Source organism: Leptospira montravelensis (assembly GCF_004770045.1).
GTDB lineage: Bacteria > Spirochaetota > Leptospiria > Leptospirales > Leptospiraceae > Leptospira_A > Leptospira_A montravelensis.
The window spans coordinates 1-115,343 of record NZ_RQFO01000009.1 but is presented as its reverse complement, the minus strand read 5'-3'; the positions used below and the strand labels follow the sequence as shown (position 1 = coordinate 115,343).

Genomic DNA, 115,343 nt, shown 5'->3' with positions numbered 1-115,343 from the left:
AGCACCGGAAGCCGAGTCTAACTGCATTAAGTGTAACATAGCGGAAATAAAGTCTGTTATATGTATCCAACTCATTCCCTGTTTTCCCGAAGCAATCGAACCACCAACCCCTAACAAAAAAGGAGGAATCATTTTTTCTAAGGCTCCACCTTCAGGAGTTAAAACAATTCCAGTTCTCAAAACCAAAGATCGAATGCCAGCTGCTTGTAATGGAAGGGTTTGGTTTTCCCAGTCCACACAAATTTTGGCTAGGAAGTCGTCCCCCGGAGCGGTGTTCTCGGAATAAGGAAGATGGTGGTCTTCTGACATTCCATAATAACCAACAGCACTTGAGTTCACAAAAACTTTTGGTCGGGATTTTAAATCCAAAACACGAGCCACAAGCCCCCGTGTAAAATCTATACGGGAAGTCTGTATGAGTCGTTTGCGTTCATCTGTCCACCTAACACCCGCAATTGGCTCCCCAACTAAATTCACAATGGCATCCAAACCTTCTAAGTCTGCTGTCTGCGGAAGGATACAAGATACAAATTCTAATTCAGGAAAAGAAGTTAGTTCTTTCGGTAACGAAGTTTGCCTCGAAAATACGCGAAACCTATGTCCATTAAGAACGGCTGTTTTTATCAATGCCTTCCCGATAAGGCCAGTGCCACCTAAAATTCCTATTTTCATCTGATCTCCTTTAGGATCGATTCACAAAAAAAGAAGTAGCCCTTTTTCTTAGGCAGTAGAAATTTTTCTTTCATATGAAATTTGTCATTCTCCTTCCTATCTTCTTTGCCATAGCTTTTGTTCTCTTAGGAAATTATTATCTATTTACTGGAACAAAAAAAAGTATCAACCAATATAAAGAAAATCCACCATTCCGCATAGAAGATGCTACTGGTTCTGGCGGTATTCATCTTTTGTTAGACAAAGATAAAAATACTGTTTGGAGAAAGAAACAAGACGGAAAAGAGGATTTTGATTTTTTCTTAGAAATGAAATTGTCACATTATTGGAATGGAACAGAGTTTTCACCCAGAGAATTTCGCTCTTTAAATGTATATGCCTGTCCTGGCGAAAACCTACCTACATTCCAACTGCGATTTTTATTACGAGAAAGTATTAATGTAGATAAAGAACTTAGAATGCCGAAAGACCAACTTGCTTTTGTTTACCTATTTCAGGAAAAAAACAAATCTAAAGTTTCGATTCCTTTATCAAAACTTCCCAAGTTTCAAAAAGAAAACAATTACCCAAAAAACATTAACATTCTAACGCCCGAATTCAAAGAAGTTTCGATGGATGGATGTTTTGCAGAAGTAGAACTTGAAGAAATAAAGTAATTTATATTTTGAATTGATTGTTTGCTTTCAATGAGTTTGCCATTTAAAACAAAACACCTAAGAGATAGTTTGAAAATTGTTTTATAGGTAGAGAGGGAATTATTTTTGGGTCAAATGCCTTTTGTTTGTTTCTCTATTTCAGCCTTTAGTTCGATGATGCTCATATATAGGTTTGCAAATGTAGTGAGTTGGTTCATCGCATCTTGTAATCCTGCTTTAAACAAAAGTCCGTTGTCCATATGTTCCCGAAAGATGGTGAGCGGATTTTCCGCCTCCATACTTTCTACGGTTTTTTGGTAAGATTCCATAAGTTCCCTTTTATCATCTAGAGATTCTGGAATCTTCCAACCATTGGACAACCGACTCATAAAAAACTATCTACCTTCGACTTCGAGAAGTTTGGTGGTCTTTACAATCAGACGTGTGACAACATAAAAAATAAGTCCGAATCCAAAAAACCATGTATGGAATGGTTTCCAAATTCCAGTGATGTCTACCGCACGAAGTGCCGGTTCTTGGAAATAAACTTGGATCAAATCAAATACAGTAAATACAACTATGATTCCAAATAAACTTGGGTATTCACGTTTCCAAATATTGCGGAATGAAAAATCTAAATTTGGTTTTTTATAACCAGATAAACGCGGAATGAAGGCAGGTGTTTTGTCCGCCCATTCCAAATATCCTTTTGCAAATTTACCACGAAGGAAATATTCTTCTGCAAAAATAATACGTTCGTAATACAGATAAAAAAACATAATGTATACGAGAGCAAAAGCAAAATCCCTAAGGATAAAAACCGGACCAAGATACATAAGAAAATTCCCTACATATAACGGGTGTCTAACTAATGAATAAATCCCTGATTGGTTTACAACATCAGCCACTTGTTGTTTTGTATTTCTTCCAGAAGTATTTTTAGGAGTGTATCCAATCGTAAAACATCTAACGAAAAGTCCCGCAAAACTGACTAAAAATGCACCAGATAACCAATACAAATTGGATTCGTAGTTCCCTTGAAAATAAGGGACATACGGTAGATACAGTAAGGAAAGAAACAAAATGACTCCTGGAATGTAGGAGCGCCATCGGAAGAGAAAATTGCCTTGTTGGTTGAGTTCTTCTATAAGTGCCATGTGAATTCGTACTTGCTTCCTTTGATTAAGCTGTCAGCATTCGTCCTATGTCAATCAAATCCTTCATTCCCGCAAAGTTCAATCTTCCTGCTCTATGGTTTACGGATCTGACTCTTCCCGTTCTTAACAAAATGCTCCACAATCTTGATTCTATTGAGATATCCGAAACAGACCAAAAGACATTAAAGACCTTCCAAAAAGAACGAATCCTTTATATTTCCAACCATCCCACAGCCAAAGAACCTGGAATTGCATATCATGCAGCAAACATTATGGGTTCTCGGTTTCACTATATGGCGGCAAGGGAGGTGTTTGAGTGGGCTTATGGATTTGTAGGTGACTTTATCCAATCAATAGGAGCCTATTCCGTGTTAGCTGGTGCACCAGATCGCGAATCTCTCAAAGCCTCCAGAGAAATTCTTGCAGCTCCCGGCGGAAAACTTGCTTTATTCCCAGAAGGAGAACCCACGAGCGGCATGAACGATACCTTACTTCCCTTCCAACCAGGTGTGGCCCAACTTGGATTTTGGGGACTGGAGGATGCACTTAAAAAAGATCCGAATGCAAAAATTTGGATTTTGCCCACTTTTGTTAAGTACAGAATGACCGGTTCCATAAACACCATGCAAAAGGATATTGACTTAACCATTGCTAGAATGGAACAGAAGTTAGGGATTGAAAAAACTGGCAAAGACATAGTCCATCGTTTTTTATCCGTGGGAAAACGAATGATTGAAAGGGAAGAAAAAGAATATGGAGTCCCTGTCGAAGAAAATAGAGCCGATGATTTTGACTACCGATTGGGACGAATGCGTCATGCTATGCTCGACAATATTGCAAGAAAAGCAAATATCCCCAAATGGGAAAATGATGCCAATGCCATCGAAAAACTAAGAAGGATCCTAAGTGTATTGGAAATGGTGTCTGTGGGAATGCCTGATCCAAAAGGAGAACTTCCTAGTTTAGAAATGGCAACCTGGGCTAGAAAGGCCGCGACCAAAGCTTATGACTTTATCACTATCCAAACCGCCTACATCAAAGAGTTACCTAGTGCCGAACGGCTCTACGAATTTTTATACCGCTACGAAAACGAACTTTTTGGAGAGTTTAAACCTCGTCCTCACAAAGCAGTCGTTAGATTTGGCACACCATTTACGATCAATGAGTATTTAAGTTCCTATAAAGAAGATAAAAAGAAAACGATAGATTCCATTACGGAACGTCTAAGAAAAGAGTTACAGACGATGCTTGTGGAAGAAAAATCCAAATCTAATCCCCTATTCCCGAGCCAATATATTTTTTGATGGAATCATTTAGTCCAGAACAGGTGAAACAACTCATCACAAGCGGAGAACCCATTGAGATGAATGCTTATGGTGCCTCCAAGGTCTTGGATGAAAACTTGGTCAAAATTTTGGATGCACTAACCGAAAAATACGGAATCCCTGATTTATCTGCCATTCTGTTCACAATTGTGAAAGACCTAATCCTAAATGGATTTAAAGCGAACTTTAAAAGAATCTTTTTTCAAGAAAACCAACTAGATATCCATTCTCCCGCCGACTATGAGTTAGGTGTTAGGATGTACAAAAGCCTCATCCTTTCAGGGAGAGGAAATACATTTGAACCGCTGGCCCGAGAAAGAAATTTATATGTTCATCTGAAAATTGAACATAATGAAAACCAAATCAAGTTTGATGTAAGAAACAATAACACACTCGTGCGTGGGGAGATGCAAAAAATCCGAAATTCGCTTTTACATGCGCAAAACTATAACGATATTATGGAGTATTATATTGAGAGGGGAGATAACTCGGAAGGGGAAGGAATTGGGATTGCTCTTTGTGTCATCCTTTTAAAAGGAGAAGGACTTCCTACTGACCAATTTCGGATTTACCATGAGGACGGAGAAACCATCGCCCAACTGAACATTCCCCTAAAGAAAGGCTAGCCCTAAGAAACAGATCTCACAGTTTGGATTTATGGGTTCTGTTACTGTCCTTTCAAATGATTTCATTCCTAAAGTTCTTTCTGACATCGTTTCTAATGAAACTAACCATGCACTTTGGCTAAACACTCTTTCTCTCTTAGAACATCTTGGTTCAAGAAAAATCCTCCTTACACAATCGAGCGAAGAAACTTCTGAGATGATTTTAAAACATGCCACCGAAGAAGCAAGACATGCCCTATTTTTTAAAAAAGCTGCCCGCACCATAAGACCCAGTTTCCAACTGGGATACCAAAACTCCGCCCTGGTTCGCGGGACTGCGGCAAGAATTTATTTCGCAAAATTAGATACTCTGGTCCGGCGAAGCCTACGAAAGGTTTTCCCAGACCCAAAAGAATTCACTTACCTTGCTTATCTTTATACCACAACGGTCATTGAGAAAAGAGCGATGGTCGTCTATGCAGCGTACGACGAGATTTTGGACAAAACCGGTTCTCCCATCCGCCTAACCAACCTAATTTTGGAAGAAGAAGGCCACCTTTCAGAAATGAGTTCCGAAATGTTCCGACTTGATCCGGGAGCCGAGGAAAGGTTGGCGCATTTAGAGGCAGAAGAATCGAAAATTTTTGCCCGATTTTGGCTCCAAATCCGTGAATTCGCCCTGAATTAAAAAAGGCTTGCGGAAAAAATCTCTGCCTGGTTTTCTTCAACCATCTTCATGCGACATAATACTATTATTGGATCTTTGAGAAAATGGGATTAGAAGTCTTTTTATTGCCTTTTTTAGCCAGTGTTGCGGTGACCATTGGGCTACGTCGTTTGGACAAATCCAACACCAAACTCTCCCAACTCAAACGTTACGCATCCAAATTGACCGATGAAATTGATGGTGTCGCCCTTCAAAAAATCCAATTGGTAAAAGATGCGGGCATTGACCTAGACATCCTTGTCAAACAGTCCCGAAAAGTGGCCGATGACATCCAAATTTTAAGTTCCGAATCCCGTGACCTATTTGAAAAAATCCGGGCAAGTAAAGATTATCTTTCTTCTTTATCAGGTGAGATGGAACAAATCCAAGACTTGAGTTCCCAAGTTCGCCGAGAAAAACAATACATGGAAGAAGGTCTCTCTCAGATCAATACCCACAAACGAGAGTTACGTGAAGTTTCCGAAGATATGGAAGCCCTTCATAATGAATCTATTTCTATGTTGGATACTTTCCAAAATAAACTCAATTTCCGTAGTGATGAAATTTTACAATCTGTTGCACAGAAGATGGTGGAGTTAGAAAGCCTGCTCGAAACCAAATCCGATTTTTTAGACAACTCACTTTCCAAAATTGCAGAGACTGCTCGTGAAAAACTTTTATCCCATGCCGATGTGATGGTAGGAGAAACTGCAGGACGACTTGACCATGCTCGTAAAGAAATGGATTTACTACTCGAATCCATGAAATATGCGCAAGGGGATTTGGATGTTCGCCTAACCAAATTCGAAGATACTTCTTCCCTACTTTCTGACAAAGTTGATAAGTTTGATGAAAGGTTAGAAGAAAAATACCAAAGAGCATCAGGTAAGTTAGATGAAAAAGTAAACTTACTCGAGAAAAAAATCCAAGAGCGTTTTGATTCTATTTTTGACCAAGTTACTCATACAAAAGATTCTTTTATGAAAGGTCTCTCGCAAGAGACAGATGCCATCAAACGTGAAATCGAAGACTTGTCTCTCGAAACACTTTCCAAACGTGATGACATCATTAACGAAACAAGAAGACAAGCTGACGGGATCAACCAAACCATCATCCAATTCCAAGAAAAGTATTTGGAAGCTGAAAACAAACTCCTTCGCCAAGCAGACATTCGCAAACAAGAACTCATTCGTGAAATCGAAGCCTTCTCTGAAGAATTCCACCGTATCTCTGAAGAATTAAAAGAAGAAGCAAGTTCTCTCAAAAAAAGTGCCCTCCAAGAACTCAAAGATTTTGATCGTGAGTTGGATTCTGTTCGCACCAACCAAGAAACAGTCATTAAAACCTCTCTTTTTGAATTAAGAAAAGAACTAGAAGAAAGAATGAATTCTGATTTCAAACTCCATAAGAGTGAAATGGAATCGGATTTAGAAACGGTTCAATTACAAGTTAAAGATTTAAGTGAATCCATTACGGCACAAACCAAAGATGTGGATGAATATGTGGAAGAGTTAAAATCGGCTCTTCGTGAATCGGCTCATGAAATTTTAGAAACAGCAGAAGAAAAAGCCAAAGAATCCGAAGAAATAGTCACAGAAAAGATTCGTATCGCCAATGCCAACTTAGAACAATTTGTCAGCAAATGGGAAGACGAACTAGGTAAAATTCGCGAAGACCAAAGTTATAGTATTGAAAGACTCCAAGACCGTTTAAAAGAAATTCATATTGAAGGTGCTGACCTACTTGGAGAATTCCAAAACCAATTCCAAAAAGCAAAAGCTAATTTAGATTTGGTGGCAGAATCCAAAACCAAAGAAAGTATCTCTCGTTTGGAAGAAGAAGCGAAACTGGCTCGTAGCGAAGTGGAACGAATCCTCAAACATTTAGAAGAGTCGGGTGAATCATTTTTCAATTTACAAGAAGAGAAAATGGACAGACTCAATGAAACCATTGATTCTAAAATCTCTCACCAATTGACAAAACTCCTGGATAAAGGAAATGTCCAACTCGGACAACTCGAAGAAAAAATTTCAAACCACCTAAACACCGTCAAACGCAATTTAGACGAAAGTATCAAACGTTCCAAAGACGAATCTAAAAAACAAATTGAAACTTACCAAAGAGATTACGAAAAATCTTTCAAAGAGATTGCAAAAGAAAGCCAAGACTTCTTAAAAGATAGTTTAGACCGCTTCCAAGATTTAAAACACGAAATCAAAAATGGTTTGGATGACCTAAACGATACAAAAGAAGAAACTCTTTCCAGCTTTCAATCCGAAATGGAAACTCTTAAAGAAGACATCTTAACTCTTTCTAGTGAACTAGAAACGGTAAAAGAACATTCTGATTTATTTGCTTCCGCCAAACAGATTGCTGATGAATCCAATCGTGCTGTCGATGAAATTTCTGAAGCCCTCCGATCGCTTGAAAAAAACCGACCAGACATTGACTTATACCAATCTGCCATTTCTGAGTTCTCAGAACTTCGGAAAGAAATTGCAAATGAATTAGAAACCTTAAAAGAAGCGCAGTTCCAAACCGAAGACATCGACAAACAAATACAAATCCTTGCATCCAATTTGGTTCATGTTTCGGAAACTATGGAAGGTTTTGAACAAAGTTTAAGCGAAGTTAGTTCCATTGAAACTCGGGTGACTAAACTCACGGCAGAACAATCTAAAATTGAATCTTTCCTTTCTTCTTTACAAGAATCACAAGATTCCGTTTTCCACTTGGTTGAAAATTTAGAAGGTCAAAAACACAATGCACGGGAACTCCAAGCTCGCCTCGACATCCTCGACCGTGAAATCGAAGTAGTCGAAGCTCGGGAAAAGGAACTGACAGAAACCATTCGTTTGGCCGAAAACCGCACGGCTTTCCTTGTGGAACGAGAAGCACAAATTGATTCGGTCGAACGTAAATTTGACAAAATCGAAGAGCTGCTAGGTGATCTTTCCGACCGCCACCGCCAAATCCTTACCCTCCAAAAAAGATTGGAAGACCTAAAAGAATCGTCACGCGAAACCAAGGATGATTTGGAATCTCTCCTCGGCGAGGCAGACGAAACCTTCGAAAAACTCTCCGAATTCCTGGACATTGTCCAAGGGGCCATGCAAAATCCGGTCCCAACGGGGAAATCAGACCGAAAAGTTTCGGGAAATCCCCTTGTTGAGAGGAAAAGAGCCACCATCCAGAGCCTCCACGACAATTACCAATGGTCTTCTGAGGCAATTAGCGAAAAATTAAATATTGAAAAATCCCTCGTAGATAGCATCCTCGGAGTTAGAAAGAAATAACCGAGGTATCCATGTCCGAAGAACAAACAGAATCAACGTCGAAAGAATCCCTAATTGTCACTTCTAAAGTGAAAGCATACATCAAAAGTAAGGGATTTATGACTTCTGGCGATGCGATTGAAGGAATCAATGAAGAAATCTACCGATTGATCGACAAAGCTTTGGAAAGAACCTCTGCCAACAAAAGAACAACGGTTCGGTCCACAGATTTCTAATCCGTGATTTACATTAAAAACAAATCAGAAATTGAAAAGATGAGGAAGGCGGGAAAATTTGCCGCCGAACTCCTCGTGTATCTAGAACCTTTCGTAAAATCGGGGGTCACAACCCTGGAACTGAACGATCTGGCGGAGACCTATACCAAAAAAAATGGCCACAGGTCTGCTCCCCTTGGATACAAAGGTTTTCCGAAATCCATCTGTTCCTCCATCAATCACGTGGTTTGCCACGGAATTCCGAAAAAAGAGGATGTTCTCGCCGATGGGGACATCGTCAATCTAGACGTATCACCGATTGTCGACGGATACATTGGAGATACTTCCAAAACTTTTATCGTGGGTGGAAAATCCACTCCTGAGGCAGAAAAACTCGTGGCCGATACGGAAAAAGCCATGTGGATCGGAATCGAACAAGTGAAACCAGGAAACCGAATTGATGATATTGGAAATGCCATCGATGATTTTCTTACCCCACTCGGGTATGGAATTGTTAGGGATCTAATGGGTCATGGTGTGGGAAGGAATTTCCACGAAGAACCACAAGTTCCCCATTTCCGGTCTCCCCGAAAACTAGCAAAAATTGAAGCAGGGATGATCTTTACGGTCGAACCAATGGTCAATTTAGGAACTTGGGAAGTAAATTTCGATAAGTCTGACAAATGGACCGTGCGTACAAGAGATGGAAAACTCTCCGCCCAATTTGAGCATACCGTTCTTGTCACAGACAAAGGGTACGAAATTCTAACAAAAGTTTGAAGAAATCGTTCTTGCTTTCACGTCCCATTTATCGTCTAATTTCAAAAGAGGGTCATTATGAAAACTACCATCACTTTATTTAGTCTTTTTGTCATCACTTCCGCATCCTTTGCCATTTGCCCAGGAAAAGAAAAACGTTCCTGCCCTGGTCACGACAAACTGATTGAGTGTCCTAACGACGGAAAATAATTCTCCATGAACAAAGCCATTCTCTTCGTTGATGACGAACAAATCATTCTGATGAGCCTGAAGTCTCAGCTCAAAAAACATTTTGGGAACGAGTATCGTTATGAAACCGCCCAAAATACAGAAGAGGCGTGGTCGATCATCGAAGAATTGGCAGAAGAAGGAATCGATATCCTCATCATCATTTCGGATTGGCTTATGCCCAACCAAAGAGGTGATGAGTTTCTCAGGGATGTCCACAAAACTTATCCAGGAATTAAGAAAATAATTATTTCAGGTCATATCGATGAACTCTCACTCAACCAATTGAGAGGAGAAGTAGACTTACATAGTTTTTTAAACAAACCTTGGTCTGAATCGGATTTAATCAAAAAAGTGGAAGACGCCATTACGAAGATTGCCTAGTTTTTCCTAGGATACCTTCGCATGTCTCAATCAATCATACAAAACACAATCGAAGACTTGGAAAGTTTACGTTCTAAGTCCCCACTCGTTCATAATATCACAAACTATGTAGTCATGAATAACACAGCTAACGCACTTCTTGCCATTGGTGCTTCTCCCATTATGGCCCATGCCATTGAAGAAGTGGAAGAAATGGTTACCATCTGTTCGGCAACGGTTATCAACATAGGAACACTTTCTGAACCTTGGATTCAAAGTATGGAAAAGGCTGCGGCAAAAGCGGTATCACTTGGCAAACCATTAATCCTTGATCCAGTAGGAGCTGGTGCGAGTAACTTGCGTAATATGGCAATTCGTCGTATCCTAGGTGCAGGAAGCCCTAGTATTGTCCGAGGCAATGCTTCTGAAATTTTATCAACCCTCAATTCCTCTGGAAAAACAAAAGGGGTAGATTCCACAGATTCTTCCGAATCAGCAGTGGATTCAGGAAAGTCTCTCTCAAAAGTGACTGGTGGAGTTGTGGTGATCTCAGGAGCTACTGATTATATTCTAAGTGGAACGGAAAAAGCCCAAGTTCGTAACGGAGATGTTTTGATGACAAAGGTCACAGGGCTTGGATGCACTGCATCAGCCATTTGTGGTGCTTTTTCCGCCATCCAACCGAACCAATTTAGAGCGGCAACTTCTGCAATGGCAGTGATGGGAATTGCTGGGGAAATGGCAAAATCCAAAACAAGTTCACCTGGTAGTTTCCAAGTTGCATTTTTAGATGCACTCTATGAAATCGGAGCCGATATCATTAAACAAAAGTTAAACGGTGAATAGAAAACAAATTCGTGGGGTTTATCTTGTCACCGATAGACCCTTATGCATCCACCACAGTTTAGAAGAAGTCGTGAGACTTGCGGCCCTTGGTGGTGTATCTTTTGTCCAACTTAGGGAAAAAGAAACAGATAGCCGAACTTTTTTAGAACTCGCCAAACATTTAAAAAAAATCCTAAAACCATTTTCCATTCCCCTTCTCATTAATGATCGATTGGATATCTGTTTAGCTGCCGAAGCCGAAGGAGTTCATCTAGGACAAACCGATTTACCTTGGTGGGAAGCTCGTAAACTTTTGGGAGAAAAAGCGATCATTGGACTTTCCTTAGAAACAAAAGAAGACTATTTTTCTCTTATACAAACGCACCCAAAACCAGAGTTGGATTATTTGGCAGTTTCTCCCGTATTTGATACAGATACGAAAACAAATACGAAAGAAGCATGGGGACTTACAGGCGTTACCTGGTTAAAAAAACAAACCAACCTACCGATTGTTGCCATTGGGGGAATCAAAGAATCGAATGCGGCAGATGTGATCCAAGCAGGTGCCAATTCCCTTGCTGTTGTGAGTGCGATTTGTTCGGCAAAAGATCCGAAACTGGCAACAGAGAATTTATCGAAAAAAATCCATTCAGTTGTTTAAAAATTGATCAGTATCAGTTTAATTCTTTTTTCTCTTTATGTTTTAGATTCCGGTTCCAAATTTCGAAACCAATCCTTTCAATGGGGGAATCTCTAAAATATTCATCAAATTCCTGTTTGGTGAGCTCTTTTTTTTCTATAAACTGGGGATCGGTCCAAAAGGATCTGGGTAAAAATCCAGGTTCTGTGGTTTCCACATCATTTCGTTTGGCGACATTGGCATTCCAAGGACAAACTTCTTGGCAAAGATCACATCCATACACCCAACCCTTTCTGTCCCATTTTAAAAAAGATTCAGTCGCTTCGATTTCTTTCCTATCTTCTATGGTTAAGTAAGAAATACATTTTTTAGCGTCAATTTTATATTCATCCAAGGCTCTTGTAGGACAAATATCGATACACTTGCGACAACTCCCGCAGTGATCTGTGACCATTTCTTCTGGATCTGGGCCGCCTAATTCCAAATCAGTGAGAATGGTAGAGAGAAAAAAATAAGATCCCAGTTTGGGATGGATGAGATTGGTATTTTTCCCCTGCCAAGCAATCCCAGATTCTCTCGTAAGAATTTTTTCTGCCACAGGCAAACTATCCACAGATTGCCGAAATTTAAAATTTGGGAACTCTGTCCTTAAAGTTTTTAATATACGATTTCCTTTTTCTTTGAGAAGAATATGGTAATCAGAACCTAACGCATAACGGGAAACTTTAGATCCCATTTGAGAAAGAATTTTTTCACCGGAATTGGAACGGTAAACAAATCCCAGACAAATCGCTGAACGAGGCGTAAGGCCCAAATTCTCAAAACGATTCCGAATTCCTAAAGCATGGTCTTTGGCAAACCAATCCATAGTTCCAAATCGTCCTTCTTCAATCCACTTCTCCAAATTTGCCAAATCGGATTCAGGAATTTTGGCCTCGGCAAACCCTACCAAAGAAAATCCTTCGGCTTCACAAATGGTTTTAATTTGGGAACGGATCTGGTAAACTGGATTTGTCATGAGTGATATAGAGAATGAAGTTTATCTTATGGAAATGCAAGGCAGGTTGCCAAGCCATTTGTATGTCCATGTTCCAAAACTAGTATCGCTGTTACCACAAATAGAAGCACTCGTGGCAGTTCCTAAGGGACTTCCTGAACTTTTGCGAAAGGGAATTTATTTTGCCTTGCTCCAATCTGTGGTGAGACTTCTGGAAAGAAATACAGACCCACTCCTTCCCGAAATCCTTCCTGAGTATGGGGAGCTCATTCGTTCTGTTACTGAAACGTATTCCATTCTGCATCCAGAAACTACATCCAATTGGTTAGATGAATGTATCCAGTTTGGAGATAAATCCGCTTATCATTGGGAATGGAAACATTTTGATTCAAGAGAGTTGTTCTAAATTACAATCGTTCCTTTTCTAAAGATTTTAGAAATTCCAGAGGAATCGGTTTTTTAGTTTGCGCTCTATAATCGAAGTATACCTGAACTGTTTTTGCATTCACATACAGTTTGTTTGTGAGTTTATCTCTTATTTCATAAGAAAATTCCCAAGAGGTAGTGCCAATGCTAGAAACCCAAGTTTCTACAAAAATGGAAGCTCCAGGTAACACCGAGGCTTTTAAATCCATTTCCAAACGTGCCAGAACAAAAGGAATGTCTTCGAGTTCTGAAACCGAAAGATAACGATTACAAAAATCTAATCTTGCTAATTCTAGATAAGTCGAATAACTTGAGTTATTAACTCTTCGCATAGGGTCCATGTCATTAAATCGAATTTGGATATCGGTTTGAATCATTGTTTATAAATCAAATGTATCAATTTGAATTTATATGTCACTTCAATGTTTCTATTTTGTATTGGATGCGGACAGACCGGAGTAACCTTCGCTCTTCAGGACTTCGACCAAAACTGGGCTCTAAAAAAATTTTTCTAATTTTTTCTTTCGGAATTCCTAATAAAAACAAATATCTTTCGACAACGCTGATCCTTTCTTTTACCAAACGTCGGTTGGTAGTTAGATGGCCGCTTGCGTCTGCAGAACCAATTAAAGTAATATATCCTATTTGGGATAAAAGGGAAGGATCCAAATTTTTCCGCAATCGATCCAGTGATTGTTTTTCCAATTCAGAAGTACCTGCCCCAAATAGAATCGCAAATTCTAAACTTGAGGATTCCATAACAGTTGTATTTTTTTCGAGGTCTTGCGTGAAACTTTTTCGTACAAAAGGTACTATGTTGATAGTTTTTGAACTTTTTTTCCAAAACCAAACCAAAAGAAGTCCTATACCAACTAACATTAGGGAAATCCAAAGCATTTTACTTTAGACTCATCTCAGATTTAAAGAAATTTATTCCAAACAGCTAGACAAATTCTAATTTCTTTACTAGAATATCGCATTATGGTCAGTATGCGAAAAATTATTCTCGTCTACTCAATGTTTATGGGTTTGGTGATTGATTGTAAACCACCAAAACTCTCAAACCCATGTGATATAAAATCAAAAGATTATTTATTGGGAACTCTTGTTCGTTTTGTCACAGAAGATCGTTCTCCTTCTTGTTATCCATCCTTCGATTTCCAGGACCTATGGGGAGTCTTTCGTGGGACTTCCGGGTATTCCAGTGTGAACGCAATTGCAAGTTACAATGACCAAATCATCATTGGTGGAAATTTTCAGTTAATGGGACCTTCTACGGGGAATGTCGTTTATTTAGAAACTGCAAATGGGAAAGTTCTATCCAATCGGTATTGTCCTTATCTCAAAATCGAAGGCGCAGCTTACACAGCGATCTCCGATGGAAGAGGTGGGTTTTATATTGGAGGCAGTATTTTTTCAGTCCAAGGAGAAACACGGATGGGCATCACCCATATTTCACCAGGTTGCCAATTGGATCGGAACTTTAACCCTTCTATAGGATATGACAGAGAAATCAGGGCCATACTCATCAAAGGTGAGTCAATCTATGTAGGTGGTTATTTTACCGAGTGGAATGGAAATACCAATTACAAGTATTTGGTCAAACTCAATCGATATACGGGAGCACTCGAACCAGAATTCAATCTTCAAGTGGATGAGGTGGTCTTTGATCTCGAGTCTGACATGGATGCCATGTACCTCTGCGGCACCTTTACTACTGTCGGAGGCCTTCCGCGATTGTCCCTCGCCAAATATTCGTTTGCTTCTGGATCTGTTGTTTCCTCCTTTAACCCAGGTGTAAGTAGTGGAAGTTGCGTTGACCTCCATTACGGAACTGATGCGAATGGCAGTCCTAATCTTTATGCGGTAGGAGATCTATCCATCTCTCCCCGTGTGTATGCCCTTTCTGTTTATCCGGATGGCACTCCCACATCCTGGACCCCCAGTATCAATTTAAATGTGAACTCAGTCCAACAATATGGAAATACCATTTATTTAGGAGGGCAGTTTTCCACAGTCAATGGGTCTGCCGTATCTAATTTTGTTTCCGTCAATAATGGCACGGGAACAACAATTAACTCTAATTATGCGGTCAACAACCTAGTGGCTTCCGTTCAAGTCGTGGAAAATACGTTGTACTTAAGTGGAAGTTTTACTTCGGTGAAATCGGTTTCTAGAAATTATGTGGCAGCCTTGGATCTCCCCAGTGAGACAGTAAGTACGTTTGATCCGAATTTTGATTACGAGATCAGTAACCCTGGTGCAAGGTTTGTCTCTGCAGGGAATGGAGTGGTTCTAGTCGCATCCTTTCGTTCTACTGTGAACGTGGTCCCGCGCAGTAATTTTGCAGTAATCGATGAATTTACTGGCAAACCTATTGAAGGAACACCTTATTTTGATTTGCCGATAAAAGCTCTCCACCGCATCGACAATCGATTGTTTGTGGGAGGTGAATTTAACTATGTGCAAGGACAAACCAAAAACGGATTGGTGGTTTTAGATTTACCCAATTATACAATCAACTCAAGTAGCCCAACCATAGCAGGTACCACCTATGATGTACGGTCCATTACCAGTGATGAATCTCAAATTTATGCAGTCGGGAATGGCATAACCACTGTCAATGGACTACCTAGGTTGAATGCATTCGCTTTAAATCTAAATGATCTTTCTGTCACAAATTGGAACCCCGATTTATATGGTGATGGCAATACAGTCCTCTCCGTCAGAGATCTTATTTTTATAGGCGGTGGGTTTTTAGGGATAAATGGTGATGGAACTACCTACCGGTATCAGGCTGTGGATAAGGTTAATGGAAACAAAAGACTTCTTCCTTCCTCTTCCATTTTTCCAAATGCCACAGTCAACGCACAGACATTAGTTGGTGATCGAATCTTGTTAGGAGGTGAATTTACTTCCATTGGCACAGGTTTTAGTTATTTGGCAATCTACAACCTAACAACACAATCTTACGAATCCCCTTCCCAAATTTATGTTAATAATTTTGTCAAATTTCTCTCTTCCTATCCAGATGGGAATGTACTTATTGGTGGTAGTTTTAACAGTTTGAACGGAATTAGCGAAAGATATTCCGCTGGAATCTACAATGCCAATTCCAACCAACTTTCCCCTTGGAATCCAGGTATGAATGACGCCCTTTTATCCTCTCATTTTAAAAATGGAAAGTACTATTTGGGAGGTTTGTTTCAAGGTTCCTTCAAACGCAGTTTTGGCGGGCTTTTGCGCTCCAGTTTGAATGAACAATAACAAACACTAGACATATGATTTAGATTCTAAGAATGGCCTTATGGGCCGATTCTTTTTTCTATTCATTAGCATTCTCACTTTTATCAATTTATTTCAATGCAAACCAGCAGACCTAGATAATGCCTGTGATGTGAAGTCCAAAGCCTTTCTTTTAGGAACCATCATTCGATATGTCACAGGTGACCATTCCCCTTCTTGTCTCCCTTCTTTTGCATTCTCCGAAGAATGGGGAGTCTACGGCACATCCGCAAAGGTCAATGCCATCACAAGCTTTCAAGGACAAACCATTGTAGGTGGAAATTTTACAATGGTAGGTCGTGCCACTGGTAGTGCTGCAATAGTCAGCGCTGATACAGGTGCTAACATTCCTCATCGATCTTGTCCTTATCTAAAAGTAAATGGTGCCAGTTATGCGGTTATTTCGGATGGTTCTGGTGGTTTTTATATAGGAGGTTCGTTTACACATGTTCAAGGACTTCCAAGAAACCAAGTTGCGCATATTTTGTCTGGCTGCCAATTGGACGAAAACTTTATACCGGATTCCGGATCAGCAAGAGTAGTCACAACTCTTGCCCTTCTCGGTAACAATTTATATGTTGGAGGGCAATTTACAGGTTGGGGTTCAAACAATCAGGTCAACATTGTTTCTCTCAGACGAGATACAGGCCAACTCAATTCAGATTTTAATGCCGGAACTTTTGACGCTGATGTTTTAGCTATAGTCACAGACGGTTCTTCCTTATTCATAGGCGGAAATTTCCAAATCATTGCAGGGAGCACTCGAAATGGAGTGGCTAAATTATCGCCAAACACTGGTGCTGTGGACACTGGATTTATAGGACAAGTTCAGGCAGGTGGTAATGTCAACGATCTTCATTTGGGAACTGACGCATCGGGAAATCCAGTATTGTATGCAGTAGGCTTTTTTTCTGGCGTCAAACCCAATGCTAAATCCTTTTACTTAAATGGAGTTGAAACTTCTTGGGCACCGAGTCCTAACTCGACAGTAACTTCTGTTTACCAATACGAAAATATAGTCTACTTAGGAGGTGAATTTACTACTGTCAAATCCATTACACCTGCTAATTATTTAGTAGGCGTTGACAATAACACTGGTAATGTTATTCAAAATTCTTTTGAAATTAATAGCAATGTCTCTTCACTAACAGTCATTAAAAATAAATTATACGTCCTTGGGCAATTTACAGGAGCCAAAGGTCAAACAAGAAATTATGCTGCCGGTTATGACTTACCTGACCAAAATTTAAATGAATGGAATCCCAGTTTTGATAATCCCATTTCCTACCCAATTGGGGAAATTGCCTCTGATAATACAAACCTACTAGTTGTCAGCGAGAGACCCACAATCAATACAAAACTACGTAACAATTTCGCAGCTTTTGATGAAGCCACAGGATACCCAGCAGAAAACACACCATACTTTGATTATTCGATCAAAGCTTTCCATATAAAAGATAACCATCTTTTTGTTGGTGGTTCTTTTGAGAAAATTAACGGAATCTCAAGAATTGCATTTGCCATTTTAGATTTGCCTTCTTACCAACTAAATTCAACCAACATTGGTGTTTCTCCAGCAGGGACCGATATCAGAACGATTACAAGTAACGAAAACCAAATTTTCTTTAGTGGCTATGGTATGACAACTGTAGGAGGCCAAACTCGCAATGCACTTGCCGCCATTGATTCAAATTCCTTTGGCCTCACTTCATGGAATCCAAATTTAGGTATAGGCGGAAGTGCTAGCACATTACTTGTATTAAAGGATCTTGTTTTTGTTGGAGGGATTTTTAGTAGTCTTAATGGCGACAACACAGTTGCCAATTACCGTGCCGTAGACGCAAATACAGGCGTTATGCGTTCCATTCCATCTAGTGCAAATTATCCAAGTAACGGAGTCAATGGACAGACCTATTTCGATAGCAAAATTTATTTAGGAGGAATTTTTACTTCGATTGGAAGTTTCGGAACCTTTGATCACATTGCTGTCTATGACACTCAAACACAAAGCTACATTACACCAAATAATATTTATGCGGATGCAATGGTTTCTTCTTTAACAGCATCAGAAGAAGGAAAGATAGTCGTTACTGGCTCCTTTAATGGAATCAATGGTAAGACAACAAGTAAATATATAGGGGCTTTTGATGCAAAAACCAATACGGTTCTCGACTGGAATCCGAACCCTAGTGATGTAGGGAATGTGAGTTATTATAAAAATGGAAAATGGTTTATTGGCGGTGATTTTATCAATGCATTCAATAAACCATACGGAGCATTTTTCATAAGCGATTTGAACGAAAAAAAATAGAATTTATTTTCTGAACTTTCGCTTTAAAATTTTTTGTATCGCTTCTTCTCCCTTTCTTACTCCAAGAAGAGCGGTTTTATATAACTTAGTTCGTATCGTTGTGGTAAGTTTAACTGGCAGTGGCCCATCTGGAGCCACTGTGATAATTTTAACACCCTTGGGCGGTTTAACGGCAATTTCTCTAGCTGCATTGAAGTGGAAGTGGTGAAGTTTACGCATCATCTTCCGAATGGTTTTATGCTTCGGGAAAGCAAGTAAACTCGTGAATCTTGTCAACGGTCCAGATATGTGACGAACTGGAGAATTCATAATCACAACAATTTCTTTATAACCGGCCTCAATAATATCTTGGATCGGGAGTGGATTTAATATAGCCGCATCCGAATATAACTTTCCGTTTAACCAATGTTTGCCACGTGTTGCAATAGGTAGAGAAGTGGCAGCCTTTAAAAGATCAAAAATGTTTGAGGATGTAGCTTTGATGTACTCGATTGAGTGTGTATGAAGATTACTAACTGCGATAGCAAAATGCGGAACATTTTTCCTATCTAAAGTTTCAGATTCTAACCTGACCTTTTTACGAAAAATAAAATCGATTAAGTATTCTTGATTTAAAAGAGTTTTTCCTTGGAAGGGATGAAAAAAAGAAATGAGTTTGCTACCTGACAAATCCCTGTACCAAACTGCTAGTGCCTTTTCACTTTTGACAGGCTCCTCTTTTGGCATGGATACATAATAGGCGGCGGCACAGGCTCCCGATGAAACACCCACCACCAAATCGAAGTAATTTGGTCTTAAGAACCGATTCCAAGCATATAAAACACCGCCGGAAAAAGCTCCCTTCATTCCCCCTCCCTCCACAAGAAGCGCTCTTTTGGTACCTTTCGCCTTAGGGAGTTTGGGTTGTTTCTGAGATTCACTTATAATAGAAGACTGCACAATAATGTCAGGGTCTTCCCCCTACTTTCGGTTGCAAAAAACAATTCAATGAATTCCAGGGATTTCTATCTTTAGGGGAACCACCAAACCTATAATGGACAAACTGTCACCATAAGAAATCAGAAAAAAAAATTAAGGGTCATACAATAAATTTCACTACATTTGCAATTGAATATAAGTATGCTCGGAATCAAAACATTGCAAACAGAGGTGAACGGAATTATCATCAAAGGTTCCTTACAGTTGAAAGTGAATGGAATTTACCAATTGGATTTGCTTTGTCCCTACAAAGGTCCCATATTTACCTTCACCTTTCCTAAAATTTATTTTGCACTTGGAAAGGAACAAATATCCGAAAGAGACTCTCATGCAAAAAGTAACCTTCGCACTCTTTTCTTTAAATGTGAAAGTATCAAAAAGGAAATTCCTAAGTTCGAACAAGAATTAAAAGAGTTTTGGTTAGATATAGAAACGATTTCAGTACTTTCCCCAAATGAATGGAATGAAAAATGTATGTTTCTAAAAAATGCCTTACATGAAGGTTATATGGATGCAGACAGATACGAAAAAACTTTAAACGATCTAACGACGATGATGGAAAAAAAATATTTCGAACGTGAGAAACGTTGCGAAGCGTTTTTATCTAAGTACCTTCCCGAGTATTCTCATCTTCAAAATCATTTTTCTTGGATTCAATTTTGTTATGAATTAACTGAAAAAAAACATCTACTCTTACTTTAAATTTTCCTTTTTCTTGCCAAAGATTCGGACTTACACTTTACTTTCCATAAGGGTCGGAAATTTATTTCCGCAACCAAAATATAGAACTCGGAATTTAGCTATGCGACCAATGGATCAAATCACTGGAAAAGAACAAAAACACCATGTGATACTACACTACTTAATGAACCAAGAAATGAAGGCAAACTGGAATGGACAAATCCAAACTATGACCGTCACACAGGAGTTACCTGGTGGTGAAGAGATTATAGTAGATTGGTCTGAAGTTTGGCCCATTGGACCTGGCTCGTCGTTTATCCTGTCCAAATTACTTGCGCGTTACTTAGAACTCCATTGCACTTTTTTAAAACAGCTTTCTCCAACGAAAATCCAACTACATGTAGATAGAGTTCTCATAGCTAAAAAAGAAAGATTAAATCCACGGTTTACCATTACCGAAGAGGGTTTAGTCAATGTGACAAACATTGTCAGTTCGAAAACTATTATCGAAGCCAATATGTTTAACATCCCTACTCTAGTACGAGTTAACTTTGAAGACTACCGCAAACGAATGATGATTAGGTCAGGAGAAGCTGGCACAATGGATATTTTTAAATCTGGAATGGAACGAAAGTTTGACGTTGTAAAATCATCTCAAAAAATTCTCTTTATAAAAGATGCTACGAATGCTGAAAGTTACCGTTTTGCAGATGATGGATTTATCAATTATGAAGATGAAATTGAAGAACAAGTTGATAAACTTGCGATGGCTGCTCGTGACAAAAAAATAAAATCAGAGCTCATTCTCCCAATCCTATATAAAAATGAATTAGAAGAAATCATCCCTATTGGATATTACTGGTTACAAACAAAAGAGAACTTCATTACCAACGATGATTTATCATTCTACCAAACTCAAATTTCCGAAATGATCGAAAGAATTAAAGATGCAAATCTTATGACAACTGTGGAAAAGTTTCCAGTTTTAGATTTGTCTGCTACGGGATTAAAATTACGTGTGGGGAACAGTAGTTTGGTGGAAACCTTACCGAAACAAAAAGGTATTTTATTAGAGTTAGTTTTTAAACTGCAAACCCCTTTCCGTTTTTTCGGTAAAATAGCTTGGGCCAAAAAAGAAGAATCTGGGGATTTACTCGTGGGAGTGGAATTCTCTGGGAAACGAACTTACGCAGAAAAAGTGCGTTTCGAAGAAAATATCGAAATTATCAAAAATAGTGGGAAGTCCGCTGCCTAAGTGTTAGCGGGTTTCTAATTTGATTGTTTTTGTAATTTTTGGAATTTCATAAGCACAAATATAGTATAACATTTTTAAATCGATGTAATCGTAAGCTCTCGCTAAGTCTTTTTCCCAAAGGCTATCAATTTTGTCCCAGGGAAGACTTGGGTATTTTTGTTTTTCAGAGCTTGGAATTTTTAAAGACTCTGTTTGGATGTAACGGAGCATTTCCTCAGCAAAAAAACTATCGTGATCGCCCTCTCTAAATTCTTGGATTTGGTTTCTGAAGAGGAAGGACTCAAGCTCCCGACAATAGAAAATAAACTCATAAAACATTTGGTTATCCTAAAATTGGATTGGAATTGGAATAGTTTTTTTCGTTGGCAAAGAAATTCAAATGATGAAAGCTTCCACTAAGTATGAAGATCATTTTTCGAATCGTTTTATTCTCCCTTTTTATTTTGGTATTCCCCGTCCAATCCGCAGAAAAGGACTTCCAAATCATCGATCTCGTTGTTGGAAAAGGGGAAGAAGCCTTTTCTGGTTCCTACGTCACGGTTCACTATGTGGGTAAACTCACCAACGGTACTAAATTTGATAGTTCTCGTGATCGCAACCGACCATTCGAATTTAATCTTGGAGCCGGGGAAGTAGTGAAAGGATGGGACAAAGGCATCAAAGGGATGCGTGTCGGTGGGAAAAGAAAACTCATCATCCCACCAGAGTTGGGTTATGGAAATAAAAAAGTAGGAAACATTCCTCCTGATTCCACTCTCATCTTTGAAGTAGAACTAATAAAGATCTATTAGATCCAAAGTTTTAAACCCACAACGAACCATCCTTAATTTTTGATTTTATATCCTGTGCGAAAGATAACCCAAGTCACAGTCAAACATAAAGTCAAAAAAACAAGGATCATCGAAATGCTCACAGAAAGTGCAACATCTGCCCGCTCAAAAAAACTATAACGAAACCCACTTACCAAATATAAAACTGGATTAAACATACTTAGTTTTTGCCAAAATGGTGGCAACATCTGGATGGAATAAAAACTTCCACCTAGAAATACAAGCGGTGTAATGACAAGCATGGGGATCATTTGGAGTTTTTCAAAACTATCCGCCCAAATCCCAATCACAAAACCAAACAAACTAAAACTAATACAAGTTAATACTAGAAAAAAAACCATCAAAATGGGATGATCTATCCTTATAGGAACAAAAAAGGATGCGGTAATCAGCATCAACACTCCAAGCATGAGTGATTTTGTGGCAGCGGCACCAACATATCCAATCACTACTTCCCACATGGTTACTGGTGCCGAAAGAATCTCATAAATAGTTCCATTGAATTTTGGAAAATAAATGCCAAAAGAAGCATTAGAAATACTCTCAGTTAGCAGGGACAACATAACAAGTCCTGGAACAATAAAACTTCCGTAATGAATTCCATCAATTTCTTGAATCCGCGAACCAATGGCAGATCCAAATACAATAAAGTATAAGGAAGTCGATAAAACAGGCGAAGCTATACTTTGTAATAATGTACGAAAAGTTCTTGCCATTTCAAATTTGTAAATAGATCTAATTGCGTAAAAGTTCATACAGCCTCCTGTAACAATTGAACAAAGATTTCTTCTAATGAACTTTGTTTTGTGCTCAAATCACTGAATTGGATTTTTTGTTTTTTCAAATCATCCAAAAGTTTGGTTATAAGACTGCTGTCATCGGAACGATCATAGGTAAATACAAGTGCAGAATTGTTATCTACAAGTTCTAATTCGTACTTGGAAAGTGTCTTTGGGAGTTGTTTTAGATTTTTTTTAAGCTCAATGCGAAGTTGTTTCGTTCCGAGTTGTTTCATGAGTCGGTCTTTGTCTTCTGTGAGGAATATCTCTCCCTTTCTGATTACAGAAATCCGGTCAGCAATCGATTCTGCTTCTTCGATATAATGAGTGGTAAGGATAATAGTTACACCATTTTTCCTTAGTGATTCGACAATCTTCCACATATCTTTTCTAAGTTCGACATCAACTCCGGCGCTAGGTTCGTCCAAAAAAAGTATTTTAGGTTCGTGTGACAATGCTTTGGCGATAAGAACTCTTCTTTTCATTCCACCAGACAAAGTCATAATTTTTTGGTCTTTTTTGTCCCAAAGAGAAAGCGATTTTAAAACATCTTCGATGTATTTGGGATTGGCTGGTTTTCCATACAATCCACGGGTGAATGAGACACTGGCCCAAACGGTTTCAAAGGCATGTACGCTGAGTTCTTGGGGCACAAGGCCTATAAGAGATCTTGTTTTTTTGAACTCGCTTATGATATTAAAACCGTCTACAATCACTTCACCAGAACTTGGCGAAACAATGCCACAGATCAAATTGATTAACGTAGTTTTTCCTGCTCCATTGGGGCCAAGAAGCGCATGGATTTCGCCCTCTTTTACTTCCCAGTGAACATTCTTCAGTGCTTGGAATCCATTGTCATAAGACTTGGAAACTTGTTTTAGTGTGAGGATTGATTTCAAACAGTTTCATCCTTCCAGCCAATGTCTGAGAGGAAGTCGTCATAACCCCCATCATAGACAAAAACTCGGTCATCATCGAATACAATTAGTTTAGTGGCTACAGCACGCAAGTGCATTTCATTATGTGTGACCATAATCACCGAACCGTCAAAGTTATCGATGGCTTCAATCAGGGAGTCACAAGACTGCATATCCAAGTGGTTTGTTGGCTCATCCAAATACAGAAGGTGGCAAGGCGTGACTAAAATTTTTCCAAGTAGTACCCGACTTTTTTCTCCCCCAGAAAGAACCTTGATTTTTTTTAGAGCAAGGTCTTCCGAAAACATAAGTCCACCTGCAATATTACGAGCCTTTCCTTCTGAACAATTCGGATCGGCACTCATAATTTCTTGTACAACCGTATTACTTTCGTTCATGTTCAGTTTATTGGTTTGTCCAAAATATCCTTCTTTTAATACAGGATGTTTTTTGACTTCGCCAGAAACGGCTTTAAGTTCCCCGGCAATTAACTTTAGTAATGTGGATTTACCTTTTCCGTTTTTCCCGATAATACATATACGATCTTCTGGTCCCACACTTAGCGAAAAATTTTCGAACAAAAAAGGCGAAGTTCCATTATATGAAAAAGAAACTTCATCTACACTTAACATTTGATTGGCGGAAAACGGCGCACTATTAAAGTAAAGTTCCATATCTTCAATATTATCAAGTGCTTTCATTTCCCCCTGTTTTTCTAATTTTTTGACACGGGATTGGGCACGACTCGCAAAACTTGCTTTTGCTTTAAACTTAGCGATGAAGATTTCTTCTTGTTTTCGTTTTTTCGCTTCGTTCAGTCGAGTTTTTTCATAAATTTCTTCTGCTTGGTTGATTTGTGTGTATAACTTTTCTGTATCACCTTGTACCTTTATTGCTTTGCTTCTATGAATGGCCACAGTATGAGTCACAACACTATCCATAAAACTTCTATCGTGAGTAATGAGAATGATTTCCCCTTCCCATTCACGAAGAAATTCCTCTAACCAACGTATGGTGACAATATCCAAATAGTTGTTTGGTTCATCTAAGATGAGCATATCAGGTGCTGACACAAGAAGTTTGGCCAAATTCATTCTGATTTGGTATCCACCTGAAAATTCTTCGGGACTACGTTCCATGTCTTTTTCAGAAAACCCAAGTCCAAATAAAATCCGTTCCACTTTCCAGGTTTCGTATTCATCCCCTTCCGGTAAACCGAGTGCGCACTCTTCTAATACGGTTGGTTTTGTAAAAACCAAGTGTTGTTCCAAATGTCCAATCCGGTATCCTTTCGGGATGGTTATATTCCCTGAATCAGGCTCTGTTTTGCCTAATATGATTTGCACAAGAGTTGATTTACCATGTCCATTGCGTCCCACAAGGCCGACACGTTCACCACGATTGACGCTGAACTGTAAATCATCGAATAAAACATTGCCATTGAATTGTTTGTTTAAACCAGATATTTTGATCATATAATTTCCAAAGGTTTCCCTTTTTGGTATAAAACCAGAATCGAAAAAGAACCAGATACGACGAGTAGAATCGAAAAGAAATTCTGATAGTTTTCTCGTGAAATCTTCGATTCCGTAGGACATAATTGGCAAGAAGCCAACCAGAAAGATTATGAACTCTATTTCATTCTAATAGATTCCGAAACTGTATTGTGAGATCTTTTTTCATCTTTCTCCTTACCCTAAGTTTTGGACGAGGGATCTATGCCAATGGAAACTTACAAGTGGCATTTGGTGCGGAGGAAAACTATCTTTTAGTGCGTTCGCTTGATGCAAGTGTCATTCACTTAGGAAGTCCGGAAGAAAAAGCGGAATACAAAGAAATCATAACCGAGTATTTGCGATTCAAAAGTCTTCACATCCAGGGGAAATACAGCGACGCTTATTTAGCTGTTAGGTCTACTCAAGTCAAACTCATAAATTTATATGACAAAATTCTTACCAAAAACTTAAACTTAGTGCGATCGGAATTGATTTTACTAGGAGGTAAATCCCGTGACAAAGAAAAAACACAAACTAGAGCTTTTTTAAGACTAGCGTTACGCGACATCAGTGAAGCCGAACAGAAGTTAGTGATGGCTAGAAACACTCGCCCCCTTCTTTACCTATTAAAACTTCGAGAAATGTTATTTGCTTTGAAGATTTTAAAACATGCAGGGAAATTTGTCATTTTTTTAAACCTTCTTCACGATGGTGGTTACATGGATACCATTGAGTTTTCTGATTTTGATTCCATTGAATCAGAACTCATACGTGGTTTTGGAAAAACAAACAACAAATTATTAGCACTTCATTACGATAATTCCTTTCTTCCTTTTGGAGAAGAAAGTATTTACGATTCGATGATGACAAATTACAAATCACCAGAAATCAAAAAAGAATAATTAAATTTTGATCCATTTTGTATTTTGTATTGATGAAACTAAATTGACCTTTTCCGTTTATAGGTTCATTTTTTTAGTTGGATACAATCTCGCGCAAAGTTTGCTTTTTCTCTAGCTTCTTCCGTTGTTTTACCTAAAGCCAAACTAACACCCATTCTGCGCTTTCCATCCACTTCTGGTTTTCCGAAGATACGAATATCTACACCAGACTGTCGAAGCGCTTCTCCAAGACCCACATACACGGGAGCTTTGATTTTCCCATCCAAAAGAATTGCGGAACTGGCAGCAGGAGTTTGGAAGATAAGTTCTGGAATAGGCAGTCCAAGTAAGGCTCTCACATGAAGGGAAAATTCTGAAAAATTTTGAGAGATGAGCGTAACAAGTCCTGTATCATGTGGTCTAGGTGATACTTCACTAAAGTAAACTTCGTCCCCTTTAACAAATAGTTCAACTCCGAAAATTCCCATCCCACCTAATCCCGTGGTAACTGCCTCTGCAATTTTTTCTGCAGCAAAGAGTGCTTTCTCTGTCATAGGCTGTGGCATCCAAGATTCCACATAATCACCGTTCACTTGTCGATGACCAATCGGTGGTAAAAAAGTAGTCCCACCTATATGTCGAATGGTTAGAAGTGTAATTTCAAAATCAAAAGATATAAATTCTTCAATGATCATTTTACCTTTCCCTGTTCTTCCTCCTGTTTGCCCGTACACCCAAGCTTTTTGGATTTCTGATTCGTTCCGAACCATACTTTGTCCTTTTCCTGAAGAACTCATAATGGGTTTGACCACACAAGGAAATCCAATTTCCTTTACAGCCTTCTGAAAATTTTCTTCTGTATCGGCAAAAAGAAATTTTGATGTTTTTAAACCGAGTTCATTCGCAACAAAGTTACGAATCCCTTCTCGGTTCATGGTTAGGTTTACAGCTTTGGCAGAAGGAATGATTCGAAAACCTTCGGATTCTAATCGGACTAAGGTTTCTGTGTGAATGGCTTCAATTTCGGGGACAACAAAATCTGGTTTTAATTCTCGGATGGTAGCTTCCAACTCTTTTGGATCTAACATATTTACAACACGAGATTCTTGAGCAACAAGCATTGCTGGTGCATTGGGATAACGATCGATAGCAATGACATGAACACCCAATCGGTTTGCCTCAATGGCGACCTCTTTTCCAAGTTCACCTGATCCCAGGAGTAAAAGTTTTGTGGCAGTTGTGGTAAAGGGTGTTCCTATCATAATCACAAAGATTGGAAACTATGCCAATCAGACAAACAGATTATGGTCGCCTTTATTAGGAAAGAATCGGTAGAAATTACATTAAGTAACGTTTGCCCAGCTTGTCCCTTTGGTAAATATTTGCACCCATTCGAATCAGAAGATCAGAAATTTCGCTTAGTCCATCAAAACTATTGGCAATATGAAGAGCTGTGACTCCACTTGGATCGGCAGCATTCGGATCTGCAGCGGATGTAAGTAGCACTTCGACTGCTTCTACATTTCCAACTTCTGTTGCTTTGTGAATGGGATACAAACCCATGTTATCTGGTTCATTAGGATTTAATCCAACGGATAATAATCTTTTTAAATAATAAATATCTGATACTTCAGTCACCGCAATTCCTAGGAGTAAGGGTGATTCCAAAATCAAAGCTTCTTTTAGATCTGCATCGGCCAATAACAAATCGAATGATTCTTTGTCTTCTCGGGTGATGGCAGAACACAAGGTGCGCAACCTCAGATTGGATTTAGTTTTTCCAACGAAATCAATTATGTTTTGTATCATTTGTTTATCCTATCATTATAGGACGAATCCCCCTTGTAAAAATGGGACATTTTTTCGTATTCTGCAAACCATTCGTTGGGAATCGTACCTGATTTTTTTTTGAAATCGTGATTAAAATGAGATTGATCAGAGTAATTGTATTCCTGAGCCAAATCGGTGAACTTAATATCTGGATTGTTTTCTCGGTAGTGTTTTGGATTTCTTACCAATTCGAGTAACCTATGCACAGTTCTATATTCCGAGGGAGCCATACCGACAATCTCTCTAAATTTGCGATCCAATTGTTTTCTAGAAATTCCTAATTTTTTACAAAGACTTTCAATCGAAATATTAGGACGTGTCAGTTCCAATAATGCAAACCGAATGTATGCGGGGATATCACCAGGTTTCCCCGGATATTCCTTTAGAAAGGACGTTAAAAAAACACTGATTTCATCTTTATTCAATATGTTAGAATTATTTTTTTCACTTAAAGATATGTTTTCATTAATTCTGAAAAGACCACCTAACATAGAATCAATTTTCATTTCTGGAAATTGATTCTGCATTTCATCTCCACGTTTGGAAAATAAGGAATACAACCCACCAACATAAAATCGAATCGCAATTAAAGAGAGATCTGACTCAGATAAAATCCGCCACCTTCTTGTCTGTGGACCAACAAGATGAAATTTAGGTAATCGGATCATTTGTTTGTCTTCTGTTTCGACAATTGGCGGGTTCTCCAAATGAAAAACCATCTCACACTCATAAGATGGCAAAATCCAAGGAAGTTCCTTAACATTGACTCCTCTCCAAATCCAAAATTCCTTTACGGATGATTCCAAATGGAGAGGAGGTTTTAAAAATGAAATGTCCATCGGATTACCATTAGCATTCACTTTTATTTCCATCGACTCATTCGAAGAGCATTAAAAACAACCGATAAAGAACTAAAAGCCATCGCCGCACCACTCACCCAAGGAGCAAGTAAACCGGAAGCCGCTATGGGAATTCCTAATAGATTATATCCAAGTGCCCAACCAAAGTTTTGTCGAATGTTCAAAACTGTATCTTTTCCAATATGAATCAAATCTACAATTCTTTGGATGTCTCCATTTACTAACACCACATCAGCAGTATTAATGGCAACCTCAGAACCTGTTCCCATTGCGATACCAACATCGGCTGATGCAAGTGCAGGTGCATCATTGATTCCATCACCTACCATTGCCGAGTGTACTTTATCGGTTTTAAATTTTGTAATAATTTTTGCTTTGTCTTCAGGAAGTAAACTTGAATAAACATAAGAAATTCCGACCAATCTAGCTACTTTTTCAGCAGAATTCTGGTTATCACCTGTTAGAAGGACAGGTTCCACGCCAATGGATTTTAAGTCTTGAATGGCATCCTTTGCTTCATTACGTAATTTGTCCTCAATCCGAAATAATACCATTCCTTCCAACTTTCCACGGATTCCCACCAAAACTAAACTAGAACCATCTGATGACCAATACTGAATTGTTTCCTTTATAGACTCGGGTAAAACAAAACCGTTTTCTTCAACAAACGTCCGTTTGCCTGCCAAATAACTAATTCCATTTTGCTCAGAACCAATTCCACCTCCAGGAAAAGTTTTTGTTGAAACCAAATCAAGGTTTGTATGTTGAAATTTATTTTCTTTTCCATATGCAACAATTGCTTTGGCAAGTGGGTGGTCAGACGTTTCCTCCATCTTGACAATATCTCTCAAAACAAGATTCAAATGGTTAGTATCCGAAAAAGTATGAGTCATTTCTGTTACTTTCGGTTTCCCTTCTGTTAAGGTTCCTGTTTTATCAAAGGCAATCCAATTGATTTTAGAAACAGATTCCAATGCTTCTGCACTGCGAAAAAGCATACCTCTTTTTGCTGCACGACCTGTTCCGACAAGTAACGAGATAGGTGTAGCAAGACCCAAGGCACAAGGACAAGCAATCACTAAAATGGCAATACTCGTTTCTATGGCCGAAGTAATGATACCTGGATTGATCAGAAGATACCACACAAAAAAATCAATAACACTAATTGCGATTACCACTGGAACAAAATAAGCAGATATTTGATCAGCAATTCTTTGTATCGGTGCTTTAGTTCCAAGAGATTCTTCCACAGAACGAATGATATGCGACAGAGTCGTATCATTTCCGACTTTGTTTGCTTTCACAACTAAAGATCCGCTCCCGTTGACAGTGCCACCAAGAATTTTATCACCTAGGACCTTTTCTGCAGGCATACTCTCACCAGTTAACATAGATTCATCGACAAAACTTTCCCCTTCTGTAACAACTCCATCCATAGGAAATCGTTCGCCTGCTTTTACTAAAACCAAATCTCCTGTTTTCAAATATTCATTGGGAACAGCTGTCCATACACCATTGGATTGTACCGTAGCGACCTCTGGACGAAGTTTAAGGAGTGCATTGATCCCATCGCTACTTTTTCCTTTAGCATAATGTTCAATCCACTTACCACCTAGGATAAAAGTAATAAGAACTGCAGATGTTTCGAAATATAGGTCCTTGCCTAAAATACTGTAACCATAAGCTGCACTTGTACCAATAACCACTAAAACATCCATATTGGCTGATCCATTTCGTAATGCACGGTATGCTGATTTATAAAACGGAAACCCTATCAAAAATTGAACGGGAAAGGCAATAGTCATTTGAACGTATCGATCCATTAAAATATGCGGCATAGGCATAAAACTTAATAAACTAAAATGTGTGACCATGCCGTAAAACAACGGTAAGGATAAAATAACAGAAAGGATAAAACGAATTTTTAGATTTCGAATTTGTTCCTTCTGTTTTTTTTCTGTTTCTGATTGTTTGTTGGAATCATGCTCAATGGCAGAATAACCTAGAGATTCTACTTTTTTTAAAAGAGAATCAACTGTTACAGAATCATCACTCCGTAAAAAAACAGATTCACGAGCAAAATTGACTCTAACATCCGATACGCCTTCCATTTTTGCAAGGCCCTTCTCAATGCGAAGGGCACAATTGGCACAAGTCATACCAAAAAGATCTAATGTTCGTTCGGTGGTATTATTTGGTGTTTCCAAGGGTATAACCATCCTCACTCAAACGTTCACGAAGTTGATTTAACTCCGTATCCGAAAGAGATTCATTCACAGTCACCAGCTTTTCATCGATGTTAGCCGTTGCTTCTTTACCGATTTCTGCAAAAACTTTCTCTACAGTTTTTTTACAATGCCCGCAAGTCATTCCTTCTACTTCATAATTAACCATGATGATGCTCCTTCTTTTGTTCTTTTGATTCAATCAGCGGAAGTTTATATTTTACATCCGCACCCTTTTGAAAATTCCATTCTGGTGAAAGAATTAAGACTCCTTCCTCCATCGAACTTCCTTTGGGAATTTCGCAATAAAAATGATTTGGGTGACTAAAACATTTTAAAGGAAACTCCTTACCTTTCGATACTATTTTACCATACAACTTCGAATTTTTGGAAGTAGGATTTTCAAAATTGATATCAAGTAGATATATCTTAAATCCTAAATTTTGGTAAGGAAGCACTTCCGTATGAAAAGCACCAGGCATTCGAATTTGCCCTCCGTGAGGACCTGGTTTATGTTCCCCGTGGGCAGAAATCTGTTGTAAGCTTAAAAACATTGCTAAAATAGCAATTTTAAATAAATTTTTGATTGGTTTCATGGTAACTCCTTTGTTAACATAAAACCAGTCTAAACCTTCCCATTGTTGGAAGGTCAATAGCCGATTCGTTTTTTTTAACCATTTTTTATAAAAAAAAATCTAGGATACAATGAATATAGGTGAACTTTCGAAAGAATCAGGAGTCAGCACAAAACTCATTCGACATTATGAAGGGATAGGATTAATTCCTCAAGCCGGAAGGACAGAAAATGGATACAGGTCTTATCACAAAGACGATATTCATTATTTAAGATTTATAAAAAGATCAAGAGAACTTGGATTTTCGTTAGAGGATATTAAAAGTTTACTTGGGCTTTGGAAAAATAAATCACGAAGCAGTAAACAAGTAAAACTTCTAGCTGAAAAACATTTAAATGAATTAGATTTAAAATTAAAACAATTAAAAGATATGTCTGATACTTTAAAAAATCTAATTAAACATTGTCATGGAGACCACAGACCCGAATGTCCTATTTTAAAAAAGTTAGAACAAAATGAATGAGTTTAAGGTTTTTTTTTCAAAATATCCGCTATTAGACGATGGGCTGTTTCATTTAGATGAATGTCTTCTAATTGCAATAAATCGGAGCGGAAACGCATATATTCACGTAAGTCAATCAAGGGAATATTCTTTTCTTTAGTAATAATATTTAAATCAGTGATCAATTCTGAATTGGATTTGATCCAACTGGAATCCATAACAAAACCAATATCCTTATAAACTTGAAACATTTCTGGATCGTATTCAACTTCCAATGGAATATAAACAATCACCAACTCCTTATTAGCCGATACAATTTCATCATTTAACTTCCGCAAAATTCTATACCATCGTTGAAAGTTTTTTTTTGCAATGGATTTAGTATTCAAAGATCCATGAAAATAGTCTGGACTTAAACTGAATAAAGCTTTTTGAGTTATGAACTCCTTTTCGTTGGTTGTAGATTTATGTATAACCTGCGTATTCGATGGAGCTAATTTCATTAATTCAGTCTCCATGCGCACTTGTACCATTTGAAAGTATTTTCTCTTTCCATAGATTCGAGATTGTTCAGGAAATAAAAATGAGAGTATACGAAAATACCAAGTTTGTTTTTTTACAAAATTTAAAAAATCAGGTGTATCTCCCGTTTCATAAATATCATTCCCATATACAAAAAGATAAACTCGATCAAAAGAAATTTTTGTCCTAACCTTTTGATACAGTGATAACTCATTTTCCAAAGTAAAACCAGGAATTCCAAGATTGACCCAATGACATTTAGTTTCACGATTAAGAATTTCAGAAAATGTATCTTTCCAAAAAATTCCTGAACCAAAAACCTGTGAATCACCTAACAGTAAATACTTACAACTGACGTTTTTTTCCAGTTCTCCAATACGAGTTCCCCATTCTCCTATTTTTCCGATTTCTTTGTTTCCTAATCGGTAAAAGGGGATTTCGCTGTTTATGGGAAAATGGAAATGTCCATAGTCTGAATCAAAATATAATGAAATTGAATCGATCGAACGGCAAAATAGAAATAGACCCAACAAAAAGCAGAGTATTAAAAATCCAACACGAAGTTTTAAACTGGGATTGAGAAAGAAATCATTTGCTTTTTTCATTGCATAAAGTACGAAACCAGAAACTTTGTACCTGTTTTTGATTCGATATGATACAAGCCAAAAAAGCAATAGGATTCTTTGTTAGTTTTGCATTTTTGGTATTCGGATTTTTTTATTTTTCTTCCAAAGGAATTGAACCTTTCTCCGATTTTGCCCTTTTGGAATGGCAATCAAAATTAGCAATCCAAGGAATTTTTCATTTACCATACAATCATGCATTCGAGGATCCAAATTATTCCTTTTTCCCTCTCCCAAACCTATTCTTTCAGCAAACAAAAGGATTCGCACATTCTACCTTCCCCAACCTCTACCCAATCCTAATATCTCCCATTTTGAAATTGTTCGGAATTTCTGGGGTCACTATAATACATACTTTTCTATTTACGATTGGGATTTTTCTTTTTCACCAAATTCAAAAAAATGTTATCTCCACTTTATTATTGTTATATGGATCAACTATACCTATATATATTTTTTTATTTCACGAAACAATATTCATTTTTTTCTTAGAAATTTCGGCTCTATATCTATTTCACAAATGTCAAAATATCTTTGCTGGAATGATTTCCGCATTAATTCTTTGGATCAGACCAGAGATGAGTTTTGTACTGATCATTCTTCCTATTTGTTTTGAAAACAAAACTCAAACGATGCGATTTTACCTTTCGATGGCTTTTTGTTTTAGTTTATTGGCCTTGGGAAATTTGTTCCTGGTAGATTCGCTGCTTCCCCTTCGTATCGCAAAAAATTCTGATATGAGCTTACGTAGTGAAAATGTATTTTATCTAGCAAAAATTTGGATGGAACAAGTTCCCATTTTCATACTTTTTTGTTTCTATTTTTTAAAATCTTTATATTTAAAAGAAATAAAAATATCAAATTTTTTGATAATCATAGTAACGATGGTTATGGTATTTTTGGCACCTAATAGTGGCGGCCACAATACACCGCGGTATTTATTTGGACTTGTCCCACTCTACGTTTTACTTTTAAACAAAGAAGAAAAAAATCCAAACCCATTCATCTCTTACCGTTGGATTTTTCTTATCACCTTAATTTCTATTTATACGATCTGTAATCTTCATTTTCAAATGAAAGAACTAAAAAAAATATCCAAATTTCAATCCAATACTTTAAGTGAAATTCGTAAAATTAAAGACTCTGTTATCATTTTTAGTAACCCAGATTTTGCTTTTGTATCCTTACCGTTACTCGAAGAAAAAAAAGACTTACTTCTATTAAGAAAGGATTTTAATTCCGTAGACTTGGCAAACCTACTAACAAAAAAAAACATAAAAACATTTACTTTTCTGGAACTACCACCTTCCCCAGTGGTATTACCAAACAATTTCCGTTTACCCAATTGTTCACAAGATTGCAGTTTCCAACGCGGAGAAATCCATCCTTTGCCAAATGCACTTCTTCCTATCACTCAAACTTCTTACAAACGAAATTAAGAAATATATTTACTAACAGTTTTTTTTCTTGGATTTTCACACCGATTTGAATGAATTCGGTATATGAACTCAAAACAATGTCCTACTTGTGGAAGCGCAAATATTTACCAAGAATCAGCAACTATTTATCGTTGTGGTGATTGTTTTGATAAATTACCTATCGGTGGAATGATGGATTCTCCACCGCCAAAAGTTTACGGAACTTCCAAACAAAAATCCAAAACTGATTCCTTTAAAAATTGGAAAAATCTTATTACAGGTATTACTGTCACCTGGTTGGTATTAGGTTCCACTTTTTTCACTTACTTTCAAAATTTTAAATCTACACTAAACACTACAACAGAAGAGGAGACAGTTTCAATTCCAGTAGATCCCAATTTAGAATCGATAGAAATTATTCCTGAAGGCGAATTTGAATATACTACAGCCATACCAGATGTTTTAGGTAATTTATACTTTGTAGGGAAATTTACAAATAGCAGCGGGAAGTCAATCCTCATGCCAAAATTCACTGTTTCCTTATTCAACGAATCAAAAGAAAACATCAAAACAAGTGAAGGTTATGCGGAAAAAAATGTGGTGAACGACGGCGAATCTGTAATTTTTCAAGTTTTAGTAGAAGATGCACCAAGTTATTTTAATTTTGATATCAATGTAACTGCTACAACACTTCCGAATGAAACTATTAAACCAAATCTAGTATTAAAACAAATAGATATTAAACGTACTTTGTCTAAAGAATTAATTCTCGTAGGAAAAATACAAAACAAAAGTAATTTTACCACAAATTACACTCGTATTTCATGCCTTTTAATCAACAAACAAGAAAAAACGGTAGATTATGCAACAGTTAGTTTAGAAAAGGAAGATTTTTTACCGAAGGAAGTGCAAAATTTTGAATTGAATTTTCCTAGATCCAAACAGGTTCCAAACTTCTATTACTGTGAAACTGACGCCATTACGAAAGAAAATGTAAAAGCTAATTGAATTTTTGATATAAAATCATATTAGGCGAAACTTCATTGGATTCAGATTTAATCCCAATGTTTGTGTAACACCTTGTAGAAATTATCAATTGACTTTTCTAAATTATGAGAGCGCCAATAAGGGTTTGCTTCCAAACTATCTTGCACCGTTTTCACTATACTACGAGTAAAACTTGTCCGATCAATTTTAGATCCCGTTTCCAATTTCTCGAAACTCGTACTTCGGAGTGTAAGTTCTTTTTTTATCGCTGTAGAAATGACTATTACGGCTTCCTCAACAGTTAGGCGGTGCTCCATAACGAGGAGTTCAGCTGCTTCTTTGATTAATCTTAATTGACGATCACTTACGGACATACAAAACTAAAGCCAACCTCATCATAAAAGTAGATGAAAAACAATAAAGAAACAAGAACTGAAAGTGGAAAAATTCTTTCAAAATATCCGATCCAATAAAAATAGTTTTAAACCTTGGCAATTTTAATAGAAATCAAGAACAATGATCTTTCGTTTGATGGACTGAGTGCCTTCCGGGAAAGAATTATGTCCGAAATCAACAATGCAAAGGAAGATGTTGTTTTGGATTTTACCGAGATATCTATGTCCTTAGACAGTGCCACGATCGGTGAATTGATGAAGTTTCATTCTGCAATGGAATCACAAAATTTACAGTTACAAATTAGTGGAGTGAACAAACTCATCCGCACGGTCTTTCGTTTAAACAAACTCGACACCATCCTTCATCTAATCGACTAATTTTTACATACGTGTATAAAGGATTCCCGTCTGTAAACTGATACAAAAAACTAATTAAAATGGAAACGATAAATGAAACTGAACACTTTGTCCAGGAATTACCTTCACATTTCCTTTTAATTGTTGTACTAGTAAATTCATTAATTTAATGCCAAAACCGGTTTCTACATTTTGTAGAGAATAAGAATCAGGAAGTGGTTCTCCATCATCACTATAAAAAAAGATAATCTTATTATCCTCTTTTTCCAATGTGATTTTGATTTGCCCTGAATTATTTTTCAAAAAAGAATGTTTCACAGAATTACAAATAAGTTCATTTAAAATAATTCCTAAATTATTGGCTATATCAGGTTTTACGATGATAGGAATATCGAGAAAAAAATTAAATTTGATATCTTTCGTATAAGTGGAAAGAATTTGGCGCACTAAATTTGGAATATATTCTTTTAAATCGATTTCATTAGGATTCTCAGATCTATACAAACGATCATACAATGCCATCATACTTCGTAATCGACCTGCCGCTTCATCAAATTGTTCCTTTAAATGTAAGTCTGAGGAATAACTTGCCTGCATCTTCAAAAGACTAAAAACTGAAAATAGATTATTTTTAATTCGATGGTGAACTTCCTGTAAAAGTAATTCCTTCTCCCGCAATAACTGTATTACTTTTTCTTCAGATTCGATGGTTCGAGTAATTAAAGTATGTAAAGCTACAAATCGATTGATACTACCATCTATCGAGCGCAAAGGAACAATCGTTGCATTTACCCAGTAGATAGATCCGTCTTTCGCTCTATTTCGAATCTCACCTTTCCATACATGGCCATTTTGTATCATATTATACATACGTTCAAAAAATTCTGGTGAATGAAATCCAGAATTCAACAAACGATGGTTATTCCCAATCAACTCACTTTTTAAATACATAGAAATTTCACAAAATCGGTCGTTGGCGTATGTGATAACCCCATTTCTATCGGTTATCGTAATAACAGCATGTTCATCAAAAGCAAATTTCAATTGCGAGAACTCGAACTGAGACATCTTTAATTCAAAGAAACTTTGGTAATGGAGTTCTTGGGCGGATTGATTTTTTATATTAGATTTCGAATGTAATTTAAAATCAGAACTCAAGTCTTCGCTAATATCTCTTGCAATCACTATAATTCTTTTGTTACCATCTGAATCAGCTGTAAGTTTACCTCGACACTCAAAGGTTAAAAAATTTCCGTTTTTATGAGCAATTCTCCATATTCCTTTCGTCTCCGATCCTGGAATTCGTAAATATGACATTTTTGTTCGAAGTTCATTTCTATCATCTGGATGAAAAAATTCATCAACAGACCGACCAAGTATTTCGTGAGCCTCATAACCTAATCTATGTTTATGAAAAGAATTTGCATAACAAATCTTTTCTAAATCGTCTATTTCACAAATTAGATCAGGAACGTTCGAAAGTAAGTCGATGTAATTTGTTTGTGCCATTATTTTAAATTTTATTTACTGGTAACGAAAATTGAAACGCTACTTTAGTGATTGGATTTTCACTCCATTCTGAATGATCAACTACATTATGTACAGATAATTTCCCATTATGTTTTTTAAAACAACTGTCTACATAACTTAACCCTAATCCAAAATCCAAAGTGCCGTATTCATCATATACATTTTTTGATAATCGGTAAAAAGGCTCAAAAATTAGATTTTCATATTGTAATGGTATGCCGCAAGTTCCATCTGCATTTAACACTGGTTGATTATATACAGCACATTTAAACCAATCATGTTCTACATTTGTTACGATAGTAATTTTTGAATTCGATTCCGAAAACTTACAGGCATTTGTTATGATTTCTTTAAATGCGTTTTGCATAAACATAGAGTTATAGGATATTTTATATTTTGTATGATTTGGTTTTAGGTCGCTAATCAGAATTTGTTGGCCTTTCAAATCCAATAATGGTTTTAATTCTTGTAGCCAATATTGTATTTGATCATAAAATTCGGCACATGAAATTTCCGCAAACTGTATAGGACTAGAAACCATCAGATCAATATCAGCAAACATTTTTAATGCTTTTTCAGCCATCTCTGTATTGATTTGAATAAGTTCCATTAAATCAGATTCAATTTTGTAGTGATTGCCTTCTTTTACTGTCGTGTCTGATACTAATTTTAATAATGTTACGAGGGCGCCAAAACCGGCTCCTTGACAAAAACTATTTTTTAAGCTTTCAAATAAATTCTGGTTAAGACGATTGAACTCACCAACGCCAGCCATCTTTTCTTTCCATTGGATCCATTCTAAATGGCCCTCCAACCGAAGTTGCCTTTCTCTTTTTGTTATCGTTTCAATTCGTTTCATTTCATAAAATTCAAATGCACGTTTTAACTTAATTGAGATTTCTTGTTCTTCCAATGGTTTTACTAAATAATCGTAAATCCCTAACTTCATAACATTAACAATCAACTTAGGATTGATATGAGAAGTTAACATAAAAATCACAGGCTCAATCTCTTCGGATTTTAATTCCTGAATTAACTCGGCACCATTCAAACCAGGCATTTCGTAATCAGTAATCACAACAGGAAATGGATTTTCTAAATAGTATTCTAAGGCTTGTTTTCCATCGTTTGCGAGAGTCACTTTATAACCCAAAGCGGACAAACTATCCTTTAGATATGTTGCTGAAACCAACTCATCCTCAGCCAATAACACTCTTTTTTCGTTCACTTATATTTCCTGAACTTTCATTGAAATCATCGCAAGATTCATCATTATTTGAATCATTCTATGGTCAACAGATACGAACGAAATTGACATCTAATTAGAAAATTAATAAATTTCTTTCTGGATAATCACTAGAATCGTTCTAATTTTTCCTTAACCTTTTTCTTCGGAAATATTTTACTATCTCAAAATATGTAACCATAACTACTGTTCCATGAAAAGCAAAGATATATACATGTAATGGAATTGGAGCAAAATAATAAATAGAACTGAGCTCAGTGTAAAAGAAAATAAAACAAAGAAACAAAGAAAATCCAATGCCTAACCAAATGATTCTATTGGAAAACAAATTCATTTGAAAAACAGATTCTATTCTGGAACGTTTACTTAATACGTTTGCTATTTGGACGGTTATCGTTGGAAAAAAAAAGGCAGTTAACGATTGAAGATATACTGGGCTTGCTTCCGCCATATTTAATCCTTTTGGCGAAAGCGGTAAGACACCATTACATTCTGTATATACAAAGTAAAAATATGTAGCTAAACAGGAAAAAAATAAAATCATTCCTTCAACTAAATAAGATCTCAAAATAAAACGAATAGATATTAGTTTCTCATTCCGATTCCTCGGTGGTTTAAACATAATACCTTTTTCAGGGGGTTCAGCCCCTAAACCCATTGCTGGGATCAAATCGGTTCCTACATCAACAGCTAAAACACCCATCACCGTCATCAGTAAAGGGAAACCTGGAATCAATGCCCAAAGTAAAAAAGGAATCAACTCCTGGGGATTTGAGTTCAAAACGTACGCAGAAAATTTACGAATATTATCAAATACACCTCTTCCCTCCTCTATCGCATCCACAATCGTAGCAAAATCATCGTCCACAATAATCATTCTAGCTGCTTCCTTTGCAACTTCAGTTCCTCTTTTACCCATCGCAATTCCAATGTCTGCTTTTTTAAGTGCAGGCCCGTCATTGACTCCATCTCCCGTAACAGCAACTATCTCACCTAATTCCTGCAACATTGTAACTATACGCAATTTTTGGGAGGGTGATACTCTGGCAAATATGGGTTCTCCCTTACGAATCCATTCTTTAAGAGAGTTATCGTTCATTTTGTCTAATTCAACTCCAGTAATCACAACGGGACTTTCCCCACCAATTCCAATAGAACGACCCACAGATTCAGCTGTAAGAGGGTGATCTCCAGTAATCATTAGAATCCGAATTCCTGCTGTGTGACACTTCGCGATAGCTTCTGGAACTTTAGGTCGTACGGGATCAGCAAGGCAACAATGTCCTAAATACACCATCCCCGATTCGATTGATTCCAGACCAAAGGAAGGATGAATTTCATTTACCAATTTATAAGCAAAGGAGAGAACCCTATAACCTTGGCTAGCCGAAAGATCCGATGCTTTTTTAAGGTTTGTTCGTTTGGTTTCATCTAACAAAACAACTGAACCATTCTCATAAACATGTGTGCATATAGAAAGAATTTCGAGTGGCCCACCTTTTGCGTATGCGGTGGTAAAATTATCTGCTTTAACCACAACACTCATACGTTTCCTTACTGATTCAAATGCATTAACGTGAATACGTTGTCCCTCGGTATTTTTTAACCTAGCTTGCGATAAGTATAATAAAGCAAGTTCTGTAGGATCACCGAATGGATTCGGTTCTAAACTGGCATTATTACAATGATGACCACAGCTAAAAAATATTTGATTTCCTTCTTTTTTTTCTAATTCCTGAGGAAACAAAAATGTGGAATCAAAATAGGTTTCAATAACACGCATTTGGTTTTGAGTTAACGTTCCAGTTTTATCAGAACAGATAACTGTAGTACAACCTAAAGTTTCGACACTAGATAGATCTTTTAAGATTGCATTTCTCTTTGCCATTCGCGAAACACCTAACGCTAAAGAAAGTGTTACCGTTGGCAATAAACCTTCCGGAACATTCGCAACAAAAATTCCGATAAAGAAAACAAAGGCTTGGACAAAACTGAGTCCGGCAACCAAATATCCCAATATAAGAAAAACAACACCAATAACAAAGGCAAACAACGAAATTGAAATCACTGTTTGTTTTAATTGTTTTTGTAATGGGCTTTCTTCACGTTTGATTTTGGAAGTTATCCCTGCGATTTGACCAATTTCAGTTGTTTGTCCTGTACCAAAGACAACGGCTTTTGATTTTCCTTTGATTAAAGAACTTCCGGCAAAAAGTATATTCGGCATTTCTAACCAAAGAAATTTTCCCTCTAAGACAATTTCACTATCTGACTTATATCGCCTAGCAGAGGTAGACTCTCCTGTAAGAGAAGAGTTATCAACTTCGACATCTTCCGACTCAATGATTCTACAATCAGCAGGAACAATATCGCCTTCAGATAAAACGATTAAATCACCAGGAACAATTTCATCTGCAGGTACAGTTGTAATAACCCCATCGCGGATTACTGGACATTCCTGTGCAAGTAACTTACGTAATGCTTCTACTGCATGGTCTGATTTAGATTCTTGAAAAAAGGAAAAAATACCATTGATGATGACAACTATAAAAATGGCAATTCCCAATTCTGGCATATCTACCCCGGGAACAAAACATAACGTTGTAGCTACCCATAAAAGAATTGCAAACAAACTAAAAAAACTTCTAAACAACTTCCAGACAACCGGAGTAGACCTTTCCTTTTCGATAGCATTTTTTCCAAAAGTTTTTAAGCGAACCTTTGCTTCTAATTGGTTCAAACCATTTTGTAAGTCAGTTTGTAATTCAAAAGCAATCTGCGTTTGGTTTAAATTTTTATAACTTGGCTTCATATCTGATTCGCCACGTTGCACTACGGACAAAACTTTTGATTCCGAATCACATTTTAACAATTCATCTAATATCTGAGGAAGAAGTGAGGATAGACCATGTAACAAACGTAAATGTAGGGAGGGTTGTGTTTCTGGGATCATTTGGAATAAAACCAAATGAATTAGGCGTTTTTCCATAAGAATCCCATGCGGAATCAGAAATAAAAAAACCTCTGGAGTTTTGATGTGTATAGATCGAAAGTGAGGAATTAAAATATGAGGGCCAAGGTCTCCGAACAAACTGTTCGGAAAGGATTGAATACGGTTTTGTAAATCTTTCTTAAATGTTCCTTCCTCAATTTTTCGTAACAACTCGAAACTGATATCGTCCCAATTTTTAGCCCTAGGGAGAATATGAATAGAATTAACATTTAGATATTCGAGAAGCATACTTTTATCAAATACAACCCGAATATAGATTCTATCACAATAAAAAATTCCTTTCGAAAATAATCAAAAGGAAACTTTTATTAAAAAATAAATATTACAAAAAGATTTCCTTAGCTGCATTCGGGTAGCGACCTTGAATTCCTTCCCACCAAACATCCGTACTAAATGCTGCGGATTCGGCAATTTGCCATTTCCCATTGGTTCTTTTGAACAAAGCTTCCACATGGCAACAATCGTATGGCATTTCGTCAGAGAATGAAATTTCTTTACCATCCTTTCTTTGAGCTGTTCCGCGAAACCAAGCGTAATCACCAGATACTTTAAAATGGTCCACAACAAATATGAATTCTTGTTTAAACTCATTCGATAGTTTGGCTCGTAAAAGATCCAATAAATAATTACGTTCCTTCTCGTTGGAACTTGATTTGATTTTGTAATTGGAAACGGGTGTCTCTGCCAAAATTCCTAAGTTTAAAAATAGAATCATTCCAATAATACAAAAAAAACTCTGCAAACGTATCATTTTCTACCTAACCTTTGCTTTTTGAATCATTTTAAAAAATAACGACGGGTAAACCATTTGTAATGCTAATCCAAATTTTTCTTTAATGCCAGCAATGACAACTTCTCGTTGTTTGTTGGCGACCGCATGTAAAATTCGGTGTGCACATAATTGAACTGGTAATCCAGCGGCAATGACAGAATCCATTGTCCCTGTGGATGATCCATCTCCTTTCAATGCATTTTTAGAAATATTAGTTTGGATAAAACCTGGATAGATCATTGTAACAAAAATTCCAGACTTCTCCTCTTCCGATCGTAATGAATGGAAAAAACCAACTAACGCAAATTTGGAGGCTGAATATGCAGAACGAAGTGGACTTCCAATTTTTCCTGCTACACTAGAAATAACGGCAAAATGTACTTCTTTTTTTCCTAATATTTGCGGTATCATGGACCGAGTCATCTCCGCAGCACCATAAAAATTAGTATTCATGATTTTTTCTAATGTGGTTAGGTCGGTTTCTTTGGTTAAAGAACGTTGGCTAATTCCACCATTATGGATGACCACTTTCGGAATTCCATACTTCTGTAAACAACGTTTTGCGAAGGTTCCAACAGATTTATAATCTTCTAAATCTAATTTTTCGATAGCGTATCTTCCTTTCTCTAAGTGAAGTTCTTTTGCAATCGCATCTAAATCTTTTATTTTCCGAGACGCCAGTAACACCTTTGCATTCTGTTTATAAGCTTGTGCGACTAGTTCCTTTCCAATTCCAGAGGAGGCTCCTGTGATCCAAACCCATTCGTCTTTGTAAAATTGATTCATTCGGCGCACCTCAGTCCATTGTTCTCTTTTCCTATGATTTCGTTAGCATACGAAATTCCCACAACTTGTTTTTCAATGTAATAAAGACCTTAAAGACATTCTAATCGAATTTTCTATTTAGTCAAAAATTCATTTTGTACGGTCAGTAATCATGATTGACAAAGAAATAGAGTGAGGTATTTTGAATTTAATCAGTCAATAAATTGCTTCAATAGCAAATATTGAGATATATACCTAACATTCACAGAGGGATTTCATGAAGTTTCTACCTCGTTTTTTAAAAAGAACTGTCACCACCTCTTTGATTTTCATTCTGGTGTCTCAATGTAGAATGGCTGATTTAAACAATCCTAGTGATCCTTTCTCGGATGAGTTTGTCAAACGATCGATCCTTGCAGAGTTCGTAAAATACCTCTTACGTGAAAAGGTGATTCCTGATTCACTGGCTCTACTAGTTTACAAAGGAACCACCCCTTATGAAGCAGGTCTCAGAGTGTACAGAGTTGACCCAGATTCTGGATTGACTGCAGATTTCGTGAGTGATGTTAGACCGGCGGTTACAACAGCGTTCCCTGGATGCCAGCCTATAAGAATATCAATACCTCCAACATCACGGGATATCATTACCTTTACTGGCCCGGCCAGCGATCGAGTTGTCGTTCACAAATTAGGAGTGGACCGCTCGTTGACAATGGTCCAAGATAAAAATGGATTTGGTGCTCCATCTACCGCTACATTTAGTATAGATGGAACAACGATGTATTCTTCCAACACTTTAACAAGTCCGCCTACAATCAACCGTTCCACAAGAGATATTAGTTCGGGTTATATCAATTTAAATAACACCGGAAATTATCCTTTCACTGTAGGATGTTCTCCTTCCTCGATTCGAACAAGTAATTTAGATGGAATTATCTTTACTGCCAACTCCGTTGGCACACCTATGGGAATCTATGTGCACAAAAAAACAAGTGCAGACATAGTTGCTCCTGTTGGTGGAAATCCTTACACACAACCTGATAACCCTTCGACTAACAATAATTTGTGCATATCTGAAACTGACCGACTTTTGTATATGACTTCAACGAATTCATCTAATCCAATTTATGGATATAGATATGACGCTAATGGCAATATGCAAATATTACCAAACTCTCCATTTTCTCCAGACCCGGCATACACCGCACCAGCACCAGCAGATAATAATTCTACAAATATGGTTTTGGAACCGAATGGAAAGTATGCGGCTTTTTTATATTCTTCTGGCGGAACATTTTACATACGTCTATTGGCAATCGATGGAAATACTGGAAATCTAATTCCTACAGATCAAAAGTTAAGTGTTGGTAACTCGCCAAAACACCTAGATTGGGACCGGAGCGGCAAGTTTATTTATCTAGTTTCTGATACGGGAGGTTCTACCAATAAATATCAAATGGAATATTTCCAGTTTTCACAAAATGGAACATTAACAAGAGGTGTTAACTCTCCTATTACATTTAGCAATATGTCAGGGGAATTCATAGCAAAGGATCTTAAGTCAATTCCCAAATATTTTAGATAATATCACGCATTCAATCTGTGTTATCAAACTTTAACAAGGCAATTTTCCTTGGAGTTGCACTTTACGCAATTTTACTTTTCGCATTCTCCGGTATTCCTGATGCTGATATATTTTATCATTTTGCTGTCACCAAACTTTATCTAAATGAAGGTTTAGTCTCAAAACTGCCTTGGCCCGAGATAGGAATCCAATCTAGAGAATTTACGGATTACCATTTTCTTTTTCATCTCACAATGATCCCTTTTCTCTTTCTTCCCACAGAAGAAACAATCAAAATTAAATTATTCATTCTATTTTCAATTTCATTGCTCCTATACCAGCTAACATCCTTTTTTCGAAAAGAAGCACCTTCATTATCTCCTTATTTCATAGTTATTTTTTTTATTTTAGGGTCAGTTTTATTCACAGGAAGAATGTTATTTGGAAGAGGAAACTTATTATTCTTTTCATTGTATTTTTTATCATTGCGTATCTGGGACTTGAAATATAATAAATGGATCTTCTTATTGTCATTTCTGGCTACTTGGTCTTATAGCGGATTTCCTTTTTTATTTTTCACTGGATTATTTATAGCAATCTTGGAAAGGAGCAGTGCGAACACTCGACTATTTTTTACTTCTTCCATGGGAATGTTTACCGGTCTTGTCATTCACCCATCATTTCCTTATCAATTTAAAGGTTATTTTATTGAACTAATTATCCAATCTTTTCCTCCACCCGGAGTTGAGGCAATCGCAGAGTGGCTTCCACCAACTAGGGACATTTTAATTTTAGGTTTTTTGCCAATTCTTCCTTTATTACTCCTAAGTTTTAGCAACAAAACTCATTACAATTTTCATCCAAGAAGTTTCGTTTTTTTATTTTTGGGAATAGTCTGTTTGATATTTACCGGTGCATCATTAAGAGTCTTCGAAATAAGTTGGTTAATGTTTTACATATTCATTTTTCTTAATACAACGCTCTCCAAAAAAAATCAAATCCTAACGGCCCTTATATTATTTGTAATTCAATTTCCCATTGCTTACGAAAAGATGAATCAACAATTTCGATCATCTGAGACAAAGTATGGGTATATAGTAACTCAATGGATAAAATTTAATATTCCACAAGGTGAACGAATCTTCCTTTCTTGGGCAGACTATCCTTATTTTACATTCAAACTACCAGAATATCGCTATCTCTTCGGACTTAATCCCCTTTATGCATGGTCTTTTAGTGAAAACAAATATTTTTCACAAAAAGCATTTTTTGAAGGTATTATCCCAGGTTTTCAACAAATTCCCAAAATTCTCAATTACGAAACAGTCGTAATTAATAAATTCTATTATAACTTCGCATTTAGTGAATTTAAAAAAGTTTCTTCAGAATATCACTTAGTTTTTGAAAATGAAAAATATGGAATTTTTGTTAAAAACATACCGCTTAATAAAACCACAAAAGAGATTATCATACCCCAAAGATAAATTTTTCCTTTTAAACTTGGCAACCTGGCGAACATTCCATCTGAATATTTATCATTTTCCTCGGTCACAAAAGGATACTCTTTACCGGTATCGTCCAGTAGAAGTTCCCCAAGGTCTGATTTTCTTTCTCCGAAATAAGATTGAGGCATACTTTGACTTAATGCTGACTTCGGAATTTCTATAGTTGATTCTAAAAGTTCAGATAGAGTCTGAATAGGAAAAGATTGATTATCTAAAAGCAATTGCGATTCGCGAATTATTGCTGATGGTATTTTTTTACTTTTTAAATTCTGATTCCAAGATTCATCCCCTATTCCACCTTCTTTACTGATTAAAATAAATGCTGAAAAAGAAGGTACAATTGTTTCAAATTGATCCAATTGTTTCTTAGTAATCTTAAGGACTTTTGTATGATATCCCAAATTGACTAAATACATTTGAAGTAGATTGCTTATTTTTAAAAAATCGCGATACCTATATTCAGATTGTGAATTCAATAGTTCTGTATGAATTAAACCAATTGGTTTTATTGACTTAAGATTAGGGTTGGGTAGAATCTTAGTAATAAAGAATGGATATTCGCTGCCAATGATTTCCAAACGCTGTTTATGTAAGCTGATATATTCATGAAATTGAGGACTGTAACCAACTAGGTGAGTCACACCCGAGCGAAGTAAAAAGTCTAAATAATATCCAGAATCTGGATTTCTTTTCGCAAGCGATATGAGGTTTTCTCTCCAATCCACATCAGTACCCCAACGAAAGTTATTTGCGAATCCAAACTCTTGCCAATTGAAAACAAGTGTAGAATAATAGGAAGATTCAACAGTTAGTCCTAGATTATTGCGCACTCCTGCCTCATAAAGAAGTGGTAACCAGAAATGAGGAGTCCCAAACATTGATTTAGATCTTATAATTTCCGGCTGAACCAATGTTCCATTTGGCAGAGACGATAAACGATCAGCTAACTTCTGATACAACGTTAGTTCCTCAGATGATCTAGAACTTTGCCAAATAGGAGATTGATACTCTTGGTATTTTGTTGGATTAAAATTTATAAAAATATAAAATTCTATCATCAATACAACAAAGATTGTTGAAAAAAAAGGAAGTCGGTTTTTTCCGTTTCCAGCTATGGTGCGGATACTTAATGAGAATAAAATAGAGAATGAAATAAAAAAACAATCGAAAGCACGATAATTATGAATTTTAAGATTTGGGAAAATGTATCCAAGTGAATAATCAAGAGATAACCAAAAAAAAACTAAAAGTATTGTAGAAATAAATTTACTTCTTGGTGAAGAATGGAATTTTCTAAAGTGAAAAATCAAAAGAGCAATCGCAGCTAATGACAACCACCTTCCTGAACTAAATAATTCGACAATGTAAACAAGAGTTAAATTCTCCCCATTTGAATAAGCTCTCAATGCAGAATCATATACATCTTTGCCTAAAATAGATAACAATGGGGGATAAGAGTATCCGTAAAAAACACCACTAGTATATTCCGAAAAACAAAAATAGTTATAAACAACCGGGGATATGAGAAAAAAAACGGTTACCAATGAATAACTAAATACTTTGATATTCTGGAAGAAAAAATGCCGGTATTCAAAACAATAAATCAATAACATTAGGCTATAGAATACAGAACTTAATAGATGCGAATAGAAAATTATAGATGTTAACCCAACAAATAAAATCAAATAAGGAAAGTATATTTTTTTTCTATATTTATCTAACGAAACTAGTGCAAATAAAATCAACGAGTGTGTGAAGCTTGAAACTACTGTGCCTTCAACAATTCCAACTAAACTTGTTCCTTGAAGTCCTTCACCTGCATAATTAAAATAAAATAAAACTGAAGAAAGTCCCAAAATAACTCGAATATATTTCGGATAAATGGACCACAAGAATTGTTTTGCAAATGAATATATAGCGGTAACTAATAATAAAATGGTTATAAATACTGATATTGAAAATGCAGATTCAATATTAATCGAAAGCAATAAATGCAGAGAATATACGAAAAAATAATAAAATGGTGGATAAAAGTAAAAAATAGGAAATCCACCAAACCAAACATCCGACCAACCAGTTGCAGAACCAGTTTGGACTAGTTTTGCGAATTCCTTAGCTAAAACAATATGACCAGGAGTATCCCATCCACTCAAAGTCTGCCCGGAAAACAAATACCAAAACTTAATTGGAAGTGATAGTAAAACTAAAGAACCGAGTCCATAAGCAAAAAATTTTGCCCATAGACCTCGGCGAGACAAAAGTAGATCCATATCAAAAAGGATATGGATCTTGGTGATTTTGCAATCTTATATTCCAGGTTCCGTAATGCGAAAACTAGGACATTCTATACGGTAATTAGATTTTTTTCCATCAGAACCGAGATACATTCCTTCATGAACTAAACGGTATTCACCAGGTTTTGTTTCTTGCGACGTTTCCCAAACTAAATCTAAACTTTCTTCTGCTCTACCCCAAATTCCGCGCTTTTGATAGAAAAACTTTGTATCGTAGTCTGCATCGGAACGAACAGGTTTCCAAGTAGAATTTTCCAATACTTCTACCCATAAATATGAAGGCACTTTCGAATAACCCACATTAGGATTTGTAGCCGCTACTCGACAAGAAACCACTTCTCCTTTTTTATAGGACTCGGAACTTGGTTGAATGACAGACTGTGGTTTGTTTGTAACTACATCTGCAGAAGGTATTTTTAGAGGATGTACACGATCGGATAAGTCTAATGGCATAATAGTTTGCGGTGTTGCAAGTGCACCATCTTTTAACTCGATAGACATTTTATGAAACTCTTGTCTTAAAGCATTCAAACTCTGAGGGCCATGTAAGGTATGACCACCTTCATAATTTTGTGTTGAATACTCCTCTGGAGTAGTGATGTATCCAGAAAAATCATTCGTTAAACCAGATAAAACTATCTCGGTTGTTTTATCTTTTAATACCGATCGAACTTCATTTTTAAGTCTACGACTAGACATAGTGGTTACTTCATGTGGTAAAACCAAAATAGTAAGATCACCTACAAGTGTTAATCCATACGGAAGTATTTGCGGTAAACTAGGAATTGGTTTTGTTTCACCCATTGGGAATAAAACAGCTTTAGGGTTTTGACATTCTCTTAGTTCGTCGGAGGGAGATTGTAACATAAACTTTGCAATCCAATCAATATAGAACCTACGATTTTTATTTGTCATTCCTTCATGAAACAACCAATGCCCACCACCTTCTTCCGTAGATCCCGCAGCAAACGAATATCCATAGGCAGAAGGGCATGTGGTTTCCGTTTTACCAGTTCCGGAAAATTCACTGCTTACTGGATGTTTACTCATATCAATAAATCTTTGTGTATATGAAATACCACCTGACAACCGTTTTCCTCCAGACTTTAAGATTTGTTGACTGGCAACGAATTGTCTTTTTCCAATGATAAAACTACTGTCGTAAATATCTTTTCCTGGGCCTGTATTATTTAAATTGAGATTAGGAGATACATCTCCTTCATTTGCTTGTGCAAAGATAGCAACAAAGTCGTTTAACCCTTGTTTTTTCGCCTCCGCTTCGGCAAGTAGCGATGCAATTCCTTTGTTGTCCGAAGAAATAAGTCGATTGTCAAAGGTGATATTAGTAGGATGAACTCCATACCAATTGATAAAACCTAAAGGAACACCGGCAACAGATACAGTTAGTTGTAACATCTCGCGGTCAATGTTATCAGTATAAGTTTTTCTTTCCGCATCTGGATTGGCAAGGTAAGCAGATAAACTTCGATTGATTCCGGCCTCATTTACCATTGCTTTTCCCACTGTTAATTCAGCAGGTTTCATTTTTAAATATGCCTCTTTGATGGACTCAAAAATTCCATCTTTTAAAACTGCATAAGATTCCGGATAAAACTCTTTTGAATAAAAAGACACTTCCGAATAATGGAAATGGCCTGCTGGACCACTATGAGTATGGGATGCGTTAATTAAAACATTACCATAGTTAAATGCAGGATCTAATTCTGTTTGCAATTTTTTGACAACATCTCTTTGAATTTCAAAAGGAATCCCTCCTACTTCAGCAGTTACATAAGCTAAAAGTTTTTTGGAACCTTGGTCACGAATGACGAGAGATCTGGCAAATTGTCTTGTATGAATTCCAACTCCGGTTTGGTCTTCTCTAGCATAACCCCAGAACATAACACCCACAGACGGACCAGTGATATCTTTTTTCGCCATAGCAGCAGAATACACCGGTTTCTCTTCCGACAAAAGTGGAAAAGAAAAACAAAAAAGAACGATTAAGAAAATTCGCAACTTCATCTTTCAACTTTTAAATGGGTTCCTTTCTCCTGTCAATCCCGAACAATTGTCGACTAATTTCTAAGCCAAATGCCATTCTGTGAAGGGAATTACCGTTCTAATTTAGCAAATTTACGATGAAACCGGCAAATATCCGCTATAAATGGACCAACCAAACGTTAGAAGAAAGGAAGGACGAATCTATGAAATCCAAAAAATTGGGTAATATTGAACGACAAGGAAGTGACAGTGTTTTCTTTACTCCAAACAAAACTAGGACGTTTTCGCATTTTAGCGTTTTTAGAAGGTCTCTCTTTTCTCACGATTCTTTTTGTAACTATGCCTCTCAAATACATATACAAAAATCCAGAACCAAATAAGATCGTTGGGCTCATTCATGGTTTATTATTCCTTTTATATTTGGTAGAATTGTTTCAAGTCAAAGTAGAGTTAGAATGGAAAACGAAAAAAACTTTGTTAGCGGCACTCGCATCCGTTGTTCCCTTCGGGACTTTTATTGCAGAAAAATATCTTTATTTAAAACCAGATTCAGAAAGTTCAAAGGAATCCTAATTTTTTTTTATAACATAAAGGTTTTACATTTTCTAAGTTTCTTTGGTTTGATTGCGAGTCTGAGTTTGGAAGCAGCGCCAAAGAAAGAAAATCGAAAACCAAATTTAATTAAACCTTCAGAAACATCTCAAACTAGTATCGAAAATTCTTTCCCTAAACCAAAGGACCAATACCAAATCCGTTTGATTATGGAAAACGATGCCTTTGGCGGTTTTTCAGATCAATATTATACAAATGGCTCTCGCTTGGAATTTAATATGAAAGCAGGAGAATCAAACCCAACCAGAAGAGTGTTAGGTTATTGGAATGATTTATTTATCACTCCGACACAATCTACAAAATATTTACAAGGTTTTTCTCTAGGTCAAGAGTTTTACACTCCAACAAACATAGAAAAGGCGGATGTTTCCTATGGTGACAGGCCATATGCCAGTCGGGCTTATTTTGGTAACTCGTTAACAACTGCAACTGAAGATACTAGTATCACGACAGAGTTGGAACTTGGAATGATCGGTCCCTCCGTTGGTGGAAAATCCGCACAAATGAATTTTCATAATTTCATTGGTTCACCCACCCCTCAAGGATGGGATACACAAATTCCTAATTCCTACTCAGGTGCACTCCGGACAGATGTAAGAAAGTTCTACCATAGATTTTTTGGAACACAGTATAATCTAAACTTAGGAAACATTCAAGCGGACGCTTCGTTTGGTCTTATCTTTCGATTTGGAAACGTAGACAAAACACCAGGCCCTGGAAGTTCTGCATTACAACCAGGTCCTCCGATCCTTCATGAAGACGGAACAGGTTATTGGTATTTTTATGTAAATCCTGGAGGTACATTCCAATTTTATAATGCTACAATACAAGGTTTAATGGGATCAGACAAATCCTATAAAACTCAGAATAGAAACACTGCCTTTAGCAATTGGGATAATTATTTAAATAATCCTACGCAGGAAGCAGGGGAAAGAGAAATTCAATATAGAGCATTAGCGGAGGATAATGGAAAAAACTCCCTACAAAGATATATTTTGTTTAATGAATTTTTGGTAAATGGAACTTCTAACCCATATAATATTGGTCTTAACTATTTATTATTTAACAATATCTTCAATGGTGCTGAAGACATTGAAAAATCGACTCGTTTATTCCTTTTAAATAATCTAGCGGAGCAATGGGACCAAATTCCCGACAATGCTCGTGCCTTAGCAATTTATTCCATCTTTCGTCCAGAAGGAGGAAAATTACCACCGCAGATTCGACTCTATTCTTATGAAGTTTTATCTCAGTTTATATTGGATCCAAAACAAAGAGAAGTATTGTTACAACTATTACGCAATGAAATTGAATTTAGAGATGAAAAAACATACGTGGCTGATTTAAAACGTGCAGTGGGTTTTATCAAAGTTGGATTTGTTTCCGTTTCCAATGCTGGTTTTTTATTCGGTGTTCATTATAACTATCAAACTATCGACTTCCAGTCGGGTAAAGGTTTACCACAACAACACCAGTGGTTAGGTTTCCAACTAGGGAAAGTCTTTTAAAAAATGTAATTGGTTTCGCTATCAAAGAAAATTGAACGAGTGTCAAAATTTTTGTCGCCAACCACACCATCCTTCTCCGACACTATGCGATGATGAACACTCATAAATTAAACGGCCGTCTTTGGTCAGTCTTAATTCTCTTCGGACTTGTCGGACAAATCGCGTGGTCTGTGGAAAATATGTACTTTAACTTATTCATTTACAATACCATTGCGAAAAATACTTCTTCGGTCACATTAATGGTCCAACTGAGTGGAATTGTTGCCACCTTTACCACCCTAATCGCCGGCATCTTAACAGACAAAGCGGGCAACCGAAAATATTTCATTTCCCTTGGTTACCTTTTATGGGGTTTACTTACCTTGTCATTTGCATTTATCTCCAAAGAAAACACTGCAATTTGGTTTCAATTATCCGACGAAGCACAAATCATAAACCTAACAATAGCTATCGTAATAACTCTAGATTGTATTATGACAGCCTTTGGATCCACTGCCAATGACGCAGCCTTTAACGCCTTTGTAACAGATAACACCGAAAATGCGAGGAGTCTTGCCGAAGGAGTATTATCTGCGATGCCTCTTGTGGCAATGTTAATAGTGGCTGGTGGATTTGGAATGATTGTGAATGCTCTTGGATATCCTGGACTATTTGTTGCGGTTGGAACTATGATGTCAGTATCAGGAATCATTGGGATTTGGCTTATCAAAGACAATCCAAACCTAAAAAAACAAAATACAAATTTTATCTCTGATATAAGTTATGGGTTCAAATTTTCAGTCATAGAGCAAAACAAAAAGTTGTATTTATATTTTGTTGCTATGGGGATCTACGGAATTGCAAGCCAGATATATATGCCTTACCTAATCATATACATGCAGGAATACTTAAAATTTGATGCCATTCAATATTCGATTGTATTAGCAGGAGTGATTCTCGGTGCAAGTATCATCACGATACTTTTAGGAAAACAATTTGATGGAAAAAATAAAGACAAACTCCTGATTTATTTTTCACTTATATATATTCTTGGAATGTTTTCGTTATACATAATGTCCAAAACTATAAATTTAAATCTTAAAACGCAAGTTATGTGGACGACAGGTGCCACAAGTTTAATTTTAATAACAGGATTTGTTCAAGTTTTAGCACTACTTGGTGCACAAATTCGAGACAATACTCCGTCTGAAAACACTGGCAAACTGCAAGGGATACGTATGATCTTTTTTGTATTAATTCCTATGTACATTGGACCTATGATCGGTGAAACCATAAACGAAAGAACAAACCTAACATACATTGATCCAGTCAATGGTGCAACCGCACATGTACCGGCACCCGAGATTTTTTTAGCGGGAGCTCTCTTTTGTTTACTAATATTTTTCCCTCTTTCATTCTTATTTCGAGGCAAACAGTCTTAATGAAAACTATTTCACATACAGAATATCCACGTCCGCAATTAGAACGCGATAGTTACATCAATTTAAATGGCGAATGGGATTTAACTCATTTCAAATCAGATAAAGAACCCCAAGGAAAATACAAAATCAATGTTCCATTCTCACCTGAAACAAAAGCAAGTGGACTCGGGCATTTCATTCTTCAACCAAACGAAGAGCTGGTTTACCATCGCGAATTTGAACTCACTACTAATTTTATTAAAGATATCACCTTACTCCATTTTGGTGCCGTTGATTACTCTTGCAATTGTTCCATTAACGGCAAAGAAGTAGGTTCCCACAAGGGTGGATTTTTGCCTTTTTACTTTGACATTTCACAATACATACAAATTGGGAGAAATGAAATAACCATAAGAGTCACTGACCCAACTGATACCGGAAGCCAATCGCGCGGAAAACAAAAATTGAATCGAGGTGGGATTTGGTACACTCCACAATCGGGCATCTGGCAAAGTGTTTGGCTTGAAAGTGTCTCTAATGATTATATAAAAGATTTAAAAATAATACCAAATATAGACACAAAGTCTGTGGAAATATTTGTAACAACGGAAAGCCTAACTATAACCATACAGGTATTAGATGGAAATAAAGTAATAGCAGAATCTTCAGATAAAAATGCCAATATCAATATACCAAATATGGAACTTTGGTCACCAGAAAATCCAAAACTCTACGGATTACTGATCAAAACACCTTATGATACAATAAAATCTTATTTTGGAATGCGGAAATTTTCTATTGGATTCGATGGGAAATTCAAAAGGTTATTTTTAAACAATAAACCTTATTTTCATAATGGTTTACTCGACCAAGGTTACTGGTCTGAAGGTCTTCTGACTCCACCGAACGATGAAGCGATGGAAAAAGAAATTAAACTGATGAAAGATATGGGTTTTAATATGTTACGCAAACATATTAAAATTGAACCACTACGATGGTATTATCACTGTGACAGGCTTGGAATGTTGGTATGGCAAGATTTCGTATGTGGTGGCGGTGCTTATGAAACTTGGAAAGTTGCCTATTTACCTTTTATAGGATGGAAAACCAATGATACAAAATATAAATTTTTAAATAGAACAGAGGAAGCCGGTCGAAATGAATTTATTTCAGAAATGGATAAAACCGTAAATTTATTAAAAAATACTGTTAGTTTATCCGTTTGGGTTTTATTTAACGAAGGTTGGGGACAGTTTGATAGTATTAAACTAACTGAGAAGTTACGAGAACTAGACAATACTAGAACTATCGATAGTGTCAGTGGGTGGTATGACCAAGGTCCAAACAGTAGTGACCTAAAAAGTTTACACCTTTACTACCAAAAACTAAAAGTCCCAAAAAATGAAAACCGAGTTATCGTATTATCTGAGTTTGGTGGTTATTCACTAAAAACCGAAGGCCACGTCTTCGATGAAAAAAAGCTGTTTGGTTACAAAATCCTTCCGGACAAAAAAAGTTTAGAAACTGAATACCGAAAACTTTTCGAAACGGAACTAATACCTCTAATTGAAAAAGGATTAAGTGCATCCATTTACACACAAGTCAGCGACGTAGAAGAAGAAATTAATGGGCTTGTCACTTATGATCGCCAAGTGGTAAAGTTTGATATCGAATTTTTGCGAGAGCTAAATTCTAAATTAGTTTATCAATAAGAGAATATAATGGAAATTATCTCCAATCACCCATTGTTTACAATTTTTACCATCCTAACTTTTAGTTTCCTCTTTTATTACTTTAAAGAAGTTGTTGAAACCCCAGTACTTAGGTTTAGTGAATCCGATTTTTTATTACGTGTGATTGAAACATCGCCAGTTCTTACAAAAAAGTATTACCCAACTTTTTGGTGTTTTAACCAACATTTGATGTTACTTCTGCTAATGTTGCGCGAATATCGGACGAAGCCATTCCATTATGACCAACTAGAACAAATCAAAATGAAGGATGGTGGGATCACCGGCCTCGCTTGGTCGGGAATCAGTGGTATAGCAGCTAACAATGACTCTCCGATTGTTGTCTTGTTTCATACAATCAGTGGGGATGAACAAGATGTAAAAACAACAGTCAAATATCTAAGAGAAAAATATGGTTGGATCGTAGTTGTTTGTATTCGCCGAGGCCACGGGAGCCTTCCACTCACCAAACCGAAAGTAAACACAATGGGTTCAACCTCCGACCTAAAAGAACAATTGACATACATTCAGAAAAGATTTCCCAAAAGACAAATGTTTGGAGTTGGTATTTCTGCCGGCTCAGGGCTTCTGGCTAGATACTTAGGAGAGTCTGGAGTTCAAAGTAGATTTAAAGCTGCGGTTGCAGTCTCGCCTGCATACGATATCGAAAAAGCATTTCATCGAGTCCACCCAGTTTATAGTAAAATTATGGGCCAAAGAATGATTAACTATTTTCTAAAAAAACATTACGAAAGTTTATCTAAGTTAAACGGAGTAGATGAACTTTTAAAAATTAAAACAATTGGAGAATTTCAAGACAAACTACATACCATTTCTGGATTTAAAGACAAAGAAAACTATTATTTCCATTCCAATCCAGTTTTAGTGGCAAATAATATTAGAACACCACTTCTTGTTTTGAATTCTGCAGACGATCCGATTTGTGTAAATCAGAATGTATTGGAAAATCTTCATTGGCTGGAAACACTTCCTAATACTATCCATGTTCATACGAAACGAGGCAGCCATATTGCTTATTTCCAAGGATTAAAAGCTACCTCTTGGTCAGACCAAGTGATTGGAGAATATTTTGCCGCTGTAATGAAGGAAAATCTACCAAAACGTAAAGTTACCTTAAAGGTCAAAAAGAAAAGTAAACGTAAGTAATTTTACTTTTTCAAAGATCGATAATTTTGAGGCGATTGACCAAATTGTTCTATAAAAAGTTTATGAAACGAAGATTTAGAATTAAATCCTGAAGCATAAATGACACTTAAAATAGTCATATCCGGTTTTTCTAAAAGAAGTCTTGCTGCTTCTTGCAATCGAAATTGATTTACATAATTACGAAACGTACATCCCAAATGAAAATTTAATATTTCTGAAAGTTGATGAGTATTTAAATCTAATCTTTTGGACAAAATTGGCAAACTAAGGTTTTCATTTAAGTAAATTTGTTCTGTGATCATTAAATCATTCAATCTTTGCAAAATTTGGTTAATATTTAATCCTCTTAATCTACTTTCTTTGTACCTAGCCGACCTTACTTCAGATTTAAAATTAGGAATCAGCTCTTTATGGTCTAGTTTTAATAATAACATCATAATCAAAAGTAAGGTTAATGATAAACAAGCTACAACAAACAATTGCATAAAAAATAACTGAGAAATTACAAACTGAAGTACAACAAACAGCGAATAACCTAGAAGACAAATGAATGGGAAAAAAGATGATTCCAACTTTTCTTTAGAACTCAATTTCCACCGAAACACACGTATAAAAATAGATAATGTATAAACAAAAATTGATAAAACAGCGACACCAAGCAAACAATGGATACCATTTGGAAAGTTAGAATTATGATTATGGGTCAATAAATCGTATGAGGTTAATAAAAAATCCGTTGGGCGAAATACAAAAATATAAAATAAACTTACTATACTTGGCAAAAAATGGAGAATCCTAATTTTATAAAACTCTCCACCGCTCATTTCCTCAAAATAAATATAACTAAGTGGTCCAATCAAAAAGAGACAAGGAATATGAATCCCAAAAAAATATGGATAATACTGTATATCTCCTGTTAATTCAGCATAAATATGAATCTGTAGTATTCCTAATATAAGGAATAAAATCGTAGTTGTATATTGATTCAAAAAGACAAACCCCAACTGCCTTCGCACTTGGGTAACAACAGGAGAAATTTGTTTTTTATTCTTATCTTTTTGCCATGTTTCCATCCAATGTGAGGCGGCTAAAAGAAACGCAACCAAAGCACCTGCGAAAGGAATCAAATTCATAAAACAATTAAGAAATCAAAATGACAATTGTCTATTTATTTATAGAAAATATTAAACTTTGTATTCCATCCGTATACAAACGGACGACTGGTTCCCAAACATATGTGATACTTTCTTTATGAATTCTAACTATAAACTTTTTTCAAAAAATAGCAAATCCGATTCCCGGTATTTGATTCAAAACTCCTTAAAAGTATTCTTTTTCATTTTTGTATCTATAACATTTAACCTATGGGGAGAATCGCAGGTTTATGATAAAGATAAATTAAATACTTTACCGATCAAACTATCGCATAAAAAACCAGTGGTCACCGTCATAGGAGAAAATCAATATACCGAACTCACAGATTTTATAGTTCCTTATGGAATTTTAAAACGTTCCCATATTTTTGAAGTTTATGCTCTCGCTGATAAAAAAGGGAAAATAGATTTTTTCCCAGCGCTCTCAATGGAAAACAACAAATCTCTAGAAGACTTCGACAAACTTTATCCAGAAGGTTCCGATCTTGTGATAGTACCAGCCATACATAATGCAAAAAACGAAAATATCATTCAATGGATTCAAAAACAATATAAACTAGGAGCTACCATTGTTGGTGTTTGCGACGGAGTTTGGACATTAGGTTATGCAGGATTATTAAAGAATAAACATGCAACAGGACATTGGTATTCCAAAGAAAAATTATCTTCTGCATTTTCAGATTCAAAATGGATAAAAAATAAAAGATACGTTCAAGACCAAAGAATTATTACCACAGCAGGTGTAACTGCTTCTATTCCTATATCCTTAGCTTTAGTGGAAGCCATTGGAGGTAGGAAAAAAGCAGATGAAATCGCAAAAGCACTTGGAATCACTGATTGGAATTCTCAACACAATAGTGATGAATTTTATTTTGATTGGAGACAATATCTAACAGCAGCAAAAAATCTAATTTTCTTTTGGGATTATGAAACATTAGAGATACCTGTTTATGATGGTATTGATGAAATTTCCTTAGCGTTAGTGGCCGATGTTTACTCTCGGACTTATAAATCGAAAGTAATAGCCATTAAGTATGGACATCAACCAACCCAATCAAAATCAGGAATCAATTTTATTTCCGAGGTGAAAGAAGAAGGAAATAAGAAAAACCATACTCTTTTAGAAATATCAGATAAGAAAAAAGCATTCAATCAATTTGAACATTCATTGAATGATGTTGAAAAAAGATATGGTATAAGTACCAAACAATTTGTTTCTACACAATTGGAATTTCCCAATCATTAGTTTTCCATTATGTCGCGTATTAAAGCCGAAAATTCCGCTTTCTCATTTTTAGGCTAGCACCCCATTTATAGATGTAAAAACTGGAATGAGAAAACCTATGCGTACAAAACTAAAACTTTATTTTATTCTCTCCTTTTTGGCCTTTGGAATTTTGTTGCTTTTGAGCATGGCCTTAGTTTTAAAAATGCAAAATGCGCTGCCAGAAAACCTAACAATCTCAATCGGTTTTGGAATTCTTATCCTAACTGTGTTAGTTCTTATTTTTGGTTCAGCACTCAGCTCCTGGTTCAGTAATATCTTTGGCAAATTAGAAATTGCTTTTAAGGAAGTAGGACTCGGCAATTTACAAGTTCGAATCCCATACAAAGAAAACGATTTACTTTCAGAATTCTATATGAATTTTCATAGAATGTTACAAGCACAAGGTGAACTCATTCAACATATCAAAACTTCAGCTGACACCTTATCTTCAGATTCACAAAAAATGAAATTGGTGACACTTGATTTTTCCAGCAATTTACAGTCACAATCGGCCGCCACTGAACAAGTTTCTGCTTCTATAGAAGAAATCTCTGGAGTTGCTGTATCAATCTCCAATATCGCTGAAACAAATTCTCAGAGTATGAATAATTTAACTTCAGAAGTGGATCATCTCTCTGTCGCAATCGATAAAACCAGCGAATATGTTGAAGGCACTTTGGATTCGATTAAAAATATTATTGAACGAGCAGAAGCTGGTAAAAATACATTAAGAACTATGAATGAAGCAATGGACAACTTATCGCATAGTTCACTTGAGATTTCAAAAACAGTAGATGTCATTTCTAAAATCAGCGAACAAGTCAATATGTTAGCACTCAATGCATCAATAGAAGCTGCGAGGGCAGGAGACGCAGGAAGAGGATTTGCCGTTGTAGCGGAAGAAGTATCCAAACTAGCTGAAAGAACTGCAAATGCAGTCAAAGGAATCGATTCGTTAATGAAAAAGAATCAATACGATGTTTCTTTCGGTAGAGAAAGTATTGAAAAAACTACAATGGAAATTCAAGAAATCATAGGAAACATAGATTCCATTTCGGAGAAAATTTCAGAAGTCCATTCATCCGTAAATACACAAAAAGAGTTAAAAACAAAACTTCTAAAAGAAGCTATTTTTGTGAAAGTAAGATCGGAAGAAATTAAAGACGCAGTGACAGAACACAAAACAGCAACAAACGAAGTAATGGCTTCCGTATCATCTATTAGCCAATCTTCTTTTAGCAATTCCGAAAGTAGTGATTTATTAGCAGAGAAAATTACTACAATTGCGAATACTGCAGACAAATTAATTTCAATGGTTGATCTCTTCAAAACAAACATTGTTTCAGATGAATCATCAATTTCCGATCGTGACGAATCCACTCATAAACTTCAATTCAGGTCTGAAATCGGAAGTATTTACTATATTAAAGAAAAAGATTTATTAGAAGTTGTCTGGACACCAAATTTTAGCGAAGATAAATATATCGAAATTCTAAATGAAGCATTGAATATTATCCATAAATTTAATATCCGTAAGTGGCTTGCAGACACAAGAAGAATGGGCCTTGTGTCTCGCTCTGCACAAGAATGGGTAAACGTCAATTGGTTTCCCAAGGCAAGTAACTCTAGTTTAAGAAAAATGGCGGTAGTCGTACCGAACTCTGCTTTAGCGGCCATTTCTATAGATGACCAAACACTGAAAACCGGAAACGTAGAATTAAAATCCGTACCTAGTTTAGAAGCAGGAATTACTTGGTTAAATGACTAAAAATTAAAATTACAAGATCATTGTTTCGATAAGAATCACAACAATGATCTGTTTTCTTTTATTTATCTCGTTCTAATACAAAAAAGAAAGGTTGTTTCATTCCTTTATAATCCATACATCCAAACATAGTATTTTGATTTACCTTTTTAAATACATCATGAATGGGAAGGTTATCATAAATCATTGCAGCAGTGACTTTGCCACGAAACTCTATACGTCGGACGCGAGCTTTTGATTTATAAGTTTGAAATAAAAAACGTACCAACAAAAAAACATACTTTAGTGGCCATAAATTTGTAGAAGGAACCAGTGTTGCCAACCGAACAGGCATTATAGAAGGATTAACTTTAAATAAAGTTTTTCCAAAGGATTTAAAAACCAATGGGTGAACGTTATCAGCATCCTCAAATTCTTTTCCATACCAATTAAATGTTTCTAACGCTCCATCCATTGTGTGCCCTGTATGAAAACCAGAGCCATGCCACATTCCCATCATATCTTCGATTGTAACTGTTTCCAAAGCATCAAATAACGCAAAAGAATCCTCAGTGGAATTGTTCTTTTTAGCGCGCATTTCATAAAATTTTGATTCAAGAGTATTCATATATAAATTGTAACCTAAACCTACTTTTCCTTACTACTATTAGGACGAAATAAATTTACAATTACATGGTTCAATTTTCAATCTTCAATCAAGAACAGATTGAATTCGCTTTCGTTCTTCGTTAATACAGTCAAATGCATTCCATTAAATAAAGTTAAACCTGAAGAAAGGACAGTTTCATAGGAAAAGACTCCGCGTTAGCATTGTTGCAGTTGAAACTACCATTTGTTGGTTTTGTCGCTAACGATCACTCTACTTTGCATATAAATGTCTCTGTCATTTATTGTACAAATGGCTGACTCTAAAGAAAGTAATTGAATCCTGAAGCCGAAATACTTTTTTTTATGTTTTTTAAATTTGAACTGAACCGAATTCCCATTGTTTATTATGATAACATTTTCACCCTTAGAAGTTTTCTAATCCTTCTGCAACCAGGTCCAAAAAATAATCTTAATCCATTCCTCCTTTATATATTCTAGGAATTCAATCCAAAGCAAAGGTAGCACTTATACAAAATTTTCAAAATATTTAGTTATTGCAATTTATTGACAACTAAGAATCCTTTCAATTGGGCTTCGCAATTAATTCAATGAGACAATGCTATTTTAAATTATTATCGATTAGTTTTTTATTTAGCCTACTAATCTCTAACTGCCGGCCAATGGAAATAAATAACTTATGTGATCCAAGTTCCGATTTCTTCAAACAAATTCAAATATCAAAAATACTTGCAAAAGATAACACACCAATCTGCGGGAAGGATTACATATCGACAATAATACCTTATTCAATAACAGGTTCTGTTTCAGGGTTAAATAGTTCAGGACTGAAACTTTTACTCAATGAAATTCTAACATTACCAATTGAAAATGGTAGTACAAACTTTTCCTTTACAAACATAATTTTTACTGGATCCACTTATTCTGTAAAGGTCTCTACCCAACCAGCAGGATTATTCTGTAATATCACAAATGGAGAAGGCATTGTCAAAAATTCAGATGTAAACTCAGTGTCTGTCAGTTGCGCTCCTACATGTAACCCATGTTATCTCTTTCTTTCTGGCTCTGGATATCCTCCCAACCCTGGTAGTGCCAAAAATTTTGATACTTTTTGTTCTTCCGACGGAAATTATCCAGGAACTGGTACATATAAAGCAATGGTGGTGGATGGAGTTACCAGAAGAGCATCGATTAGTGCCAATATTGGTGACGGACAAATAGACTGGGTCTTCGCACCGAATAGAACCTATCGTCAGACAGAAGGTGTGATTGGCACAACAAATTCAGCGGGACTTTTTATCTCGGCACTATCATTACGATTTTCGGTCAATTCAAAGTATTGGACAGGCTTATACTCTGATTGGACTACAAATACAAGCAATACTTGCGATTTATGGAGAAGTAACTCTGGTTCTTTTACTGGCATCATGGGCCAAGGAAATTCAACAGCTATTGCATCTATAACAGCCGGATGGCCTGCAGATTCATGTAATGTTAGTAACCAACAATTGATCTGTGTGGAACAGTAATTTCCTTAGTTGCAATTTCCAACCAATTCTCTAAACTAACACAATGAATGTTACAGATTCCGAAATCAAATCCCTATTGCAAAACTATCAAAAGATTGCAGTTTACGGACTAAGCAATGATCCATCTAAACCCAGTCATTATGTACCTGTCTATATTCGGGACAAAGGTTGGAAAGTGGTCGGAACCTATCCCAAAGAACACAACGTAGGTGGATTCGCTATTTATAAAAGCCTAAAAGAGATCCCTAAAGAAGATCGAAAATTCATCGATGTTTTTAGAAGCTCTGATAAAATTCCCGAAGTGATTGATGAAATTTTAGATTTAGGTGGGACGGAAGTCATTTGGCTTCAATTGGGTATTTCTCATCCAGAAGCAGAAAAAAAGGCAGAAGAGGCAGGCCTTCGTGTTGTTTCCAATCGCTGCCTCATCATTGAACATAAAAATTATTTTTAAACTAAGGAATTAAACCTGGGCCTACTTTGTTTCAGCATTCCGTTGACTTCTTTAGATTGTATATCTTTAGGATTTTCGATTCGATTTAAAATCGGCCCAAGAACCACAACTCCAAATGGCCCAGAGGACGAGTAATGGCTGAAAGAACAATCGGATGAGCCGAGCTCTATCAGTATCTAAACCAAAAGCACTGATTCCGTTCATATATTGAGATATATTACCAGGAAAAATCAAAACAAAAAACAAAGCAACAATCCAACCAACTTGCACTTGTTTGCTGCGAAGAAAAATCAACGACAAACCTAAACTAATTTCCACCACTCCTGAGAGTAAGACGACTAAATCAGCGTTGATAGGTAACCAAGTCGGGACTTGGGCTAAAAATTCAGTCCTATGCCATGTTAGGTGGCCTGTTCCAGCAAAAGCTAAAAAAGCACCCAGTAAAATGCGTAGAACCGTTTGGAATATAGTTCTTTCGGTTGTGTTTGTTTGATTCATGGAAATTTAGACGAATATCTTCTATATTTTGGCAATTCTCGATTGCCTAAGCTCTTGGAGCGACCACCAACATTTAAATAATTTTGTGTCTATTTCTGGTATATTAACGAAGAAAGGCCGAGTATTCGCAAGCGATGGACCTATGGTATCCCTTATTGAGAACCACTCTCAGTTAAATTACCAATCAAAGTGCCAAACCTGTACACGATTTCAGCAGATTGTTTGCAAATCTCTTCGTTAACCTGGTTTTGCCCGTTGGCACAAGCCCACCACAAACCATTGAAATGAACACAATTGGCCAGAGTTTTTTTTTCCTACCCATTGATTGCCTTTTCTTAAGGAAAAGGCAATTCAAATACCGTTAGAAATATATAGGTCACAACCAAAACCTATATCTGGCATTTTTTATACCCAAAAAATTACTCTAGAACCTTTGTGAACAATCTACTAAAAAAATAACTTTGTTACAGTGGAGCGATTCTTTATCCTTACATGAGATTTATGAATACTTTGAACAAAAACGAATTTTTTCCTTGGAACCGAAACCTCTTTTTATCAGTCTTCCAAAGAATGAAAAACTCTCTTTCCGAAATATAAACCCAAAAGCAGACCTCTAAAAAACCATGATGCGACTTTTACAACAGAAAAAGAATTGGATTTTTGATATGGATGGTACTTTAACGATCGCCAAACATGATTTTGACGCCATTAAACGAGAACTAGAAATTCCCTTAGATACAGATATACTTACTTCATTATCCAAACTTTCTAAAGAAGAAGCTAATAAAAAACATACAATCTTGAATTCAATTGAACTAAGGATCGCTAAGTTATCTACTCCTTCCCCTGGAAGTGCCGATTTATTAAAAGAACTCAACGAAAAAAAAATGAACGTTGGGATACTAACCAGGAATAGTTTTTCAAATTCTATTGAAACCTTAAAGGCCGCAGGTTTAATTCATTTTTTCCAACCGGATTTTATTTTTTGTAGAGAACGCGCCTTACCTAAACCCAACCCAGAAGGGATTTATCGGTTAATGGATCTTTGGCAAGCGAATCCAAAAGAAACGGTTATGATCGGAGATTATCTTTTTGATTTAGACGCTGGTGCTGCGGCCGGTGTGGATACTATCTACATTGATCCAGAAGGCAATTTTCCTTTTAAAAAATTCGCGACTCATTGTGTTATAGACTTAGGCGAAATCCTAAGTCTATAATAACAGAATGCTCTATTTCCACTGCAATTTAAGTTCTCTTGTAGTGGTATCTATGAATCATTCGAACCTAATCATTAATTCCATTACATAGAAATTATTTTCATATATTCTAATGTTCTCATTAATGAATTATTATTAAATGTGAATAAACTTTTTCCTCCACTTGTTAATAAAACTAGATGCTTTTATTAAATTTTCTTTTGGTTTCTATTTTTTCACTCTTTCAAATTTCGTGTAACGGTCAGTCTACCAATAACAATATTTCCGCCTTTGCTCTTTTGAGTTTATCTGGAGCTACTGCCGAAGCAACTCTTGAAGATAAATTCCAATCGGTGCAATCTACTACTTATTACAGAAAAGATGGAAACTTACAATTCCAAGATATTGTGATCGAATATAAATTAAAAACTACTAAAGAAGATTCAGAATCAGTAATCGGATATATGGGAAATCCTAATGAAATCTCCTACAATTCAAAAACAGGAATTATTTCAGGCCAGATCACAGAAATCGAGGATTCATTCAAAAACAACTCAATTGTATTTTCTTACTCTGATTACACTAAAAAATTCAAATTCTATCTAACATTAAAAAAGGAAGGGAAAATTATATCCATTCGAGAAATAACATCCACTCCACCAAACGCTCCAACTATCCCACCAAATACCATAACCTTACCATCTATCAGTTATGAAACGGAGCGCTCTATCACATATAACGGCGGAATACCAACAGAATACCAAATCATCCGTGTCAAATTTCAGAATAGTCCCGACCTATCCACATTCAAACGATTAGATGCTTATTTGGGTAGACCCAATATAATTAGCCTGGCCGCTGATAATTTTAATGTGATAAATTATATGAAGGTTAGCTCGTATGATAAATATGCTGGGTATTTTTTCTTTAGTTCTGGTGAGTTATATGCATCATATAAAATCATAGTTGTGGGCTCTACAGATGATGCAAAAGGAAATCGAAGTATTGATACTGTTCCGCCACCTCCTCCAGCATCACCATGTGCAGGTAGTTTGACAGCACCTATTACTATCGGAAACTGTGCTACACATTGTTTAGTAGTCAATTTAGTTGGAAATCAAATGGAATATATTGCTAAAACATCTGTAGGTACGACCACCGAAGAATATCTGTATTTAGATTCCTCAAGCTCCACAGTAAGCGGTAGTAGTGGGCCTGTAGGTCTAGAGTATATAGAACATTTTTCTCCCATCAGTATTGGTGCCTACCAAACAAACCCAAGCACATTTGATGTTACTTCATATAACAACGCATGTGTAGTTTTGTCATCCTATCTTGTCCAAGAGGGACCAGGAGGATTTAAAGATACATATTTAACAACAAAAGTAATAGTCCCTTAACTTACATCTTATCAAAATCCATTTCACTCGATATGTATTGGATTTTGATTTAATATCGGGAATCTGATTTCAATTGCTAATCCGCTCTCTTTTTCTATTTTCATTATACCACGTAATTGTTTCACTAAATTCTTAACAAGAGTTAATCCCATCCCTTTGGAATCCATCACAGCACTATCGATTCCACCACCATCGTCTTTGACAATTAATAAAAATTGATCTTCAATTCTGCCTAAACTAACTTCAATTTTACCATGATTGCGTTTCATAAAAGCATGACGAAAAGAATTCGATACTAATTCATTTAATATTAATCCCATAGGAATAGCTCGATCTAAGTCCATCTCCAATCCTTCTTCAATCAATTCATGTAACTCTATGTTGTTTTTTTCATTTATATAAGTTATTTTTAAATTTCCCAGGATTGAATTAAAGATAAGATTCAAGTCTACATATAGAAGATTTGGTGATCCGTAAATGATCTTATGAACAGAAGCTATAGCCATGATTCTATTCTGTATCAATCCTAACGAAGTTGTTAATTTAATATCATTCTCTGACTCTACCTGCATGGCAAGAAGTCCAGAAATGATTTGCAAATTATTATTGACCCTATGATGAATTTCCGTTAATAACTTTGATTTTAATTTTAGGTCTGATTTTATCTGCCTTTCATGTTCAATTCTTTGGTTTTGTTCCTTCTTCACTGAATGAACATACAAATAGATCAAAAAAAACATCGCGTAAAGATCTTTAAAAAAACCTTCATAATCATCGAAATAATCAATCGAATACCCATGTTCAAGGACGTTCGAAACACTCACATAACATGGAATTATCGCAAGGATCAAAACAAATGCACCTTCACCTCGATAACTTGGCCGTTTGATTAATTTTTTAATGATAAAAGAAATAGCAATTAGATAAATGAATAAAGAAAAAAGATTGAGTAGAGATACTATATTCATCAGAGGTCTGACACCAAAATTTCTTTTTTCAAACTAACTAAAAAAAGAATGGAAGCTAAAAAATAGAACGAATGTTCGAGTAGATTAAAAAAGTCATGGAACCAAAAACCTTCAACCACTGTAAAAATATTACTTAGCCAAATACAAAAAAAACCAGAGATCAAAAAGTGAAATTTAGGGATTAATCCGGAAGTTAATAATCGGACAGTGATTAATAACCCAACACTATCAAAAATTAGATTTAATACTTCACTGATTTGATACATAATTTACCGAAACCAAGTTACCCAACCATTCACCTAGAGGACAAACTATAACAGGCTTTTGATTATGGTAAAGTGATAATTTTAGCAAAAAAGGAACATAAACTTCCGGGACATTTCCCGAAAGAGGTACAAAAAAAAGAAAACGTAGGCGAGCAATCGAATCCTTACTGGGAAATGGAAAGTTTTCTGGAAAAAAAATTACTGACTAAAATCTATCAACGATTACAAGAAATATTGACTCAATCCAAATCTATAGGTTTCATTTTTGCCAACCTTAATACATCTGCCAAAAATTTTCTATGACTTATGATTAACTCTTGTTTTGATTCCCTAGCTGGATTAAAAATTCCCCGTTTTCGAAAAACTTTCCAAGGATCAAGCTGGATGTCTGACCATGTTCCAATTTCTAAGGTTAGAGGAAGAAATCTTGAACTATTGAGACCTTTTGCCTTTTGATATTCATTGTACAAACGATCCCAAAGATCTCCATGAGTTGTGTACGTTTCACTTTGTGGACCAAACTTATAAAGAATATGATTAAATTTAGATGTTAGATGGTTTGCAATTTTTTGAAACAAAGATTCATCTACACATTGTTCATGCGTACTTGCATAAGGCCACCACACATGGTCTATCGCACCGAATCCAGAATGAATATCAACGACTGGAATCATGAAGTTTTCTGCAGGTAATAAATATTCGTTGTAGAAGCGGTCTAAAACTTTTGATTCTGCTTGCAAAACGTTTCCTCTGTAATAGGGAAAAAAATTCGAAATCTTATGACCTCCAAAAAAGAAAGGTGCCTTTACTGCCTCCACACCAGAATTTCTCATTAAATCAACTCCAACTGGATTTGATCTACGTTTCATTGCGACTCCACCTGGATTCAGAATGGGAATACAAACTATACCAAGTTCACCAGCTTTGATTTCCTCATATAGTTCAGAAGATTTGCGTGCAAATAAATCATCTAAAAAATCCAATAGAACTCTGATTCCAATGGTTTCGAGTCCGTGAACGCCAGCCACTAAACCAGCTACATTCCGTTGGATTGCTTTTTCTTTTCCAATTTCTAAGACATAAATGGGAAACCTAAAACCTTCTGCTGTTTTTGTGGAGAATCCGAACTGTTTGAACCGAACTAATTTACCACCTAACTTTACTATTTTGAGTATTCTGTTTTCGTATCGATTAAGACGTTTCATTCCTCTAAGCATTAATATTTAACCTAAGAACCCTTCGTTATATCACCAACAATCATGAATCTAAAATGATCCAGATCTGACAGAACTCATACTCTCAAAGTGAATCTATTTAGAGAAATTCTATTTAATAAATTTATATGACAATTTTATTACAAAAATAAATAAGAAGGAACCGACAAATCAGCTTAAAAATCAAATGGATGAAAATTCATAATCAAATTTCGTTTACGAAAGGGGAGAAACTTTATCAAAATGAATCAATGAGTACATCGAAGCCAAATACCATACAAAAAAAATACAAAGAGGAATTCATCACAGCCAACCATGTCAAAATTCATCTAGGAATATGGCCCGGACGTGGAAAGACGATCATTTGCCTACATGGACTATCTGGAAATCTTTATTCAATGAAACCTTTGGCAGAAAAATTAAACCGTAATGGATACAAAGTAATATCTTATGATTTACGTGGTAGAGGAAAATCTGATAAACCACAATCAGGATATGGTTTTAAAAATCATATCGATGACTTAAAAGGTATTATCGCACATTATAAAATCAAAAATCCAATTTTCTTTGCACATTCATTTGGCTGTATGATTGCGCTTCGTTTTGCAATTCTTTATCCTAAAGAGGTCAAAGCAATGATACTAATGGATGGCGGAGGACTCCTTTCTTTATCTAAAAGATTACAAGTCTTAAAAGTCCTGCAACAATCATTCGAAAGATTAGATATCAATTTTTCCAGTATTAACGAATACTTAAATTTAATCAAAAACTCACCTTTAATACCAAACTGGACAAAGGACATCGAAAATTATTTTCGATTTGAATTAGAAAAAACAAAGAATGGTTACATGTGTCATATGCCTGGATATGTGATGGAAGAAGAACTCAAAGAGATGGGCGGCTCTATGTTGAAACGTAACATTATCAAATACCTTTTACAAAGTCCCAAAAAGGTGATCACCAAAATGATCGAAAACAAAAAACTAAATTTCGAAAGTATAGACACGCAGGTGTTAATCCTTAGAGCCACTGAAATGAATTTATTTCCAAACGATGATTTATTACCTAAGATATCATTTGAATCCATGTTAAAAAGAATTCCATTTGCGAGAGGAGAAGAAATAAAAACAAACCATTATGGAATACTTTTTGACGAAAACAAGAAACGAGATAGAGCAATCAATCTTTTCCTGAAGCGGCTAAATAATTAAATTACAAAAATTAAAAAGAATGGCAAGTTTCCTATTTATAAATTAATAAAATTTCCTAAAAAAGAAATTTATCATATAAAAAAATCCTATATCGTTTCATTTATCTAAAACAATGGCTCTAAAAGAAAAATCAAGATGCTCCTGGTGCCTTAAGTTTGACCAATACATAAAGTATCATGATGAAGAATGGGGCGTACCAGTTCATAACGACCAAATACATTTTGAGTTTTTGATTTTAGAAGGGGCGCAGGCTGGCCTAAGTTGGTCCACTATTTTAAAAAAAAGAGAAGGTTATAAAAAGCTTTTTGCAAATTTTGATCCAGCGAAGGTTGCAAAATTCTCCGAAAAAAAAATAGAAACGATCTTACTAAATCCAGCGATTGTTCGGAATCGCTTAAAAGTTTACGCAGCGGTAAACAATGCAAAAAGGTTTTTAGAAATCCAAAAAGAATTTGGCTCCTTTGATTTTTATATTTGGAGTTTTGTTAGTCATAAAACAATAAACAACCGTAGGAAAAGTTTAAAAGAAATTCCTGCAACGACAAAAGAATCTGATGCATTAAGTAAGGATTTAATCAAACGTGGATTTAAGTTTGTAGGGAGTACAGTAATTTACGCACATATGCAAGCCTGTGGACTTGTCAATGACCATGTAGAAGATTGTTTTCGGTATAAAGAGGTTAGTTCTCTCCTCTAGTCACTACAAAAAAAAGAGTTGCGGAATATATTTCCAAACAACCCTTCCAATTTAACAAAAGTATTTAAAAAATTTTATACTTTTACATTATGTTTATTTCTTCTCAGCCACAACCACTGCCTTAATTAACTTCCATTCTCCCTCTTCAAAATAAAAGGTATACATTGAATGGAAATTCATCACCTTACTTTCCAAATGTACTTTTATAAACCCAAACTGATCTATAAAATCAACTGATTGAATATTAACTTCTCTTTCTACACCGCCAATTTTTCCATCCTTTAATGATTGGATATAATTCAATTTATTTGAACTAAATATAGTATTATTTCCCTTAATATAAACGCTATCAGCATAATCAGAATGAAACTTTGATTCAATTTCTGAAACATTTCTTTCATCTATATTTTTCATAATAAAAAGAAATTCTTTTTTTAAAGATTCCTCATTCTTTTCTTCAACTACTTGATTTGTGATCATAAATCCTCCTAAATCACTAAAAATCCAAATATCCCTTTAATCTCTTAAACAATTTATGTTGCTATAGCAACAAATAGTATAAAAAAATCAGTCTATTGATTCCTCATATATTTGATCAATAATCCTTTTAAAGGTTTTAAAATCTTGCGAAGAAAGTTTTTTAAACATTCGTTTGCGTTCCTCTGTAACAACAGCCACCATTAATTGATAAATTTCTGATCCTTTTTTAGTTGGATATACTTGATTTTTGCGACCATCATCAGGATTGGCCTGAATTTTAATCCAACCCTTTTCTTCCATATTTCTTAATGCTCTTGCCATTGAAGGTCGATCATCAAAATCCCTTCCCAAATCGGATTGACTACAACCAGGTTGTTTTATCAAACGAACCAAAACAAACCACTGCTCAGGATATAACTCGAGTCCATTGGCAGATGCTAACCTCATAAATTGACGTCGCAAAGCACGCACGGTTCGGTAAATCAAATAAGCATAGGAATTCTCTAAGTCAAAAGGATCAGACATTTTGTTGCTATGACAACAATATTTTATATTCAATACCCGTCAATGTAAAAACAATATTCGAACTCCTACTTTTAGGCAATCGATCTTGACACCAAGTCCTTATTATTTATAGTCTAAAGTTTTTGCACAAACAAAAAGGAGTATAAAATGTATAGAAAAAGTAAACTTTGTATCACGCATTTTGATTATAACCGGTTAAAACAAATGATATCGGATTATACCAAAAGAAACAAAATTGATTCAAACATAAAAGACCTACTCGGTGAAATAGAAAGAGCACAAAAAGTGGATTCACATGTAATTCCACCAAACTTTGTGACTATGAATTCAGTGATTGAATTAAAAAATTTAAACGAATTAGAGTTCCAAGAATTTAAATTGGTTTTCCCTGAAGAGGCGAACACTGAAGAAAATAAAATTTCTGTTTTAGCACCAATTGGAACCGCAATCCTTGGTTACAAAATTGGAGACGTGATTCAATGGAAAATTCCTAGTGGTGAAAATCAGTTTCAAATTACAAACATCAAATACCAACCAGAAGCTAACGGCGATTACCATCTGTAATCAAACTCTTTTACAGATATAACTTTTGAATTGGCGTTCCCAATCCAAATTTTTATGGTAGTCCCTTAAAATAAGGGCCGGGCTCCTCCGGGGTCCGCGTTCGCTCCCGTCTGCCTTTAGCAGACCAAGCCCTACGGATCCACTAACGCGAGTCATATTTACTTTTCCCGTTGGTAAAAAGAGTATAAAAACGAAGATGGCAATTTTAATGAGTATCCTAATTTTAAAAATTGATTTACTAACGACTGTTTCATCATCCCATTTTTTTCAAATCTATGGGAAGAGGTAATGGCATAGTATGGCAAAAGATTTGGCCAAGATATTTTACTAAAATTTAAACTAAGTTCTGTATCTTCAAATATATATTGTATTTTTAAATCTGATTTCCAAAGTCTTCGATCAAAAAAAATACAGTGATCAAGATAAACAATTCCCTTACATTTAAAACGAACCGCATTTGAATACCAGGATATAAATCGTAAAAATAAATGTTCTTTATCAAATTGGTGTAGGAATCCGCCCCAAATAATCTCACGGTCGCTTTTACAACTCAACTCAATTAATGTATAGATTGCTTCTGGAGGTAAAAATGAACGAGGATGATGGAAAAGTAACAATTCTCCTTTGGATTTGTGAAAGCCAATGTTTAATCGTTCCGCTCGAGAAACTCCTTCCATTTGACTGATGGGGATGATTTCTACTTTTGGATGATTCTCAAAGCCTTGGAGGGATTTTTGAAATAAAGTATTTTCTCCATTGTCTGTAGGAATTACTATGCTTAACATCTGTCTTTGTATTGATTCTATAATGGAAAAATCAATACAAACAGGAAAAGCGAAAAATCACTCTTTTACTAAATAGATTTGAATTGTAGAAGGAGTATCACCAGCAATTTCTTTTAAATTTCCGTTTGATTCGCGGTCAGAAATAAACGTCCGAATTCGATTTTCATCGATGGCTTCCTTACTTAAAATCTGTTTTACTTCATCAAATCGACGTTTTACAAGACGAACCTGGTAGGCCAAATCACCTGTAGTTTGAGATTTTCCCACCAACACAACGTTAAAAGCCTCTTCCGATTTTAAAATGTCTCTAGACAATGCGACGAGTTTTGCCTTGGATTCTTCTGTGATCTTATAATCATCTGGAACAAAGGAAACCATTTGTATCGGTGTCGCATTGCCTTCCGATTTCCAATAAGATAATTTAGAAATCGAATGATCAGAATTTGGTTCTTTTTTTATGGAATCCAAAACAACGGACTTCGGACAATACACTTTAATTTCGGTAGACGAGTTAAAAGATAACAGGAAACCCAAGGCTGTGATAACAATATCCCAAGGTTTAGCGTAAAATTTAGATTCTAAAACAAAAGAATCTGCCTGCTTGGTTAGAGAACCAGAATCCAAATGATGAGTGTAGATAGGTAATAAGAACAATACACGATATGTACGTTCTTCAGAGGTCATCTCACAGCCATTTGTTGGACGAATGGGCAGGTGTCGTTTTTTTTCTAAAGGGATCCCTAATGAATTACAAGATACAGCCAAAAAACCAATTAGAAGAAGAACAAAAACACTTTGTTTACAATTTTCTTTTTGAAATACCATAACGATTATATATTAATAATTATTTTGGACACAAGAAGGAAACTGTTTTCCAAACATCATTCTTTGCTAATTCCAAATTTTGGTAAAAAATATCCAATATGCCTTCCATCATTCGGATTCGGTTGGTTAGGTCCAGGAGATGGGAGAGTCCAAGAGTCCAAATACTCACCGTTTGTAGCAAGAAAATCAGCATTTAGATAGTAGGTTTGAAAATCGTTTTCTTTGTGATCAAATTTGATAAAGTCAATCGGAGAAAACTTCGCAGAAGTTAAGCCAGATTCTGTTTGGTATACGAAGTTGTTATTTGCATACATATCCAAAATTAAATTGTCTCTGTTCCCTTCTGGTAAATCTAAAACAATCAGACCATCTTCACTATAACGATCCATCGTATATTCATCATCTAAGTATTCGAATTCCAAACGATCCGTAAAGGGCGCAGTTAATAAACCCCAGAAAGGATTTGCATTAGGGTCTGCTAACTCTGCCGCTTTTGTTCCTGAATTTTTATGTATCCGTGGCGAATAAACAGCATGATCTTTTAAACTTAAATATCCAGTGGTTTCCGAGATAAAGTAATTAATGGAATTTACTTTTTCGATGCTATTATCAAAAGGATAGGCATTTAATATACTTCGTTTTCCATACTGCGGGTCTGATTTCCCGGATTCGGATTCATTCCACATGGTATACGATATATATTTATTATGAGAATTTGCCAACTTTGAATCATCTAACTCACATTTAATGGCACCAATTCGAAGTCCAATGCGATCGTACTTTCCATCTTTCCAGGCGAACGGATTTGCATTACTAGACCCACTCACTCCGTAAAATGTCTTTCCGGAATCAAAAGGATAACTGACTTTCATTCGTCCGCCGTTTTGGTTATCAATCCAATCTCCATCATAAACGAGAGCAGAGGCGTTAGAAATACGTTCTTTTCCAGGTGTTACAGATCCTTTTTCCCATACAAAAATGGAATAAACATTCAACCTGGCTTTTTTACATCCAACAGAATGATTTAATTTTCCATCATTCAGAAATCGAGCTGGGAGAGGATTACTCCCAATCACCTTAGAATTTTTTACTACGGATTGAGAGTTGGTCGAATCCACAATGCGAAATACTATATTCTTTTGGGATAAAAGATACAAACCAAGAAACAACTCATCCGTAAGATCATCTTTTTTTGTTGGGCTACAAGAGGCCGCAACAAAAGAGAATAAGGAAATTAATAAGGTGGTTTTTATTCGCATGATTTACTCCACACACTCATTTGAAATTGGACTTAACAATTTTTGATTGGTTCGAACGGTCAGGTTGTCATTAAAAATAAACTCTTGGTTATCGACATCGAAAAATTTTCCTCTTACTCTCCAAGGATCAGAAATCTCCATTATATACACTGCATTAGGTGAATATTCACAACGTGCAATATTCGAAGGCCCACCATAGTTTGGACAATAATAACTCGTCGAAGTTACAATCTTTCCATCTTGAACTGGAGCGTTTGTCCACTGTGTATCAAAAATTCCTTTTTTGATATTTGCATTGTATTTGTAAACTGCTGCCTTTCTGTTTAAAGTTCCTTTGTCAAATTGGATACGAATGTCCTTATTTGTATAGGTCATCGCAACATCAGGAACCGTACAATACACAGGAACAGAATCATATACAGATATCTGCTGAGGAATTAGGATACATAAAAATCCATAAGGAATCACAGCAGAAAGATTCAAACAAGTCCGGAAATCTGGATTCTCAATTCTTCGTTCTACCGTATTCCAACTACAAATCGAATTAGTTTGACGTTCATATCGATAAAGCTCAGGAATCCGCAGGTTGAGTCTCAAGTAAGCAGGTGGGTTCGAGTTTACATTTTCAAAATCCATCAATCTAGAAAAATTGATATTTAATTTTGCTTGATTCGGACAACTCACAAGATTCACGTTATTGATTTTTGGTAGTGAAGGAGTCAACTTGTCTGCAGTCGTAAAAAAACGAGAAGAGGCAGTGGCAACGGAAGCAATCCCATCTATATTTCGAATTCCAGAAGGAACAGTATATTCGTATTCTTTATCACTCAAAACTTGGTCTGCATTCAAATAATAAATCGCTTCCCCAATGACTGGATCATAGGAAGTTAAAATTACGAATTGGACTCCCCCATCGGAAAGATTTTCCAATCGAAGTGGATTGAATTCAAGTGAATTGCGATCCATTACATCGCTGAATTTAATTTTGATATTGATTCCACTGAAATAAAAGAGATCTCTTTCATGGTCTGGTGAAACGGATGTAACAAGTGGAGGAGTTACATCTGTAGTTCTGAATGGATGAATTTTTCCAGTGGTCATTGCATTTCCGAAACTATCCTGAATTCCAGGTAAAACTTCTAATTCGTATTCGGTTTTTTCAATGAGTGAGTTTGTAGGAATTTGAAGATTCACACGACGGGTTGCATCATCATAATCAACAGAGTTGATTGTTATTAATGAACCTGATTGCTTAACTCTTAAAACAAATTTGTTTTGAACGCTTGATGCGTTCAATGATTCACTAAAATCGATTCGAAAACTGGTAATGGTTGGATCGACCCTTTCTCCTTCAGGAAGAATTAAACGAATGTAAGGTGCCTCAGTATCTTGCGTGATTAAAAAATGTTGTTTTGATAACACTGCTAATAAATTTCCAGAAGTGTCTCTTGCTTCCGAGGATGACACCAAAAGATAGGCAGCGTCACTTCTTAATGGTTTAGAAGGATTAAATGTAAAACTTGCTGTTTTTTGGTCTGCACTGAGCGATGAGAAGATAATTTCTGGTTCACCAAGACCAACTAAAGCGAAACCCTTAATTGTGGCAGCATTCATTGGTTCACTAAAATGAATTTTAAACTCTGTGATATTTGGATTTACGTCTTGTCCCTCCGGTTCAATGGAAGTTACCATTGGTGAAATGATATCTACAGTATGGAACGATGTAACCAATCGGTACCCATTTTCTAAATTCCCAATTTCATCGGTAACTCCATTTACATACAAAGCGTAATTGGCATCTGAATCGAGTGTGAATTCGTTTTTATAAGTAACTATCTTTCTGTCTAAGGAAACCGATACAAATTTCAGCGGAGCATAGAGATTTTGATCTCTAGAGATAAAACCAGAATGGATCACCGTTAATTCGTTTACGGGCTCACTAAAGGTAACTGTAAAAAGATTTCCCGGTTGCAACGGAAGAACGTTTGTATTGGGAGTTCCTGAAACAATTTGAGGGGCCGTTGTATCATTGTTATTCGTTGGGTCGTAAGGAAAAGAATCTATGAAGTTAGGAGCTCCGTCTTGGTCAAAGTCATCGAGTGGGAAAGAAAGTCGGAGTGGATCCGTTCCCGGTGCATATTCAGCCTTCACAATATTAAGGAAGGGAAGAAATGTACGTGAAAATAAGGAATAAAAACGGTTTCTATTGCTGATTTGGTTTATATCATCCAAATAATTACGAAACTGAATTGCTGCCATACGAATGGCTGCTGAATCAGTGATGACCCTAGCCACTATCATTTCTATATTTACATGAAGAGCTGCATAAATCGAAAAATGGTTTAGTTCGGTGGTAAGTCTTCCAGCAATGGCATCAACACTGGTTTTCTGTTGTTCCCAATCTTTTGTTGATGGATTATAGTAGTAAATTTGAGTGAGTTCGTTTTGGATTTGAGACTGTACTGTTTTGGGATCATACTTTGTTGTCAGAGTGACTGGTTTCGCAAAGCTGGTGCCCTCTGGTTCTAAAACTAACTTTGAAGCCACAGGTGTCATTCCAGGAATATCCGTTCCCTTCATCTCTTCAACGCGCATAGTAATCACGACATCTTGAGATAAAGCGTCCTTTGGAATATTTAAGGAAAATGCTTGGTTTTCGATTGTACCACCATTTTTACCGATGGTCTTTGAGACCGAACCATTTCCTGCAAAGAAAACAGAAGCTAAAAGAAATTGATTTCTAAACTGTAAAGCTTCCTGCGCTTTATTTGATTGGAAAAGTTTAAAATTTCCCTCTCCATCCATAAACGCAGCACAGGATGATAATAAAAAAGATGAGAGGATTAGAGTAAAGCTAACGCATACCCTTTTAAAAAAATGTTCCATTTTCGACTCCAAAGTTTCAGCATATAATTTTCGTTACTGGTGCAATCTGGAATTGGCGAAAATAAAAATCAATGGGAAATTGATTAAGAGAATTAAATTTTTATAAAATACCGTTAAAAACGTTTTCCATTGAATTCAAAAACACTTTTAACGTTTTAAGAATTAAGAACAATGATCATTGAGTAATAACTCACAAACATCTTAGGGAAATCATCAGGCTCTATTGAAAAGTGTAACTATTGTTATAGTAGAAACAATTCATTTTCCAAAAACAAGAAAACCTAAGGAAATCCCTATCCCGCATCTTAAATAAATTTAACCCGATAGATTTTCTAATACCAAGGCAATGCCTTGGCCTCCACCTATACAAAGCGATGCCACACCATATCGAAAATTTTTTCTTCGCAGTTCATAGGCTAGTGTCAAAACCACACGGGTCCCACTCGCACCTAGCGGATGACCAATGGCAATCGCACCTCCATTGACATTAGTTTTTTCAGGGTTTAATTTCAATTCGCGAATCACAGCTAATGTTTGTGATGCGTATGCCTCATTGATTTCAAACAAATCAACATCGTCCATACGAATCCCCGCATTTTGTAAAGCTTTGGGGATCGCAAATATAGGACCTAGACCCATTAATTTGGGATCACATCCAACATTCGCATATCCCAAAATTTTTGCTAAGGGTTTGAAATTCTTACTTTTAGCCCAATCCTCCGAGGCTATCAAAAGAGAGGCAGCTCCATCATTTATCCCAGATGAATTTCCTGCGGTCACACTTCCGTCTTTCAAAAAAGCCGCGGGAAGTTGTTTCAATTGGTTGATACATGAAACACCTCGGATTTGTTCATCCTTTTGGACTAAACTGGAATTTTTACCTTTACTTAAGACGGGTATTATTTCTTCTGATAAAATTCCTGATTCAGTTGCTTTTTCTGCTCGAACTTGGGAAACACCAGCCCAATCATCTTGATCCAATCTAGAAATAAAAATTTCTTTTGCTATGTTCTCAGCCGTATTCCCCATTGTAAGTTCTACAAAAGTATCAGTTAAACTATGAGCTAAACGGTCCTCAAAAATTGTATCGCCATATTTATTTCCCCACCTAGCATTCTTTAGGACAAAGGGGGCATTACTCATGGATTCTGTTCCACCAACTAACAAAAGATCATTTTCACGAGAAAGTATTTTACGCGAACCTATGATGATACTTTCCATTCCAGATCCACAAAGGCGATTGACAGTGAGAGCGCTCGAAGTTTCACTCAATCCAGATTTAAGGCCGATATGCCTAGCTAAATAAGCAGAGTCCTTATTATCTTGGATCACATTCCCATAAATCGATTCCTCAATTTCGGAAGGATCTAATCCCGTTTTGCGGATTGTTTCTTTTGCGGTAATGACTCCTAGTTCGGAAGCACTATAATCTTTAAGTCCACCGCCAAATTTCCCGAACGGAGTTCGAACTCCATCCATTAATACAACCATCATCCTCTCCTTTTATAGTGTATATACACTGTATATTCATAAATTTTAATTAACTAAAAACTGAGCCAGTGTTCATTCATTTTCCAAACCGATTTGTATAGTTGGAAGATTACGCAATTCCGTTAAAATTTGAAGGGTTTGTTTGAATTCAGATTTTCCTAAGTCTTCCATGATTGAATTTTGGATTTCCTTCCAAAGTGCGATCGCTTTTGTTAGTTTCAGTTCCCCTTTTTTTGTGAGTGATATACTCCTCACATTTCCAATCTCTTTTTTTTCTATAGTGATTAGACTATCTCTACTTAAAATTTCCAAACTTCTTTGTAATGTGGTTCTATCAATATCGGTGAGACGCGCAAGATCTGAAATACTGGGATCTTTTTCATAAGCAATGCTTGCAAGGACTGTAAATTGAGTGATACGAAGTCCTGTAGGTTTTAACTGTAAATCGTAATAACTAGTGATGAGCCGACTTGTCCGACGGAGACTTAAATTCAAACAGGATATTCCAATTTGTTTTATATCCTCATGTGTGTATTTCATTTTAAATCGCCTTTACTAGCAAGCTGTGTATATACACCATTCTGTCAATCAAATTTTAAACCTGTTTTTTAGGAACTCAGCTAAAAAGAGATAAAAGTCATTAATCTACCAATTTACAAATTTCTTTTTCGAATGATCCATTCGGCAAAAACAAAATTGATAAACCAACCTGCTCCCATCATCAAATCCCTGGGAACTCCGGATGGATCTCCCCCTACAAAGATAAACCAAGGCAAATGTGTAAAAACTTGTGTTCCCGCTCCCATTCCAATCGCATAACCGCGAATCATCCAATGGCTATGTTTCGATATATTTCTTTTTAAAATAAAAATAAACCCTACCATTATACAAAGGAACATCCAGATTCCAACTGCCAAACGGATTCCAAATAGCCAATCTCCATCTGTTGAAACTTTAGGATAAACGAGTGTAAGCCATAAACCGGAGAGAGCTGATACAAGTCCCATAAATACTAAACATCGTCCAGAAATTCGATGCCAAACAATATGTTTTTTTCGAAAGCCTGGCGAAAATTGAAACGCACCTAAAATGCTAAAAAAAAGAACTGCAAGTATATGAACAAGAACAGGAATCGGATCATTAAAGAACCTTTGGTTTTCTACCGTATAACCATTCCCTGTCATCAATTGATGGAAACGAATGCCACCAGCAATGGTAGGTACCAAACTTAAAAAAAGAAGAGAGCCAATCATCCAATAGTCTTTTTTAGAATATGTTGCCATATGAATTTATGGTTTATTCCCTGAACAATCCACAGATCAAGCAACCAAAAAAGAATCCCAAGAAAAGTTTTCTGAAGAATTGCTTATGAAAAAATTTATTTCATTCATTTAACGATGGGATTTAAAAATCATCACCATCATACGAATATTAATCCAAATAAATCTAACCAATTGCCAAGGGAAAAATCTTCTAAAGAATTTGGTGTATGTATTAGGAAGTGCTACAAAATCACCTTGTTTGTAAGAAGACATTAATTCCTTTTGATCCAAAATATATAATTCTACCAGTTCTTCTTGTTTCATATTTTTCTCCGATAATTTTTATTCAGGAATCAGCCACCAGCCAGGTTTACACTTAGCTTTGTACATAAACATATAATGCAGAAGCATCTTGATCCAATGACCTGCAAGGCCAATCTCACCTGTCGTGTAAGTAAGTGACCTCCCCCATTTGGGATACTTTTTGAAATCGGGAACAATCGGATATACTGTCATGGAAACCGCAGTACCAGAAAAAATTCCATTACCTGCTGAGGCGATACAAGCTGCACCCATCTCCGCCATAGAAGCCTTATGTTTTAACTCTTTAGTTTTTGATTTGATTTGGTGAGTTATATTCTGTGCAACCACCTTTCCCATAATCGCAGAAGGCATCCCAGTTCTTGGTGGTGTTGGAGAGATTTGAATTCCGTCGCCATTTTTCATCACTTTCGAAATGGGATGTGGAGGTGCAAAAGCAATACCGATCCCAAATAAATTAGAATAAAACGGTGATTGGTAAGTACTGGGCCAGTCTGTCGAATCCCAATTTTCATAATTTTTAGATTCATAGTTTGCATCCACTTTCATCATCCCATTGGCAGCAAACAATGTTGAGGTGAATTCTTCTCCATTTTTCCTGAATGCCTTCAATCCTACCCCGCTAAAAGGGGGAATTAACATTGAAAAATCATATCTTACAAAACCATCTTCTCCTTCGAGTGTAGTATAAAATATTTTGTTTTTTTCTATTTTCGACACATGCGCCCTAGTTTTCCACTGGATACCTCGTTCGGCAAACAATGATTCGGCGAATATTTTATTACTAGTTACATATCCACCTTGTTCTAAATGCATTCCTCCCATCCCAAAATCACCCAACTCGTATTCATTTGAAATCCAAAGGATTTTGGCCTTATCACGAACTCCGGCCTTTCTTAGTTCATGGTCTACGTTAAATAGATATTCAAAAGCGGCACCTTGGCAAGTGCACATCCCATGACCTGTACCAAATACAAAATTAAGAAGTTCCCCTTTTTTCATTCTCTGAATGAGAATTTGTAATTTTTCATTCGCTTCTTCTGCATGTAAATAAGTACATACAGAAACAGTATTACCTTCTTCGGGACCAAGTCCAGGTGTAGCAGAAAAATTAAGTTTTGGGCCTGTGGCATTGATACAATAATCATAACCTATTCGGTTGATTTGACCTTTTGTTTCTGGTGCTGTCGATTCATATTCAACAAACGCCTGTTCGGATGTTTTATCACCCTCTGGATATAAATTCGTTACTTTTGCTTGGATGAATTGTATTTTTGATTTATGATAAATAGGTTTTAATGCAAAGGTTACATCTTTTGGAACCATAGCTCCTACACCTACCCAAATATTGGAAGGAATCCAATTCCAATGGGTATTTGGTGAAATCACAATAACCTCGTGTTTTTTTCCCAAGTACCTTTTTAATAGCGTAGCCGCTGTATGTCCCGAAATTCCCGCACCCATCACTACAATTCTCATTTCATAATACCTATACCCCTATATGTATATAGCCTAAAACAAAATCAAGAAAAACTTTATCCATAAAAACTTCTTATTAAATTTTTAATGAACGTAGTTTAGGCAATGGAAAGGATTAGAGTTTCATTATGTAATAGAAATTGAATTTCAATAAGATGGAATGATTCTAAAGATAAAAAAGAAAGATAGTAAAGTTTAAATTACAAAGTCTTTCTATGTGGCAAAAAAATGATTTTCATCATGCAGCCATTAGAAATATAACTCGGCTTCGAGTAGAAAAAAACTAATCACTTAAATTACGATCAATAAAATTAATACTAAAAATTAGTAACTATTATCTTTTCATCAATCGATACTTCACAGCTTCCAAAATTTCATTGTAAATAGAGTGACTTAAAAAGTATTCAATTTGTGATTTCCCTTCTCCCATTAAAAATTCATTTAAACTCCAATCGTAACGATTGGGATCCTTTCCCGAGTCAAACCAATCTTTAAATATTACCCGATCTGCTTCCAACATAACTTCAACTAGGTGGTATGGTTCTGAATTTTGCCAATATCTCTTTTCTTCCATATTTTCCTCAATCTCTGTTTAAATTTTCCAATAAAAGAATCGATGCTAGTTTTCTTTGCAAAATATGGGAAATAGAAAATACAATTTAATAAAGTTCAATATAAATCGTTTGACTAAAAAAACATTGTTCTAGCGAATCAAAAATTTTTTTCGCACTTCCGATCTCATACATATTTTTAAAAAATTCCTTCCTTCGAAATAGAATTACCTTGCAAATTTCGTCTCTAAAAAATATGAATCAGATCAATTAAAAGGATAAATCGAATGATTATTTTTCAATGCCCAACGGCAGTTACAGAATACCTTGAGGATAAAAAGATCGTTGTTCTTACTCAGAATGGGAAAAACACAGGAGCCAATTTAAAAGAAAGTCTCAATAAAGGTGTTGAGGCGCTCATCCAACATAAGGCTGTCAAATGGCTTTCAGACAACCGAAATATGGGAACCCATACGGCAGAGGATGTGGAGTGGTTAAACAACGACTGGACTCCAAGAGCAATCAAAGCGGGTTGGAAAAAATGGGCCTTGGTGCAACCGCAATCTGCGCTTTCCGCGATGTCAGAAAAAAACCTAGTTGATTTTTTTGCTTCCAACGGAATCGAAGTCAAAATTTTTGAAACTCCTGAAGAGGGATATAAATGGCTGGAGTCGGTTTAGATTCCTTTCATGAAATATAGAAAATCTACTCAGTATCTTTTCCTCTCGATTGCATTAATCACAATCCAACTCATTTCTCTGGGATACCAATTAATTGGTGTCTCAGAATTCAATTGGGTTATGGTTTCATTGCAGTCGGCAGGTCTTATTTTTTCATTAGCCACCATATTTTTTGCGTTAATTCAAATCAGAAACTACAAAGTCCAATTTGCTGTAATCAAAACTACCATCACCAATGCAATTAAAGGAAGTTTGTACATTGATCCAACAATTAAATCGAAACTGAACAAAAGGAACGAAGTTGATTCCATCCTACTTTCAATATTTGAACTTCTTCATATTTTCCAAGATATCATCACACTTTTAAAGGATGCAACAAAAGGTCTTTCCACTTCCATAGGTGATGCACAATCAGTAGATGATTCATTTAATTCTAGTTTAAACCGTCAAAAAAATTATTCTCAAAACTTAGAAGAAGCTGTTCGGAAAATGACCGAAAATATGACCAACATAGAAAATGCATCTGCAAATAACTATGAAACTCTTATCAGTGTCTCAGAAAGTATCAAGGTGCTCTCAGAATATATAAACGAATCAGAAAAAAATAGTAATTTATCAAAAACATTAACATTCGGTATTTCAGAAAAAATTCAAAAAGGAAACAAAGCATTAGAAGAAATGGCAAATGTAATTGAAAACATTGCCGTGAGTTCTGGGAAAATTGAAGGGATGGTAGTTGTTATCAAAGAAATTTCAGAACGCGTAAATTTATTGGCACTGAATGCTTCCATTGAAGCAGCGAGGGCTGGCGAATACGGAAGTGGGTTTGCAGTGGTAGCTCAAGAAGTTTCCAAATTAGCGACACAAACTTCTAATAGCATCAAAGAAATTGACAATAACGTAAAACGGAATAAAGAAGAAGTAACACTCAACCGACAAAAAATCAGCGAAACCAATCAACTCTATAAAGAAATCATTAGTGAAGTAAAAGAAATTTTTCAGAAGATAGATTTTATTTCTGAATCTGCAACTAACCAGAGTCAGATAAAAGAAAAATTAATTTTTGAATCCAATCAACTATCGCAAATGTTGGCTGAGATTAAAGAGAACATTGCAGATCAAAACAATTCGCAAAAATTGATTTCAGATGTGGCACAAGCAATGGACTCTAGCGTAAAAGCAACATTTTCAGAAGGTGAAACTTTATCCAAACTTTTGGAAAAAATAAAATCGACAACAGATGATATTGGTGGAGTGATTTTATTATTCAAATAACTTTCTTAAAAGATATTAAAACAAAAGCCTAGAAAGAAATTCTCCTTCATACTTCCTAGGCATTCTCACTTACTCACATTTACAGAATTCTGATTACTTAGATTTACAATCAGGAAACAAAACTATCCAGTCCATTTCAGACAACTAACCAAAAAACCTCTTTTTAATTTATTGCATCATCCTATAAAAAAAGTACATTTTGTACATTTTTAAGGATAATTTTTTCAATTATTTAAATACCTAAGAACGAACGGAATAAAATTCATCATAAAAATTAGTTAATCCACCACTTCACAGTTGTTATATTTTATTATTTCCTATATTATAATTTGATCATTACAGAATGTCAGATGCCCGCAAAAGATGGATATGTTTTAACAAAAGATATTAGAAATCTTGAACGTTTTAATTCTCAGAAAAGAATTTCGATCATAGCTTACACTGCCAATGTATTGAGCGAAGAAAATGAACACTGTCTTTCGGTGGAAATGGACGAAGTAATGATCAAACCAGCAAAACTCTCCCAGTTAAAGCAAATCAGGATATGAATTAAAAAATGGATCAATTTTTAGTTTAGACGAAATTTTAAAAGTTTTAACGAATGGGGAATTTACTCCTTTTTTTTCAACCTCTGTAAATCTTTCACTCTCTTCATTAGTTGATAAAAAACTTGCAGACAAAATTATTCAAATCGTAAAAAACTTAGAGGTAGATCCAAAATTTATAATACTTGAAATTACTGAAACTGCCGCCATGACAGAAATGGCAGGCAAATTACAAATAAAATGTATGGCAGAAGGTGTAGAAACAAAAATTGATTGGGAACAATTAAAAAGTATGAAATGTGATATTGGTCAAGGTTATTTTATCGCAAAACCAATGAGCTTAGATGATTTTCTAATTTTTTGTAATTTGGTATCAGAAGAGAATTAATCCATTTCACTGGGAAGATTACTGCTAGCACTTTTTTCAAACTGCAACATTCTTTCTCGACTAATACTAATTAGGTTATGTGTTAAAATTAATTCATCACCTAAATAATCTGGCGCTAGTCGAATTTCCACAACTCGATACCAAGTTTCCTTTGGAGGAACTGTAAAAGCATGGTTGACACATAAACATTTAAATTTGAATCCAAAACTATGTTCAACAGGCATTGCCGAATGTGGTGCCGCAAAAAAATGGACAGCAATATCGGTTGGATTTTTCATCACAAGTAAAAACTGTTTTTTGGAACCTGGTTTCAGGACAATCGTATTCTCAGGAATTAAATCACCAAAAGGAACCAATTTCCCTTCTTTTACCGAACCAGTTGTCCACAAAGCCAACGTTTGTGCTCCGTTAGGCTCTCGGATTTCCATTTTTAGGGGAAGAGTTGTTGATTCCCATTGAATATGAATGGAAACCTTATTTGCTTTTATTGGATTTATTACAGTAGACTCTACATTTGAGTGTTCGTATTTTTCAGTTTCACCTCCACAAGAGAAATTGAAAAAAAACAATATAGAACAGATAACGACCGATATTTGCTGAAAACAAACTTTCATTTTTAATTTATTCTAAATTGAGTTCCAAAGTAGAGAAGTCTAAATTTTCAGTTTTTTTAGCATTTGTTAAATAGAATTGTTTTCCTCGCATTTGTAAGGTAACAAACTCCTGGAAAATTTTTTCACTGTTGTTCGGATCTGGATTTTTCACAAGATTACAATCGCGTCCACAACCATTACAATCTCCACCTCCGTAATCTAAAAAGTTAGTAAATGTTTGTTTGCGTAAGAATCCAAAAATTCGCATCTGAATTTTACCTGGACTTATATCTTTGATTTCATAATTTCCCATTCCATAAAAACGATTAGAGCTTTCTTCACCTGCATCATAATTTGTACGTGCAGTTGATCCTTCCAAAAAGAAAGTACCATCAGACCGAAGACGAATGGTCCAATCAGATGACGATGGTGGATCTAAATTTTCCTCAATAGCTACTTCATTTTCTGCACCTGCTGGAACATCGGAAATAGTTTCATCCACTACTTCAGAAACTTCTCTGCCCGTCAAACCTCGATTCAATACTTTTCGCAAAGAAGCCTTTGCGAATGCGTCAAAGTTTTTTGCAGCGGTATCTTTTGATTTAGGAAGGGTATCCATCACAAACCATTCCCCATCATCACCAAACCGTAACTCAGATAAGACGATTCCTTTTTCTGTTAATCCAGGATAAATCTCTTCTACTTTTATCGTTAATTTTTGGCCATTAAAAGGTGTGGGCAATTGAATTTCTTGACTGCCCATTGAATCTTCCAAGTTGACCTTCGCTAAATATCCATCATCTCCTTTCAAGAGAAAGGACTTTACACGTCCATTTTTAATACAATGGACATCGGAACGTTGGTAACCATTCCAAACCTTTAATACTGATATTTTTTTCTTTTCAGCAAAATCAAAGTTAAACGTTACACCAACACCACCCTTTACTGACGAATAACCATTTTCATATTTAGAATCAAAAAGATTCATAACAGAATAAGTTGGTTCTGGGGATGCAGTTTCAGATGCAGTAACGGTTCCAGAAATTATTTCCGGTGTGTAGGTCCTGTAGGCACTTTTTTTTTCATCATAAAACTTAACTGACTTAATACATATATTTTGATTTCTTTGGAAATTCAAAGTTACTGATCTAGCTTGTACAACTGGATCAAAAATCACTTCTGAATTTGAATTTTGAACATCAGTACTTGCGTATACTTCATCAAAGTTGACATAGGCGGCAATTCGGTCTTTGAACTTACCTGAACAAGATTCAATAGAAACTTTTGTCAAAGCGAACGCATTGTCCGCATAAAAATGTAACTTAACAAATTCAGCACCTGGTTCCGCTTTCCACTCTTTTCCACCTAATACGAGAAAGGGGAGACCATTTTCCATAGAAGTGGAGGTGACCATCGAAAAGTGGAGTTTTTTGCCACAATTCACTGTTAATAAAACTAATAGAATCAAAAAGGAAAACAAACAAGATTTAAGTTTCATAATCTGTCCTTTCAAAATGTGGATCAACAAGAATGCATTTAATGGAGAAGGCAAGAAATTTTTAAGGACCTTTTGTATCTTTCAACACTCTTTCCCAAGACTCAGTATTCAAAGAGCCGACGATCCATCGACCATTCACCCAGAATGTAGGGATTGCAGTGACTCCCAGTTTTTTTGCTTCTTCCCAATCCTTTTTTACTAGATCTAAGTATTTTTTTGTTTCTCTTTGTGAATCACATTCAGACCAAACACTAGATTGGTTAGGTATTGGATCCTCTGATTTAATCATTGTTCTCGCATGAGAATATAGGTTTTGCATATGATCTGTAAAATGATTTGGGTCTCTATCCCACAGACAACGTGACACAACGAGCGGTGCTAAACTTTGGTTTGATTCACCATCCAATGGAAAATCTTTATGGATATAAAAAATCTGATTTTTGTATTTCGTAAGTATTATTTTCGTATGGGGAAAGGTTTCTTTACAAAATCCACATAAATAATCACTCCATTCAATGATCGCCCATTTTGCTTTGGGTTGCCCCAATTGAGGTGTGAACTTACTATTTATTTTTGAGAGTATAGTTGCCCTTGATTGGTCAAAAGGCTTTTGCTTTATACTAATATTCGCTTTTTGAAAGATACGACTCCAAACAATACGTATGCGAATCATTTCGCGCAATCGATCAATTGCATCTGTATCCTGCATGGAACTTCGTAACTGATGTTTTTCTGAACTCCAGTAATGATTGATGTCCAATTCCGAAACAAGTTTTTTCTCAGTTTCCTTCCACTCTTGTAATGTGATTCCAAGGGTCTTAGCTTTCTCATTTAATTGATTCATATGAATCTCTGATGAAAGTGTTTCCTTGATTGATTCCTCAGAAGGTAAGGATTCTGGTAGATACCGATTTTCCGATAAAGGCTCAGAACAAGAAAAAATAAAGAAAAATAAAATGACTATGGGCACATTCGAAATCCTAAGATCTGTAGTAAATAGTCTCAAGTATTTTTGTATGATTAAAATTGTTTTTTTGATTGAAAGTGGAAATTGTTTCCATTTTGATAAGTCTCTTGTATGAAAATTAAAATCTTCTCGCGCATATTACAGTTATTCGCTCTGTATCTCTTCTTTACTTCGGTTTATGCGAGTCTAGGTAAAATCATCACAATACAGTCTGGGAGCAAAATTTTTGGAAAAGTTGTATCTTCTTACAAAGAAACAGATTATTCAACTCAAACCGGTAACAAACGTTATGGGACTACTCACTACATCCTAAGACCAATTATCAAATACCAAGTGAATGGAAAAACATATGAAATTCATGGCAAAATTTTGGGTGAAGTTGGCAATCAGTACAAGATCGGACAATCAGTTCCCTTATATCTTTCAGAAAACCAACCAGATTATGCTATTATCAATTCCTTTTTTGAATTATGGTATGAGCCTTTGAGAAATATACTCTTCAGCATAGGAATATTTTTAGTAGGAACTTTCTTCGGCAAAATTCTTTCGAATATAAAAGATAAAATTGTGAACTTATTCAATCCACAAGCTCACGCAGATCAATTTTAAAAGTTCAATGGATTTAAAACTGTTACCATACAAAAGTTTTCGAATCGGCATGGGAATACTACTCTTCTGTATCATTCCCAACTCAATTTTCAGCCAAAACAAAGATTTGGTTAAATTAGAATGGTATCATTATATCATCCTTTCTCCTGTTCTCGTTATCGACGCAGTTAGGAAAGGTTACCAAAGTATTGGTAACAAAATCGACGACTTCCGTGAATACCAAAGTTTACCTGAATTACACAAAGCAGTAATTAGTTCTGATATGGCAAAAATCAAAATTTTGGTTTCAGCTGGTGTAAATTTAGAAGAAAAGGATAAAAAAGGGGAAACCGCATTATTTTACGCGTTAGATAATAATCGAATCAATATTGCACGTTATTTGATCGAGAATCATGCGGATGTTAATGCAGTGAATTACTTAGGAAGACTTGTGGTGCAACCAGCAATTGCAAACAACCAATTCGACCTTATTAAACTCATGATTCGCCATAATTTGAATTTAGAAAAAACAAATGGCAACGGTACAATTTTAAACATAGTTTGTAATCGCAAACAAGTGAACTTTAAAATGGTTCAGTTGTTCGTAGACAATGCCGTGGATATCAATGCAAAAGATAAAAATCAATATTCTCCTTTGATGTATTTGACCACAAAAGAAGAACCAAATATAAACATTATACAATACATGATAAAAAAAGGTGCCGACGTAAACGCAAAAGACCCTACTGGTAGGTCAATCCTTCGTTTACTTGTAGAATCTCGCACACTTAATTTAAATTTAGTAAAGTTACTTCTTGAAAATGGTGCGGATATCAATTCAAAAGATAAGGAAGGCCATTCTATTTTCGATTTCATCCAAACATACTATGATTATTCAGAAACAAATGAAATTGTTAATTACCTAAATAAATATCGCAATAAAAAACACTAACATCGCAAAACACTTGTGATGTTAGTGTTTAAAAAAGAACGAATCGATTTTTATTTCAAAAGCAAATACTTAAGACTGTTAGATGGAAATAAAAAGCGTAAAAAGAAAATAAAATTCTCGCATTTCCTTTGGTTTCTGTTCCTTTTAGCACCGAGGTATTTTGAATGAATCTGATTTTTTCCAATATCAAATGGATTATGCTTGGCTCTGGTATTATTACCTTTTCCATGATCCTTTCTGCTTTACATCCGAGCTTAGGACTCACATTAACATTTGGTGATACTTTGAATGGCGATTTGGCCAATATCATTGTGCGTAACTGGGGAGCTCTGATTGCGATCACCGGCGGGATGCTTGTGTATGGTGCCTACAACGAACCAAACCGCAGTCTAATTCTTGTTGTTTCCTCAATGAGTAAAACTACCTTTGTTTTGCTTAATTTGATCTATGGGCAAGCCTACTTTGCTAAGTCCGGAATTGCCCTTGTGTTTGACTCAATACTTGTAATTATTTTTGTTTCTTATCTTTTAACAAAAAAATTCAGAAAATAAACAAATAAAATTTCTAAAAATAAACTCTGAATGTTTTTCTATTTTATGTTAGGTGCAAACTTTGCAACTTAGTTTAACTAGAAAAACATTCTTAAAAAACTATTTTCTTATTTAAGTTCGAATTTTTTAGTTTTACAAATCTCTGCATAACGAAATCCACTTTTACGAATCGTCCGTTTCATGTTATTATAATCCACCTCAACAAGTCCAAATTTTGGTCCGTACCCGTCATTCCACTCAAGATTGTCTAAAAAAGACCAGTAATAATATCGTTCTACAGACACACCTTCATCTAACAGCCGCCGAATCTCTGCTAAATGGTCGACAATATACTTTTCTCTCTTTTCGTCCTTTGCATCTGGAATTCCATTTTCAGTAATATAAATAGGAAGTTTGTAATCGTCCCAAACTCTGTGACAAACTTTAGAAAGTCCTTCTGGATAAATCTCCCAACCCAAATCATTTTTACGAGCATCTGGGCAATTCGGATCTACCATAGGTGTAGCAAAAAGATTTCCAGGATTATAACTTGCTTTAAACAGATGGCGTGAATAATAATTGATCCCTATGAAATCACAAAACAAACCCTTACCTTCCGGATAACCAAATCCAATGGGAAATGATAACTTTCCCTCTACAAAACCTTTCATTTGAATTTCATGAAATAAATAATCGCTCAAAAAACAACCTAGACGTGCCAAAGGATGCGAGGTAAGAGGCGAAAAAATGGCCAGATGGTGCGCAAAACCAACCTTAGTTGGATTAGAAAAACAAGATTCCTTTCTGATTTTATGGATGAGTTGATAAGACTTTAAGTGAGCCAAAATGAGTCGGCGAGTTACTTTTAAGTATGCAGGTATGTCACCGTAACTTCCCGGAGGATATTTACCATCCACATAACTATCATTAGCAAAGACATTAGGTTCGTTGATGGTGCACCATTCGGAAACCAAATCACCAAAATGATTAACCGCAAATTCAACAAATTCGAGAAATTCTTTTATAGCATTTTTTCCCAACCATCCTCCCTTTTTTTGAAACCATTCAGGACAAGAAAAATGATGGAGGGTAACCAAAGGTTTTATTCCAGCTTCCAAAAGAAGCCGAAACTCATCACGATAATGGTCCACAGCTTCCATTGACCATTCATTTTCGGAAGGTTGGATTCGACTCCACTCAATACTCATTCGGTAACATTCTTGATTGAGTTTAGAAAGAAGTTTTACATCCTCCACATAACGCGCATAATGGTCTGCTCCTGTAAAACTAGACTCTCCATTTCCAACTTTACCTGCCAAAGACCAATAATACCAATTATTATTGATATTCCCACCTTCAATTTGAGTCGCAGCTGTTGCTGAACCCAACAAAAAGCCCTTTGGCAATTCAAAACTTTTTGACATTTCTATCTCCTTCTCACCAATACATTGGGATTTACAAACCGAACCAAATTATTTTTTAGCAATACTTGCTTCTATAAATTGATTGAGCGGGTATAAAACACGAAAACTATGAATTGCATCCTTTAAAAAGTGGTCAGATGTTAAATCAGAATTTTTTATTTTTTTAACTACAGCGAATCCTTTGTATTTCAAAAATTCAATTGATGGATGGTCTTTTGCAAAACCTTTTGGCACTGTTTTCAACTTTTCGGCATAAAAGGTATTTCCAAAATTTTCCACAAACTGTCTATTTGTTAGAATCTTTTGGAATGAATCCGTATCGGCAACTATACGCTCGCGGATTTTCTGCAAAGCCTTCGGTTCTGGTTTATAACAACCACCACCTAACAAAGATGCTTCTGGTTCAATATGTAAATAATAACCAGTACCTTCTATCTTTTGATTCCCACCTCTCATAAAAATCCCTAAATGTGTTTTATAGGGACTTTTATCTTTTGAAAAGCGAACATCCTTGTAGATCCTAAATATACAAGATTTAGGATCTACACCTTTTACGCTTTTGTCAAATTTCTCAATTTCCGATAATAAATACCCAGTTAAAACGACTAATTCATTTTGAATTTCTTTAAACCTTTCTTTGTTTTCAAGAAACCAAGTTCTTTGGTTATTTATTTTTAGTTCGTTTAAGAATTTTAAGATATTTTTACTGATTACCATAGAAATTTTATTCCGCTAGGGCTTTTATGGTTTTATATTCTCCTAAGTCAGTAAAAATTTCGCCAGCGTATGGATTTCGTTTAGTTTTCACCCACTTATATATCATATAACAAAACACGACAACATTACTAGCTAACGCAATGGCTGCCACAGAGGTATAAATCCAAGGTTGGTACGTTGACTTAACTACATAAGCACCTGAATCTAAAAAAGTTGGAAATGTTTGTGCAAACATACACCAAATAGCAAGTGTTTGTGCACGGTGCTGTAACCAAGCCCCTTTTCCCAAAGTAAATGCACATAAAGTAGGTGCAATGAGAAGTGCAAGTCCGGCATACCAAGAATGTGTTGGAATACAATTATATGTATAACTGAAATTCCAAAGATCATACGCAATAATCCAAAACCACAACATATCAGGCCATAACATATCCCGACTTTTATCAGAGTTTGTTTCTTTTCGAATTACAATTCCAAACCACCCTGTAATGGTCACCGTGTTAAGAATCCCTGCCATCGCATTCATATAATTCCAAGGCCCACCAAGTACTCCAGTCACTTCACCTTCAATTGGTCCAGAAAATAAATTCCAATATTCTTTCCCTACTTGAAAATCACGTGTTACCGCTTCGATGATATTTACTGCTAAAATCAAAGCAGGAAAAACAAGTGCAAATTTAACATTTGCTAAACGCCACCTCACAGTCCCTTTATTATCCTTTATCTGAACATGCCGAATCGCCCAAAAGATAATACAACCAGCAGTGGCAGAATAAACCTTCACTAAGTGAAACCAATCCGTATAAGTTTTTTCCTTCATAAAGAAAAACCAAAGTACCGTTAGCAAACTTGGCAAAATAAAAAAACTAAAAAAACCTGCCCACTTCCATCTTCTTGCAAATTCATTAAAAACAAATAATGATATAAAAACAAGAAACCAAATTCCAAATCCCTGTGCTGTAGTCGTGCCTTCCTCGGCATTAAATGTCCACATTTCAAAACCTCTCCTAATTTCTAATTCTAAATCTATAATTTTCCAAATCCACTTTCCATCTTCATTATGACCAACGAATCAAGCAAAGTCAAGAAATCTTACTTTAATGAATAGATGTTAGTTGCCAGGTATTTAGAAAACTTCTAAGAGAATTTTGAAGGGCGCTCCCAATGATTTAGTAGAAAAACATTTTGTTTAAACAAGGGGGTGACTCCGGGGTCCGCTTTCGCTTCCGTCTGCCTTTTGGCAGACCAAGCCCTACCTATCCACGAGCGCAAGGATTTGGTCTCGGGAAAAAAATAGTAAAGCCTTTCCAAAAATTAAAGCAATTTTCAACTAACACTACACGGATATAAAATCCAATCAACATTCACAGAACTTATCACGGTGAGCGGAATAAAAAAACTTCAGTTAAATTGTGTTACTTCAGAACAAATGAAAATCAGAACCAATTGAATTCCAAAGTAATACAAACCTCGGCAAAATTTTGATCTACCTGATTCGTATGAAGTACATTCTGATATATTCCTGATTGTATTGTTCCAATCTGTATACTACCTCCCATATCCTCAGTAATTTTTTTTACAATGGATAATCCTAGACCGAGTGCAAAATCTTCCTTATCAAAACGTTCATCAACGACCTTATTCAATCTAAAAAATGGATGGAAAAAAGCTAAATCGTCTGAATGTCCAAATTCCATAGTTGTAAGTCCTTTTTCATCAGAAGGATTAACGAACTTAATTAAAAACTTTTGTTCTGTTATCAAAAAGAGAACTATTAAAGAAACATCATCTGGCGAATATTTCATCGCATTGATAAATAACTCCTTAACTATCGTAATCAGTCTTTCTTTATTAAGTTTTACAGAATATGAATTTGCATTAGGAAGAACAGATACTATAATTTTCTGTTTTTTAATATCTAACATATCTACCAAATCTTCTGTAATCTCTTTGATTATATTTATTACTTCTTGAACCGTAAAAGGTTCTAACTCAAAATCAACTTCCTCAAAATACCTTTGTGCAACAGCCAATGAGTTTACTAATTTTTTAGTATACTTAAAATTTTCCTCAACTAACTCAAAATTTCGAATCGGGATTGTAGCCACATTTTCACTCTTTTCAACTTTTCGAATCATCGCACCCATTGAAGTAACTAAACCTCCTAAACCAGTTCCTTGCATCAAACTTGTGTTTAAATTTGGTAAGGCCTTCAGCATCCAATATTTATGTTTTGTTTTTTTCCCTATCTCTTTTCTCCAATCAAAGATACTTTTAATTTCCTTGAACAAACTTTCCTCATAGGCGATGATTCTATTTTGTTTTTCTGAAAGATTTTCCATTCCAAAATGTTCTAAAATGTTTCGTTCTTTTGGAATCCAGGAAAATAATAGAAACTGTTCGGGCTGAACCAAACTTTGACTGATCAATTCTTCTGGAATGAAAATCGCAGAAATCTTAAAACAATGATAGAAGTTATCTATAAATTTTTCATCTAGATATGTTTTACCATCTAGTACATCTAAAAATCTATTATGACTTATATTGAATTTAGCTAAAGAAGGTATTTTTAAAAAACTTTCCGAGTTTAGGTCATTTAGATATTCACTGATTTTTTCTTCATCAAATACTGGTCCTTTTAATATTTTTAACTCTAATTGGTTGTTAAAAACTGCATAATTTCCCAAAGGTAGTGCAGAAAGAAAAGATTCTAATACATCCAATATGTGAGATTCAGTTAACAAGCAGTGTTTAGCTCAATATACAAATAATATATTCTAATATTCGATTTCATTATTGAAGCTAACTCAATTTAAATTTATACTCTTAGGCAAATCTCTAAAAAAAACTTTTGGATAATTCAAGGGGATGTATGGACAAATGTCGGATTTCTATTCTTTCTAAATTCAGATGGGCTTAATCCTGTCTTCTTTTTAAAAAAACGCGTAAAGTAAGCTGAGTCTTGAAAGTTTAACTGCGAGGCAATATCCGATATTCTTTCATCAGTATTCTCTAAAAGACGAATCGCCCTTCTTATGACATTTTCTTTTATGAAGTCTGAAGCTGACTTACCGGTAAGTTCTTTAACCGTGTCACTAAGGTGTCCAGGAGTGATGCCTAATTGAGATGCAAAATGATTTACAGATCTGATTTCTCCCTGTGATGAGTTTAATAATTGAAAAAAATCATATACGGTCCGATTCGATTTTATCGGAATTAATTTTTGGTCTTTTTGAATATAGCGATTTAGATAAAGGAACAAGAGTTCAGATAGATTTCGAATGATTCCCTTTTCGGATTTATCTTCTAACTTTAATTCTTTTTTTAAAAATTTTATAATCCCCCAAACTATCGTACAATCTTTAATATTTACAACAATGGGAGATTTTGTGTTTAAAAAAAACGAAAACCTATTTGCGGGAAATTCGTTTTTGCGAGTCAAGAATGAATCGTAAAATTGAATCACAAGACCATCAGTAACATCTGTCCAAACTCCTCTATGAGAAACATAATATGGTAAATATAGAATACCAAAATCCTCAATGGTATATTTTTTTGAATCTATTTCAATATGACCTTTACCTTTTCTAATCAATATCAAGGTTGAAAAGTGATTCATGCTCAATACCGACCATTTTTTATTTTTATATTCTAAATTCTGAAATATATTAATAGAAAAGTCTTGATCTACACTGACACCAAAATCCTCCAAACTATAAATTTTAATCTTACGATTTGGTAAATATTGATTCATAAAATATATAATTTATAATACCCAATTACACCTACTTACTATGGAACATTCGTTTTGCTTAATACAACAGATTCAACAATACAATCACTAGTTAAAACAATGTTTCCTAACCGCAATGAAAAACGATTTGCAATAATTAGATTCATATAAAAAGAGTTTGGACAGAATTCGGAAACTTTAGGATTATTTTCGGATCGTTATAGTAAACAAGAATCTTTAATCATTGTTTGGATTAAAACCATTCGAGAATGAAACATGAGAAATGAAAAAAAACAATATAAGTTTGATTAAACACATTCATGAACAGTAGCCAATTTAAAGTTAATTTCTGATATCCTTTTCATTATAAACAATTTCTGATTGGATTTTAATGAAATTTTAGTTAATTTGCTTAAATAATAGAAGGTTTGAATTAATAGTTTTCCTTCATTTCTGACCTCCCTACCCTAGTCGGATTGTATTCTATAGTTACATCCTTCTATACAAATTATCACAAAACGATTCTGAATCAGACATTTTTTTCCTTAGATCAAACGTGAAATGGTTTTGGCAAGAACTACATATCACCTCATCATTCTTTGTCTTGATTTTTTTCTAATTTACTTTAGTTTAAGATTTAATGGCGGTAATACGAAATAGGTTTCCTTTTTTTCGTCGAATGCAATGGCAGACTTTAAAAACAATTTGGAAATCACTTCATTCAAAAGAAGTGATTCCATTTTTATTTCGTTTCCTAAAGGAACGGATTCGTTTACAACATTCAACCTTTGGAAAGGAATGGAATGAGAATGGCCTTTCAAATCCAAATAAATTACATCCACTGGATTTAATCGCGTTTTATATCGCATATAAAGAAGTGACAACCCAAAAGCGCGCGCTTACATTACTTTTTAAGATTCTCAAACAACAATCAGCTGATGTATTTTTGGAAATGGTAGAGGTATTTAGAAAGTATGGTATTAAGATTGGTTAGGTGATGATTCTATTCCGACAGCTTCGGTTGCTTTGAATTTGGAGAACCAAGTCTCCTTCTTCAATCTTTTTTAAACTAAAAATTTATACAAAATTAATATCGTGGAATGGGATCAGTGATCACATAACACCGTTTACGAAACCATTTCTTAAAAAATCATCTCCATGTGGCCCAATCTCACCATTTCAGCAAGTGAGCAAACGACCGACTCGTTTTGCACTGTCTGGTTGGGGTGAAACTATTGATCGAATCGTTTCTGTTTTTAAGGTAAGGATGTTGGTGGAAGAAAATAGAAATTTTCGAGACTTCCTCAAAAACATTGCAGACGATGTTAAGTTTGGAAAAGTTAAGAGTTCCTATGATTTGAGAGATTAGTTAAAAACTAAGGTATTTTTAACATATACTGACATATCATTGGCTTATATAAATTGAATTTTTTATGCAATAAAAAACTACTTTTTTTCCAACTGATTCTCTCTCAAATATGGAAAGATTAAGCCGCCTATATTTGATTTAATAATAGAATTAAAATTCCACTTCGATCGAGTCATCATTTTAATTTCTTATTTTGAACTTTACACCAATCCGATAGGTCTAAAGGAGAAGTAGAACCACTTTTTAACAAACTTTATTTCCTAAAGGAAGATGTCCATGTCGGAAGCAAATTCATTTTTCAAACGTAGTATCAAATCAGTCTTTAGTATTTTTCTCACACAGACCAAAGTTTCAAGAATAGAACAGCTAGCAGAAAGTTTCGTTCTCATCGAAATGACTGGAACAAAGTTAAAAGAAGCCAATTGGAACCCAGGAAGTAAGGTGCAAGTCAATGTGGGAAATCTAACCTACCGCACTTACACTCCCATCATCGTTGATAAAAACGAAGGCAAACTTTCATTCCTCGCTTACAAGCGAAATGATGGCCCAGCATCCACTTGGATCCATTCCTTAAAAGTAGGCGACCCTTGTGAAGTTTTCGGCCCTCGCCTGTCTTTGGATTTTTCTAACATTGAAGAAGATGCAATCCTTTTCGGTGATGAGACTTCCTTTGGTATCGCGAAGGTTTTGCAAAACAACATAAAAAAGAAATCTTATTCATTCCTCGAATTGAATTCGCTTGCAGAAGGGAAAGAAGCTCTAGGCCATCTGGGACTAACAGGGCATAGAATGATCGAACGATCCCCTGAAGGATCGCATCTTCAAACAATTGCAAAGGAAATGTTTGATCTGATTTCAAATATTCCCGACGCAAAGATTTTTCTTACCGGTCGTGCCAGTTCGATCCAACAAGTCAGAGCTTATTTGAAGAATTCGGGAATTCCAACTAACAAACTAAAGGTTCGAGCCTACTGGGCAGATGGGAAAAAGGGTTTGGATTGAGGGGGATTTATTTTCCACCCATAGAAATAAACAACTGATCATTCAACTGTGTCCTTTATGCCAGATCCTCTTCATAGATTGTAATGGGTGACCGAATCACGAAGAAAGCTTTCGATTTTCTAATCATACGGGTCACAACTTCTATGCCTTGGCCCACTCGTTTTTCCCAATAAAAATTCCACTTGCGAATCAAAGAGATTCGATCTAAATCGTACATTGTAGATACGAAAGCAAATGACTCCCATTAGAACTTATTTATTCACACTTTTTCTTTTGATTGGATTTGGATTTTCGCTAAATGCAGAACCATTATCTGTAACTAACCAAAAAGGAATTGATGCCTTTTACCAGAAAAATTGGTCTCAAGCAGAAATGTGGTTTAAAGAAAGTTTAAAGAAAAATCCGAATGACCCATACGCAAACTATAACTTGGCCTGCGTTTACACCATTCTACTCAGTCAATGTGAGAATTTGACAGAAGAACAAGACGTGTTTCAGTTATTGCATCAGGCAGTCACATATAAAAAAACTTACAAAAGTTTGATGCTAAAAGATAAAGATCTTTCCTTACATCGGAATACATATCGATTTAATGAAATTGCAGGTTTAAGTCCCAAAGAAATTTTTACAAATATGATTTGGTTTGGTCCAAGTCCAGGTGCTTATGGGTCAATCTCGGAAATCAAGTTTGATTCCAATGGTTCCTTTGAACTCTCTTTGGTTGAATTTCGGGAAAGTGACGGTGCAATGGAAAAACCAAAGTATAGAGGAAAGTATCAATGGATTTCCGAAAAAGTCATTCAATTAGAATTTCAAAAACTCCCATCCTCACTTCCCAACCAAACCAAAAAAAGACAAGCCCGTTGGAACAAAGATAGACTCGAAATCGACGGCTTTGACTATCCATTTCAAGATTCACCCGACCGTTGCTCCGCATAGAAGAAAGCGATTCCATCTATCGCATTGCACAATAGATTGGCTTCACTTTTGAAACAAACAAAGTTAATTTCAATTTGCGGTTGGCGTTTGTCAGATTCGTTTGCTTTTTAGAGTATAAAATAAATAGATTGCTCTCGGAATCAGATATACGAAGCTTCAATTCAAGCGAATTTTTTCAGTTGAATCAAATGTTCTACTTCTCTCTCGCCTAAGGGTAGTTTTATGGTAATTTCGCTTTCTTTTTTTAAAAAAAAAATTTTACCTCTACTTGTAGTTTTTATATCTTTTTCTTTTTGTAAAATCGCAACTTCTCCCCTCCCCGATATAAAATCCGGATTTATGGATCTTTCCGCATGGGAACCAAAACTAACTGTGATCAATTTGAAAGGAGATTGGGAATTTTGTTGGGATGAATTGATTCCTCCCGAATCGGATGAGTCCGTATGGAAAAAAAAATGCCAAGGTTATTTTCCGGTTCCCTCTTTTTGGAAATTCTACAAAATAAACGGAAAAAACCTTCCGATTTTTGGAAAGGGAACCTACAGACTCAAACTCAAACTTCCAAAACGGGAAATAACCTACGGATTGTTTTGGACTGAAATTTTGTCCGCTTTTGAAATATTCGTTAACTCCCGTTCTGTGGTAAAAGTGGGACAAACGGGAGAAAGTTATGAAACAATGACGCCTGACATGAAACCAGGCACGTCCTATCTGGGTTATCTTTCCGATGAAGTGACAATCGTCGTTTGGGTATCCAACTTCAATCATGAAAATCATGGATTTTGGGAACCTCTTTATTTCGGAGAATGGAAATCCATAGAAAAACAGCATCTCAATCTTGTTATACGGGACATTGCGAGTTCTTCTGCAATCATCATCATCGGCTTATACCATCTGATTATTTTTCTGTCAAGATTCCGTTCCAAAGAATATCTGATGTTCGGTTTTTTCTGTATGATTATGGGAATTCGACAATTGAATTTTGAAACGCATACGTTTTATTATCTATTCCCCGATCTGGATTTTGATTCATATATCCGGCTGCTGTTCGGAGTGATTTATATGATTGGGATTTCCATGGTAACACTCTACGATCTTTTATTTCCGAAGGACATCCCCAAAATAATCACAAAAGTTCTCAGGTTGGTTTTCTTTAGTTTTTTACTAACTTTGTTTTTGCCAGTTTCCATTTTCACACATTACGCATTGTATCTCTTCGGTTTTGCAATGATTGCAATAATACTGTATGTGCCTTTGTTCATCAGAGCTTATATTAGAAAAAGGGAAGGTGCGGGACTTATGCTCATTGCCTACGCCATTACTGCGGTTACCCTACTTAACGATATATTATTCAATTTCGGATTGATTCATACAGGTTATCTCTCCCATTTAGGGGTTTTGTTATTTATCTTCATCCAAGCGATTCTATTATCAAAAAAAATAACTAAAGCATTGCAAGAGGAAGAAAAATTAGTTCAAAAGCTCGGTGAAACTTTGGAAGAAAAAAACAGAACTCATACGGAACTCTTGAATCTGAAAGAATCCCAAAAATACGAATTGGAATTGCAGGTAAAGCTCCGCACGGAAGAATACGAGACCGCCAAACAACTAGCAGAAACTGCGAACAAGGCAAAGTCTCAATTTTTAGCAACAATGAGTCACGAAATCAGAACTCCCATGAATGGAATTTTGGGAATCACGGAACTTCTGAAAATGACAATTGTTTCGGCGGATCAAGCACAATATCTGAAAATGATTCAGGACAGCGGACAATCTCTTTTGACTATATTGAACGACATTTTGGATTATTCCAAACTGGAAGCGGGGAAAATAGAATTATTAGAATCCGATTTTTCCTGGAAAATTCTGCTCGAACTTGCGGAAGGGATTTTTAAGCACCAAGCGGAACAGAAACAAGTTCGATTTGAAGTCAACTTTGATCCAGATTTTATATTTTTAGCTCATGGCGACGAAAATAGAATCAAACAAGTGTTATTTAATCTAATCTCCAATGCGGTCAAATTTACGGAATCTGGAGAAATCAAAATCCTTCTCTCTTCCAAAAAGGAAGAAGTAGGAAACAGGATTCAATACAAAGTATCGATAACGGATACAGGAATAGGAATCCCGGAAGAGAAAATGGGTTCCTTGTTTCAAAGATTCACACAGTTGGATTCAAGCATTTCCCGTAAGTATGGAGGAACGGGACTCGGTCTCGCCATCTCTAAAAAACTAATGGATGTGATGGGAGGAGAATTGAAAGTTAAAAGGAATTTTCCTGTCGGTTCCTGTTTTGAAATTGAACTCAGACTTCTTCCCAACCAAATGTCCAGAGTCATAAGATCCGAAGATTCGGTGGATCTCTCTAGATTACCGTCTAACACAAATATATTGATTGCGGAAGATGATCCTACAAATCTATTTCTACTTTCCAGTTTTTTGAAAAAATTAAAAGTCCGCCATGATGTTGCGAAAGACGGCAGGGAAGCGGTAACAAAGGCACAAACAAACGAATTCCATCTGATTTTTATGGACATCAATATGCCCAATTTGGATGGTATCGGGGCATCAGAAGAGATTTTGAAAGACGAACGGATTTTTCCCAAACCAATCATCATTGCAGTTACAGCGGATGCCTTCCAGGATGATCAAGACAAGTGCATTCGCGCAGGAATGTCTTCGTTTTTGCCGAAACCGTTCCAAAAAAGAGAAATAGAACAAGCATTATATGAATGGCTGATTGAGAGAAAAACTGGCCTTTAAAAGCAACAGTTTTGGGCGCTCCCAATTGGGTTTGTGCATCATTGATTGAAAGTTTAAGGGTCGGGCTCTCCCTCGACGAGGGCGCTCGGTCGATCCCTAACGCGGGATTCTATTGTTTATCCACAACATATTTAATAAACCAGGTTGGAACAGCGTCTCGAGTAAATACTTCGACCTCTTCGCCATTCGTTACCTCTGCAAATAATAATTTATCAAAAGTAGCACTTGAAGTATCAAAAAGAAATGCTCGATTTGATAATCGGATTGCTTCTTTTAAATTTTCTAAACTACGATAATATCTTTCTTCTATCTTTTCCGGAGGAACGTTATGCCCTTTTTCTTTCACTCTGATTTCAACTCTGTTCTTATTAATAGCTAGATCGACGGTGCAAAAAAAATATAGATAAATCGAATAACCAGAAGTTTATATCTTGGATCAGAACTTTCAAATTGATTAATAAAGGTGGATTTTCCAGATCCATTCGGATCAGCAAAAATACGAAGTCGTTTTTTACTCATCTAAGAAAGTTTAAACTTCGTAGGTAAACTTTTTGAGTCATTCGGCAATTCTTTGAAGAATTCTTTGTGACCATCAGGATGTTTCCAATAAAGCGAATCTCCCTCTTGCACTAAAAGAGGAATCTTTGTTTCTTTTGCTCGTTCCGATGCCTTAACCGAAGCCAGGATTGCGGCACCGAGAAGGGCTCCCACTGCGATATCTTCGCCGTCAACCTGTCTTTTGAGGAGTGCCGTCAAACCTGCGCCGAGGAGTCCACCTTTGATCAAATTGTTTAAGGTTTCCTCATCTTCCCGGTTCATAGTTTTATCGTAAGGAGCATCAATTGTTTTGTCAACCAAAGAGAAATGAAATTTGAGGCACACTTCCTGACAGAATTCTTTCTAAAGTTGAAATACTTTAATTTCGTATGTCTTAATCTCCTTTTCAATTTGATAAAACTTAAGCCAACTGAATCTCTTTTGTAAAAAGGAAACATACATTTCAATTGATAATTTTGGGAATCGCAATCCAAAACAAATTCCTTTCAACGATTTTTCTTTTATAGACACTAACCCGGGTCTTCGCTTGGAAACGATTCTTACTTCCTTCTCATACTCCCACACTTTTCCCTTTGTTGATAGAATCTTTCTATTCTTCATTTCAGTATTCGGATCTTTCTTTGCGGAAAATACAGGAAAAGTATCCTGATAACTAACATCATCGAGAAACATAGAGATTTGTTTCCCATCGAGGTCAGGTATCCCTACGAGATTTCCTTCTCCAATTCCCAGATCAAATCCATAAATCAAACAGATGCCTTTATGATTGTCAGCATAATGAGCCCACATAATAGGATTTAATAGTTCACGAGAGAAGCAGCAAACGGAATAGTTTTCTGCCATTCGGATCATTGCAGTTTCCCTTTCAACTGGATCAGAACTTATTCTATCTATAAATTTTTGAAATGTATCCTGATCGTAAGGTAGATCATTCTCTTTGCAATAATCTTTTGCTTGTTCTGCCCAATCATCTGAATCGGCAGTATGTAAATAATGCAATTCATATGGATCGTTGAAATTTCTAACATCATCCAAATAAATTTGAGATTTTAGAATCGAATCAAACTTTCTTTGATCGAGTTTACAATAATGAAATAAATATTGAGAGTTTTCTCCGTGATCGAATTGATCCAAAAAATGAGTCATTTCATCCAATTCCTCACACCCGCACCATCCCTTCCAAAATCTCTCCTCGATTTATACGAAGCAAGCAATGCAGCGATAATGATTCCACTAATTCCTCCGACTAATGCTTTATCGGCTTTTTTTATTTTCACAAAGCAAAGCTGCCAAACTTGTATAAATAAAGCTCCGGTAATTAACGACTGGATTATTTTATCATCATTTTGGGTAATCCTCAATTCAACGTTAGAAATTCTTTATCAAAAGTCAAAAATCCAAAGTAGGTTTAATAAAATACTTTATCTGGAATTAAAATATAGTATGGCGCTTTCTCAAACGAAATCGTGACTAATCTATTTACAATTTGCCTCGGATAAAGTCAAACATGGGCCGAAGTGGCTTAAATGCCTCTCCTGGCAAATTAGGAACAATCTCTTTTGCGAAATGTATTTTATCTCCCTTAAATATGAATTCCTTTTCTAAATTTCTATTATTTTCCTTAAAATAACAGTTCGTTTCCGTTAATCCCCAAAATAGATGTTCTATGCTAAAACAAGGATTAGCTTTTACTTTATCGACAGGATTGTTATCATTCCAAACTTGGTTTTTCAATTCATTTTGTGGTAAAGGTAATAAGAACGCAAATGCTTCTCTGTTTCTAAGTTTTTTGCATAATCCATTACAAATTTCTTCTTCAACCAAATCGCCAGGTAACTCACGCCAATCATTATAAGCTTCATCAAAATCAAATAATCCAAAGAAAGTTTTATTCTGATAGTTGGCATAAATTTCAGAGCGCAACAATAATATTTTTATGAAGCCTCGGTCAAAAGCGTCCTGAATGAGAAATGGCATATCTTCTTCATTATATAACTTTTGATAGGCCGTCTCCAATATTAACACATCTGTTGGTCCTTCAACGAACAAAACTGATTTATCAGTCATTCGCAAAGCTCTATCTATTCTTAAAATTCTTTCATCTTCAGAATATTTTATTAATCCGGCTGACAATGATTTTATTACTTCCTTGATTGGAACTTTATTTGAGACTACTTTCGATTGCTCGATACTTAATGAATTTATATAATCAATTCCAGAAAACGCTATCGTAGATGCACTATGGCTGCTCATTAATACATGGTTATTTTTAACTGGATGTTCAGAAATTTCCAAGAGTTTACCTAAAAATTCAAATTGCCATTCAGGATGTAGGAAAGAATCAGGTTCATCTAGTAGCATTATACAATTTCGATCTTTAAATAATTCAAGAATGGAGTAGATGTAAACCGACTGAAATTGGCCATCACTAAAATGTTCAACATCAGCTTGTGTTCCATCAGAGAGATGAATATCGACGGAAATATTCTCAAGCATTTCTATAGTTTTCAAATTATCGAATTCACGAAACAATTGTTGTGATGAATCAGACTTGAATTCTTTCCTTATTTTCTTAATATCAAGATAAAATATATAAATATCTTCTTTCTCCTGATACCCATCTTTGTGCGTTGACCCTTCTGCCTTGCAAGTTAGTAGCCGATCTAAAAAAGACTTCGTAATACCTTTTGCTCCCCAGTAGTGAGTTTCAGAATCACCCGGATCGATGATGGTTTTCTTGTTAGCATAGAATGGTCTTCTTAGTTTCAATTTTAGTTCTGAACTGATATTTCGAATCCCAAGTTGTCTGATAATGAATTTTCTAGCTTTATTTTCCTCGGCTTGTATCATTATCAACGAAAGAAGAAGATTTTTGTAACCTTTATTTATTCCTTTGAATTTACTAGATTCATCAGTTGATGCTTTTTTTATTCTTTTTTTAAATAATTCTTCATAATGAAGCACAAGATCTGAAACTTTTGCATTGTGACCTGAATAATAAATTAAGAGATTATCTGGTATCGGTGTCCTTCCAATGGATTTCCTGACAACTTCGTTAATTCGCAGTTTATTGTCTGTCCAAGATATAACGATCGGGGCTGATTCAATTTCATAATGAATTAAATAATCGAAATCAATTTGAATATTTCTGCTATCAAACTCATACAAATGTCTGAATATCTCAATAAGAGCTTCAAATAAGTTTGATTTCCCGCTTCCATTTTTACCAACAAATATATCTAGAAAACTATCCCCTTCAAAGTTCATCGTGAAATCTTTTAAATTTTTATATTTGCTAATATAGACAGTCTTCAACCGCATCTTTTCATTCTCCCCGCACCATCCCCTCCAAAATCTCGCCCCTCTTTTCCTCCGCCTTCCCTATCCTTTCTTCCAACTCATCGCATAACGCCAAAAGCTGGTCTACCTTTTCCACAATCCGTTTTTGTTCGGCAAGTGGAGGAAGAGGAACTTTGATCATCTTCAATTTTGATCCGCTAAAGTTAGCTTGGTTAGTTTGTTGAGTAATATGTGGTTCAATTTCATTTAAACGGCAAATTCTAGAATTCATATAGAAATTTAAATATTCGATATGAATATATTTAAATATTGTCGCTCGAATAAGATAAGAGGCAAGTGTAACAGATTTCTCTTCTCCATAAAAAATTGCAGTTTTCCCAACTAACTCGTAGCTATTTGTCCTATTGAAAATCAAATCTAAGTTTTTTAAAAATAATCTTGGAAGATCCTTTATCTTTTCTGACACAAACTTCAAATTACTAATATCCAATTTCCCATCCTGGATATTATTCATTCTTAGAATTGGTACGCCCTTGGAAGTATTGGCTTTTTCAGATGTACCGTAGTCTACTGCTTCACACACCTCCCCCAACCGCACCCACTCCCATCCTTCCGGAATCACAAACGGCTTCTCTTCTTCCTTCACCGGTGGCAACGACTCACTCTTCTTCACCTTCCCTTCCGCCACCAAACGCGCCTTCTCCGCTTGGATCTCTTTCAACAACTCATTCGCTGGCTGATCCTTTGGATCTTGCTCTACAAGTTTCCCCATCACCGCCAATTGCAACACTGCCTTTCGCAGTTCTTTGACATTCTCTTTCACAGAATAGAGTTCCTGGAAATGAGTTGTGAGAAATTGAAAGTGTTTTTGAAAACTTTTCTGCGAATCGCCTTCTAACATCTGTGTAATGACTGATTGATGGAGGTCTTTTCGTTTGGACTCTTTGGATTTTTTGAGTGTTTCCAGTTCGTCGCATAACAGAAAAAGCTCATCGATCTTTTCTACGATCCGTTTTTGTTCGGTAAGTGGAGGAAGGGGGAGAGAGATGTTTCCTAGTGTTGCGCTAGAGATGCTAGAAATGGCAACTCCTTTTCTATAATTTTTTATCTCTCCAGTAAAATCTAATTTTTGGAAGAATCTAAAGAAATAATAAGGATTCCCTTTATTCAAAAATCTTACTCTATGAATATGATTTTGAAAGCAAATATCCTTATCGTAATTCCAGACTGCTGCTCTACCGGCCTCGCCTCCTTCACAAATTAACAAATCTCCCTTCGTGGCAGTGCATCGAAATAATTCTTCTTCTCTAAAAGGCATCTGTCGTAATTCTTCTAATTCAAAAAATCCCCAATATAGATTTGAGGTCGTAATATATTCTCGGTGAATACCAGAATTTCTTCCTTTATCTAATGTCTTTCCAGAATTGTGTACAGAAACATCCCCTAACCTCACCCACTCCCATCCTTTGGGAAGGACAAACGGCTTTTCCTCTTCCTTCACCGCTAGCAAAGCCTCAGTCTTCTTTACCTTCCCTTCGGCCACCAAACGCGCCTTCTCCGCTTGGATTTCTTTTAGGAGTTCACTTGATGCCTGGTCGTTGGGATCCTGAGGAACCAGTTTTCCTTGCATGGCAAGGGTTAGGATGAGTTCACGGAGTTTTTTGATTCCGTTGGGGTGTTCGAGGGCGGTGTCAAAATGGGTTTGGAGGAGTGGGTTTAGGGAGTTTGGCATAGAAGTTTCAGGTTGACGAATAGCTTGACGATAGGTAAACTGATGGATGCGACCGGGCTCCTTCCAAAAGGAAGTTCTGGCCGCAACAAAGTCGCCCGCTTGTAGCGGGTGCAATTTTTGAAATCATACATATACAATGCCTCGTGCATCTTTTTTACTAGCTTCCTTTAATAGAATTGGATCCAAAATATCAAAAAGACAATCCACGTTATATTTCTTGTAACTTCCTTTTGGATATAAATTGCGATACAATGCATGTGCAATCAAGTCGGCAATCTGCACAAAATACGAGTGTTCTGATTTCCGAATCACAGGATCTTCCAGAATTTGATTTATGTTAGCCATTCGGGGTTTGCTAGAATACAAACTTGGAACAGGATTATAGATTCGCATCTTTCGAACAAGTCCTCTTAATTTTGGCTCATTCGTTTCATCAGAAAAAAGAATCCCATACTCATTTCCTTTTTTCTCTAAAAATGTATTAAAGCGAGTGATTAAAAATTTCCAACAATCTTCTTGAATATCCTCATCCAGACCAAATGATCGATTTTCTTTTCGGTATACGACATTCAAAATTTTTGCCTGATTCATTTGCGATGTAATGTCGGTCAGAATGGATTGATAGATATGAATTCGTTTGCTCCGATTCAATTTCTTTAGAAAAATATTATCTCTAGGATTGATAAACTCTGAACCTTTCACTTCCAAGCGAACAGGAATTTCATACTGCTGTTTGATTGCTCGACGTAGATTAACAAATGTATTTAGATAGGTCCGCCACTCAGTCATTGGAATTATAATGCCAGATACGATGTAATGCGATGAACCTTTTCTTGCTTGTCCTACTTCTGCAATTTCTTTTCCAGGATCCCCAGATTCATCTATATACATAAAATACATTTACTTTCTCCTGCTACGGTCTAAGAAAACAACTTACTTAAAAATCAATTGACTCATTTTTAAGTTTCATGGCTCAACGGAGTAGAGCCTGTCTTTGTATGAACTCCGACTCCATGTCGTCGAAGGGTATCCTTCTTAGTGCTTAGCTGGGCTTTTTTCATTTTCTAAGGCATCCCACCTAACGCTTTCATCAATTCTTGTTTGAGTTTGTCTCTTACCTGGTTTAGTTCCTTGGAAACTTCTTCGTATTCCTTTGCGAGTTCCTCTGGATCTCGGTGCACCACATCCACCACATGCGGATTTTTAAAATCCAAATTGTAGTTGCGGGAAACAATGTCTTTGGCACTCACCTTCCAGGCAAATTCGGTTTCCTTTCGTTTGTTCCACCATTTTTTTTCGAGATCAAATTCCGCAATCGTTAAAGGTTTGGAACGTGAATACGATTTGTACCCAGGTGGATACGGATGTTCAAAAAACCAAACTTGTTTGGTAGGGCCTCTCTTTTCGAAAAAAAGGAGATTGGTATTGATCCCCGTATAGGGACTAAATACTCCTTTGGGAAGGCGAACAATTGTATGTAAGTTAAATTCTTCGAGTAACTCTCGTTTTAGATTGGTTTTAGTTCCTTCTCCAAACAAAAACCCATCGGGAAGCACCACTGCCGCACGACCCGTATCATGTTTCAGAAGGTGCATGATGAGGGCCATAAACAAATCAGCAGTTTCTCGAGTCTGGTATTTTTTAGGGAAATTGTTTTCAATCCCATCTTCTTCCATCCCACCAAACGGAGGATTTGTGATTATGATATCCACACGATCTTTCGGGCCATAATTTACAAGCGAACGGCTGAGTGTATTGTCATGGCGAATATTGGTAGGAACTTCAATTCCATGTAACATCATATTGGTGAGAGAAAGCATATGAGGAAGTGGCTTTTTTTCCACACCGTGAATGGTGGTTTGTAAAATCAGTTTGTCTTTTGCAGTTTTGGTCTGATTTTTTAAGTGTTCGATGGATGTGGTGAGAAACCCACCTGTCCCACAAGCCGGATCCAAAATGGTTTCCCCCAATTTCGGATCAATGATATCCACCATAAACTGAGTCACTGCCCTCGGAGTATAGTATTCCCCTGCGTTTCCTGCAGATTGCAAATCTGCCAGGATTTTTTCATAAATATCATTAAACAAATGCCTGTCGGTGGAATTATTAAAATCCAAATCTTCTTCGATGGTGTTGATCACCTGTCGAAGTAAGGTGCCAGACTTCATATAGTTGTAAGCATCCTCAAAAACACTTCCAACCACTCTTCCTTGTGCACTCACACCGGCCTGGGTTGCCAGTTTCTTTAACGCAGGAAAAAGATTATTGTTCACAAAATCAATGAGCTCTTCCCCGGTCATCCCTTCGGCATTGGAGGCCCAACTGCTCCATTGAAACCTTGAGGCAAGTGGGGATTTATAATCTTTGAGGGTCAGTTTCCATTCTTTTTCTTTATCATCAAAGATCTTTAAAAAGAGTAACCAAACCATCTGGCTGATTCGTTGGGCATCACCATCAACACCCACGTCTTTCCGCATAATATCTTGAATCGACTTAATTAAAGTTCCAATTGCCATATTGTCTAAATCAACCTTAGTTTATGCTATCTCAAGGTACAGTGCATTTTCCAAACCTGTAATGGCTTCGTTGTATTTTTCAATCCCACCAAATTCTTGGATGATCTCCATCGGTGTCCCAAATTCAGGAAATGGATTGATGGTAAGGATTTGTGTTTCTTCAATTTGAACCACACCTGAGTCTGCGTATTTTTCAAGAAGGGCATCCAAAACCTTCCGCGCCGCTTCCCCATACTTCTCAAAGTAATTCGTTTTTTTAACTCTGTCGGCCCGTTCCCGTCTTGTCAATGGGCGTTTGTCCCAGACTACGTGGCAGATCAAATCAAAGGAATCCACATCCTTTCCTACATCTTCCGCAAGAGCCTCTAAAAAGACTCCTTGGTTTGCTAATTCTTCTAAGATCGCTTGTTTTCTTTCTGTGGCATTCCAATGCTTTCGGAACTCATCAAGAGTGGAAAATTCTTTGGTTACAGTCTTTCTGGTGTAATCTTTCAAAGACTCAGTCACCAGTTTTCCATTGGCATCGAAGTATTGCACTCGCTCCGAGGCAACACGAACTTCTACACTATCCACATAGTATTTCAATACCCGATTTCGAGGCAAATCCCCTTCCTGAAATTCTCTTCCATCGAAATGTAAAGAAGGATCAAATTCAGATTCATTTTCTCCGAATCCAGTCACACCATTTGAGGAACCAACATCTCCATCCATTTCCTCATCCAAAGATTCCGGAGGTGTTACTGGCTCGCCTTCTTTTGGTTCATAAATCTGCACGGGGTCTCCATCAAAATCAGGATCCGCAAATAACTCCGTTGCCCGTTTAAAATCCATAATTGTGAAATAGTATTTATCAAAATCTTCGTTAATTCGTGTTCCGCGACCAATGATTTGTTTGAATTCCGTCATCGATTGGATGTGTTGGTCAAGAACAATGAGTTTGCATGTTTGCGCATCCACACCTGTTGTCATGAGTTTGGATGTCGTTGCAATCACAGGGTATTTGGATTCAGGGAAGATAAAATTATCCAGCTCTTCTTTACCTTCTTCGCTATCACCAGTAATCCTCATCACATACTTACTGTTTTGACTAGCCAAATCACTGTTTTCATTGACCAGGGCTTGTCTCATCCTTTCCGCATGATCTATATTTTCGCAGAATACAATGGTCTTATGAAAACGATCGTTCTGCTTCAAAAATTCACTGACTTTCGAAGCAACAAGTTCCGTTCGTTTGTCTAAGATAACTTTTTTATCAAAATCACTTTGTTTATAAACTTTATCTTCAATTTCATTTCCATACTTATCTCGCATTCCCTTTTCAGGTCGCCAGCCCGATAAATCCTTATCTAAGTCAATCCGAATCACTTTGTAAGGCGCAAGAAACCCATCCTCAATCCCTTGTCTTAGCGAATATGTATACACTGGTTCCCCAAAATAATGGATATTAGAAACATCCTTTGTTTCTTTGGGTGTTGCGGTTAGTCCAATTTGAGTCGCAGAAGAAAAGTATTCAAGTATAGCACGCCAATTGGAATCTTCTGCTGCACTTCCCCTATGACATTCATCCACTACGATTAAATCAAAAAAATCTGGCGAAAATTGTTTATAAATATTTTGTTCTTCTTCTGTTCCCGTAACTGCTTGATACAAAGAAAGATAAATTTCGTACGATTTGTTCGCTTGCCTCTTTTGGATTTTGGTCATTGCCGATCCAAATGGTTTAAAATCATTGGTCATTGTTTGATCAACCAAGATATTTCGATCAGCCAAAAACAAGATTCGTTTTTTTGCCTTGGATTTCCATAACCTCCAAATGATTTGGAATGCTGTGTATGTTTTTCCAGTCCCAGTTGCCATAACAAGTAGCAGACGCTTTTGACCCTTCGCAATGGCCTCGATCGTTTTGTTAATTGCTAAAATTTGATAGTATCTTGGTGATTTATTTGATCCATCACTATGATAATCTTGAGTGACAAGCTCTTCCTGCGTTGAGTCAAGTCCTTGCGCCTCTTTCCACATTTTCCAAAGTGATTCTGGATTTGGAAATTGATTCAAACTCAATTCAGTTTCAAGGTTTCCCTCACTCACAAGTTTGTTATGAAATAAAAAAGAATCTCCATTAGAACTAAAAACAAATGGAACTTGTAACAAATCAGCATATTGAAGGGCTTGTTGCATCCCATCGCCAACGGAATGCCTATTGTCTTTTGCTTCGATCACAGCAATCGGAATATTAGATTTATAAAACAAAACATAGTCTGCACGTTTATTCTTTGCTCTAGTATGAAGTTTCCCACGAACAATAATACGTCCGTTTGTAATCGGAAATTCCTCTCTCACTTGCCACTGCAAATCCCAACCAGCTGCTTCCAGTGCAGGATTAATAAATTTAGAGCATATATCTCGCTCAGAGAGGCTTTTTTTATTCATTTAAGGCATTCCAATCAGGATAAGAAAACCTGATTCCTATTTTATCTTTTGAAATCAAAATCTAACAAACATTACTTTGTAAGATTCATAACTCAATTACTTTTTAGGGTATACCCTACCTCAGACAAAACAGCGATGCGAACAGGTATTCAGAAACAAAAAAGCCTCTGATCTTACGACCAAAGGCTTCTTTCCATCTTACTCTTCTTCAACTATATACGACAAAGGTTCTATCTTTCCCGATGCGGGAAAGCCAACCGCAACGACCCATAGGGAGTGAGGTTGGGACTTTTGCGGAGCGTAAGCCTAGCAAAAAGTCCATCGGCGCAGACCGCCAAACTTCTCCTCCGGACATAAAAAAAGCCTCACATCTTTCGACATAAGGCTTATTCTTATCTTACTCTTCTTCAACTATATACGACAAAGGTTCTATCTTCCCGATTAGGGAAAGCCTGCGGAGCACCAAGCGGCACTGCCGCGACTGCGAGCACCCGACTTGATGCGTGAGCTTCGAGCTCTAGCATCAAAGTCGTTCGGCGCAGACCG

The 115,343-nt window shown here is 36.0% G+C and carries 109 protein-coding genes (1 of these 109 running past the window's edge); 49 read left to right on the top strand and 60 right to left on the bottom strand.

The window, feature by feature from the left end; genetic code table 11:
* Positions 1-672: the 5' portion of a TIGR01777 family oxidoreductase gene (locus EHQ31_RS07075; RefSeq protein ID WP_135574869.1), read on the bottom strand. The gene continues 243 nt to the left of window position 1, outside the view; 672 of the gene's 915 nt are visible here — the first part of the coding sequence; the start codon lies at positions 670-672; the stop codon falls past the left edge of the window.
* A gap of 74 nt (positions 673-746) precedes the next feature.
* On the opposite strand from EHQ31_RS07075, the gene EHQ31_RS07070 reads away from it, so the two are divergent.
* Complete coding sequence (locus tag EHQ31_RS07070; protein WP_135574871.1) at positions 747-1,328, top strand: hypothetical protein; 582 nt, start codon at positions 747-749, stop codon at positions 1,326-1,328.
* A gap of 110 nt (positions 1,329-1,438) precedes the next feature.
* Here the strand turns inward: EHQ31_RS07070 and EHQ31_RS07065 are convergent, their stop codons facing one another.
* Together EHQ31_RS07065 and lmtA are read right to left on the bottom strand one after the other, a co-directional pair.
* On the bottom strand, positions 1,439-1,696 hold the full coding sequence (locus EHQ31_RS07065) for a hypothetical protein (RefSeq protein ID WP_135574873.1): 258 nt from the start codon (positions 1,694-1,696) through the stop codon (positions 1,439-1,441).
* A 6-nt stretch (positions 1,697-1,702) separates the two neighbouring features.
* Positions 1,703-2,464 carry a lipid A Kdo2 1-phosphate O-methyltransferase gene (gene lmtA, locus EHQ31_RS07060; RefSeq protein ID WP_135574875.1) on the bottom strand — a complete coding sequence of 254 codons (762 nt, stop codon included), beginning with the start codon at positions 2,462-2,464 and terminating at the stop codon, positions 1,703-1,705.
* A 47-nt stretch (positions 2,465-2,511) separates the two neighbouring features.
* Here lmtA and EHQ31_RS07055 point away from each other — a divergent pair, with 47 nt between their 5' ends.
* The 10 genes from EHQ31_RS07055 (at position 2,512) to thiE (ending at position 11,426) form a co-directional block, all read left to right on the top strand.
* Positions 2,512-3,768 (top strand): lysophospholipid acyltransferase family protein, encoded by a 1,257-nt coding sequence (locus EHQ31_RS07055; protein ID WP_135574877.1) that lies wholly within the window; start codon positions 2,512-2,514, stop codon positions 3,766-3,768.
* Complete coding sequence (locus EHQ31_RS07050; RefSeq protein WP_135574879.1) at positions 3,768-4,415, top strand: hypothetical protein; 648 nt, start codon at positions 3,768-3,770, stop codon at positions 4,413-4,415. The genes EHQ31_RS07055 and EHQ31_RS07050 overlap by 1 nt, the downstream gene beginning before the upstream one ends.
* A gap of 31 nt (positions 4,416-4,446) precedes the next feature.
* A complete protein-coding gene (locus EHQ31_RS07045) occupies positions 4,447-5,082 on the top strand; it encodes a rubrerythrin (RefSeq protein ID WP_135574881.1) in 636 nt (211 codons plus the stop codon).
* Between the two features lie 83 nt (positions 5,083-5,165).
* Positions 5,166-8,396 carry a SpiroCoCo family coiled-coil protein gene (locus tag EHQ31_RS07040; RefSeq protein ID WP_135574883.1) on the top strand — a complete coding sequence of 1,077 codons (3,231 nt, stop codon included), beginning with the start codon at positions 5,166-5,168 and terminating at the stop codon, positions 8,394-8,396.
* Between the two features lie 11 nt (positions 8,397-8,407).
* Positions 8,408-8,611: a hypothetical protein gene (locus EHQ31_RS07035; protein ID WP_100744290.1), complete on the top strand. Its 204-nt coding sequence runs from the start codon at positions 8,408-8,410 to the stop codon at positions 8,609-8,611.
* Between the two features lie 3 nt (positions 8,612-8,614).
* Entirely contained in the window at positions 8,615-9,370 is a 756-nt protein-coding gene (gene map, locus EHQ31_RS07030) for a type I methionyl aminopeptidase (RefSeq protein ID WP_135574885.1), read from the top strand.
* A gap of 57 nt (positions 9,371-9,427) precedes the next feature.
* The gene (locus EHQ31_RS19015; RefSeq protein WP_261637597.1) at positions 9,428-9,559 is read left to right on the top strand and encodes a hypothetical protein; all 132 of its coding nucleotides are present in this window, start codon (positions 9,428-9,430) and stop codon (positions 9,557-9,559) included.
* A gap of 6 nt (positions 9,560-9,565) precedes the next feature.
* The gene (locus EHQ31_RS07025; protein ID WP_135574887.1) at positions 9,566-9,961 is read left to right on the top strand and encodes a response regulator; all 396 of its coding nucleotides are present in this window, start codon (positions 9,566-9,568) and stop codon (positions 9,959-9,961) included.
* Positions 9,962-9,982: 21 nt separating this feature from the next.
* Positions 9,983-10,786, top strand: coding sequence for a hydroxyethylthiazole kinase (gene thiM / locus EHQ31_RS07020; RefSeq protein ID WP_135574889.1), 804 nt, complete (start codon positions 9,983-9,985; stop codon positions 10,784-10,786).
* Positions 10,779-11,426 (top strand): thiamine phosphate synthase, encoded by a 648-nt coding sequence (gene thiE / locus EHQ31_RS07015; RefSeq protein WP_135574891.1) that lies wholly within the window; start codon positions 10,779-10,781, stop codon positions 11,424-11,426. The genes thiM and thiE overlap by 8 nt, the downstream gene beginning before the upstream one ends.
* 13 nt (positions 11,427-11,439) lie before the next feature.
* Here the strand turns inward: thiE and queG are convergent, their stop codons facing one another.
* Entirely contained in the window at positions 11,440-12,423 is a 984-nt protein-coding gene (gene queG, locus EHQ31_RS07010; protein WP_135574893.1) for a tRNA epoxyqueuosine(34) reductase QueG, read from the bottom strand.
* On the opposite strand from queG, the gene EHQ31_RS07005 reads away from it, so the two are divergent.
* Positions 12,422-12,808 carry an LIC_11502 family protein gene (locus EHQ31_RS07005; protein WP_135574895.1) on the top strand — a complete coding sequence of 129 codons (387 nt, stop codon included), beginning with the start codon at positions 12,422-12,424 and terminating at the stop codon, positions 12,806-12,808. The genes queG and EHQ31_RS07005 overlap by 2 nt on opposite strands.
* A gap of 1 nt (position 12,809) precedes the next feature.
* Here EHQ31_RS07005 and EHQ31_RS07000 read toward each other — a convergent pair whose 3' ends face one another.
* Positions 12,810-13,205 (bottom strand): acyl-CoA thioesterase, encoded by a 396-nt coding sequence (locus EHQ31_RS07000; RefSeq protein ID WP_135574897.1) that lies wholly within the window; start codon positions 13,203-13,205, stop codon positions 12,810-12,812.
* Between the two features lie 37 nt (positions 13,206-13,242).
* Complete coding sequence (locus EHQ31_RS06995; protein WP_135574899.1) at positions 13,243-13,725, bottom strand: OmpA family protein; 483 nt, start codon at positions 13,723-13,725, stop codon at positions 13,243-13,245.
* Positions 13,726-13,818: 93 nt separating this feature from the next.
* Here EHQ31_RS06995 and EHQ31_RS06990 point away from each other — a divergent pair, with 93 nt between their 5' ends.
* Together EHQ31_RS06990 and EHQ31_RS06985 are read left to right on the top strand one after the other, a co-directional pair.
* Entirely contained in the window at positions 13,819-16,095 is a 2,277-nt protein-coding gene (locus tag EHQ31_RS06990) for a P-loop NTPase family protein (RefSeq protein ID WP_338069455.1), read from the top strand.
* Between the two features lie 40 nt (positions 16,096-16,135).
* Complete coding sequence (locus tag EHQ31_RS06985) at positions 16,136-18,424, top strand: Kelch repeat-containing protein (protein ID WP_135574903.1); 2,289 nt, start codon at positions 16,136-16,138, stop codon at positions 18,422-18,424.
* 3 nt (positions 18,425-18,427) lie between these two features.
* Here EHQ31_RS06985 and EHQ31_RS06980 read toward each other — a convergent pair whose 3' ends face one another.
* The gene (locus EHQ31_RS06980; protein WP_244247314.1) at positions 18,428-19,270 is read right to left on the bottom strand and encodes a patatin-like phospholipase family protein; all 843 of its coding nucleotides are present in this window, start codon (positions 19,268-19,270) and stop codon (positions 18,428-18,430) included.
* A gap of 273 nt (positions 19,271-19,543) precedes the next feature.
* Here EHQ31_RS06980 and EHQ31_RS06975 point away from each other — a divergent pair, with 273 nt between their 5' ends.
* Both EHQ31_RS06975 and EHQ31_RS06970 read left to right on the top strand, forming a co-directional pair.
* Entirely contained in the window at positions 19,544-20,104 is a 561-nt protein-coding gene (locus EHQ31_RS06975; protein WP_135575067.1) for a hypothetical protein, read from the top strand.
* A 100-nt stretch (positions 20,105-20,204) separates the two neighbouring features.
* Positions 20,205-21,338, top strand: a complete 1,134-nt coding sequence (locus EHQ31_RS06970; protein ID WP_135574905.1) for a DUF1577 domain-containing protein — start codon at positions 20,205-20,207, stop codon at positions 21,336-21,338.
* Between the two features lie 3 nt (positions 21,339-21,341).
* Here EHQ31_RS06970 and EHQ31_RS06965 read toward each other — a convergent pair whose 3' ends face one another.
* On the bottom strand, positions 21,342-21,656 hold the full coding sequence (locus tag EHQ31_RS06965; protein ID WP_135574907.1) for a ribonuclease HepT family protein: 315 nt from the start codon (positions 21,654-21,656) through the stop codon (positions 21,342-21,344).
* A gap of 83 nt (positions 21,657-21,739) precedes the next feature.
* Here EHQ31_RS06965 and EHQ31_RS06960 point away from each other — a divergent pair, with 83 nt between their 5' ends.
* Positions 21,740-22,129, top strand: a complete 390-nt coding sequence (locus EHQ31_RS06960) for an FKBP-type peptidyl-prolyl cis-trans isomerase (protein ID WP_135574909.1) — start codon at positions 21,740-21,742, stop codon at positions 22,127-22,129.
* Positions 22,130-22,161: 32 nt separating this feature from the next.
* Here the strand turns inward: EHQ31_RS06960 and EHQ31_RS06955 are convergent, their stop codons facing one another.
* The 3 genes from EHQ31_RS06955 to EHQ31_RS06945 are packed head-to-tail and all read right to left on the bottom strand — an operon-like array spanning position 22,162 to position 25,339.
* Positions 22,162-22,923: an ABC transporter permease gene (locus tag EHQ31_RS06955; RefSeq protein WP_135574910.1), complete on the bottom strand. Its 762-nt coding sequence runs from the start codon at positions 22,921-22,923 to the stop codon at positions 22,162-22,164.
* Positions 22,920-23,846 (bottom strand): ABC transporter ATP-binding protein, encoded by a 927-nt coding sequence (locus EHQ31_RS06950; protein WP_135574912.1) that lies wholly within the window; start codon positions 23,844-23,846, stop codon positions 22,920-22,922. The genes EHQ31_RS06955 and EHQ31_RS06950 overlap by 4 nt, the downstream gene beginning before the upstream one ends.
* On the bottom strand, positions 23,843-25,339 hold the full coding sequence (locus tag EHQ31_RS06945) for an ABC-F family ATP-binding cassette domain-containing protein (protein ID WP_135574914.1): 1,497 nt from the start codon (positions 25,337-25,339) through the stop codon (positions 23,843-23,845). The genes EHQ31_RS06950 and EHQ31_RS06945 overlap by 4 nt, the downstream gene beginning before the upstream one ends.
* Before the next feature lie 191 nt (positions 25,340-25,530).
* Between EHQ31_RS06945 and EHQ31_RS06940 the strand changes: the two genes are divergently transcribed.
* Positions 25,531-26,262 carry an adhesin OmpL37 family surface protein gene (locus tag EHQ31_RS06940; protein WP_135574916.1) on the top strand — a complete coding sequence of 244 codons (732 nt, stop codon included), beginning with the start codon at positions 25,531-25,533 and terminating at the stop codon, positions 26,260-26,262.
* Positions 26,263-26,327: 65 nt separating this feature from the next.
* Here EHQ31_RS06940 and purT read toward each other — a convergent pair whose 3' ends face one another.
* The 6 genes from purT to EHQ31_RS06910 all read right to left on the bottom strand — a co-directional run bounded on the left by purT (position 26,328) and on the right by EHQ31_RS06910 (position 31,752).
* On the bottom strand, positions 26,328-27,503 hold the full coding sequence (gene purT / locus EHQ31_RS06935; RefSeq protein ID WP_135574918.1) for a formate-dependent phosphoribosylglycinamide formyltransferase: 1,176 nt from the start codon (positions 27,501-27,503) through the stop codon (positions 26,328-26,330).
* A 76-nt stretch (positions 27,504-27,579) separates the two neighbouring features.
* Positions 27,580-28,050, bottom strand: coding sequence for an ankyrin repeat domain-containing protein (locus EHQ31_RS06930; protein ID WP_135574920.1), 471 nt, complete (start codon positions 28,048-28,050; stop codon positions 27,580-27,582).
* Entirely contained in the window at positions 28,047-28,910 is an 864-nt protein-coding gene (locus EHQ31_RS06925; protein WP_135575068.1) for a helix-turn-helix transcriptional regulator, read from the bottom strand. Before EHQ31_RS06925 ends, EHQ31_RS06930 begins: the two co-directional genes overlap by 4 nt.
* A gap of 23 nt (positions 28,911-28,933) precedes the next feature.
* Complete coding sequence (locus EHQ31_RS06920) at positions 28,934-31,138, bottom strand: heavy metal translocating P-type ATPase (RefSeq protein ID WP_135574922.1); 2,205 nt, start codon at positions 31,136-31,138, stop codon at positions 28,934-28,936.
* Positions 31,122-31,325 carry a heavy-metal-associated domain-containing protein gene (locus EHQ31_RS06915; protein ID WP_135574924.1) on the bottom strand — a complete coding sequence of 68 codons (204 nt, stop codon included), beginning with the start codon at positions 31,323-31,325 and terminating at the stop codon, positions 31,122-31,124. The genes EHQ31_RS06920 and EHQ31_RS06915 overlap by 17 nt, the downstream gene beginning before the upstream one ends.
* The gene (locus EHQ31_RS06910; protein ID WP_135574926.1) at positions 31,318-31,752 is read right to left on the bottom strand and encodes a hypothetical protein; all 435 of its coding nucleotides are present in this window, start codon (positions 31,750-31,752) and stop codon (positions 31,318-31,320) included. The genes EHQ31_RS06915 and EHQ31_RS06910 overlap by 8 nt, the downstream gene beginning before the upstream one ends.
* Positions 31,753-31,861: 109 nt before the next feature.
* On the opposite strand from EHQ31_RS06910, the gene cueR reads away from it, so the two are divergent.
* Positions 31,862-32,254, top strand: coding sequence for a Cu(I)-responsive transcriptional regulator (cueR, locus tag EHQ31_RS06905; protein ID WP_135574928.1), 393 nt, complete (start codon positions 31,862-31,864; stop codon positions 32,252-32,254).
* A gap of 2 nt (positions 32,255-32,256) precedes the next feature.
* Here cueR and EHQ31_RS06900 read toward each other — a convergent pair whose 3' ends face one another.
* Positions 32,257-33,360, bottom strand: a complete 1,104-nt coding sequence (locus EHQ31_RS06900) for an SGNH/GDSL hydrolase family protein (protein WP_244247299.1) — start codon at positions 33,358-33,360, stop codon at positions 32,257-32,259.
* A 47-nt stretch (positions 33,361-33,407) separates the two neighbouring features.
* Here EHQ31_RS06900 and EHQ31_RS06895 point away from each other — a divergent pair, with 47 nt between their 5' ends.
* Both EHQ31_RS06895 and EHQ31_RS06890 read left to right on the top strand, forming a co-directional pair.
* Positions 33,408-34,817: an LA_3751/LA_3752 family putative glycosyltransferase gene (locus EHQ31_RS06895; RefSeq protein WP_135574930.1), complete on the top strand. Its 1,410-nt coding sequence runs from the start codon at positions 33,408-33,410 to the stop codon at positions 34,815-34,817.
* Between the two features lie 63 nt (positions 34,818-34,880).
* Positions 34,881-35,804: a hypothetical protein gene (locus EHQ31_RS06890; RefSeq protein ID WP_135574931.1), complete on the top strand. Its 924-nt coding sequence runs from the start codon at positions 34,881-34,883 to the stop codon at positions 35,802-35,804.
* 47 nt (positions 35,805-35,851) lie between these two features.
* Here the strand turns inward: EHQ31_RS06890 and EHQ31_RS06885 are convergent, their stop codons facing one another.
* Positions 35,852-36,157, bottom strand: coding sequence for a hypothetical protein (locus tag EHQ31_RS06885; RefSeq protein WP_135574933.1), 306 nt, complete (start codon positions 36,155-36,157; stop codon positions 35,852-35,854).
* A 186-nt stretch (positions 36,158-36,343) separates the two neighbouring features.
* Here EHQ31_RS06885 and EHQ31_RS06880 point away from each other — a divergent pair, with 186 nt between their 5' ends.
* Positions 36,344-36,556 carry an STAS domain-containing protein gene (locus EHQ31_RS06880; protein ID WP_244247298.1) on the top strand — a complete coding sequence of 71 codons (213 nt, stop codon included), beginning with the start codon at positions 36,344-36,346 and terminating at the stop codon, positions 36,554-36,556.
* 54 nt (positions 36,557-36,610) lie between these two features.
* Here the strand turns inward: EHQ31_RS06880 and EHQ31_RS06875 are convergent, their stop codons facing one another.
* The 5 genes from EHQ31_RS06875 to EHQ31_RS06855 all read right to left on the bottom strand — a co-directional run bounded on the left by EHQ31_RS06875 (position 36,611) and on the right by EHQ31_RS06855 (position 43,882).
* Entirely contained in the window at positions 36,611-38,044 is a 1,434-nt protein-coding gene (locus tag EHQ31_RS06875) for a PAS domain-containing sensor histidine kinase (protein ID WP_135574937.1), read from the bottom strand.
* Positions 38,045-38,048: 4 nt separating this feature from the next.
* Complete coding sequence (locus tag EHQ31_RS06870; protein WP_135574939.1) at positions 38,049-39,293, bottom strand: hybrid sensor histidine kinase/response regulator; 1,245 nt, start codon at positions 39,291-39,293, stop codon at positions 38,049-38,051.
* 139 nt (positions 39,294-39,432) lie between these two features.
* A complete protein-coding gene (locus EHQ31_RS06865) occupies positions 39,433-42,552 on the bottom strand; it encodes an HAD-IC family P-type ATPase (RefSeq protein ID WP_135574941.1) in 3,120 nt (1,039 codons plus the stop codon).
* A 94-nt stretch (positions 42,553-42,646) separates the two neighbouring features.
* Positions 42,647-43,075, bottom strand: coding sequence for a hypothetical protein (locus EHQ31_RS06860; RefSeq protein ID WP_135574943.1), 429 nt, complete (start codon positions 43,073-43,075; stop codon positions 42,647-42,649).
* 3 nt (positions 43,076-43,078) lie between these two features.
* Positions 43,079-43,882, bottom strand: coding sequence for an SDR family NAD(P)-dependent oxidoreductase (locus tag EHQ31_RS06855; RefSeq protein WP_135574945.1), 804 nt, complete (start codon positions 43,880-43,882; stop codon positions 43,079-43,081).
* A 256-nt stretch (positions 43,883-44,138) separates the two neighbouring features.
* Here EHQ31_RS06855 and EHQ31_RS06850 point away from each other — a divergent pair, with 256 nt between their 5' ends.
* The gene (locus tag EHQ31_RS06850; RefSeq protein ID WP_244247297.1) at positions 44,139-45,446 is read left to right on the top strand and encodes a lactonase family protein; all 1,308 of its coding nucleotides are present in this window, start codon (positions 44,139-44,141) and stop codon (positions 45,444-45,446) included.
* A 17-nt stretch (positions 45,447-45,463) separates the two neighbouring features.
* Positions 45,464-46,909 (top strand): hypothetical protein, encoded by a 1,446-nt coding sequence (locus EHQ31_RS06845; RefSeq protein ID WP_135574947.1) that lies wholly within the window; start codon positions 45,464-45,466, stop codon positions 46,907-46,909.
* On the opposite strand, the gene EHQ31_RS06840 is transcribed toward EHQ31_RS06845, so the two are convergent.
* Both EHQ31_RS06840 and EHQ31_RS06835 read right to left on the bottom strand, forming a co-directional pair.
* Positions 46,816-49,188 (bottom strand): YhgE/Pip domain-containing protein, encoded by a 2,373-nt coding sequence (locus EHQ31_RS06840; RefSeq protein WP_244247296.1) that lies wholly within the window; start codon positions 49,186-49,188, stop codon positions 46,816-46,818. The genes EHQ31_RS06845 and EHQ31_RS06840 overlap by 94 nt on opposite strands.
* A gap of 48 nt (positions 49,189-49,236) precedes the next feature.
* Entirely contained in the window at positions 49,237-51,249 is a 2,013-nt protein-coding gene (locus EHQ31_RS06835) for a neutral/alkaline non-lysosomal ceramidase N-terminal domain-containing protein (RefSeq protein WP_135574951.1), read from the bottom strand.
* A 228-nt stretch (positions 51,250-51,477) separates the two neighbouring features.
* On the opposite strand from EHQ31_RS06835, the gene EHQ31_RS06830 reads away from it, so the two are divergent.
* From EHQ31_RS06830 to EHQ31_RS06810, 5 genes are all read left to right on the top strand, one after another.
* On the top strand, positions 51,478-51,801 hold the full coding sequence (locus EHQ31_RS06830; protein WP_135574953.1) for a DUF3817 domain-containing protein: 324 nt from the start codon (positions 51,478-51,480) through the stop codon (positions 51,799-51,801).
* Positions 51,802-51,866: 65 nt separating this feature from the next.
* The gene (locus tag EHQ31_RS06825; protein ID WP_244247295.1) at positions 51,867-53,348 is read left to right on the top strand and encodes a lipid A deacylase LpxR family protein; all 1,482 of its coding nucleotides are present in this window, start codon (positions 51,867-51,869) and stop codon (positions 53,346-53,348) included.
* 92 nt (positions 53,349-53,440) lie between these two features.
* Positions 53,441-54,769: an MFS transporter gene (locus EHQ31_RS06820; RefSeq protein ID WP_135575072.1), complete on the top strand. Its 1,329-nt coding sequence runs from the start codon at positions 53,441-53,443 to the stop codon at positions 54,767-54,769.
* A complete protein-coding gene (locus EHQ31_RS06815; protein WP_135574955.1) occupies positions 54,769-56,460 on the top strand; it encodes a glycoside hydrolase family 2 protein in 1,692 nt (563 codons plus the stop codon). Before EHQ31_RS06820 ends, EHQ31_RS06815 begins: the two co-directional genes overlap by 1 nt.
* Positions 56,461-56,469: 9 nt before the next feature.
* A complete protein-coding gene (locus EHQ31_RS06810) occupies positions 56,470-57,645 on the top strand; it encodes a YheT family hydrolase (protein WP_135574957.1) in 1,176 nt (391 codons plus the stop codon).
* Between the two features lie 2 nt (positions 57,646-57,647).
* On the opposite strand, the gene EHQ31_RS06805 is transcribed toward EHQ31_RS06810, so the two are convergent.
* A complete protein-coding gene (locus tag EHQ31_RS06805; RefSeq protein WP_135574959.1) occupies positions 57,648-58,778 on the bottom strand; it encodes an AraC family transcriptional regulator in 1,131 nt (376 codons plus the stop codon).
* 118 nt (positions 58,779-58,896) lie between these two features.
* On the opposite strand from EHQ31_RS06805, the gene EHQ31_RS06800 reads away from it, so the two are divergent.
* Together EHQ31_RS06800 and EHQ31_RS06795 are read left to right on the top strand one after the other, a co-directional pair.
* Positions 58,897-60,045: a DJ-1/PfpI family protein gene (locus EHQ31_RS06800; protein WP_135574961.1), complete on the top strand. Its 1,149-nt coding sequence runs from the start codon at positions 58,897-58,899 to the stop codon at positions 60,043-60,045.
* A 97-nt stretch (positions 60,046-60,142) separates the two neighbouring features.
* Positions 60,143-61,834 (top strand): methyl-accepting chemotaxis protein, encoded by a 1,692-nt coding sequence (locus EHQ31_RS06795; RefSeq protein ID WP_135574963.1) that lies wholly within the window; start codon positions 60,143-60,145, stop codon positions 61,832-61,834.
* Between the two features lie 58 nt (positions 61,835-61,892).
* Here the strand turns inward: EHQ31_RS06795 and EHQ31_RS06790 are convergent, their stop codons facing one another.
* Positions 61,893-62,438 (bottom strand): DUF4334 domain-containing protein, encoded by a 546-nt coding sequence (locus tag EHQ31_RS06790; RefSeq protein ID WP_135574965.1) that lies wholly within the window; start codon positions 62,436-62,438, stop codon positions 61,893-61,895.
* A 661-nt stretch (positions 62,439-63,099) separates the two neighbouring features.
* Between EHQ31_RS06790 and EHQ31_RS06785 the strand changes: the two genes are divergently transcribed.
* Both EHQ31_RS06785 and EHQ31_RS06780 read left to right on the top strand, forming a co-directional pair.
* A complete protein-coding gene (locus EHQ31_RS06785) occupies positions 63,100-63,966 on the top strand; it encodes a DUF1554 domain-containing protein (protein ID WP_244247294.1) in 867 nt (288 codons plus the stop codon).
* A 43-nt stretch (positions 63,967-64,009) separates the two neighbouring features.
* Positions 64,010-64,420 carry a CoA-binding protein gene (locus EHQ31_RS06780; RefSeq protein ID WP_135574967.1) on the top strand — a complete coding sequence of 137 codons (411 nt, stop codon included), beginning with the start codon at positions 64,010-64,012 and terminating at the stop codon, positions 64,418-64,420.
* Between the two features lie 66 nt (positions 64,421-64,486).
* Here the strand turns inward: EHQ31_RS06780 and EHQ31_RS06775 are convergent, their stop codons facing one another.
* Positions 64,487-64,918, bottom strand: coding sequence for a DoxX family protein (locus tag EHQ31_RS06775; RefSeq protein WP_135574969.1), 432 nt, complete (start codon positions 64,916-64,918; stop codon positions 64,487-64,489).
* Positions 64,919-65,544: 626 nt separating this feature from the next.
* Here EHQ31_RS06775 and EHQ31_RS06770 point away from each other — a divergent pair.
* Positions 65,545-66,135 carry an HAD family hydrolase gene (locus EHQ31_RS06770; RefSeq protein WP_135575074.1) on the top strand — a complete coding sequence of 197 codons (591 nt, stop codon included), beginning with the start codon at positions 65,545-65,547 and terminating at the stop codon, positions 66,133-66,135.
* 179 nt (positions 66,136-66,314) lie between these two features.
* Complete coding sequence (locus EHQ31_RS06765; protein ID WP_135574971.1) at positions 66,315-67,514, top strand: hypothetical protein; 1,200 nt, start codon at positions 66,315-66,317, stop codon at positions 67,512-67,514.
* A 23-nt stretch (positions 67,515-67,537) separates the two neighbouring features.
* Here the strand turns inward: EHQ31_RS06765 and EHQ31_RS06760 are convergent, their stop codons facing one another.
* Together EHQ31_RS06760 and EHQ31_RS06750 are read right to left on the bottom strand one after the other, a co-directional pair.
* Positions 67,538-68,482, bottom strand: a complete 945-nt coding sequence (locus EHQ31_RS06760) for a sensor histidine kinase (protein WP_135574973.1) — start codon at positions 68,480-68,482, stop codon at positions 67,538-67,540.
* A 505-nt stretch (positions 68,483-68,987) separates the two neighbouring features.
* Positions 68,988-69,965: a M14 family zinc carboxypeptidase gene (locus EHQ31_RS06750; RefSeq protein ID WP_135574977.1), complete on the bottom strand. Its 978-nt coding sequence runs from the start codon at positions 69,963-69,965 to the stop codon at positions 68,988-68,990.
* Between the two features lie 248 nt (positions 69,966-70,213).
* Here EHQ31_RS06750 and EHQ31_RS06745 point away from each other — a divergent pair, with 248 nt between their 5' ends.
* Both EHQ31_RS06745 and EHQ31_RS06740 read left to right on the top strand, forming a co-directional pair.
* Positions 70,214-71,173, top strand: a complete 960-nt coding sequence (locus tag EHQ31_RS06745; RefSeq protein ID WP_135574979.1) for an alpha/beta fold hydrolase — start codon at positions 70,214-70,216, stop codon at positions 71,171-71,173.
* Between the two features lie 112 nt (positions 71,174-71,285).
* On the top strand, positions 71,286-71,870 hold the full coding sequence (locus EHQ31_RS06740) for a DNA-3-methyladenine glycosylase I (protein WP_135574981.1): 585 nt from the start codon (positions 71,286-71,288) through the stop codon (positions 71,868-71,870).
* 93 nt (positions 71,871-71,963) lie between these two features.
* Here EHQ31_RS06740 and EHQ31_RS06735 read toward each other — a convergent pair whose 3' ends face one another.
* Both EHQ31_RS06735 and EHQ31_RS06730 read right to left on the bottom strand, forming a co-directional pair.
* Complete coding sequence (locus EHQ31_RS06735; RefSeq protein ID WP_135574983.1) at positions 71,964-72,350, bottom strand: nuclear transport factor 2 family protein; 387 nt, start codon at positions 72,348-72,350, stop codon at positions 71,964-71,966.
* Positions 72,351-72,437: 87 nt separating this feature from the next.
* Positions 72,438-72,875, bottom strand: coding sequence for a MarR family winged helix-turn-helix transcriptional regulator (locus tag EHQ31_RS06730; protein WP_135574985.1), 438 nt, complete (start codon positions 72,873-72,875; stop codon positions 72,438-72,440).
* Positions 72,876-73,022: 147 nt separating this feature from the next.
* Between EHQ31_RS06730 and rnk the strand changes: the two genes are divergently transcribed.
* Complete coding sequence (gene rnk / locus EHQ31_RS06725; protein ID WP_135574987.1) at positions 73,023-73,439, top strand: nucleoside diphosphate kinase regulator; 417 nt, start codon at positions 73,023-73,025, stop codon at positions 73,437-73,439.
* A gap of 158 nt (positions 73,440-73,597) precedes the next feature.
* Here rnk and EHQ31_RS06720 read toward each other — a convergent pair whose 3' ends face one another.
* From EHQ31_RS06720 to EHQ31_RS06675, 10 genes are all read right to left on the bottom strand, one after another.
* On the bottom strand, positions 73,598-74,224 hold the full coding sequence (locus tag EHQ31_RS06720) for a glycosyltransferase family protein (protein WP_135574989.1): 627 nt from the start codon (positions 74,222-74,224) through the stop codon (positions 73,598-73,600).
* 57 nt (positions 74,225-74,281) lie between these two features.
* Positions 74,282-75,049: an OmpA family protein gene (locus EHQ31_RS06715; RefSeq protein WP_135574991.1), complete on the bottom strand. Its 768-nt coding sequence runs from the start codon at positions 75,047-75,049 to the stop codon at positions 74,282-74,284.
* Between the two features lie 56 nt (positions 75,050-75,105).
* The gene (locus tag EHQ31_RS06710; RefSeq protein ID WP_135574993.1) at positions 75,106-76,308 is read right to left on the bottom strand and encodes a hypothetical protein; all 1,203 of its coding nucleotides are present in this window, start codon (positions 76,306-76,308) and stop codon (positions 75,106-75,108) included.
* 3 nt (positions 76,309-76,311) lie between these two features.
* Entirely contained in the window at positions 76,312-79,194 is a 2,883-nt protein-coding gene (locus EHQ31_RS06705; protein WP_244247293.1) for an Ig-like domain-containing protein, read from the bottom strand.
* Between the two features lie 315 nt (positions 79,195-79,509).
* Positions 79,510-80,685, bottom strand: coding sequence for a thiolase family protein (locus EHQ31_RS06700; protein ID WP_135575076.1), 1,176 nt, complete (start codon positions 80,683-80,685; stop codon positions 79,510-79,512).
* A gap of 72 nt (positions 80,686-80,757) precedes the next feature.
* Positions 80,758-81,225: a MarR family winged helix-turn-helix transcriptional regulator gene (locus EHQ31_RS06695; protein WP_135574995.1), complete on the bottom strand. Its 468-nt coding sequence runs from the start codon at positions 81,223-81,225 to the stop codon at positions 80,758-80,760.
* Between the two features lie 113 nt (positions 81,226-81,338).
* Entirely contained in the window at positions 81,339-81,968 is a 630-nt protein-coding gene (locus tag EHQ31_RS06690) for a DUF2306 domain-containing protein (protein WP_135574997.1), read from the bottom strand.
* 108 nt (positions 81,969-82,076) lie between these two features.
* Positions 82,077-82,271 (bottom strand): hypothetical protein, encoded by a 195-nt coding sequence (locus EHQ31_RS06685; protein WP_135574999.1) that lies wholly within the window; start codon positions 82,269-82,271, stop codon positions 82,077-82,079.
* 18 nt (positions 82,272-82,289) lie between these two features.
* Complete coding sequence (locus EHQ31_RS06680; protein ID WP_135575001.1) at positions 82,290-83,747, bottom strand: NAD(P)/FAD-dependent oxidoreductase; 1,458 nt, start codon at positions 83,745-83,747, stop codon at positions 82,290-82,292.
* Between the two features lie 334 nt (positions 83,748-84,081).
* Positions 84,082-84,321, bottom strand: coding sequence for a hypothetical protein (locus tag EHQ31_RS06675; RefSeq protein ID WP_135575003.1), 240 nt, complete (start codon positions 84,319-84,321; stop codon positions 84,082-84,084).
* A gap of 264 nt (positions 84,322-84,585) precedes the next feature.
* Between EHQ31_RS06675 and EHQ31_RS06670 the strand changes: the two genes are divergently transcribed.
* From EHQ31_RS06670 to EHQ31_RS18920, 4 genes are all read left to right on the top strand, one after another.
* Positions 84,586-84,978 (top strand): STAS/SEC14 domain-containing protein, encoded by a 393-nt coding sequence (locus tag EHQ31_RS06670; protein ID WP_135575005.1) that lies wholly within the window; start codon positions 84,586-84,588, stop codon positions 84,976-84,978.
* A 9-nt stretch (positions 84,979-84,987) separates the two neighbouring features.
* Entirely contained in the window at positions 84,988-86,253 is a 1,266-nt protein-coding gene (locus EHQ31_RS06665) for a methyl-accepting chemotaxis protein (protein WP_135575007.1), read from the top strand.
* Positions 86,254-86,603: 350 nt separating this feature from the next.
* Positions 86,604-86,801: a response regulator gene (locus EHQ31_RS06660; protein WP_135575009.1), complete on the top strand. Its 198-nt coding sequence runs from the start codon at positions 86,604-86,606 to the stop codon at positions 86,799-86,801.
* A gap of 205 nt (positions 86,802-87,006) precedes the next feature.
* Positions 87,007-87,186, top strand: coding sequence for an EAL domain-containing protein (locus tag EHQ31_RS18920; protein WP_244247292.1), 180 nt, complete (start codon positions 87,007-87,009; stop codon positions 87,184-87,186).
* Here EHQ31_RS18920 and lsa20 read toward each other — a convergent pair.
* From lsa20 to EHQ31_RS06640, 3 genes are all read right to left on the bottom strand, one after another.
* Positions 87,183-87,800 carry an LIC11469 family lipoprotein adhesin Lsa20 gene (gene lsa20 / locus EHQ31_RS06650; RefSeq protein WP_135575013.1) on the bottom strand — a complete coding sequence of 206 codons (618 nt, stop codon included), beginning with the start codon at positions 87,798-87,800 and terminating at the stop codon, positions 87,183-87,185. The two genes, EHQ31_RS18920 and lsa20, sit on opposite strands and share 4 nt — an antisense overlap.
* A 7-nt stretch (positions 87,801-87,807) precedes the next feature.
* The gene (locus tag EHQ31_RS06645) at positions 87,808-89,277 is read right to left on the bottom strand and encodes an NADase-type glycan-binding domain-containing protein (protein ID WP_135575015.1); all 1,470 of its coding nucleotides are present in this window, start codon (positions 89,275-89,277) and stop codon (positions 87,808-87,810) included.
* A gap of 61 nt (positions 89,278-89,338) precedes the next feature.
* Positions 89,339-90,247 carry a thioredoxin domain-containing protein gene (locus EHQ31_RS06640; protein ID WP_167481644.1) on the bottom strand — a complete coding sequence of 303 codons (909 nt, stop codon included), beginning with the start codon at positions 90,245-90,247 and terminating at the stop codon, positions 89,339-89,341.
* 108 nt (positions 90,248-90,355) lie between these two features.
* Here EHQ31_RS06640 and EHQ31_RS06635 point away from each other — a divergent pair, with 108 nt between their 5' ends.
* From EHQ31_RS06635 to EHQ31_RS06625, 3 genes are all read left to right on the top strand, one after another.
* Complete coding sequence (locus EHQ31_RS06635; RefSeq protein WP_135575017.1) at positions 90,356-90,853, top strand: DUF3592 domain-containing protein; 498 nt, start codon at positions 90,356-90,358, stop codon at positions 90,851-90,853.
* A 7-nt stretch (positions 90,854-90,860) separates the two neighbouring features.
* Positions 90,861-91,784 (top strand): ankyrin repeat domain-containing protein, encoded by a 924-nt coding sequence (locus EHQ31_RS06630; RefSeq protein ID WP_135575019.1) that lies wholly within the window; start codon positions 90,861-90,863, stop codon positions 91,782-91,784.
* Between the two features lie 164 nt (positions 91,785-91,948).
* Positions 91,949-92,335, top strand: a complete 387-nt coding sequence (locus tag EHQ31_RS06625; RefSeq protein WP_135575021.1) for a hypothetical protein — start codon at positions 91,949-91,951, stop codon at positions 92,333-92,335.
* Positions 92,336-92,442: 107 nt separating this feature from the next.
* Here the strand turns inward: EHQ31_RS06625 and EHQ31_RS06620 are convergent, their stop codons facing one another.
* The 6 genes from EHQ31_RS06620 to EHQ31_RS18810 form a co-directional block, all read right to left on the bottom strand.
* Complete coding sequence (locus tag EHQ31_RS06620) at positions 92,443-93,738, bottom strand: glycoside hydrolase family 1 protein (protein WP_135575023.1); 1,296 nt, start codon at positions 93,736-93,738, stop codon at positions 92,443-92,445.
* Positions 93,739-93,786: 48 nt separating this feature from the next.
* Entirely contained in the window at positions 93,787-94,455 is a 669-nt protein-coding gene (locus EHQ31_RS06615; protein WP_135575025.1) for a DUF2461 domain-containing protein, read from the bottom strand.
* Between the two features lie 7 nt (positions 94,456-94,462).
* Entirely contained in the window at positions 94,463-95,449 is a 987-nt protein-coding gene (locus EHQ31_RS06610; protein WP_135575027.1) for a DUF5692 family protein, read from the bottom strand.
* 442 nt (positions 95,450-95,891) lie between these two features.
* Complete coding sequence (locus EHQ31_RS06605) at positions 95,892-97,178, bottom strand: sensor histidine kinase (RefSeq protein WP_135575029.1); 1,287 nt, start codon at positions 97,176-97,178, stop codon at positions 95,892-95,894.
* A gap of 137 nt (positions 97,179-97,315) precedes the next feature.
* The gene (locus EHQ31_RS06600; protein WP_135575031.1) at positions 97,316-98,209 is read right to left on the bottom strand and encodes a helix-turn-helix domain-containing protein; all 894 of its coding nucleotides are present in this window, start codon (positions 98,207-98,209) and stop codon (positions 97,316-97,318) included.
* A gap of 599 nt (positions 98,210-98,808) precedes the next feature.
* A complete protein-coding gene (locus EHQ31_RS18810) occupies positions 98,809-99,057 on the bottom strand; it encodes a hypothetical protein (protein WP_167481643.1) in 249 nt (82 codons plus the stop codon).
* A 317-nt stretch (positions 99,058-99,374) separates the two neighbouring features.
* Between EHQ31_RS18810 and EHQ31_RS06590 the strand changes: the two genes are divergently transcribed.
* From EHQ31_RS06590 to EHQ31_RS06575, 4 genes are all read left to right on the top strand, one after another.
* Positions 99,375-99,557 carry a hypothetical protein gene (locus EHQ31_RS06590; RefSeq protein ID WP_135575035.1) on the top strand — a complete coding sequence of 61 codons (183 nt, stop codon included), beginning with the start codon at positions 99,375-99,377 and terminating at the stop codon, positions 99,555-99,557.
* A gap of 276 nt (positions 99,558-99,833) precedes the next feature.
* The gene (locus tag EHQ31_RS06585; RefSeq protein WP_135575037.1) at positions 99,834-100,559 is read left to right on the top strand and encodes a siderophore-interacting protein; all 726 of its coding nucleotides are present in this window, start codon (positions 99,834-99,836) and stop codon (positions 100,557-100,559) included.
* Between the two features lie 234 nt (positions 100,560-100,793).
* On the top strand, positions 100,794-101,498 hold the full coding sequence (locus EHQ31_RS06580) for a tetratricopeptide repeat protein (RefSeq protein WP_135575039.1): 705 nt from the start codon (positions 100,794-100,796) through the stop codon (positions 101,496-101,498).
* Positions 101,499-101,720: 222 nt separating this feature from the next.
* Positions 101,721-104,261, top strand: a complete 2,541-nt coding sequence (locus EHQ31_RS06575) for an ATP-binding protein (RefSeq protein ID WP_135575041.1) — start codon at positions 101,721-101,723, stop codon at positions 104,259-104,261.
* Positions 104,262-104,370: 109 nt separating this feature from the next.
* Here the strand turns inward: EHQ31_RS06575 and EHQ31_RS06570 are convergent, their stop codons facing one another.
* From EHQ31_RS06570 to hsdR, 8 genes are all read right to left on the bottom strand, one after another.
* On the bottom strand, positions 104,371-104,607 hold the full coding sequence (locus EHQ31_RS06570; RefSeq protein ID WP_135575043.1) for a hypothetical protein: 237 nt from the start codon (positions 104,605-104,607) through the stop codon (positions 104,371-104,373).
* A gap of 173 nt (positions 104,608-104,780) precedes the next feature.
* A complete protein-coding gene (locus EHQ31_RS06565; protein ID WP_244247290.1) occupies positions 104,781-105,143 on the bottom strand; it encodes a hypothetical protein in 363 nt (120 codons plus the stop codon).
* Positions 105,144-105,161: 18 nt separating this feature from the next.
* A complete protein-coding gene (locus tag EHQ31_RS06560; protein ID WP_135575045.1) occupies positions 105,162-105,965 on the bottom strand; it encodes a DUF2971 domain-containing protein in 804 nt (267 codons plus the stop codon).
* 333 nt (positions 105,966-106,298) lie between these two features.
* Positions 106,299-108,140, bottom strand: coding sequence for an ATP-dependent nuclease (locus EHQ31_RS06555; RefSeq protein WP_135575047.1), 1,842 nt, complete (start codon positions 108,138-108,140; stop codon positions 106,299-106,301).
* A 4-nt stretch (positions 108,141-108,144) separates the two neighbouring features.
* Positions 108,145-109,851: a restriction endonuclease subunit S gene (locus EHQ31_RS06550; RefSeq protein WP_135575049.1), complete on the bottom strand. Its 1,707-nt coding sequence runs from the start codon at positions 109,849-109,851 to the stop codon at positions 108,145-108,147.
* Positions 109,852-109,974: 123 nt separating this feature from the next.
* Positions 109,975-110,751 (bottom strand): DUF3800 domain-containing protein, encoded by a 777-nt coding sequence (locus EHQ31_RS06545; RefSeq protein WP_135575051.1) that lies wholly within the window; start codon positions 110,749-110,751, stop codon positions 109,975-109,977.
* A 164-nt stretch (positions 110,752-110,915) separates the two neighbouring features.
* The gene (locus EHQ31_RS06540) at positions 110,916-112,367 is read right to left on the bottom strand and encodes a type I restriction-modification system subunit M (RefSeq protein WP_135575053.1); all 1,452 of its coding nucleotides are present in this window, start codon (positions 112,365-112,367) and stop codon (positions 110,916-110,918) included.
* A 21-nt stretch (positions 112,368-112,388) separates the two neighbouring features.
* Entirely contained in the window at positions 112,389-114,797 is a 2,409-nt protein-coding gene (hsdR, locus tag EHQ31_RS06535; protein ID WP_135575054.1) for an EcoAI/FtnUII family type I restriction enzme subunit R, read from the bottom strand.
* Positions 114,798-115,343 lie beyond the last annotated feature (546 nt).

What these genes read in the sequence shown, in the direction of transcription:
- EHQ31_RS07070 (WP_135574871.1), top strand. Translation starts at nt 747, where the DNA reads ATGAAATTTGTCATTCTCCTTCCTATCTTCTTTGCCATAGCTTTTGTT.
- EHQ31_RS07065 (WP_135574873.1), bottom strand. Translation starts at nt 1,696, where the DNA reads ATGAGTCGGTTGTCCAATGGTTGGAAGATTCCAGAATCTCTAGATGAT.
- lmtA (WP_135574875.1), bottom strand. Translation starts at nt 2,464, where the DNA reads ATGGCACTTATAGAAGAACTCAACCAACAAGGCAATTTTCTCTTCCGA.
- EHQ31_RS07055 (WP_135574877.1), top strand. Translation starts at nt 2,512, where the DNA reads ATGTCAATCAAATCCTTCATTCCCGCAAAGTTCAATCTTCCTGCTCTA.
- EHQ31_RS07050 (WP_135574879.1), top strand. Translation starts at nt 3,768, where the DNA reads ATGGAATCATTTAGTCCAGAACAGGTGAAACAACTCATCACAAGCGGA.
- EHQ31_RS07045 (WP_135574881.1), top strand. Translation starts at nt 4,447, where the DNA reads ATGGGTTCTGTTACTGTCCTTTCAAATGATTTCATTCCTAAAGTTCTT.
- EHQ31_RS07040 (WP_135574883.1), top strand. Translation starts at nt 5,166, where the DNA reads ATGGGATTAGAAGTCTTTTTATTGCCTTTTTTAGCCAGTGTTGCGGTG.
- EHQ31_RS07035 (WP_100744290.1), top strand. Translation starts at nt 8,408, where the DNA reads ATGTCCGAAGAACAAACAGAATCAACGTCGAAAGAATCCCTAATTGTC.
- EHQ31_RS19015 (WP_261637597.1), top strand. Translation starts at nt 9,428, where the DNA reads ATGAAAACTACCATCACTTTATTTAGTCTTTTTGTCATCACTTCCGCA.
- EHQ31_RS07025 (WP_135574887.1), top strand. Translation starts at nt 9,566, where the DNA reads ATGAACAAAGCCATTCTCTTCGTTGATGACGAACAAATCATTCTGATG.
- thiM (WP_135574889.1), top strand. Translation starts at nt 9,983, where the DNA reads ATGTCTCAATCAATCATACAAAACACAATCGAAGACTTGGAAAGTTTA.
- EHQ31_RS07005 (WP_135574895.1), top strand. Translation starts at nt 12,422, where the DNA reads ATGAGTGATATAGAGAATGAAGTTTATCTTATGGAAATGCAAGGCAGG.
- queG (WP_135574893.1), bottom strand. Translation starts at nt 12,423, where the DNA reads ATGACAAATCCAGTTTACCAGATCCGTTCCCAAATTAAAACCATTTGT.
- EHQ31_RS07000 (WP_135574897.1), bottom strand. Translation starts at nt 13,205, where the DNA reads ATGATTCAAACCGATATCCAAATTCGATTTAATGACATGGACCCTATG.
- EHQ31_RS06995 (WP_135574899.1), bottom strand. Translation starts at nt 13,725, where the DNA reads ATGCTTTGGATTTCCCTAATGTTAGTTGGTATAGGACTTCTTTTGGTT.
- EHQ31_RS06990 (WP_338069455.1), top strand. Translation starts at nt 13,819, where the DNA reads ATGCGAAAAATTATTCTCGTCTACTCAATGTTTATGGGTTTGGTGATT.
- EHQ31_RS06985 (WP_135574903.1), top strand. Translation starts at nt 16,136, where the DNA reads ATGGGCCGATTCTTTTTTCTATTCATTAGCATTCTCACTTTTATCAAT.
- EHQ31_RS06980 (WP_244247314.1), bottom strand. Translation starts at nt 19,270, where the DNA reads ATGAAGGGAGCTTTTTCCGGCGGTGTTTTATATGCTTGGAATCGGTTC.
- EHQ31_RS06975 (WP_135575067.1), top strand. Translation starts at nt 19,544, where the DNA reads ATGCTCGGAATCAAAACATTGCAAACAGAGGTGAACGGAATTATCATC.
- EHQ31_RS06970 (WP_135574905.1), top strand. Translation starts at nt 20,205, where the DNA reads ATGCGACCAATGGATCAAATCACTGGAAAAGAACAAAAACACCATGTG.
- EHQ31_RS06965 (WP_135574907.1), bottom strand. Translation starts at nt 21,656, where the DNA reads ATGTTTTATGAGTTTATTTTCTATTGTCGGGAGCTTGAGTCCTTCCTC.
- EHQ31_RS06960 (WP_135574909.1), top strand. Translation starts at nt 21,740, where the DNA reads ATGAAGATCATTTTTCGAATCGTTTTATTCTCCCTTTTTATTTTGGTA.
- EHQ31_RS06955 (WP_135574910.1), bottom strand. Translation starts at nt 22,923, where the DNA reads ATGAACTTTTACGCAATTAGATCTATTTACAAATTTGAAATGGCAAGA.
- EHQ31_RS06945 (WP_135574914.1), bottom strand. Translation starts at nt 25,339, where the DNA reads ATGATCAAAATATCTGGTTTAAACAAACAATTCAATGGCAATGTTTTA.
- purT (WP_135574918.1), bottom strand. Translation starts at nt 27,503, where the DNA reads ATGATAGGAACACCCTTTACCACAACTGCCACAAAACTTTTACTCCTG.
- EHQ31_RS06930 (WP_135574920.1), bottom strand. Translation starts at nt 28,050, where the DNA reads ATGATACAAAACATAATTGATTTCGTTGGAAAAACTAAATCCAATCTG.
- EHQ31_RS06925 (WP_135575068.1), bottom strand. Translation starts at nt 28,910, where the DNA reads ATGGACATTTCATTTTTAAAACCTCCTCTCCATTTGGAATCATCCGTA.
- EHQ31_RS06915 (WP_135574924.1), bottom strand. Translation starts at nt 31,325, where the DNA reads ATGGTTAATTATGAAGTAGAAGGAATGACTTGCGGGCATTGTAAAAAA.
- EHQ31_RS06910 (WP_135574926.1), bottom strand. Translation starts at nt 31,752, where the DNA reads ATGAAACCAATCAAAAATTTATTTAAAATTGCTATTTTAGCAATGTTT.
- cueR (WP_135574928.1), top strand. Translation starts at nt 31,862, where the DNA reads ATGAATATAGGTGAACTTTCGAAAGAATCAGGAGTCAGCACAAAACTC.
- EHQ31_RS06900 (WP_244247299.1), bottom strand. Translation starts at nt 33,360, where the DNA reads ATGAAAAAAGCAAATGATTTCTTTCTCAATCCCAGTTTAAAACTTCGT.
- EHQ31_RS06895 (WP_135574930.1), top strand. Translation starts at nt 33,408, where the DNA reads ATGATACAAGCCAAAAAAGCAATAGGATTCTTTGTTAGTTTTGCATTT.
- EHQ31_RS06890 (WP_135574931.1), top strand. Translation starts at nt 34,881, where the DNA reads ATGAACTCAAAACAATGTCCTACTTGTGGAAGCGCAAATATTTACCAA.
- EHQ31_RS06885 (WP_135574933.1), bottom strand. Translation starts at nt 36,157, where the DNA reads ATGTCCGTAAGTGATCGTCAATTAAGATTAATCAAAGAAGCAGCTGAA.
- EHQ31_RS06880 (WP_244247298.1), top strand. Translation starts at nt 36,344, where the DNA reads ATGTCCGAAATCAACAATGCAAAGGAAGATGTTGTTTTGGATTTTACC.
- EHQ31_RS06875 (WP_135574937.1), bottom strand. Translation starts at nt 38,044, where the DNA reads ATGGCACAAACAAATTACATCGACTTACTTTCGAACGTTCCTGATCTA.
- EHQ31_RS06865 (WP_135574941.1), bottom strand. Translation starts at nt 42,552, where the DNA reads ATGCTTCTCGAATATCTAAATGTTAATTCTATTCATATTCTCCCTAGG.
- EHQ31_RS06860 (WP_135574943.1), bottom strand. Translation starts at nt 43,075, where the DNA reads ATGATACGTTTGCAGAGTTTTTTTTGTATTATTGGAATGATTCTATTT.
- EHQ31_RS06855 (WP_135574945.1), bottom strand. Translation starts at nt 43,882, where the DNA reads ATGAATCAATTTTACAAAGACGAATGGGTTTGGATCACAGGAGCCTCC.
- EHQ31_RS06850 (WP_244247297.1), top strand. Translation starts at nt 44,139, where the DNA reads ATGAAGTTTCTACCTCGTTTTTTAAAAAGAACTGTCACCACCTCTTTG.
- EHQ31_RS06835 (WP_135574951.1), bottom strand. Translation starts at nt 51,249, where the DNA reads ATGAAGTTGCGAATTTTCTTAATCGTTCTTTTTTGTTTTTCTTTTCCA.
- EHQ31_RS06820 (WP_135575072.1), top strand. Translation starts at nt 53,441, where the DNA reads ATGAACACTCATAAATTAAACGGCCGTCTTTGGTCAGTCTTAATTCTC.
- EHQ31_RS06815 (WP_135574955.1), top strand. Translation starts at nt 54,769, where the DNA reads ATGAAAACTATTTCACATACAGAATATCCACGTCCGCAATTAGAACGC.
- EHQ31_RS06810 (WP_135574957.1), top strand. Translation starts at nt 56,470, where the DNA reads ATGGAAATTATCTCCAATCACCCATTGTTTACAATTTTTACCATCCTA.
- EHQ31_RS06805 (WP_135574959.1), bottom strand. Translation starts at nt 58,778, where the DNA reads ATGAATTTGATTCCTTTCGCAGGTGCTTTGGTTGCGTTTCTTTTAGCC.
- EHQ31_RS06800 (WP_135574961.1), top strand. Translation starts at nt 58,897, where the DNA reads ATGAATTCTAACTATAAACTTTTTTCAAAAAATAGCAAATCCGATTCC.
- EHQ31_RS06795 (WP_135574963.1), top strand. Translation starts at nt 60,143, where the DNA reads ATGCGTACAAAACTAAAACTTTATTTTATTCTCTCCTTTTTGGCCTTT.
- EHQ31_RS06790 (WP_135574965.1), bottom strand. Translation starts at nt 62,438, where the DNA reads ATGAATACTCTTGAATCAAAATTTTATGAAATGCGCGCTAAAAAGAAC.
- EHQ31_RS06785 (WP_244247294.1), top strand. Translation starts at nt 63,100, where the DNA reads ATGGAAATAAATAACTTATGTGATCCAAGTTCCGATTTCTTCAAACAA.
- EHQ31_RS06780 (WP_135574967.1), top strand. Translation starts at nt 64,010, where the DNA reads ATGAATGTTACAGATTCCGAAATCAAATCCCTATTGCAAAACTATCAA.
- EHQ31_RS06775 (WP_135574969.1), bottom strand. Translation starts at nt 64,918, where the DNA reads ATGAATCAAACAAACACAACCGAAAGAACTATATTCCAAACGGTTCTA.
- EHQ31_RS06770 (WP_135575074.1), top strand. Translation starts at nt 65,545, where the DNA reads ATGCGACTTTTACAACAGAAAAAGAATTGGATTTTTGATATGGATGGT.
- EHQ31_RS06765 (WP_135574971.1), top strand. Translation starts at nt 66,315, where the DNA reads ATGCTTTTATTAAATTTTCTTTTGGTTTCTATTTTTTCACTCTTTCAA.
- EHQ31_RS06760 (WP_135574973.1), bottom strand. Translation starts at nt 68,482, where the DNA reads ATGAATATAGTATCTCTACTCAATCTTTTTTCTTTATTCATTTATCTA.
- EHQ31_RS06750 (WP_135574977.1), bottom strand. Translation starts at nt 69,965, where the DNA reads ATGCTTAGAGGAATGAAACGTCTTAATCGATACGAAAACAGAATACTC.
- EHQ31_RS06745 (WP_135574979.1), top strand. Translation starts at nt 70,214, where the DNA reads ATGAGTACATCGAAGCCAAATACCATACAAAAAAAATACAAAGAGGAA.
- EHQ31_RS06740 (WP_135574981.1), top strand. Translation starts at nt 71,286, where the DNA reads ATGGCTCTAAAAGAAAAATCAAGATGCTCCTGGTGCCTTAAGTTTGAC.
- EHQ31_RS06735 (WP_135574983.1), bottom strand. Translation starts at nt 72,350, where the DNA reads ATGATCACAAATCAAGTAGTTGAAGAAAAGAATGAGGAATCTTTAAAA.
- EHQ31_RS06730 (WP_135574985.1), bottom strand. Translation starts at nt 72,875, where the DNA reads ATGTCTGATCCTTTTGACTTAGAGAATTCCTATGCTTATTTGATTTAC.
- rnk (WP_135574987.1), top strand. Translation starts at nt 73,023, where the DNA reads ATGTATAGAAAAAGTAAACTTTGTATCACGCATTTTGATTATAACCGG.
- EHQ31_RS06720 (WP_135574989.1), bottom strand. Translation starts at nt 74,224, where the DNA reads ATGTTAAGCATAGTAATTCCTACAGACAATGGAGAAAATACTTTATTT.
- EHQ31_RS06715 (WP_135574991.1), bottom strand. Translation starts at nt 75,049, where the DNA reads ATGGTATTTCAAAAAGAAAATTGTAAACAAAGTGTTTTTGTTCTTCTT.
- EHQ31_RS06710 (WP_135574993.1), bottom strand. Translation starts at nt 76,308, where the DNA reads ATGCGAATAAAAACCACCTTATTAATTTCCTTATTCTCTTTTGTTGCG.
- EHQ31_RS06705 (WP_244247293.1), bottom strand. Translation starts at nt 79,194, where the DNA reads ATGGAACATTTTTTTAAAAGGGTATGCGTTAGCTTTACTCTAATCCTC.
- EHQ31_RS06700 (WP_135575076.1), bottom strand. Translation starts at nt 80,685, where the DNA reads ATGGTTGTATTAATGGATGGAGTTCGAACTCCGTTCGGGAAATTTGGC.
- EHQ31_RS06695 (WP_135574995.1), bottom strand. Translation starts at nt 81,225, where the DNA reads ATGAAATACACACATGAGGATATAAAACAAATTGGAATATCCTGTTTG.
- EHQ31_RS06690 (WP_135574997.1), bottom strand. Translation starts at nt 81,968, where the DNA reads ATGGCAACATATTCTAAAAAAGACTATTGGATGATTGGCTCTCTTCTT.
- EHQ31_RS06685 (WP_135574999.1), bottom strand. Translation starts at nt 82,271, where the DNA reads ATGAAACAAGAAGAACTGGTAGAATTATATATTTTGGATCAAAAGGAA.
- EHQ31_RS06680 (WP_135575001.1), bottom strand. Translation starts at nt 83,747, where the DNA reads ATGAGAATTGTAGTGATGGGTGCGGGAATTTCGGGACATACAGCGGCT.
- EHQ31_RS06675 (WP_135575003.1), bottom strand. Translation starts at nt 84,321, where the DNA reads ATGGAAGAAAAGAGATATTGGCAAAATTCAGAACCATACCACCTAGTT.
- EHQ31_RS06670 (WP_135575005.1), top strand. Translation starts at nt 84,586, where the DNA reads ATGATTATTTTTCAATGCCCAACGGCAGTTACAGAATACCTTGAGGAT.
- EHQ31_RS06665 (WP_135575007.1), top strand. Translation starts at nt 84,988, where the DNA reads ATGAAATATAGAAAATCTACTCAGTATCTTTTCCTCTCGATTGCATTA.
- EHQ31_RS06660 (WP_135575009.1), top strand. Translation starts at nt 86,604, where the DNA reads ATGCCCGCAAAAGATGGATATGTTTTAACAAAAGATATTAGAAATCTT.
- EHQ31_RS18920 (WP_244247292.1), top strand. Translation starts at nt 87,007, where the DNA reads ATGACAGAAATGGCAGGCAAATTACAAATAAAATGTATGGCAGAAGGT.
- lsa20 (WP_135575013.1), bottom strand. Translation starts at nt 87,800, where the DNA reads ATGAAAGTTTGTTTTCAGCAAATATCGGTCGTTATCTGTTCTATATTG.
- EHQ31_RS06645 (WP_135575015.1), bottom strand. Translation starts at nt 89,277, where the DNA reads ATGAAACTTAAATCTTGTTTGTTTTCCTTTTTGATTCTATTAGTTTTA.
- EHQ31_RS06635 (WP_135575017.1), top strand. Translation starts at nt 90,356, where the DNA reads ATGAAAATTAAAATCTTCTCGCGCATATTACAGTTATTCGCTCTGTAT.
- EHQ31_RS06630 (WP_135575019.1), top strand. Translation starts at nt 90,861, where the DNA reads ATGGATTTAAAACTGTTACCATACAAAAGTTTTCGAATCGGCATGGGA.
- EHQ31_RS06625 (WP_135575021.1), top strand. Translation starts at nt 91,949, where the DNA reads ATGAATCTGATTTTTTCCAATATCAAATGGATTATGCTTGGCTCTGGT.
- EHQ31_RS06620 (WP_135575023.1), bottom strand. Translation starts at nt 93,738, where the DNA reads ATGTCAAAAAGTTTTGAATTGCCAAAGGGCTTTTTGTTGGGTTCAGCA.
- EHQ31_RS06615 (WP_135575025.1), bottom strand. Translation starts at nt 94,455, where the DNA reads ATGGTAATCAGTAAAAATATCTTAAAATTCTTAAACGAACTAAAAATA.
- EHQ31_RS06610 (WP_135575027.1), bottom strand. Translation starts at nt 95,449, where the DNA reads ATGTGGACATTTAATGCCGAGGAAGGCACGACTACAGCACAGGGATTT.
- EHQ31_RS06600 (WP_135575031.1), bottom strand. Translation starts at nt 98,209, where the DNA reads ATGAATCAATATTTACCAAATCGTAAGATTAAAATTTATAGTTTGGAG.
- EHQ31_RS18810 (WP_167481643.1), bottom strand. Translation starts at nt 99,057, where the DNA reads ATGCGATATAAAACGCGATTAAATCCAGTGGATGTAATTTATTTGGAT.
- EHQ31_RS06585 (WP_135575037.1), top strand. Translation starts at nt 99,834, where the DNA reads ATGTCGGAAGCAAATTCATTTTTCAAACGTAGTATCAAATCAGTCTTT.
- EHQ31_RS06580 (WP_135575039.1), top strand. Translation starts at nt 100,794, where the DNA reads ATGACTCCCATTAGAACTTATTTATTCACACTTTTTCTTTTGATTGGA.
- EHQ31_RS06575 (WP_135575041.1), top strand. Translation starts at nt 101,721, where the DNA reads ATGGTAATTTCGCTTTCTTTTTTTAAAAAAAAAATTTTACCTCTACTT.
- EHQ31_RS06560 (WP_135575045.1), bottom strand. Translation starts at nt 105,965, where the DNA reads ATGACTCATTTTTTGGATCAATTCGATCACGGAGAAAACTCTCAATAT.
- EHQ31_RS06555 (WP_135575047.1), bottom strand. Translation starts at nt 108,140, where the DNA reads ATGCGGTTGAAGACTGTCTATATTAGCAAATATAAAAATTTAAAAGAT.
- EHQ31_RS06550 (WP_135575049.1), bottom strand. Translation starts at nt 109,851, where the DNA reads ATGCCAAACTCCCTAAACCCACTCCTCCAAACCCATTTTGACACCGCC.
- EHQ31_RS06545 (WP_135575051.1), bottom strand. Translation starts at nt 110,751, where the DNA reads ATGTATTTTATGTATATAGATGAATCTGGGGATCCTGGAAAAGAAATT.
- EHQ31_RS06540 (WP_135575053.1), bottom strand. Translation starts at nt 112,367, where the DNA reads ATGGCAATTGGAACTTTAATTAAGTCGATTCAAGATATTATGCGGAAA.
- hsdR (WP_135575054.1), bottom strand. Translation starts at nt 114,797, where the DNA reads ATGAATAAAAAAAGCCTCTCTGAGCGAGATATATGCTCTAAATTTATT.